Origin of the sequence: Vibrio sp. LB10LO1, assembly GCF_010092875.1 — a bacterium.
Classification (GTDB): domain Bacteria; phylum Pseudomonadota; class Gammaproteobacteria; order Enterobacterales; family Vibrionaceae; genus Vibrio; species Vibrio campbellii.
In genome coordinates this window covers 1-108,530 of record NZ_JAADJW010000017.1, presented here as the reverse complement: position 1 = coordinate 108,530, position 108,530 = coordinate 1, and the positions used below count along the sequence as shown (strand labels likewise).

The following is a 108,530-nucleotide window of genomic DNA, read 5'->3' as shown; positions in this document are numbered from 1 at the left end:
TTATGGTGGAGACTTTACCACCTAACTTGGTGTCCGGGATCATTAAACCACTACAGCATACCCTGTAGCGATATAGTAGGAATAAGAGGGGATAAGGACTTACCATTTAGCGCCATCTTTAGTGTAAAGATAGCGAAATGATATTGATTGGGTTGGTCACTGATAGCTAGATTGAATCTGTGATGAGTGGGTTATAGATACAAAAAAACCACCACTAAACAGTGATGGCTTTGTAGTATTTTGGTGTTACTAGTATTTCACAAACAACATTTTTCTTAGGCTGTTGCAACGAGATTTATCCAACGGGTCACCTAGGTAATCTCCGTCTTCTGCAGCTTTCTTCATTACCAGCGCTCTTGCGCGGTCACCACTATCCAGATCTTGATACTCTTCCAAGGTTTTCAGCTTGAGCAAGCGATATTTTGATTTGTCTTTGCTAGATGCAATGTGATCGTAACAGTAACTCATTGCACCTGCGTTCGCACCAATCTTGCTAGCGTCTGTAATCGCGTATGCGTTAAAGCCAATCGTGCTCGTCAATAAAATTAAAAGGGCATTGCGTGCTTTCATTTCTCTTTCCTAATTCAAACAAGTTGATAAGTAAGATAAAGGGGAATGACTTTCAAAAATTGCCATTAAACGACATTGGCTCAGACAAATTACAATCCTAGTTTTGTCAGAGCGGTGTCAGTCTTGAGCCCATGGCGCGAATTGGTAAATCTCAACTGTTTGAATTTATTAACCTTAGCGTGATTCGATGATCTGGAGTGCTTGAATGAACGCCAAAAAATTTAGTAATGACACCAAGCGAAAGCTAATTTCCCTTATCTATTTGGCGATCATGGTTGCATGGGGTATCTACACCTTAACTCACGATTACAATTGGCAAGCGTTGTTATTGTTCTTAATGGGACTGTTATTGGTAATGCGAAATTACCATTTAGAAAACAAGCACCTAGATTCAAAAATTGCAGGAATTGCCGCACACTCCGTCACCGGAATCGTTATTCTTAACAAGAACTTATGCATCGACTTTTCGAATAGAAACTTTTCTAAGTTAATCGGATATACGAGTGAGCAGTTAAAAGCTCAGTCCATAGAGCGTTATGACCTGAAAGGTTTTAAAGAAGCACTCTTGGCTTTGGAAACACAGGAATACTGGAAGGGTGAGATTAAAGTAACAAACCGCTTTGGTGATCACCTCACTCTGGATACTCAAATTACGCACTATCAGTTAGGGCTTGCCCTAGCGGACCGCTATGTCATCAGTTTCCGTGACATAAGCCATCGCGTGCGCTTGGAGCGTGAGTTAAAACAACTTGCAGAAAAAGACCCACTCACTAGTTGTTGGAACCGTCGTCGTTTTGATACGGAACTTAAACGGTTTGCAAATATCGCGGATCGTTACGGTGTATCCAATGCAACACTTGCGATTATCGATATCGATCATTTCAAACAAATCAATGATAGACATGGTCACGATGTTGGTGATGAAGTCCTTAAAGACCTCGGTGAGTTAATGAAATCAGAAAGCCGTGAAACCGATATAGTCGCCCGAGTTGGTGGGGAAGAGTTTGCCATCATCATGCCCGAAACCAATATTCAAAATGCGTTTGAAGCAATCCATCGACTGAGAGAAATCATTCAAGAGCGAAGTGCTCATAGCATTACGGTCAGTACCGGGCTTGCTACGATCAGTCGTTCAGTGGAGCAAAGCTACAGATTTGCAGATAGAGCACTATATCGAGCTAAAGATCAGGGACGAAACTGCGTTTGCTGCTTAGAAGATCTTGAGGAGCAAAAGGTGATGACTTGTCATTGTGAATAACAACGCTTCCATTTTATTGAGTCGATTTGAGAGTTGCGAGCCTTAAACGAACAACCAACTTGGTGTTAGAGCCACATTCATTACTCAATTGACAACTCTAAAAATAAAACGTACTAAAATTATTTGAGTTCATTGTATTTGTCTTTATTTGTACTTTTGATGCGCACGAATTGTTCATGAGTTGGTATCTCTATAATTTACATTAAAAGCTGTTTAATTAATGATTTTAAAGACTTTTGTTTTTATTTTTTTACTTGTTAAATCTTCATAAACTCTACCTTTTCTCAAGTTTTAGTAATGATTGTTGTCGAAATGATTCGGCTGTTTCTGTCATTTTTTGTAGATAATTAGTTTGAGTTCGAACTAAATTTAAGGCATTTTATATTTAACTAACCGTTCAATTAAAAATAACAAGGATGCAAAATGCCCAAGGTTGGGATGCCTGAAATCAGAAAACCGCAGCTGGTCAAAGCGACGATGTCGGTTATCGACAGAGTTGGTTTACACGCCGCGAGTATCTCGTTGATCAGCAAAGAAGCAGGAGTGTCAACGGGGATCATTAATCACTATTTCGGTGGTAAGCACGGTCTGTTAGAAGAGACCATGCGTGAAATCCTGCGCCAGCTCTCTGCCACCATCAAAGAGAACCTAAGCCAGCTGCCAGCTGATGCGCATCATCAACGTATTAATGCCATCATCGACGGCAACTTTGTGGGTTTCCAAGCCGAGAACCAAGTGGCAAAAACTTGGTTGGCATTCTGGTCTTACTCTATGCATGACGCGCAGCTCAAACGTCTGCAACGAGTGAATGAACGACGTCTACTTTCTCACCTAAAAAAAGAATTAAAAGCTTTGCTGGATAACGACCAAGCAGAGCTAGTCGCGCATGGTATTGCGTCACTGATTGATGGCATTTGGCTGCGCGGAACGCTCAACCCGCAAGGCATCGATGCCGAGAAAGCACGCGTCATCATCAACGACTATCTCGATAAACAGCTCACGTTCTACTCAAAACTAAAATAAAGAGTCAAACCTTCAAATGGATATGAAAGCACACTACATCGATGGTGCGATGCACCTAGGATGCTCAGAAGAGTACTTCACTACATACAATCCCGCCAATGGTGAACCGCTCGCGAATGTGAAGCAGGCTAACCAGCAAGATATGGAAGCGGCAATTGAATCTGCCAAACGCGGCTTTGCGATTTGGTCTGCTATGACGGCGATAGAACGAAGCCGTATTTTGCTTAAAGCGGTGGCGCTGCTTCGTGAAAGAAATGACGAATTGGCAGCACTAGAAGTCGCGGATACGGGCAAACCAATCCAAGAAGCGAATTGCGTAGACATTGCAACGGGTGCGGATGTGATCGAGTACTACGCAGGTCTTGCGCCTAGCATGCATGGTGAACAGCAACCGCTGAATGAATCGCAGTTTTTTTACACTCGCCGCGAACCTCTGGGTATTTGTGCAGGCATTGGTGCGTGGAACTACCCAATTCAAATCGCGATGTGGAAATCTGCCCCTGCGCTTGCTGCGGGTAATGCGATGATCTTTAAACCATCAGAAGAAACTCCGTTAACTGCACTCAAACTAGCAGAAATCTACAGCGAAGCGGGGTTGCCAGATGGCGTGTTCAACGTTATTCAAGGTGATTACCGAGTAGGGCAAATGCTCACCGCACATCCAGACATCGCTAAAGTCTCTTTCACGGGTGAATCCGGTACGGGCAAAGTCGTGATGGGTGACAGCGCCAATACGCTGAAGCAAGTCACTATGGAGCTTGGTGGTAAGTCTCCAATGATCATTTTTGATGATGCCAAGCTAGACGACGCGGTTTCTGCTGCAATGGTTGCAAACTTCTACACCCAAGGTGAGGTTTGTACGCACGGTACTCGCGTGTTCGTTCATGAAGGTATTTATGATGAGTTTGTCGCTCAACTTAAGAAACGTACCGAACTGCTGGTGGTTGGCGATCCGCTTGATGATCAAACCCAAATTGGCGCGCTAATTTCCAAAGAGCACGAATCAAAAGTTCTTTCCGCAATTGAACAAGCGAAAGCAAGCAACGCAACGCTACTGACCGGTGGCTACAAAGTCACAGAAAACGGTTTGGCGAGCGGCAATTTTGTTGTGCCAACGGTTTTCATTGATTGCGAAGACGACATGCCCCACGTGCAACAAGAGATCTTTGGTCCCGTAATGTCAGTGCTTAAGTTCAGTGACGAAGATGAAGTGATTGCACGTGCTAACAACACCGATTACGGACTGGCAGCTGGCGTGTTCACGCAAAACCTCTCTCGTGCACACCGCGTCATTCATCAAATCCAAGCAGGAATCTGTTGGATTAACACCTGGGGTGACTCCCCAGCTGAAATGCCAGTTGGCGGTTACAAACTGTCTGGCATTGGACGTGAAAACGGCGTTGAGACCCTTAAGCATTACACCCAAACCAAGAGCGTGTTAGTGCATTTGGGTGATTTCGACAGCCCTTACGCGTAATCAGACTGGAGGATTTGTAATGCAACATCACTACGATTACATCATCGTCGGTGCTGGCTCGGCAGGCTGTGTTTTGGCGGATCGCCTGAGTGAAAGCGGTCTACACCAAGTCTTACTGTTGGAAGCGGGTGGCTCAGACAAGAGCATCTTCATCCAAATGCCAACGGCGCTGTCTTACCCAATGAACACTGAAAAGTACGCTTGGCAGTTCGAAACTGTTGCGGAAGAGGGCTTAGACGGACGCCAACTGCATTGTCCACGCGGCAAAGTTCTGGGTGGAAGCTCTTCGATCAACGGCATGGTTTATGTTCGTGGTCATGCTTGTGACTTTGACGAATGGGAAGCAGAAGGTGCAAAAGGCTGGAACTACCAAGCGTGTCTTCCGTACTTCCGTAAAGCGGAAACATGGACAGGCGGCGCAGACGCATACCGTGGCGACAGTGGTCCGGTAGGTACGTGCAACGGCAACGACATGAAGCTGAACCCACTTTACCAAGCGTTTATTGAAGCAGGTAAAGATGCTGGCTATCCAGAAACACAAGATTACAACGGCTATCAGCAAGAGGGCTTCAGTCCAATGCATATGACGGTAGACAAAGGCGTGCGCGCTTCTACCTCTAATGCTTACTTAAGCCGTGCAAAAAAGCGCAGCAACTTCACCTTGATGAAAGGCGTGACCGCTCATCGCATTTTGCTTGAAGGTAAAAAAGCAGTCGGCATTGAGTTTGAACAATCCGGCAAAATCAAACAGTGCTTTGCTAACAAAGAAGTGGTGTCGAGCGCAGGCTCTATCGGCTCGGTACAACTGCTGCAACTTTCGGGTATTGGTCCTAAGACTGTGCTTGAAAAAGCAGGCATTGAAGTGAAACACGCTCTCGAAGGTGTGGGGAAGAACTTGCAAGATCACCTCGAAGTGTACTTCCAGTATCACTGCAAACAGCCGATCACGCTTAACAGCAAGTTAGGTTTGATCAGCAAAGGTTTGATTGGTACGGAATGGATTCTGACGCGCAAAGGTCTGGGCGCAACCAACCACTTTGAATCGTGTGCGTTCATCCGTTCTCGTGAAGGCTTGAAATCGCCAAACATTCAATATCACTTCCTACCAGCAGCAATGCGTTATGACGGACGCGCGGCATTTGATGGTCACGGCTTCCAAGTGCATGTTGGTCCAAACAAGCCAGAGAGTCGCGGCAGTGTCGAAGTGGTTTCTGCCAACCCAAATGACAAGCCAAAAATCGAGTTCAACTACATCTCGACGGAACAAGACAAGCAGGATTGGCGAGACTGTATTCGTCTAACGCGTGAAATCCTCAATCAACCTGCAATGGATGCGTTCCGCGGTGAAGAGATTCAACCGGGTCTGAACATCACCAGCGATGAGGCGATTGATGAATGGGTGAAGCAAAATGTGGAGAGTGCTTACCACCCATCGTGTAGCTGCAAAATGGGCGCAAACAATGACCCAATGGCAGTTCTGAATGAAGCCTGTCAAGTGCGCGGCATTGAAGGCTTGCGCGTGGTGGATTCATCCATCTTCCCAACCATTCCGAATGGCAACTTAAACGCACCAACCATTATGGTCGCAGAGCGTGCAGCGGACATGATCTTGGGGAACGTACTCGAAGAATCGAATAACACACCGGTTTGGATTGCTCCGAACTGGCAAGAGACGCAAAGAATGCGTCCGCCGAAAAGAGACTTAAGCTCAATCTCATAAAGTCAGTAATCATTACAAGGAATTTAAACATGTCTACGATGACAAAAATCTTTTCATCTATCGCGCTGAGTGCAATGGCGACAGGTGCTTACGCTAACCAATGTGAAACCGTTCGATTTGCCGATGTAGGCTGGACGGACATTACCGCAACCACAGCTGTTACCTCTGAACTGCTAAAAGGCTTGGGCTACAAAACCAAGACCGATCTTCTGTCTGTACCTGTAACGTACTCTTCAATGGCAAACGGCGACATTGACGTATTCCTAGGTAACTGGATGCCAACCATGGAAGGCGATATCGCCAAATACCGTGAAGCAGGCACAGTAGAAACCGTTCGTGCAAACTTAGAAGGCGCGAAATACACACTAGCCGTGCCAAAGTATGTGTACGACGCAGGCGTGAAAAGCTTTGCTGATTTGGCAAAACATGCCGACAAATTTAAAGACCGCATCTACGGCATTGAACCGGGTAACGATGGCAACCGCCTTATCCAAGATATGATCGACAGCGATGCATTTGGCTTGAAAGACTTCAGCCTAGTGGAATCAAGCGAAGCGGGCATGGTGTCTCAAGTGTCTCGTGCAGTGCGTCGTAACCAATGGATAGTTTACCTAGGTTGGGCACCACACCCAATGAACAGCAATGTTGAGATGGAATACCTATCTGGCGGTGACGACTTCTTTGGTCCTAACTACGGCGGTGCAAATGTTTACACCAATGTGCGACAAGATTACCTATCTGAGTGTCAAAACGTGGGTCAACTGCTTAAGAATCTAGAGTTCAGTCTAGAGATGGAAAACCAGTTGATGGAAGCGATTCTAAACCAAAAACAAAAGCCAGCGAAAGCGGCACAAGAATGGTTGAATGCCAACCCACAACAATTTGAAGCGTGGCTAGAAGGCGTGAAGACGTTAGACGGCAAAGACGCAAAACAAGCGATTACTTCTTACCTAAAAACAAACGCTTAATCATTCCTCTCTTTAGGAAAAGGTGGGTAGAGATGCCCGCCTTTTAACACAAAGGTTTTATTGTGAATTTTATTACGGACAACAAACTTCCGTTGGGCGAATGGATGGAAACAGGCGTAGATTGGTTAACCATGAACGCGTCGGGTTTCTTTGATGCTATCTCTATTTTTCTCGAAACCATCATTCTATTCGTGGTGGATATTTTCAAATGGATGCCACCGGCAGCACCAATCATCATGACCGCAGCGATTGCGTGGTTCCTACACCGCAGCATTCCTTTAGTTGTGTTTATCGTGCTGGCGCTACTGACTATTCTTAACCTCGGCTACTGGCAAGAAATGCTGGAAACCTTTGTTCTCGTCTTCGCTGCGACAACGATTTCCGTATTAATTGGCGTGCCGCTTGGCATCATGGCGGCGCATCGCCCGTGGTTGTATACCTTGTTGCGCCCGATACTCGATTTAATGCAGACCGTACCAACGTTTGTGTATCTGATCCCAACATTGGTTCTGTTTGGTTTGGGCATCGTTCCGGGTCTGATTTCCACCATTATCTTTGCCATCGCCGCGCCGATTCGTCTGACTTACCTTGGTATCACCAAAGTGCCAGAAGAGCTGATTGAAGCGGGTAAAGCCTTTGGTGCTAGCCGCATGAAATTGCTATTCAAAGTCGAACTCCCAGCCGCATTGCCAAGCATTATGGCGGGTGTGACCCAATGCATCATGTTGTCACTTTCTATGGTGGTGATAGCCGCACTAGTAGGTGCCGATGGTCTGGGTAAGCCAGTCGTACGAGCACTGAACACCGTGAATATTTCTCAAGGCTTTGAAGCCGGTTTAGCGATAGTTTTGGTCGCGATTATTCTCGACCGCTTGTGTAAAGCACCAAACCAAAAGGAGGCATAACATGGATGCAATTACGATTGAAAACCTCGACGTTGTGTTTGGTCAGCAGCAAGAGCAAGCATTGGCGCTTTTAGACCAAGGTAAGTCTCGCCAAGAGATCATTGATGAAACCGGACAAGTGGTTGGTGTTGATAAGGTCTCAATGAGCGTCAAACAAGGTGAGATCTGTGTATTGATGGGGCTTTCTGGTTCGGGTAAATCCAGTTTGCTTCGTGCCGTTAATGGTTTGAATGAGATCTCTCGTGGCTCACTCAAAATCAAAGATGGCGACGACATGGTACAGCTTGCTAACTGTGACGAGCAGACTCTGCGTAACTTGCGTACTCATCGCGTGTCGATGGTGTTCCAAAAGTTTGCGCTTATGCCGTGGTTAACTGTATTGGATAACGTAGCATTTGGTCTTGAGATGCAGGGCATTGGCAAAGCGGAACGACGTAAAAAAGCACGCGAACAACTTGAAATGGTTGGGCTGAGCGAGTGGGAGAGTAAGTTCCCGCATGAGCTCTCTGGTGGTATGCAGCAGCGCGTTGGTTTAGCTCGCGCCTTTGCTATGGATACCGACATCCTACTAATGGATGAACCCTTCTCCGCGCTCGATCCTCTGATTCGTGCTCAGCTTCAAGATGAATTGATTCAACTGCAAGAGAAGCTCAACAAGACGATTTTGTTTGTGAGCCACGACCTAGACGAAGCACTGAAAATCGGCAACAACATCGCCATTATGGAATCGGGCAAACTGATTCAACACGGTAAGCCTGAACAAATCATCCTTGCGCCAGAAAACGAGTATGTGGCGGACTTTGTGGCTCACACTAATCCGCTTAACGTATTGAAAGGTCGTTCACTGATGCAAGCCAGCACCGAGCTTAAGCATAAGAATGAGCGCGTGTTGGTGTGTGCAGATAAGCAGATTTGGGTCGAGCAAGAGCCGAAAGGCTTAACGTTAGTGGATTCCGATAAGTCGTTGGTGAATTGGGAAAGCGATTCAACCACGCTTGACGACATCGGCGAAAGCACGGTCGTTCAAGCTAACCCAGATATCAGCATGCGTGAAGCGATTGAGCTGAAGCAACGCAGCAATCAACCTATCTTGCTGGTGGAAGAGAACAAGTTAGTGGGCGTACTGAGTGACAACGAGTTGTACGATGCACTGCTTGGCAACTTTAAGTCCAAGCAAGTGGCGTAGCTGTCTCTTATCTCAAAACTTTTGTTGAGTCCCCCTCTGCAAAATAAAAAAGAGCCGTACCCTTAGACTAGAAGTACGGCTCTTTGAATTTGAACAATGATTTAGATAGCTAGGCTCTAGGCTAGGAACCATGGAGCTAGGAGACGATACTCATTAAAGAGTAGTAATCACGTCATCCATGTGTAGACGCGCTTTAGGTAGACCGTGGTTGTAATCTTCGCCGTCTTTGTGATAGCCGATTGCTAGTGCAACTTCACATACGTGACCATCTAGTTCTACTTTGAACTCTTCGCCGATCAGTGTTGGGTCTACACCTTCCATTGGAGTCGAGTCGATACCTAGACGCGCTAGTGTGTGCATTAGGTTACCAAGAGCGATGTAAACTTGCGCTTTCGTCCAGCCACCGTTGTAGCCGTTCTCATCTGTGTTTGCCTCAGCAAATGCGTAAGCACCCATGAAAGAGTCGTACATCTCGGCTGGTAGGTGGCCAGAAGTTACTTCAGCATCAACACGCTTCGCAAATTTCTCTTTAGTGAATTTTGGATCGTACGCTAGCAGAATAGTGTGAGACGCTGCTTTAGCGTGCGGTTGGTTGAACTGGTGCATGTTAGCAAACGTGTCGTGGAAACGCTGTTTCGCTTCGTCGCTCTCAATTACGATGAATTTCCAAGGCTGAGAGTTGATAGAAGACGCAGATAGGCGGATTGCTTCTTTGATGATTGCCATATCTTCTTGAGAGATGCGTTTCTCTTCGTCGTATTTTTTCGCTGTGTAACGGTTGTTTAGGTCTGTAATGATTTGATGAGACACGTTTATATCCTCTTAATATTATTAGACAAATGAGGATGCGCTTAGCATCGGTAACCATGCGTACCTCGAAAGTGAGTCCATCATATCGACTTTTCTCGAAATGATAATACGCGTTTCATTTAAATCACTTTCTATTTTTTATTGAAAATCAAAAGGGGCCTCGAGCGAAGTTAAAAAGAAAGGGAGCCATTTTGCTCCCTTTCATTTTGTCGCTCACGTTTACTCTTTTCCTTCCTCTTTTTCTCCTTGATTGTTCTTCACCGCCTTGGCGATATCGGAAACCGCTTCGACAAGATTGATTGGCATCGGGAAGATGATGGTTGATGTCTTGTCTGTGGTGATTTCAGTGAGCGTTTGCATGTATCGAAGCTGCAACGCATTGGGGGCTTCGTTAAGCATTTCTGCCGCTTCTTTTAGCTTGTTGGAAGCTTCCAACTCACCGGTTGCGTGGATGATCTTCGCACGGCGGTTACGTTCTGCTTCGGCTTGGCGGGCGAGGGCGCGCACCATGCTGTCGTTAAGATCGACATGCTTCACTTCAACCGTTGCTATCTTGATACCCCAATCGTCAGTTTGTTGGTCGAGGATGGATTGCAGATCTTTGTTAAGGCGTTCACGTTCAGAAAGCAACTCATCCAGTTCATGCTGACCAAGCACCGAACGCAGTGTTGTTTGTGCTAGCTGGCTAGTGGCGTCGCTATAGCTTTCAATATTGTTGATTGCCATTTGTGGGTCGACCACTCGGAAGTAAACCACGGCGTTGACTCTGACCGATACGTTGTCACGGGTGATTAAATCTTGAGTTGGAACATCCAAAACAATGGTACGTAAGTCGACGCGAACCATTTGTTGAATGAAGGGGATCAAGATGATCAAACCCGGTCCTTTCACTTCTTGGAAGCGACCGAGAAAGAACACCACGCCGCGCTCGTACTCACGCAGCACCTTGAACATTTGCGTTGCCAGTGCAAACAATAAAACGATGATAACGGCAACAGTGTAAAGCATCATAAGCGCCTCCTATTCCTTAGGGCGGTCACTGGGTTTAACGGTTAGGGTCAACCCTTTAATTTTCACCACAGTCACGTGGTCACCTTGTTTCAATTTTTGTTCTGCTTTGGCTTGCCATAGCGCCCCGTCTAATTGCACTCGACCAGTACCATCAACAAAATCATCGCTCACAACGGCGAGTTTACCCGGGAAGTTTTCGAGCCCTGTAGTGGCTTTTTTACTGCGAATTTTAATAAGCAAGCCAACCGTAATGACGATGAGCCCCACAGAGAAAATAGCGATACCGAAAATCAGTGGTAGGGCAATTTGGAAGCCGGGTATATCGCTGTCCATTAGGAAGATTGAGCCAAGCACAAATGCAACGACGCCGCCTAAACCGAGTATGCCAAAGCTCGGGTTAAAGGCTTCAGCAATCATCAGAGCAATACCAAGCAGCAGTAGTCCCAAACCAACGTAATTCACAGGCATCATTTGCAGCGCGTACATGGCTAGCAATAGGCAAATCCCGCCGAGCACGCCGGGTAAGCCGATACCTGGGTTGTAGAACTCCAGAAGCAAGCCATAAATACCAATTAGCATTAGAATGTAAGCTACGTTGGGATTGGTAATTACCGCCAACATTTCTGCACGCCAGTCTGGAACGCGCTCCACCCAAGTTGGGTTATCTAACGCCAGCTTAAACGGGTTGCCGTTGAGTTTGACTTCGATGCCATTAATCGTTGAAACCAAATCTTCCGGTGAGTTGGCTATGTAGTCGATGACGTTGAGCTCTAACGCTTCGGTTGCATCTAAACTGGCCGCCATACTGACTGCTTTTTCTGCCCATTCGGCGTTTCTATCATGTAGTCGCGCTAAGCCTTTGATGTAGGCTCTGGCATCATTAATGACCTTCTTTTCCATTGCGGTTTTGGCAGGCACTTCGTCCGAGGCTTTTTCTGTGGATTCCGGTTGTGAATCTGTTGAGTCTTTACCTTCGTCTGAAGACGGCTGTTGTGGTGCTCCACCCAAGGCAACGGGAGTTGCGGCGCCCAAGTTAGTGGCTTCTGCCATCGCAGCGACGTGGCTGGCGAGCAGAATGTACGTACCTGCGCTGGCCGCCCGAGAGCCTGATGGACCGACCCAAGTCGCGATAGGGACAGTGGATGTGGTGATAGCGTGTATGATATCCCTCATTGAGCTATCAAGCCCGCCGGGGGTATCCATTTTTAAAATGACAAGGTCAACGCCGTTTTGTTGAGCTTCTTCAATCTCTCGTGACAGATAATCACTCAGAGCGGGCCCAATTGCCCCTTTGACAGGCAATACCCAAACCGTGCTTGCTAGCGCTTGGCTTGCAAACAAGAGTAGGGGAAGAAGCCACAATCGTATCTGTTTCATACAGCCCTCCTTGTGTAACCACTGGGACTTATTGAAAACACTATTTAAAGTATAGATACGAGTAGACAAGAGAATGGTTTTATCCGTCGCCTCCGAATGTATAAATAAATTTACAAAAGTGAGGCTTAGCAGTGGTACACACTTTCTCACGTAATCTGGGGTTTCATGCGTTGTGGTTCGTAAGAAAACCAGTAAACTGCGAGGAATCAACGACACTCAGACAAGAAGGTAAGTGGGAAGTTATGATGTTAATTGCGATTCGATTGGTGAAGCTTGCCGTTATCTGTGCGGTGTTCTTTACCATCTACGATTTGATTGCATTCGGTGAGGTGACTTGGATTAACCGTTTCTTCAACCTGTAATCCGAAATGAAAGGGGCATCGTGCCCCTTTTTGCCTGTCTAGTTTGCCAGTTCTGGTTCTGGAAGGTGGCTGTTTACCACTGACATGTGTTGACAGCGATCTTGAGCGAGGAAGAGGAACTTGTCATAACCACTTTGCTCTAGTTCCTCACGAGAAACCAATTGTTTAACGATGTTATCGCATCGTTTGATCAACACTTCGACTTCCAACGATGACTTGTTGCTTGGAAAGGCTCGCGTCAGCACTTTAATGATGTTGATGCACACCGTGCGTAGTAATGGACAACGGGCCTGTAGCTCAATCAAAGCATCAATCAAGGCTTGATAGTCCTGTTCTGCCGCTCGGATTTTTCTGTATTGCTCTTGCATCCAAGTTTGGCGTTCTGCATTGTCCGTTTCTAGGGCGCGACCAAGGGTAATCTTACTCGAAAGAATCGTGTCGCTTGAGTCGGTTTGTAGATTCTCAAAACACCAAGTAATGGCGTTGGAAAACTCCGATTCAAAGTTCATCTCATGCAGCAACCACGCTAGGTGAAATTGCGCATAAAAGTGAGCGAAGGGCTTACGTCGATACAAATCACTGAGCACTTTAAACGCTGCAACGTACTGGTTTTCTTCAATGGCAATGTGCGCAGCGATCAAGTCGAGCTCGTCTTGAATTGCCTTGTTTTCTGGTCCGCTCGTGATCGACTTAAATAAGTTTTTGGCTTGAACAAGAAGATCCTCTCTACCTTCAAGTTTACGCACACAATAGAGCAAGATTCGAATCATGTTGAGCTTGGCAAAGGTATTGTTGCGGTAAGTGTCTTTGTTGATCTCCATGTATGCATGGTAGTGCTTTAACGCAGAATGATAGTCATGTTCCGCCAAGCATAAATTGACGATCACCAATTCACGCTCCGAATTGCCTTCAACCAAGCTGTTTGCCAACTCCAAATGCCTAATTGCACTTGGTACTTCTCGGTTAAGCATGCTGAAGTTAGCCGCGCACTCGCGTATATCTACGTTGTTTGGTGACTCTTCTAACAAGGCACGTACTAGGCGTTGTGCTTCGTCGTGTTCACCCAGTGTGACTAGCGTGTTTGCTAAGCCGATTTTTGCCCAGTTAACGTCTTTACGTTCAATGACTTGCTCGTAAACGACTTTGGCTTCTTGATGCAGTTTCAAACGCGTTAAGAAGTCGGCCCGAAACTTTTCGATAATGAAAAAATACTCAGAATGAAATGGTGTCAGCTCATCACATGCTTCTAATCCTGCGTGCGCATCGTTGCTGAGCTCTGCTTGATAGATGGTCTGTAAGAGGCTCTTACGCTTCACTGCGGCTGAGATACGTTCTCGCAACGTGATGGAGTTGAAAGGTTTGAGCAGGTACTCGTCCGGCTTCAGCTCAATGATGGCACGTACGATGGTCGCAGAGTTCTCACCCGTTACAAGAATAAATACGGTGTCATGGTTGAGTAATTTGAGGTGCTTAAGCTCTTCAAACAGCTGTTTGCCGTTCATGCCTCGACCGAAGTTGTAGTCACAAATGATCAGGTCAATGCGCTCTTGCTGAGCAATAGAAACTGCCCCCTTTGCTAAGCGAGCTGTGAATATGCGTTTATCAGAAAAGCCAAGCTTGGTCAGCATGTTACGCAGTGTCAGCACCACGATAGGCGCATCATCGACAATTAACACATTGTACTGTGAGAAAGATTTGGTGTTCATTTAAAAAGGACTCAGAAAATGAGCGTTGCGGCTGATAGCAAACAGCCGCAACGTTCGAATTAGATCAACGTTTCCAATTGTTCAAAGGGGATAGGGCGGCAGCGAACAAATCCTTGGTAAAGTTCCACGCCAAGTTCGCGCAAATACGCCAATGTTTCATCATCTTCTACACCTTCTGCCACCGATTTAAGTCCTAATGACTTTGCTAGGTGTAGGCTCGAAATAGTGAGCTGTTGGCTCTTGAAGTTGGTTAATGCATCTTTGATAAATTGGCGGTCAATCTTTAATTCTGTATAAGGCAGCGTTGCTAACTGGCTCAGGGACGAGTAGCCGGTTCCAAAGTCGTCAATGGCTAAGCCAACGCCTCTTAAACGTAAGTTGGCGAGGTTGGCTAGCGACGTGACGCTGCAGTCGTACACTTCGTCTTCGGTCAGTTCAAGCGTGATGCGTTCAGGTGCTATTTGGTATTGTTCGCACAACGCAAATAGTCGCTCACTCATAGGTTGCTTGAGCGTCTTTTGGTTCATGTTGACTGATAAGTTGATGGTTACTTTCAGTGTGGACATGTCTTGAAGCGCGTTCTCTAGCACAATCCAGAACAGTTTATCCAACTCATTACGAACCTGAATCTCAGTAATAAACTGCGCAGGTGCAATAATGCCGTGCTTGGGGTGACGGCAACGTACTAATGCTTCGACTCCAATCAGTTGGTTATCCGACGTTGAGTATTGTGGTTGGTAGTAATTGATAAACCTGCCCTCATTGAAGGCAGTGTCAATTTCGTCGTCATTCATTAACACAGGCAAGCTCACGAATTGTTCTTGCGATAAGTATTGTTTGAACTCGCCGAAGATCTGAGTGAGTTGCTGATTAGAAATGGGTTTAGTTAATGCGCGAACAAACCCGTAGCCCGCAGATAAGCACATGTTGTAGGTAATTTCGAGCACGTCTTGGGTCATCGCACTCAAAATCACCACGCCTTTTGGACGTGAGCTTTCTGCAAGGGTGGAAAGTAGGTTCACCCCATTGATATCTGGTAAGTCAATATCGCAGAACATCACATCGATTGGTTGGGCCTCGCAAACGGTCGCGACTTCTGAGCCTCGATGGACGACGGTAATCGTGCCTTCAAATAGACGATTGAGCAAAATCTTAAGATTGGTTGCTTGTAATCGATCATCTTCTACAATCAAAACGTTCATTTAATTGCTCTCATTCATATTCAGCCACTGCTGTGTCGTGCTGACGATGGTTTCTAATTCGCTGATAAGTGCCGTGCGAGCCTGAACTTCTTGTTCGCTACCTACCAAATATTCACATTGCATTGCCGCATACCCAAGTTGGGTTAAGTTGAGGGCGGCCGCTGATCCTTTAATTCGGTGTGCCACTGACTTAAGGCTTTCCTCTCCAGAGTGAATCAGTGCGATGTCATTGTTTAGTGCTTCACATATCACTTGTGCCATCTCGAGTCTTTCTTCATAGCTATAGGCTTCAAGCCAATCCTCTTGGGACTCTGCGTTAATGACTCTTGATAAGTATTGCTCACACAAGGCTTGTAGTTCGCTCAGGGTGTATGGCTTAAACAACACGGTTTCAATGCCGCTTTGTTCTGCTTTTTCAATCACGTTTCGTGAATTCTCTGCCGTACAAGTCACGACAGGAATGGACGCGAGAACCTTATTTGCCTTGAGAGCTTGAGTCAGTTGGTAACCGTCCATATCCGGCATGTGACAGTCGGTAATCACCAAATTAAAGGGTGCCAGTTCGTTGTCGCTTTGTGCTTGTTCTAGCGCTTCAATCGCTTCTAAGCCACTTGCAGCAAGCTGGCAATTGACCCCCAGCTTTTCAAATTGACGCTTGAACAATAGTCGGTTGATCGCATCATCATCGACGACTAACACGCGTCCGTCCCACTGGTATTCTGCTGTCTGTGCTGAGTGGGTTTGCGTTATCACTTCACCGTTTAGCTTCTGCAAAATTAAATCGGGATATACGTTGGAGTAATGTGGTTCCAGCTCGATCACGTGATGCTTGCTTTCAAACTCATCCAGAGTGACTTGCCATGTGTTTAACCACCGCTGAACTTGTTTGTCTTCGGTATAGACCGGAATTAGCGCCGTCATATCGAGTGGTTGACTGATCATTGGCAAGCGTACTGTGATGGTTGTGCCTTGTTCTGTTTGGCTGTCAACCTCAATGGTGCCTTCCATTATGTCGACCAAGCTTTTGACGATAGACATGCCAAGGCCTGTGCCTCCGAAACGGCGACTGGTGCTTTTGTCCCCCTGAACAAAAGGCTGGAACAGGGTGGCTAACTGGGCATTGTTCATCCCGCATCCCGTGTCTTGTACTTTGAATTCAAGTTGGCTTGGGCTGACATGCACACTCACGATAACCTTACCTTCCTCTGTGAACTTCACCGCATTACTCAATAGGTTGTTGATGATTTGGTTGACGCGCAACCAATCCAAAGCCACTAAAGCATGAGGTGTCGGAGTCCAGTTCAACTCAAACGCCAATGACTTCCGTTCGATGATTTTTTCAAAGCTTCTTAGTGTTGCCCCAAGCTCTTGATAAACATTGCCTTTGTGAACATCTAACTGAAGTTGGTTTGCATCAATTTTTGAGAAATCCAAAATGTCATTAACTTGCAACTGTAATCGCTCTGCTGATTGCATTGCGCTCTTCAACAACTCTTTGCTCTCTTTACGTTCTAAATCTTGCTCTAATAACTCCATTAATCCCATCATTGCTGCGATTGGGGTACGGAGCTCGTGGCTGACGACCGCAAGAAAGTGTTCGCGAGCCTCGATCGCTTGCATGGCTTTCAAGTTTGATGCTTTCAACGCCGTCTCTTTCTGTTTTAGTTCACTGATGTCATCAAACACCGTCATCCGGTATTGAGTCCCTTCCTCTGGATGGAGTAGGGTCTGCTGACGCACACGGTAGTGCTTGTCGCCCAAAGAGCATAAAGATGTTTCCGTACTTTCTGAATCTGAGCTCACACACTCTCTCGTAAGATCAAGCACTTGCTCTCGTTCTTGGTCTGTAATGCCTTTATCTACATTGCAGCGCGAAAGCATGTTGATGAACGGTTTATTGGCCAGAATCTGCTTATTATTTTCATCAGATATCAAGATCTTATTAGGCAGCTGATCCAGTACAGACGATAGCCACTTGTTCTGCTTTTGGCGAATCTGAGTTTCGTATTCTTTGCGTTTAATGGTACGAGTCAGGTGGCCAGTTCTAACGATGTAAATCAGCACCGCAATTAACAAAATACAGACGCCAGCCAATGCTGAAATGACGACGATCTCTTTCTCAATACCGTAATTAACCGTTACTTTTTCATGTCGTTCTTTGAGCTGTTGAAGTTCTTCTTTGGTGGTGACTTGAAGTACGGTATCCAACACTCTGTGTAGAAACTCAGAGTCCTTCCTTAACTCCATACCCAATGCCACCCCCAATTCCATATCGTCCGGTGGTGCCACTGCTTTAAACTGCGTCCCTTGCCCTTTATAAAAATGGTGATCAATCAAATTTTGATTGACGAAGGCATGGGAGATTTTCCCATCTTCTAATGCCTTACTAAGGCTTTTAAAATCACGGTAAACAGGAGAAGAGGCATACGCAGGGTTACCTAAAAAGTGCGGATAGAAATTTCCCGCACGGTCTAAAATACCGACGCTTTTTTGTGCTTGTTTGTTCAGTGATTCGATATACCCATACTGAAGAACTCCGAACGAACGTGTCGCAATAAAACGTTTTTTGTCAGTAATTGCGATGTTTCGTGTCGGGAGCACATCAACAATATGCTCCTGAAGCATTAAATCCACATCTCTGCCGTTAGGATGAATGTACTCAAATTTGAGCATGCTCTTTTGTTCGAGCAGCTTCATCAAATCGTGCACATAACCTTTCACCTCTTTGGTTTTTGGGTCAGTGTAAGACAGTGGGTATACATTGTCTTTAATGGTGTAGCGAACGGTTTGTCGGCCATTTTGTTGCTCCAAAATCTCCAGCATTAACTCGTTGTGCAACACGTTGATGTTCGCTTCAATATGCATACGGCTGTGTTTGGAATCTTTAGAGTGTTTGATGTATTTGTTGATAATGCCCATCAATTGTTGAGATTCTTTCCCCGTGAAGATAGTGACAGCGCCAGGCGTGAGGGCTTTGTCATAGACCACTTTACCTGTGAGTTCGCCATGAGGGTTTTTAAAACCATAAGAGCTAAGCGTAGACAGGCCTACAACTGCTGCATCAGCTGCCCCGGTATTTAACGACGTTGTCATCATGACGCTGTTGCGCACGGTATGAACATGCTCAAAGCCGAGAGTTTCAATCTGGTCACAGGCACTTGAGTCCTTGACGCAAACCCACTTGAGTTCGCTGAGCGGAGTATTTTCCAAAGCAACGTCACGCAACCAAACTAAGCGTAAAGTCTGAAAAATCGGCTCAGAGAACAGAAAGCGCTCCGCTCTTTTTTGGGTTGCAACAAAGCCAACGGTGAGATCAATCTCGCCGTTTTCTAAGCCATTAAAAAGGGTATCGAGGCTAAAGTAGGGAACATACTCGGCGTCAATGTGCAGATCGTGCAACATGCTTTCTGCATACTCGATGTTGATGCCTTCTTTCGATTCTAAGTTTCCCCAATAAGGGAGCCAATCACCTGCAAGAACGCCAACCTTCACGCTCTTTTGGTTGTCGAGAAACAATCGGTCATTCTTGCTTAGGAAATCTTCCGCTAAAGCACTGAAAGAGAAAGTGATAAGCAATGCTGCGATTGAGGCAAACAGTTTCAAGGTTTTATTTTTCCAAGTAGGGCGCGAGTCAAAAAAGGGGGCGGAATCGTATAGCTTTTCACCGTTATTCGCCAATCAAGGATGTTTGTCTTGTCGACAAGTGACGTTTGATATTCAAGTGAGTGAATTAAACGAGTTCGAGACCATAGTAATCAATGACTTATGAGAGGGGATTCAATATCTAAATAGGAGGTAATGGAAAAAAGCCAGAAAGCAACTAAGTTCATATTAAGAGGTCGGGTAAGGAAACCCCAGCTATGAAGATAAAGCTTACTACTAAAGTGCTATGTGGATGTTTGTTAATGAGTTTTAGCGCTTCAACTTTAGCAGGAGTACAAAATACAAAAATCAATATTAACTTAGTTCCTCCTCTCGAAGGCAATCCCAAGGTTGACTTTCAACTGGCCCGTGTTGGCTGGCATTTATTCAGGGACCCAAAACTGTCATCTAATGGCAAGATCAGTTGTGAAACCTGCCATAACCTATCCACTAATGGTGCAGAACAGACGCAAGTTTCTACTGGAGTACATGGCGTTGGCACTTGTAATTCAATCTCCGTTTTTAACGCGGCTTTAAATTATCGGTTCCTGTGGGATGGCACAGCAAATTCGTTGATGGCTCAAATCGACGGACCTGTCCAAAACCCTTTAGAAATGGATTCTAATTGGGAAGAGATAGAAAAGTATGTTCAAGCTAATTCGGTATATAAATCTCTATTTGGGCAAGCGGGTAAACGCATTAATGTGACCAACATTAAGCTTGCAATTGTGGAGTTTGTTAAAGGGCTCCAGACGCCAAGCTCTCCATTTGATGTGTATTTACGTGGTGATACGGACGCTATGAATGAACAGTCAATAAGAGGGTGGGAGGCCTTTCAGCAAGTGGGCTGTGTTCAGTGCCACCAGGGGCGGAATATTGGCGGGTCCATGATTCAGCAGTTTAGTTATTTTCAAACGCGAGAAAAAAATCTTGATACGGGGCGACATTTAAGAACCTCTGATGGAGAGGATAAATTCTATTTTCGTGTGGCAAGCTTGCGAAATGTGGGGCAAACCGGGCCTTATTTTCACAATGGGCAAGTTGATAAACTATCGGATGCTATTCAAATTATGTCGCAGGTCCAGTTGGGGGTAACGATGAGCGACGACAAAGTGGCAGATATCGAAGCCTTCCTCATGACGTTAAGCACCCCAAGGCCTGCAATTTTGGAGGTGTTTGAAAATGAATAAATTTCGCTTAGCTAACGCCGCCTTGTTCGTCATTATTACCGTGATGGTGGTTCTGGCGTGCATGACTCATGTTAATTCAAGAAATACTCAAGCGGTACACACATCGCTTTCTGAGATTGGTCACCATTTGATAGAGGCTCGGGATAGCGTGGTTAATCCCTACTCGATCCGAGAGCGGAGGAATTATGAAATCACGCATAGTTTAGTTGAGCTAGAGCTTGCTTCTGAACAATTGATTTCTGATTTCAAACAGTCGATTTGGTTTGATATCACTTCCACTAGGTTACGTGCGCAAAGTATCGTTGTTCAATTTGATGGCAAAGTTAGAGATGCGACTCAATCGTTAGACATGCTAATTGGTGTCCAGGTTGCCAATCAATACGAATTACTCACACTACATAACATTTACAAAGACCAATTTAGCGCCCAAACCGATGATATATGGTTGGAAGAGCATTATTTTGATTTTTTAACCAATGCAGCGTTACAAGGCGATAACCCCCAGAGCCAGAGTATCTCATTATTTTTGAATAGACTGCGCCAAAGCGAGCGCAAGATAGAGTTGCTTACCAACAGGATTCTAGAAGGCCATTACTTTGAGTTTGTTGAGTATTCTGAGCATCAGTTACTTGAAATCGCGCAACGTGAATCCAGGCTGACGTGGCTGTTTGTTCTCCTGTCCATTATCTTATTAGTGACGGCGTTTGTGCTGCAAACTCAACATCGTGTGAATAAGCTCAAACATCTCAATGACGAGTTAATAGAAGCGACAGAGAAAGCGGAGCGCGCAGCCAAAGCGAAGTCACAATTCTTAGCGACCATGAGCCATGAGTTAAGAACACCAATGAATGGGGTATTGGGGATTTCACAAATCATTGCCAATGAAACTCAAGAAAAAACAACCAAAGAACATGTGAAAATAATCTTGGACTCCGGCCAGCACCTGATGACGATTCTCAATGACATATTGGATTATTCTAAAGTGGAAGAGAATAGACTGGATTTAGAAGCGGCACCTTTTAATTTGTTGCAAGTGTTAACTCCCGTTTGTAGCGCGATTCAGCCACTTGTTGAAGAGAAAAATATCCAGCTTTATGTCGAAAATGAAGTGCCTGACACTATCGAGTTTAAGGGGGATTGTGCCCGTGTCCGCCAGATCTTGTTTAATCTCGCAGGCAATGCGGTGAAGTTTACTGGCGATGGGCACGTATTGATTCGGACTGAGCTTGATGAGCAAAAGCGATGTCTTCTTATCTCAGTCAATGATACTGGTATCGGTATTCCGGGAGATAAGCAAGGTTGTATTTTTAACTCGTTTGAACAGGCTGATACTTCTACCACGCGTAAGTTTGGCGGAACCGGGCTTGGTCTTGCGATTGTCAAAAAGCTCACGGAATTGATGAGTGGAGAGATTAAACTCAAAAGTGTTGAGAGCATTGGGACTCAGTTTGTAGTGGAGCTTCCTATTCCTTGGATAGAGAAAGAAATGCCAACAACACAAAACACCCCAGTTAAACAACAACGGGAGAGTAAACGTAATCTTCACATTCTCCTTGCGGAAGACAATCGAGTGAACGCGATTGTGGCGAAAGGCTTTTGTGAGAAGTTAGGACACACGGTTGAGATTGCTGAGAATGGTTTGATTGCGATTAAGAAAGCACAAGAACACCAATATGACCTGATATTGATGGACAATCATATGCCAGAGATGAGCGGGGTTGAGGCGACGCGCTTTATTCGTGAAAGGCTTGGTATCAACACCGTATTGTTTGCCTATACTGCCGATGTATTTAGAGAAGCGCACGACAACTTTATTGAAGCGGGCGCAGACCATGTCCTGACTAAGCCGCTGCAGCGTGAGAGTTTTTCTGATGCGCTCAAGCAGTTCTCTTCACGTTTACCTGTCCAGAATTATGAAGCATTAGAGCAGACTGAAAACGTGATTGAGTTGCACCGTGAACCGATTGAGAAGCTGAGGCTCACGGAAGAGGAGTTAACTCAATCAGAGATGTTAGAAGTGCTGAAAGAAGATCCTGATGCACGTTTGGATTTGCTTGAAACCATTGTGAACGATTTCGAAAAGTCGGTTGATGAGTTGATTGAGTATTTCATGGCTGAAGACTTAGCGCCACTTTATAGCACCTTGCACACCACGAAAGGGATGGCGTTGAACCTTGGATTAGATACGCTAGCGAATCAGGCTCTAGAAATCGAAACTCAAGTGAAGAACAAACAGATACCTGATATTGAGCAACTGCAGAAACTGATTAACCGATTGCAAGTTAACGTACACCAAGGGCAACGCTTGATTGACCGATGTCGGACGCGTCAAGCGGATTCAAATCAAGTGATTTAGTCGTGTGAGAGCTGTATTTTCTGCCTTGTGGGTGGGCGTAAGCGACGGACTGTGGTTTACTTAGTTCTCTTTTGGCATCTTCTCCTTTTAGGGACGCGACGACAGGGCAGGGAAGTTCAATGAGTCAACACTCCGCAGTGATTAAGTGGCAGCGTCAAACCGACGAAATCTTCAGTGATAATCAATACAGCCGAGCGCACGTTTGGCAGTTAGACGGCGGGCTTTGCGTTCCTGCTTCACCATCTCCTCATGTTGTCCCGCTGCCTTTATCAGTAGCAGAGAATGTGGACCCAGAAGAAGCGTTTGTTGCGGCGCTTTCAAGCTGTCATATGCTGGTCTTTCTCTCTATTGCTGCTAAGCGTCGTTATGTGATTGATTCCTACGTTGATGAAGCGGTGGGCGAGCTGACTGTAGGAGAAAATGGCAAAGAGTGGGTTTCAAAAGTAACGCTTAGGCCAAACATTGTCTTTTTTGGAGACAAACAACCGACGCGTGACCAGTTAGAAAAAATGCATCATATGGCGCATGAAAACTGCTTTATTGCCAACTCTGTGAAGACTGACGTCGTGACAGAGTTATTGGATTAGAAGAGTGATTCATTAAAAGTGTTACGAAGGTAGGCACTTTTGCCTGCTATTAAACCCAAGTTAAAGCTCTAATTAACCGTTTGATAGATTGAATATGGGTGACTGGTCTCACGTTTCCTTTTATTTAACGCCGATATGTGGGCCAATCTTGTGCAGTGGCGCAAGCTGTACGCTGTTAAATTAATGTTAATATCGAATGGTGTATCATTGATTAATAGCGAGCATGGATGTGCAAACGCCTTTGAATCCCTTTATTCAAGCGAATGGATTACCTCAATTTGGTCATTTAGCATCGATTCCTGAATCGCTTCAGCTGGATGCGTTTCAGTATCTTAATGAGATGGACCTGCCTGCATCGAGTTGGCGTAAGCGATTCGACTACAAGCAGTTCCAGTTCGTCTCGATCGTGACAGATAAATACATCATTGGCGTCGCGATTGCCGATATTCGCTATTTGGCGTCTGGCTTTTGCTATGTGTTCGATACGGAAACCCATGAACTTGTTGAGCAGCAGTGGCTAAAGCCGCTTAACATGGGCTATCAAACACAACCTTCTAGTTGGAGCAGTCAAGCCTATCTCGCTAATGATGCCATTCAATTTAAGATTGAACATGGACTCTGGCACATACAGCTTTCAACAGACCTTATTCAAGCTGACTTGAGGTTAAAACCTGAGTCAGAAAGCTTGCCTTTGATGCTCTGCACGCCAACAGCATATTCGGGCTGGACTTATACCCAAAAACACAACGCACTCACTATACATGGTCAAATGAGTGTGAAAGGGCAGCCACAAGATCTAAGCAACGCAGTCGCTGGGTATGATTTCTCTGCTGGTTACATGCGCAGAGAGACCAGTTGGCGGTGGGCGAGCATCAATCATCGCAGTGAGGACAAAAGCATAGGGCTGAACCTTGCGGCTGGTGTGAATGAAACTGGGAATTGTGAAAACGTCATTTGGATTGATGGAGAACGCCACTTGATGCCGCCCGTACATTTCGAATTTTCTCGCATGCATCAAGAAGCGTCATGGCGAATTACCTCACAAGACAAGCGCATCGACTTGATCTTCAAGCCTAAAAATCAACGATCAGAGAAAAAGAACTTTTGGTTTTTGAAGAGTAACTTTCGTCAGTTTGTCGGCTACTTTTCTGGCTATTTGATTGATGAAAATGGCATTAAACACGAACTCGATGAGGTGATGGGACTCACCGAAGATCATTACGCGAAATGGTAGGAACGGACTATGGAATGGTCACAGATTACAGAGCATCCTGATTTATTGTTGATGTTGCTTGCGCCAATATTCTTTCTTTGTATTGCGGCAGAATATTGGTTTGGGCAACGTGGTGGTCGATTACCTGAGAGTGCGCGATATTACTTGCCAGAAGTCGTGTGTAACTTTGTGTTGGCTGGGCTTCATCAAGCGACAGATATCTTAACAGGGCTGCTGATCGCTAAACTGTATTTGTGGTGGTTTGGTTGGCGCTTGTTTGATATCGAGATGACGGTTTCTACTTTCCTCTTACTCATGGTATTGCAAGATTTCTTCTATTACTGGTTCCATCGAGCAAGCCATCGTATCCGTTGGATGTGGGCAGCGCACGTGGTGCACCACAGTTCAGAGCGTATGAACTTCAGTACCGCATTTCGTCAAAGCCTAATGTACCCATTAGCGGGTATGTGGTTATTCTGGCTACCACTGGTTATTATTGGTTTTGATCCTAAGTGGGTGGTGTTTGTTGTGCTGCTCAACCTTGGTCTGCAATTCTTTGTTCATACTCAGTCAATTCGTTCCCTTGGACCTTTGGAGTGGGTCTTCAATACACCATCCCACCACCGCGTGCATCATGGAGTGAATCGTCAATACATTGATAAAAATTACGCTGGCGTGCTGATCATCTGGGATCGCATGTTTGGAACATTCGAGCCAGAAGTAGAAACCGTCCGTTATGGCATCTCAAAGCCCGTTAACAGCTTTAACCCTATCACCGTGACGTTCGCGGAATGGAAAGACATGTTCAAAGAGGTGACCCGTCCCAATTTGTCTTGGCGCCAGCGTTGGCGGTGCTTGTTTGCTCCACCGTCCGATACAATTGAGTAACGGTTCTGAATGATTAACTAAACGCCGTACCATTAATGCTTGACAGAGTTCGGTGATGTTGTTTTAATTCGTATGGTGTTTTGTAAGTTTCAAGGAACGGACGATGACATTTAATCGAGTTTTCTCAATCATAACGATGACCGCCGCTATGCTCAGCTCTGGGTACGCAAACGCAACGCCTGCTTTTAATGCAGAGCAGTTGTGTAAAGCAGGGCTCGCACTGGCGATAGATAAGCAGCCTCGCGGGATTAAATCCGCGGGAACATCGGGTCAACGTATTTTGCTGGCTTTGAAAAATGGCAAAAACGATTGGGATTACCGCTGCACGGTGAATCGTCAGAATCGTACGTTAAAGATTGATGCTAGAGACTTGAAGCGAAATGACAAATACTTCGCTCAAGCAATACGTTATCGCGTCAATGAAGGGAAGCGATCGGTTGAGGTCACCATGAAGAAACGCGCTGGTGGCGGGCTGAAAAACGACACGTTCACGACACTTCAGTTGGATTAACCCCAAAGATATGGGGAACATAATAACGAAGACGTGCCCCTGCACTCTGCAGGGGCTTTTTTATGCCTGCGGTTAGAGGTAGCAAATACAGAGATCGATTACAGCCACAGCATGATAGCAATGAAGTACGAATTTAAAGGATATTTTAGGGGACTGATAAAGAAGTTAGCTTAAGGAGAAAGCTTGGAGCGGGCAGCGGGAATCGAACCCGCATCATCAGCTTGGAAGGCTGAGGTAATAGCCATTATACGATGCCCGCGCATCGATAGGACTCATTCAATATGCCAGATTGAGTGCAAAAGAAAAGTCTTTTTTGCTCAATAAGTTGCTTAGTGAGTAAATAAATACCGATTCGTTCAAAAAGCGCACAGCGCTGTTGGCGATATGTCGCTCTGAATACGATTTCACTTTGTTTCTCAATCAGTGTTTTACTCTGTTCTTACTCTCTATTACGTCTTGAATTTGAACACTTGGCATTCATGGTCAAGACTAAATGTTGAAATGATTCAATATTTTCTCAGGTTCGTAAGATTAAATACCACAACTTGCCGAGAGAGACCGGCGTGATAGAGAGGAGAAAGAGTATGTGGAAAGGTTTATTGGCAACGCTGTTTGCTATCTCGCTGGTCGCTTGTACCACGGTAACGACCGATGTCGACAAGCAAGCGGATTTCTCATCCTATAAAACGTTTGATTTCGGTGAACAATCAGACACCCCAACCAGTTTGGATGCTCGTCGCATTGAGCAAGGGTTGGCGGCTCAACTGGAATCCAAAGGATTGTCGCGCGTGAAAAGCGAGGGGGATCTGTACGTGCACCACGACATCATCAAGGAGTCGGAGATCGTATCTTCTGGTTCAAGCTTTAGTGTAGGTTACGGTTGGAACAGCTTTGGTGTGGTGACGTCCAGCCCAGAGCGTTATAAGGAGAAAAAGTACGGCAAATTGGTCGTTGAGCTTGTCGATACTAAAGCCAATCAAGTGGTGTGGAAGGGGGTTTCTAGTCGTAAACTCACCGAGTCTATGAGTACTGAAAAACGCGAAGAGTTGATTTCGGAAGAAGTCACGAAAATGTTTGAAAACTACCCTTACGGCAAAGAGTAAATTCAAGGTTAGATTATCGTCTAATTGCGCCAATAATCATTTGCAAAACGCTCTTTTTATTATCGATTAAGAATTTGAATTGCAAATTTGCACGCACGGAGTTACAACAGCGTATCGTTGTGGTTTAGGTGAATTCTGTGCGTGCTTACTTAGTCTGTGTATTAGCACTCTTTGTTGCGCTGATGGCTTTTGGGTTGAGTCAGGCTTCATCGTCACCAAAAATCTCCTACGCCGTCAGTTACACCTCTTCATTGATCGATGGAGAGGCACATCTAGAGAAAGCACCGTTTTCTCCTTCACGTAAAGTCGCTGCGAGTTTATTCAGCCGCAACGCACTCCGCGTTAACCATTCCAATACATCGCCAGAATCGGACTATTTCGATGTGCTGCCTGCACTTTGGTTAAATGACGTGCAGGATTTCAACAAACGCGAGTTTACTGACGTAGCGTTGCCTGTTATTCAAATTTTTTATTCGCACTCCAAATATCGGCTGGGGACAGGGCAAGAATCCAACCTGATCTATCGCTTTATTCATGCGCGGTAATTCCTATTCATTAATTTTCGAAATTTGATTGTGATGTTTAGGAGTTTGTTATGTTTGATTCAATTACGCAGGTGCTGTTTGCTTTGTGGCACCAAGACTTTACTGCACTGATGGCACCAGGTAGTGCAGGGCTTATCTACTTTGTAGTGGGTGCGCTTATTTTTCTCGAGAGTGGTTTTATTCCCGCGGCACCTTTCCCTTGTGACAGTGTTGTTGTGCTTTCTGGCACTTTAGCAGCGGTGGGCGTACTAGACCCAGTGATGATCATGTTGGTGATCGTGGTGAGTGCGGCAATGGGCAGCTGGGCTGCTTACCTACAAGGTAAATGGTTAAACCGCTTACCAAAGGTGCAGGGGTGGGTAAATGCAGTGCCAGCAAAACGCTTGGAGCAAGTTGACATGTTACTTGGTAAGCATGGTTTGATTGCATTGTTCTGCGCGCGTTTTATTCCTGTTGTTCGCTCTTTGCTGCCTTTAATGATGGGCTTGCGCGTTAATCGCGTGAGTAAGTTCCATTACTTCGCATGGTTGAGTGCAATTCTATGGACGCTGCTGCTGTGTGGTTTAGGCTTATTATTGCCTCTACTGCCAGAGAAGCTTAACAAGATTGTGACCATGGGATTGATGGCTGCACCGGTGATTACCCTAACTATTGCCATTATGAGCTTTGTATTGGTGAAGGTGCGTAAGGCTTGGGGTAAATCGAAAACTACGCCGCAATTGCCATAGTCGTATAAACCTGAAGCTTGAAAAGCAAAAAAGGCGCGATGATCGCGCCTTTTTCGTTCTCTACGTAAGTTGAAATGAGCGTGAATCAGTAGCCATTCTTGTAAAGGTATTCGCCTACTTCCTTACACTCAGCTTTGTAGAACTGTTCCATCTTGGTCTCATCCATGCCTTTTGCTTTGAATTCGGTCTCTGCCGAAGATAGCTGGCTGAATGTGTAACCACGTTCTGCCATCAAGTAATGACGAAACATTGCGCGGTGCTCAGGAACCGCAGTTCGGGTGTTAGATGCATTGGCACACTCCATCAGAGCGCTGTTGCTCATTTCTTCTGGTTTTGCTGCTTGCACTGTTGTTGTGAATAAAGTGATAAGCGCCAAAGTGGCAATAGTCGCGATTTTTTTCATAATCAGGATCTCGAGTTAATTCAGTCTTCAGATGAGATCATCCATGGCTGGTACTGACGGTTTCCATATTGTGTCAGTACAGTCAATGTGCGAACTAAGTGTCGCGACTGTGTGTAAACACGTACAGTAAATTAGCTTGCTTCCATCCTGCGAGATGGTACGAGCGAGTCTGTGTGAGTACATAGGCAGTATCGGGTAAAGGCGTCGCTTTGAGCGCAATATCCAATAATGATGGAGATAAGAACGCGACCAATAGGTGATAGTCGGGCGTAATATTTAGGGGTAACTCACCATCGTTAGCGGATGTGCGGCGACAAGGGAGTAAACCAAGTAAATCACGTTTTAGATGTCGAAAGTAGCCGTCTGGACTCCAAGAGTCGCGACCATTCCAAGCACGATAAGGCGCTTTTATTGCGTGATAATCGTATTGGGTTAGCTTATGGAGCTTTTCTGAATATGAGTAATGGGCTACTGAGAATTGCTGATTTTGCGTTGCAAGTATTTGCCCTGAAAACAGGGAGAGTGATAACAAAAGCAAAAGGCGAAATACGTGAACCAAAACTAACCCTAACACACTATGGAATCGATATTCGTTTGCTGCCTGAAGGTGGCGCTTGCGTATACTAACGACTTGCTGAAAGGATGAACAGTTTTTTGTCGCATTAAAAAAGGGAGCGTGTCAGCTCCCTTTTCAACATTAGGTCAAGAAACCTTAAGCGCTAGCGTAGATAACACTGCCACCTTTAATGGTGTCGATGATTTCTCGTGATAGCTTCTGTGGCAGAGCGGGGCAACCCCAACTGCGACCAAGATAACCATTCTTCTTAATAAAAGAAGGGTTCGCGTAGTCCGCACCATGAACCACGATGTAACGTTCTCGTGCTTTATCGTTCACCCCTGATGTCAGTCCATCCAAGCGAAGTGAATAACCGTTAGAACCATAGTATGTGGTATCGGTTAAAAATGTTCCCAGGGAAGTCTTACGAGAGTTCACAACATTAGAGAACTTCGTTGCGGTCTTCTTGCCGCTGTTTACGCCGTGAGAGACATATGTGTTAAAAATGAGCTTCTTCTTGTCCAAATCGACCACATAAAAGCGTTTTTCAGTAGATGGTTTACTGTAATCGATGATGGTCAAAAGTGGCTTTTTGCGATCTGAGGTTTTCTTATAAGCTAAGAACGCATCATTGAATAAACTGAAGTCAATGACGCCTTCCAACTTGGCTTCTTTATATGTCTTTTCAACAAGTTGTTTAGTGGCTTTCGTTTCCGTCGCTTTACCTGAATGATGAGCAAAGGCAAAAGGAGAAACTGCCAACGATGTCCATATCAATAATAATAATAGCTTTTTCATTTGTACTAAATAAAACTCTTGGTGCAACAAATTTAGTGATTGCTTCGTGCAGTCGCTAATACAGCATGTACATCAATTTAATTCTATTCTCAATGTTGCCTATTATGCGTAGTGACACCTATTACTCAAATACACTTTGTATTTAGTAAAGATAATCCAACTAACTGGCTGAATTTAATCAACATTGAGAGGTTAATCGATGACTTTAAAAATCTTCAGAACAAATACTAGCCGATTTGGCTAATTAATAAAACTGCGTTTACCAACATTTACTGATCAGGATATTTAATAAAACATCGTTTAATTATAGTTTGAATAAAAATGTTGTTTTAATTCAATGGACTTATTTCTAACTGGGCATTCGACAAAAATTTTTTAGACTGTGATCCTAGTCGTAACAAATCATGACTGAATAAAGGTTAATGTATTGATAGCGACTATGGATTGCTGAGCATATTCAACCAAACGGCCAGCTAGATTGTTGTATATCGTCAAGTTATTCGTGTTCACCATTCACATCATCCAAACTTTTTGTGTTAGCGTGCTATAAAACCGTTAGCAGAAGGCATTGAAGATGGAAGTTCATGAGTGTGTATCATTTATCCTAGTTAAGGGCGATGAAGTGTTATTAGAAACACGATCGAAGGATAAGGACTCTGACCCAGGTATGATTGCAATACCTGGTGGGCATATGGAGAAAGGTGAAAGCCAACCAATGACATTGCTTAGAGAGCTAGACGAGGAGCTAAATATCAAACCGCAAAGGTGCGGGTATTTATGTTCTCTATATCACCCAACCAAAGAACTTCAATTGCTTCATTATTATGTAGTTACAGATTGGGTGGGCGATATTCAGAGCTTAGAAGCAGAGTCTGTCAATTGGTATCCAATAATAAATGCGCCTGTTGCTACGGAAGTGGATCGCATCGCCTTAAGTGAATATCAAAGATTACAGAGTGTATTAAAAACGGTATTTAATAATGGGTGCTCAATAAATAAAATTTGTGGATAGTTATAATATTTTTAATTAAAAAATAAAACGGAAATCATATTAGAAATGAAACATTGCTGAAGAAGAAATTAAGTAAATTATGAAATGTTGACCAGAATAAACTTTTCTTTCAGTAAGTTATGTCAACCGGTAGCGAAAAATAGCGTGTCGCTTCTTCGATGAAAACCAAAAATGGCTAAGTCTTTCTCATTAATTGAGAATTTCTTAGCCAATCAGTACGACCTAGTTAATGCAAACGATTGCTCGATTTGGAATGTGTTGTATAATCTGCGTCGCGTCACACTTTGGTGACACGTATTACATTTCAGGATTCCCATGTTGAAGAAATCTCTTGCTCTAATGCTTGCTGCGTACTCACTGCCTTCCGTTGCAGGTTCGACCATCGGTATTGTCGGTGCGATGGATGTCGAAGTTGAAGCGCTATTGCCAAAAATCCAAAACCAACAAGTAAAAAAAATTGGTAGCCATCGCTTTTACACGGGTGAGTTAGAGGGTAAAACCGTTGTCGTGACAAAATCTGGCGTAGGTAAAGTCAATGCAGCGATGACGACAACCCTTCTGATTGAATCTTTCGGTGTGGACCAACTGATTTTCACGGGCATTGCTGGTGCAAGTGACCCGAAATTGGATCCGCTAGACGTGGTCGTTTCTACGCGTTTGGTGCAACACGATGTGGACCTGACAGCATTTAACATGCCGAAAGGCTTGCTGCCTGATTATGAAGAGCGCTACTTCTACGCTGATAAAACACTGCAAAAGTATGCGTTCGATGCCGCGGTTGACACACTTGGGAAAGAAAGTGTTTATCGAGGCATAATCGCATCAGGTGACCAGTTCATCGCGAGCAAAGTGAAGGTAACCGGCATTTACCAAGAATACAACGCGATGGCGGTAGAAATGGAAGGCGCAGCACTAGGCCAAGTCGCAGACGCTTTCAATGTACCTTACGTGGTGATTCGCACTATCTCTGATAAAGCGGATGGCTCAGCAGATGTTGTGTACTCAGATCTGAAGAAAGCCACCGCAGATAACTCTGCAAACATTACACTGAATATGCTGAAACGCATGTAATTGAAAATAGGTCAGGTAAGCTTTTACTAGCCGCAATAAGTCGAAAAGCAGCACTTAGCGTGCTGCTTTTCGTGTGCGGTATGTTTTACCTACTAAGCGATATGTGTGCTTTTAAATGGCTGATCATTAGCGGACTTCCACCAATGGCCGAGCTGTTCTTTGTTCATCGGCTTACCAAATAAATAACCCTGCATAAAGTCACAGCGGTAAGATGAAAGCCATTCGTGCATGACGTTATGCTCAATGCCTTCTGCTGTCACTTTCTTATTCTGTGCGTGGCACAGCTCTATAATTGGTTTAATGACATGACCATTATCGGTGTTCATTAAGGTCAACAAGAACTCTCGGTCAAATTTGATTTTCTGTACTGGGTACTGCACTAGTTGTGTCAAAGAAGTATAACCAGAGCCAAAGTCGTCTATTGCCAGTTTGTAACCCAGCTTCGATAACTCATCGAGTAGGGCAGTACCTTGCTTGTCAGACGCGAAAGTTTCGGTAATTTCTAGCTCAATACAGCGCGTAGGCACACCATTCTGTGTGGCTTTTTCATGGATGAATTCTGCCATCGACAGCGAGTTCAGTTCCGCAGACGATAGGTTGATAGACAAAATTATGTCTTTCCCAAAGATGCTTTTCAGCTGATGGTATTCTGCCATAGCATTTGCGAATACCCAGCGGTCAATCTTTTCGAACAAACCAGTTTGTTCAGCAATAGGGATGAACTCGTTTGGTGGTACTGAGCCGATCCCTTCTGCTTCCCAACGTAATAGGACTTCCAAGCCTTCTATCTCGTTGGCATTACTGTTCATGTATGGTTGGAAAACAAGATGAAACTCTTCTTCAACGTTGGCCTTGCGCAATGCGCGTTCAATTTGGCTGCGACGTTGAGCCTCGATATTGAGCGCTGCAGAGTAGTAAGCGTATTGGTTTTTACCCGCGCGCTTAGCTTGGTACATTGCCGCGTCTGCACTAGACAAGAGCTTAGCGATATCACCACCATCTCTTGGATATTGAGCGATACCCACGCTGGCTGTCACCGGAAACGAGTTTTTCGCTGACTGAGTTAAGTTATTAATTGGCTTGAGCAAATCCGCGGCAAACAGATCGGGTAACTCGCTGTTTTCTTGATTTGAGCTGAGTAGGATTGCAAATTCATCACCTGATAAACGTGCCCCGAAACATGGGCTATTGTACTGCTGAGTGAACTTCTGGCATGTATTTCTGATGTGTTTGGAGAAGACCTGCAACAACTTGTCACCCAGTTCGTGACCGTATTTGTCGTTGACGTATTTAAAGTTATCTAGGTCGATATAAATCACCCAAAGCTGCTCTGAGGGTTCTGCCAGCTCTTTGTTTGCAAGCTCATGGAAGCGGTGGCGATTAGCCAGTTGAGTTAAGTGATCAGTTTCCGCTAAACGCTTAGTTTTGTGGTAGACGTTGTTCAGCTCTTCGTACATATCAAAGAAGCGGGAAGAAAGGCGCCCAATCTCATCATCAGTATCGAGCTTTTCAATATTAGTGCGTTTGTTGGCTTCAATTTCTCTCAGTTGTTTGTCTAGCCTAGAGACTGGACTCAGAACATAGCGGTACAGGACTAAGACAATTAAAGTAATGGTACAAAAAGATGCGATACCAAAAGACAATGCTAGCTCTAACCAGACCTTATCGACCTTATTCCACATCAGATATTCTGCTGGCGATAAAATGGCATAGAAGTGAGGCAGAAACTGGATGGTTTGAGCAAGGGGAATATCTAAGATAATCGGCTTATCTGAAAACGTAATCACGCTGTGCGTATCAAACTCAATCTCATGCTTGATGTCATTAAACGCTTCGAGTGAGACAGACACGATAACAAAGAAAACATTTTGTGGGTCGAAGCTTAAAGGGGGCTCTCCGGTACGTTTATCAAACAGCTCGTATTGCAATAGAATGCTCTGTCCGCTGCTGTTGTAAATAAAACCGGTATGGCTTACGTCTCCATTGGTTTTAAAGCTTTTGTCGACATACTCAAGGATCTTGGGGTCGACTCGACCGTTTGATTCGTAATATTGATTTTCGGTGTAGTAGAGGAGGTCTTGCCTACCGTCGAGGATCGCCATATTTGCATCCCCTCGATACCCGTGACTGAGTACCTCGATGGTTTCATCTAAACGTTTGAACAGTTGCCTCTCACGATAGCGGTTATCATGATTCACAAAATAATCTTGCAGCACCTCGCTTTTACTCAAGGTGTAGGCATAGCTGTTAAGAAAAATATTGGCTTGGCGAAACTGACCAGCGAGCTTTTCCATTTGTAGCTGGATATAGCTGTCTTCCCTTTTGATTAGCGTGACTTTTTGAATGCTATAGATGATGTAACTCGACACCAGCGCGCTAATTAGAATGACAGGGGCGACAAGCAAAACGACTCTGTTGCTTAATTTCATGTATTTCTTACTTTCCGTTTGTGTCCTTACAAACGCTTCTAACCTAATGGTTTTTACCAGTTGGTTCTCACCTAAGGTATCGAACGGATGATGATACTTTCCTTGTATTCGAGGAAATTGTAAGGGTGTGTTTTTCGAAAGTCAGTGAGGTTTCCGATATTTGTGATGTCGTGTGAGGTTTTTTCATGTTCATAGGTACCACCGTCTCATAATTTGAACAGATTATTCTGTTCCAAAACACGCTTACTCATTTGTTCGGTTTATGAATTCAGATTGATAACGAACGGAAAGATAATTTTTCCTCGTGTAAAAATGCCATCGAAACGTTTCGATGGCGAAGTGTGACCTCAATATCTTTTTCTTAATCAGTTAGCACTCAATTACGGATCATTCTCACACCTTATCGATCTGTGACTGGTCAATTCTTTTTGGCGTTCTATTATTGCATCGAAACGTTTCGATGAGTGTTTTGTCAATATAGAAATCAATCCAAAAGACACACTCACTGTTGTATGAACGTGTAACCGAAAGGTCGATGAGATGAAAAAAAGTACCCTAATTAACTCAGAAATTTCTTACTTGGTGGCGACGTTGGGTCATACCGATGAAATCACCATTTGTGACGCGGGCTTGCCAATCCCTGACCATGTTCAACGCATTGATTTAGCGTTGACTCATGGCGTTCCTGGTTTCCTTGATACCGTTCGCGTGATTCTGTCTGAGTCCCAAATTGAAGGGGTCATCATTGCTGAAGAATTCGCAAAAGTTAGCCCTGTTCACCATGATGCGCTGATCACTGAGCTAGCAAAAGAAAGCGAGCTAACGGGTAAGCAAATCGCGATTAACTATGTATCGCATGAAGATTTTAAAGCTCGCACAGAACAAAGCCGCGCTGTCGTTAGAACAGGCGAGTGCACACCGTATGCGAACGTAATTTTCCAAGCTGGCGTGGTGTTTTAAGCCACAACTAATTGAGGACAAATTATGACTCAAGCCATTCTACAACTCAGCGACATCGAGAAAGCTTTCCCGGGTGTTAAGGCGTTGGATAAAGCCAGCCTTAATGTTTACTCAGGTCGCGTGATGGCGTTGATGGGCGAGAACGGGGCCGGTAAGTCGACCTTGATGAAAGTGCTTACGGGCATCTACCACATGGATGCAGGAAGCATTAAATATCAAGGTCAGCCAGCCGCGTTTAAAGGTCCGCGTGACTCTCAAGAAGCAGGCATCAGTATTATTCACCAAGAATTGAACTTGATCCCGGAGCTGACGATTGCTGAAAACATCTATTTAGGTCGTGAATTTACTGGCACGATGGGGCGTATTCAGTGGAGCAAGATGTACGAAGAAGCAGACAAGTTGCTTCAACGCCTTAACGTAAAGCACTCATCGAAAACATTGCTTGGTGATTTGAGCCTTGGTGAACAGCAAATGGTGGAGATTGCCAAAGCGCTGTCTTTCGAATCCAAAGTCATCATCATGGATGAGCCAACCGATGCACTAACCGACAAAGAGACGGAATCGCTGTTTAAAGTGATCAACGAGCTTCGCGACCAAGGTTGCGGCATCGTCTATATCTCACACCGCCTGAAAGAAATCTTCGAAATCTGTGATGACATTACTGTGCTACGTGATGGTAAGTTCATCGGCGAGTGCGAGGTTAAAGACACCAACGAAGACGGACTTATCGAGATGATGGTAGGTCGCAAGTTGGAAGAGCAATACCCGCGTATCGATGTGAAGCACGGCGATGTTTGCCTCGAAGTGATTGGCTTGACTGGTTCTGGTGTTCACGAAATCAACTTCACCCTTCAACGCGGAGAAATCCTTGGCGTATCAGGTTTGATGGGCGCAGGTCGTACAGAGTTGATGAAGGTGATTTACGGCGCGCTACCAAGTGAGCGTGGCGTCATCAACTTAGACAACAAGACCATTAACCCGGTTAGCCCACAAGATGGCTTGGCGAATGGCATTGCTTACATATCTGAAGACCGTAAAGGCGATGGCTTGGTGCTTGGCTTATCTGTGAAGGAGAACATGTCTCTGTGTGCATTGGATAAACTTACCAAAGGCTTCCAAATCCAACATGGCGAAGAAGTCGTGGCGGTTGAAGACTTTATCAAACTGTTCAACATCAAAACGCCAACCCGAGACCAAATCATTGGCAACCTTTCTGGTGGTAACCAGCAGAAAGTGGCCATCGCAAAAGGGTTGATGACCAAACCTAAAGTTCTGATTCTGGATGAGCCAACTCGCGGCGTTGACGTAGGTGCGAAGAAAGAAATCTATCAGCTAATCAATAAATTTAAAGCCGACGGCATGAGCATCATCTTGGTTTCATCTGAGATGCCAGAAGTGCTAGGCATGAGTGACCGCATCATGGTAATGCATGAGGGTCGAATTACTGGCGAATTTGATGCGAAAGACGCCGACCAAGAAACACTACTCGCTTGTGCCGTAGGCAAGAAGATCAATGAGGAAGCAGCATGAGTACTAATACCATGAGCAAACCAAACGAAACGGGCAGCAAGAAGCTGTTCACCAAAGAATGGCTGATTGAGCAAAAGTCACTGATCGCATTGATTTTCTTGATTGTTGTTGTGTCATTCTTGAACCCAAACTTTTTTACGGTAGACAACATTCTTAATATTCTTCGTCAAACCTCAGTTAACGCCATCATCGCGGTAGGTATGACGTTGGTTATTTTGACTGCTGGCATCGACCTAAGCGTAGGTTCTGTACTCGCACTATGTGGTGCGTTTGCCGCGAGTATGATTGCATTAGAAGTGCCTGTGCTTATCGCAGTTCCGACTGCACTGTTTGCTGGTGCGGCACTGGGTGCGATCAGCGGTATCATCATTGCCAAGGGTAAGGTTCAAGCCTTTATCGCAACACTGGTTACTATGACGTTACTACGTGGTGTAACCATGGTTTACACAGATGGCCGTCCTATCTCTACGGGCTTTACTGATACCGCAGACGCATTTGCATGGTTCGGTACAGGTTACGCTCTTGGTATCCCGGTTCCAGTTTGGTTGATGGTGATTGTCTTTGCGGCAGCTTGGTACCTACTGAACCACACTCGCTTTGGTCGCTACGTGTACGCACTTGGTGGCAACGAATCAGCAACGCGACTTTCTGGTATCAATGTTGACCGTGTGAAAATTGGTGTATACGCCATTTGCGGTATGTTGGCAGCGCTTGCAGGCATTATCGTGACGTCTCGTCTGTCTTCAGCACAGCCAACTGCGGGTATGGGCTACGAGCTAGACGCTATCGCAGCGGTTGTTCTTGGCGGTACTAGCTTGATGGGCGGTAAAGGTCGCATCATGGGTACCTTGATTGGTGCTCTAATCATCGGCTTCTTGAACAACGCGCTGAACCTACTCGATGTTTCTTCTTACTACCAAATGATTGCGAAAGCAGTGGTTATCTTGCTAGCGGTACTGGTAGACAACAAAAACAAGTAATCCATAACAACTAATACATTAAAGCTAAATCCTGAATACAAACCGAGCCAGAGGACGTGTGCTGGCTCACCCTACACAAAGGACTAGAACGATGAAAAAACTCGCAACTCTTATCTCTGCTGCACTTCTTTCTTCAACCGTATCGGTAGCGGCGCAAGCTCAAGATACAATGGCGATTGTAGTTTCTACGCTGAATAACCCGTTCTTCGTAACGATGAAAGACGGCGCAGAAGCGAAAGCGAAAGAACTGGGATACGACTTGATTGTACTGGACTCGCAAAATGACCCGAGTAAAGAACTGTCAAACATCGAAGACCTAACGATTCGTGGCGTAAAAGCGATTCTGATTAACCCAACAGATTCAGACGCTGTGTCAAACGCGATTCGTATGGCGAACCGTTCTAAGATCCCTGTGTTGACGTTAGACCGTGGTGCAAGCCGGGGTGACGTAGTGAGCCACATCGCTTCTGACAATGTAGTTGGTGGTGAAATGGCGGGTCACTACATCATGGAAAAAGTAGGTGAGAAAGCGAAAGTTATCCAACTAGAAGGTATTGCAGGTACGTCTGCAGCGCGTGAGCGTGGTGAAGGCTTCATGACAGCAGTGAAGGGCAGCAACATGGAGCTACTAGCAAGCCAACCTGCTGATTTTGACCGTACTAAAGGTCTGAACGTAATGGAAAACTTGCTTGCAGCGAACCCAGATGTTCAAGCGGTATTTGCTCAGAACGATGAGATGGCACTGGGTGCGCTTCGCGCAGTCCAGGCATCAGGTAAAGACGTACTTATCGTTGGCTTTGACGGTACTGATGATGGCATTGCAGCAGTTAACCGTGGCAAGCTCGCAGCGACTATCGCACAGCAACCAGATCTTATTGGTGCGTTGGGTGTAGAAACTGCAGCGAAAGTATTGAAAGGCGAGAAGGTTGAGGAGTACATTCCTGTTCCGCTTAAAGTCGTGACTAAGTAAGTTTAGCGCCCGACTCAGTGATTCTTCTCTGTTGAAGATAACGGAATGGCCCAATGAATGTGTTGGGTCATTCCAAACAACGAAAGCGGTACGTTAGAAAATTAAAACTGACTGAATCATAATACGCTTACGTTTTTTCAAAGAGCGTAAACCTATTACTCCTGTTCAAATATAAAGGGTTCAATCAGAACCGAGGATAACCGTATGAATAAGTTAGTGGTGTTAGGTAGTGTAAACGCTGACCATGTTCTTCAAGTGCCTTCTTTCCCTCGCCCTGGCGAGACGCTGCATGGTCGCAACTATCAAGTTATCCCAGGTGGCAAAGGTGCCAACCAAGCTGTGGCGGCAGCTCGATTAAACGCAGACATCGGTTTTATTGCGTGTGTGGGTGATGATTCGTTCGGCATCAACATTCGTGAGAACTTCAAAATGGATGGCATCGACATCACTGGTGTGAAGATGCAGCCAAACTGCCCAACAGGCATTGCCATGATTCAGGTGGCGGACAGTGGTGAGAACAGTATTTGTATCTCCGCAGAAGCGAACGCAAAACTTACCGCAGAAGCGATTGAGCCCGACCTAGAGCGCATTCGTCAGGCAGATTACTTATTGATGCAACTAGAAACGCCAATGTGCGGTATCGAGAAAGCAGCGCGAATCGCGAAAGATGCCAAAACCAACGTGATTCTTAACCCTGCACCAGCTCGCGAGCTGTCAGATGAATTGCTGTCTTGCATCGATGTGATTACACCAAACGAAACAGAAGCGGAAGTACTCACAGGCGTGACGGTAACAGACGATGATAGCGCACAAGAAGTGGCAAACATCCTGCATTCGAAAGGCATTGAAATCGTCATGATCACGCTCGGTGCGAAAGGGGTGTGGTTGAGTCAAAATGGTCGGGGTGAAATCATTCCTAGCTTCCGCGTAGAAGCAACAGATACCACTGCGGCAGGCGATACGTTTAATGGGGCATTAGTCACTGGTTTATTGGAAGACTTACCTTTAGAATCAGCGATTAAGTTTGCCCACGCAGCAGCTGCGATCTCAGTAACTCGCTTTGGTGCGCAAACCTCCATTCCAACCCGTAAAGAGGTTGAGGAGTTCCTTGAACAACAATAATCAAAAGGAGAGATAGCATGGCAACGATGAAAGACATCGCAAAACTGGCAGGGGTTTCCACCTCAACTGTGAGCCATGTTATTAACAAAACTCGCTTTGTCAGTGAAGAGATCTCGGAACGAGTCAACAACGCTGCCAAAGAGCTCAATTACTACGCGCCGTCTGCTTTGGCGCGTAGCCTCAAAGTAAATCGCACCAAAACCATTGGTATGCTGGTGACTACCTCAACCAACCCATTCTTTGGTGAAGTCGTAAAAGGTGTTGAGCGCAGTTGCTACCACAAAGGATACAGCCTGATCCTTTGTAATACCGAAGGCGATAACGAGCGAATGCGTGAATCTATCAATACGTTGTTGCAAAAGCGCGTTGATGGTCTGATTTTGATGTGTTCATCGTTAGAAGGGGAGCGTATTGATGTCTTCGAACGTTACCCTGATATTCCGGTTGTAGTGATGGACTGGGGTCCTATGTTGTTCACCAGCGATAAGATTCAAGACAACTCACTTCGTGGTGGTTATCTGGCAGCGAAATACCTTATCGACTGCGGCCACAAAGAGGTAGGCTGTATCACCGGCCCATTAATTAAGCACCAAGCGCAGATGCGTTATGAAGGCTACAAACGCGCGATGCTCGAAGCAGAACTTGAGTTCAATGCAAACTGGATTGTTGAATCTGATTTCGAATGTGAGGGTGGTTATCAAGCCTTCAAGAAAATGGTGGAACGTGGCCCGCTACCTAGCTCGATCTTTGTCTCAAATGACATGATGGCGATGGGCGTTATCAATGCAGCTAATGAACTCGGTATTCAAATTCCAGAACAGCTTTCTATCATAGGTTACGATGATATTCATATTGCGAAGTTTATGTCGCCTTCGCTTACCACGATTCATCAGCCCAAATACCGCCTTGGACAAGCCGCAGTAGAGACACTGTTACGCAAATTGGACGAGAAGTCTGATGAAGCTCAGGTTGTGCAATTAGAGCCGACATTGGTGGAGAGAAACAGCGTAAGGCTTTTAATTTAGTCAATAGACTACAGTTGCACATGTGATGTTTTGCTAGAAATTAGTAATCAATGATTTCTCTTTACCCATTAACACCTTAGTATTAACATTCATTATAAATACAAATGTTAATTATTTGATCGGTGGATTAGCAATATGTTGTCAAAGGGATACGCGAAGTTCTCGGTGAAGCACCCATGGTTTCATCGAATGAACGTCACTGTGGTTGCGTTTATTTTCTTGTTAAGTTGCTACCAGCTATTAGTGAATGAAGCTTTTGAATTCTCGATAGGTTTTGTTGTAACGCTACTCGCAACATTATTATTTGCTTCAGCATCTGCGTTCAAGAAACGTTACTCGGGGTTTGAGTCTTAAACCGCTAAAGCGTGGCGAATAAAACTGGGCACTTTAAAGCAAGTATTGATCTGATTTATGATCGGGTACATCGAAGGGAGGACAAATGTCCTCCTTTTTGTTTGCTGCGACACCATAAGATGAGCGCACCCCAAGCACAATAATAAAGGACATCTTCATGGACCTATTTGCCCTGTTAGACATCAACAATACCCTCGTAAACATTCCTATTGGTGATGGCTACGCAATGAGTTGGATCGAAGCCTTTGGTACGGTTTTCGGTCTGCTTTGTATTTGGTTTGCGAGCCAAGAAAAAACCATTAACTATTTGTTTGGTTTGCTGAATGTAACACTTTTTGCCGTTATCTTTTTCCAGATTCAGCTTTACGGATTGCTTCTGCTTCAATTGTTCTTCTTCTGCGCCAATATTTATGGTTGGTATGCTTGGACAAGACCAAATGCACAAGGTGAGACATTAGAGGTGCGCTGGTTAAGCAAACAGAAGCTGATCGCGACAGGTTCAGTAAGCATTGTTGCGATTGCCCTATTAACCATCTATATCGATCCATTCTTTTTTGCGTTGGCTAACATTGCCGTTGATACGTTAAATGTATTCGGTGCAGGTTTGTCTGAACCTGTGTTGGAGCCAGATGCTTTCCCATTCTGGGATGCAACCATGACAGTTCTGTCTATCGTGGCGCAAATCTTGATGACACGTAAGTACGTTGAGAACTGGATTCTTTGGGTCGTAATCAACATCATCAGCGTTGGTATTTACGCAACACAAGGCGTGTACGCAATGTCGGTTCAATACGCGATTCTCATGTTCATCGCAGCAAATGGCACTAGAGAGTGGGCACGTAGTGCGAAGCGCAATGGTGACAAGACTCTAACTCAAGCGACAGCGCAAGGTTAAGCCAATGATGAAACAACCTCATATTGGCGTAGACAACACCCAAATAGCGCCTCGAGTGATCGTCTGTGGAGAACCAGATCGAGCAAACCGTATTGCCGCATTGTTTGATAATGCAGAATTGGTCTCTGAGAACCGTGAATATAGAGTGTTCACTGGCACATACCAAGGTCAGCAAATCTCAGTATGCAGTACAGGTATAGGCGCTCCTTCGATGATCATTGCGGTGGAAGAGCTAAAACAGTGTGGTGTGACAGACGCGATTCGTGTGGGATCGGCTGGTGCGATGCAAAAAGGCATTCAACTCGGTGAGTTGATAGTGGCTGAAGGCGCCGTCAGAGACGAAGGTGGCTCGAAAGCATACGTTCGCTCTTCGTATCCGGCTTACGCAAGCTTTTCGTTACTGAAAGCGCTGGACAGCTATTTAGCCGAAAAAGAAGCGCGCTATCATTTAGGTGTGGTTCGCTCCCATGACAGCTTCTATACCGACGACGAAGAAGCGATTTGCGAATACTGGAACAAGAAAGGCATCCTAGGCGCGGATATGGAAACCTCGGCGCTTTTTACCGTCGGTCGCCTGCGTGGTCTAAACGTTGCTTCTGTCTTGAACAATGTCGTCCTGTATCAACAAGATGTTAAGGAAGGCGTAGGGCAGTACGTAGATGAAGCGCAAGTGATGATGGAAGGGGAGCGTTTAGCGTCTTACGCTGCTCTTGAAGCCTTAATTGCGCAGAGTTAACTGGATCACAGCTTAGTTAATTTTTGAAGCGGCACTTTGGTGTCGCTTTTTTATTGGCTGTCACCAAACGATTCTAGCGAGTACAATCTGTTTGAGATTGTTGTCATTAAAGAGAAACTCACGTGAAAATCAGCCCTTACCCAACCGGACGTTTCAAAAGCTTTTTAGAACAGAAAAGTGCTGAGTTTCGCGACTTAATCTATCAATGCCAAATCGGCAGTCGATACTTCGCCTCTGGTGAAGAGATCCTTCGCCAAGGTGAGCAGCTTCAATATCTGTATGTGGTGCCAGTAAGGCGAGTTTCGATGAGTATCATTGCAGCCAACGGTCGCCGGTTCCAGTTAGGTGAAGCCAATTGCGACTATCATATCTATGGTGAAATGGAGTACTTCACGCAAACGCCTTGCCAATGGAACGTGGTCGCAGATGAACATATGCAAGTGGATATTATCTGTATCCAAAAACTGACTGAGGCACTGCACCAGCAACCTGACATGATGTTTTTCTTTGCTTCTGCTTTGGCGGAGGATTATCAAGATTCAATGGATATCTATACCAATCGCTTGTTACACCCAATTACTTACAACATTGCTTATGACTTGCTCGTACAAAAGCAGACCAACACCTTGCTGGGTGGGTTTGACAAGGTAAACCAAGAAGCGGAAAGATTTGGCACGTCAGGACGCGTTTATCGTCGAGCGGTAAAAGATCTGATGGACAAAGGTTTGATCAGAAAAGGCGAGCAGGGGCTTGAGATTGTTGATGAAACGGCACTAAAAACATTTCTTGATGCCTACGAATAACCCACAACGTTTGAATTCCGAAATACAATGTTGTGGGTCATCATGAGCATTTTTTGCTAAGAGCGATAAGCGCTTACTTCTGAATTAGAAAACGCAGTGCTTAGCAAAGTCAGACGCTTCGTTTGCTGTCCATTCGCCTTTTGGCTTTTCTTTCATGTCGTTACACCATGCTTCACTACCAACTTCAGTACAAGCCATCAATTGTGCAGCAACAAATAAAACCAATGCTAACTTCTTCATTATCTAGTCCTTTCTAGTGAGTCATTTAAATCTAGTATAAACATTCACTGAGTTGATAAATATCAAAATGACAACTTTGCGCTTACCGTCTCAAATTCGATATCTGTATGGTGTAATTTGTTGATTTAATAAGCCTATTTAGAAGTGTAACGAATGTAAAGTTATCGAATAATTGGTTGAATGCCTGTTTGAGTAAGGATATATTGCGAATGCGCATGATAACGGATCTCATTAAGGCTTAAAAATGGAAAAACTCGTCAGTGCGGCAATTCTTTCGCTGCTTATAATTTCACCTTCTTTTGCTGCAACCGTCAAAATTGACCATTACATGGGAACGACAGAAGTTGAACAATCCCCCAAACGAGTGGTTGTGATTGGCTTTGGCCCACTCGATATGCTGGATAGTTTTGGCATCGATCCAGTAGCGGTATCGAACGCCTCCCATCTTCCAAAGTACTTATCTAAATACAGCAAGACTCATTACACATCGGCAGGTAGTCTTTTCGAACCAGACTTTGAAACCATCTACATGCAAAAGCCGGACTTGATTTTGGTTGGTCCTCGCGGTTCGTCAAAATACGATGAGTTAAGTGAAATAGCACCAACAGTTGTGCTCGCATCAGGTGAAAACGAAGGCTACTGGCATGGCACAAAAGCGCAATGGCGCAACGTTGGCAAGATCTTCAATATGGAAGAAAAGGTTGAACAAAAAATTGAAAACCTGGATGCACAGTTCAAGGCGATTCGTGATTACAACCAAACCAACAATAATGATGCACTCACAATTCTAAGCATTGGTGACAACATCAGTGCATTTGGTGCGAAATCTCGTTTTGGCGCGATTTACTCAGATTTTGGCTTTTCAGAGACTGTGGAGAATCTCAAAACGGGCACACATGGTGACGTCATTTCTTATGAGTTTATTCGCGAAGCCAACCCGAAAAACATCCTCGTTATTGATAGAAACGCACTTCACGCAAAGTCTGACAATGACCTTGCTAAATCGCTTGATAACGATTTGGTTAAAGCGACTTCTGCATACAAGAACAAGAAAATTACCTTCCTAGATGTTGATGCTTGGTACTTAGCTATGTCGGGTGTGACTGCAACGGAAAAGATGGTGAGTGAAATTAAACACACTATCGAACTTTAAGCCAAGCTAGCAGAGGTTAACTTTGAAAAAGTTATTGCTTGTTCTTGTTGCTCTAAGCGTCGCGTCGTTGTTTGTTGGGGTGGGAAATATGACACCCCAACAGTTGTTTTCGGGTGATGCAAAAGCACTAGAACTCTTCTTCACTAGCCGGATTCCGCGCCTATTTGCGATTCTGCTTGTTGGGGCCGGGCTAAGTATCGCTGGATTAGTGATGCAGCAAATTAGCCAAAACCGATTCGCTGCGCCTTCAACAACAGGCACGATTGAGTGTGCCATGCTTGGTTACGTAATGAGTGTGGTGTTTTTTGGTAGTGGCGAACAGCTTTGGCTTGTCTTTGGTGTCTCTATTCTTGGCACTTTAATGTTCGTTCAGTTCATTCAGCGTATCCAATTTAAAAGCGTCGTATTTGTGCCGCTCGTGGGCATCATCTTTGGTAACGTTGTTGACGCTGTTACTACTTTCATTGCCTACAAATACGATGCACTACAAAGTCTGTCTGCGTGGAGCGTGGCAAACTTTGCCAACATTTTGCGTGGTGATTTTGAGCTGCTTTATATTGCTGTTCCCGTCGCCCTTTTAAGTTACCTATTTGCGGCACGCATTTCTGCGGTTGGTATTGGGAAAGACTTCGCAGTAAACCTTGGTCTTAACTACCAACAAGTGGTGACATTAGGTGTGCTTTTGGTGTCGGTAATGTCAGCCAGTGTGGTGATGATCGTTGGTCAACTGCCGTTTCTTGGACTTATCGTGCCAAACTTAGTCAGTTACTTCTACGGTGATAACCTCAAACGCAATATCCCGCTTACTGCCATGTATGGAGCGTTCCTTGTTTTAGCGTGTGACCTGGTTAGCCGAGTGATCATTTTCCCTCATGAAATGCCTATTTCAATTGTGATCAGCATCTTGGGTGGTGTGGTGTTTATCGCGATGTTATTGCGAGGTAAACAAAGTGCGTGATTCCAAAAAACTGTTTCTATTGGCAGCCATTGCGCTGCTTTTTGCATTTTTGTTTATTGGTATTGGCTTAACGGCAGATAACTACCAGTACTTTTTGTCACGACGTGTGCCTAAAGTGTTAGCCATGGTATTGGCAGGTATTGCGATTGCTCAATCTTCATTGGTGTTCCAAACCATTACCCATAACCGGATCCTTACCCCTAGCATCATGGGATTTGATGCGTTGTATGTGTTGACGCAAGTGCTGATTGTTTTGTTGTTTGGTGGTTTAAGCGCTCTCATTCTGAATGTCTACATCAACTTCTCGATTGCGGTATTGGTGATGGTGGGTTTTTCGTTATTACTGTTTGGATATTATTTTTCAAAAGGCGGGCGTAATCTCATCACTTTGCTTTTGGTTGGGCTGATCTTTGGGCAGTTGTTTAGCAATATTGCGGTGTTCTTCTCTCTTCTGATGGACCCAAATACCTTTGCGTTTGTGCAATCTAAACTGTATGCCAGTTTCAACAATGTGAAGGTGAACTTGGTGTATATAAGCTCGCCAATATTGTTCATCGCTTGTTGGTTGTTGTATCGCATGCATCACACCTTAGATGTGTTTTGGCTCGACCAGGACAATGCTAAGAGTCTAGGGGTTGATGTCCCTAAAGTGACGCGCAATGTCTTCATTCTCTCCGCGCTTCTCATTGCCATCTCGACCGCGCTTGTCGGCCCTATCATGTTTTTTGGATTGTTGGTGACAAACTTAAGTCGTGAGATGTTCCGCTCTTACCAGCATCGTACCCTGTTAATAGGCTGCTCATTGATGGCAATTTGTGCCTTATTGTCGGGGCAATGGATTATAGAAAACGTCTTTTCATTTGAAACGACGTTGAGCGTAGTGATTAACTTTATTGGCGGTATCTACTTCTTGTATCTATTGCTGAAAAACAAAGTCGTATAAATATGATTATTATAGATAAACTAACGAAAGCATTTGGCCCCAACAAAGTGGTTGATGAGGCCGATACTCAATTTGAAAAAGGGAAAGTAACGTCAATTATTGGCCCTAACGGAGCAGGGAAGAGTACGTTACTATCAATGGCGTCGCGATTGACTGAGCGTGATGGTGGGAGCGTTATGATCGACTGTAAAGAGATTGCTGAATGGGACACCAAAGAGCTTGCAAAAAAGCTGGCGGTACTGCGCCAAGCAAACACAATTACGATGCGTTTTACCGTAAAAGAGTTGGTCTCATTTGGACGATTCCCTTATTCGAAAGGTAACCTAACCAAAGATGACCATGCGTTAATCGACCAAGCTATCGACTACTTAGATCTGAAAGAAATTCAAGATAAATTCTTAGATGAATTGAGTGGTGGTCAACGACAGCTGGCCTTTATTGCAATGGTAATTGCCCAAGATACGGATTACGTTTTTCTCGATGAACCATTGAATAACCTTGATATCAAGCACTCACTACAGATCATGAAAGTCGTTCAACGTCTTGCGCACGATATGAACAAAGCCATGGTGGTGGTGATTCATGATATTAACTTTGCTGCGTGTTATTCCGACGAGATCCTTGCCCTCAAGAAAGGGAAAGTAGTGGCCAGTGGTAAAGTCGAAGAGGTGATTCAGTCTTCAACGCTAGAGGATATCTACGAGACTCCGTTCAATATCATTGAGCTTAATGGCAAGCGTATGTGCACTTACCATTAAAGTTATGTTCTATCGACCAAAATTCCGTTAAAGCAGAGCTCATCAAAACAATAGCCCAGCAAGGTAAAGTAGAAACAGTGACGGGTTTACTTGGTGAGCTCGTCCATGATCGGACAGCGGCTCTTTGCATCCCCAGGACATGAAGAAACCCAGCCCTCCAACTGCTTTTTAATCTCCACTAAGTGGGCAATTTTTTGCTCCACTTCATGAAGTTTGTCCATGGTTCGTGCTTTTACTTCGCTACTTTTGCGGTTTGGGTTGTGTGCCAATTGCACGAACTCTTTGCATTCTTGTAATGAGAAACCGGCGTTTTTTGCTCTGGAAACAAGGTTTAGCTCTTGGATGTGTTTTTCAGAATATTCGCGATAGCCGGAGTCGCTGCGAGCTGGTGACGAAATGATGCCTTTGTCTTCGTACATACGAATCGATTTAGAAGACAATCCTGTGAGTTTTGCAACTGCACCAATATTCATGATGACCTCTGTGTTTCAGATAACCTTTCTCGCGAGTATAACGCTAAGTGTTGGTGTTCAAAAACGACTTTAATGCTGTTTTTCGTCTGTCGATTCGGTGGGTTAAAAATTTGGCAAACAAAAAAGCCCGTAAGCATAACACTTACGGGCTTTCTAAAATCGTTTTAACTAGGCTTCTTCAGGCGCTAGGCTTTTTTTTTCCTGCTGCATTTTTGCAAGGAAGTACACGTTAACACATGCAATAAAGCCGTTTGTTAGTACTACTGGCCATGAATCAATCATCAAACCGTACGCTGTGAAAAGTGCACAGCCGATAAAGTTAAGGATACGAAGCTTAACGATATCTTTCATAGTTAGTGAGATAGCAACCATGATAGAAGCCGCGTAGCCTAGAATCTCAACCATATTCATTTCCATTATTTGACCCTCTTAAATCTGCCGAATTTTGTAGGTACCACTTCTTCTCATCTTGAGATTAACGAGGAAGCTCCATGCCTCGAATGGTCTTTTTCGTTTTGATGGGTGCACTATAGCAATGGAAAAACCGTGATGAAAGCCTCAAATAAAGGTTAAGAGAAGGTTAGCGATTACGCAAACGTTTAGGAGAGAAATTATTGATAATTTTACTTATTGTGTTGATTGATATTAGTGATGGCAACAATAGATAAAACAAAGTTGAAGGAAGGTAAACAATAACATAATATTGAAAATGAGAATTATTATTAATTAAGTTGATTTATGCCAATTGCTATTAGTCTTATTTTTTCGTTTGCTCTTATCATGCGGACAAAACCGAATTCACTGGGAATTGGGGTTCATATCCTAACTCACATTCTACTGTTGATTTTTATCCCTTCTTCCTATGTTATTCAGTATCTTATCGTGATGTTCTTTACTTCTCCTTTGCTTATTAGGTTGGCAAAGCGTTCGTCTACATACGATGTTTTGTTTGCCTTTCTACCCTTACTCATTGGCACTGGTGGCTTGATTCTCACTTCTTAGGTTGTTCAACTTTTCTTCTCACTGGATTGAAACTAATCTTTGTCTAATAAGCCTTTTATTTCATAAAATTAATGGATAGTTTACATTTGAATGTGTCGCATACTTGTGACTTGGTGAGGTTTTCATTTCATGTGGTTAACGAAAGAACAAAATTTGATTGTTTATTGACTCAATAGTTAGTTAAATCAGTCTGGTGAGACAATGTGAATCACATTTCTATAAACTAAAATAATTTATAAAGGTCTAACGAAGTGCGTTAGCCATTAGCGGGGGTCAGATGAGTACACAAGCTGTGCCGCAAGAAGTTGTAGTAGATGCTGTCAAAGGGGATGTTTACGCGCTAAGCCTTGAGGGGAAGGTGAGGGCGATAAACGTTGGGGATGTATTAGTTCCGGGTGATGTCATCATCACTGAAAACGGCGCTTCCATTGAAGTGATCGCGGAAGGCTCACTCTATCTCGTGGATGAGAATTGTGTAGCCTGCATACCAGCACCATCTTTAGAGCAACAGACGACAGACGCGGTTGTTCAAGCGCCTGTTGATGGCCAAATCAATGTCGATCCAACCGCGGCGGCTGACGCCGAATTTGGGGCTGAGGATGTGGCTGCAATCCAGCAAGCCATTTTAGAAGGCGCTGACCCTACGGCTATCCTTGAAGCCACGGCCGCGGGTCCGGCTGGTGGCGGCGGTGGTTCTGGGTCTGCAAACGCAGGCTTTGTTACTGTTGAATACAATAACCCTGAAGTATTGGCCTCAACGTTTTTTGAAACCTCAGCTCCGACAAGTAACACGGATACTGAAGATGATCCTGACGGCTTAAATGTCACTGTTTTTGCCGATGGTGGCCAGTCTCTCTCTTCTCAAGTAACAGAAGGCTCAATTTCCCTATCAAGCTACCCGCAAACCATTTCGTCTAGTGTGCTGGTTGAAGCAGGGGATCTCGCACTTGATACTACTTCATTTGTACCTGAAACGTCTTCTTTAGAGTCTTTGTTAAGTGAGCTTAACAGTGATATTACCTCTGGTGGTCAGCCAGTGGCGTTCGTTTATGACGAAGCGCAAAATGCCATTGTCGGTACTCAAGAAGGTAACGAAGTGCTTCGTATCGAGATCGAAGCGACATCTTTAGGCCGTGATTTAGAGTTAGAGGTCGTTACCACGATTAGCCAGGGTATTGACCATGTCGCGTCTGTTGCTGGTGGCCAAGTATCGATCTCCGGTGATCAAATCAATATCGCTTTTGATATTACTGGCGCAGATATTGGTGGCAACAGCATTCAAGCGCCTATCGATTTTACGACAAGCGTTATTGATGGCGATGATCCTTCGCCGCAAAACGTTACTTTTGAAAACGTTGAATCTTCTTCTACACCAATTACTGGCACTTTTGTTGATATTGGTAGTGATCAATTGGCAACGGTCACGTTTAATCAAGAAGGGCTTAGTCAATTCGATGGCCTACTGAGTGATAATCAGGCGACAGAAGCGGTACTCTCTGAAGACGGTAGTACTATCACCTTGTCCATTGCGGGCTCTAATGAAACCGTCTTAACCATCAGTCTGAATACTGATGGTACCTACCAATTTGAGCAATTTAAGCCGTTGGAACAAACAAACGGTGAAGATACGATTGAGCTCTCTTTACCAACCACAATCGTCGACTTTGACCAAGATACGGCAAGCAACACCTTTACGATGACCATCCTTGATGGCGATAATCCGGTGATTGAAAACGTGACGGGATTGTCTTTAGACGAGGCGGGTGTTGACCAAGGTTCACAGGAAGGCACGGTAGTAACAAGTGGCTCTGGGTCGATCACGACAGCGGTCGGTAGTGACATCATTGATCACTATGAGTTGGAACCTACAGAGTTTAACGTTGGTGGGGAACTCCAATCTCAAGGGCAAGTTGTTCAACTGGAACTTGCGTCCGAGAGTAACGGCGTGCGCACTTACGAAGGTTTCATCGAGCTGGATGGCGTGCGTATCACCGTATTTGATGTGGCGATTGATGCTCCTGCATTGGGCGAATACCAATTCAACTTGTATGAACAACTTGACCATACGGGTGCTAACGATGACTCGCTTACTTTCTCACTGCCAGTTTACGCGGTAGATGCGGATGGCGACCGCTCCTCGATTACTGAAGGTTCGAACACACCAGAAGCAGCGCAAATTGTCATTCAAGTTCAAGATGACGTTTCTACGATTGATGGCGTTGAGGCGCTAGCCGTCGATGAAGACGATTTATCAAGCATCGGCTCCGATCAAAGTGATTCTGTGCTCGCGCAAGGCAGTTTCACGACGACTCAGGGCTCAGACCGTGTCGTAAGCTATCAATTAGAGAGCGGCACTGATCCACTTAATGGATTGGAATCACAGGGTCGATCTATCTCTCTGACAGAAACTGTCAACTCAGATGGCGGCTTTACCTATTCTGCAACGGCAGAAGGGGACGCTATCTTCACCTTACAAGTGAACCCTGACGGTTCTTATTCATTTACCCTTGAAGGTCCAATCGATCATGCTGTGGGTAGCGATAGCTTAACTCTAGACTTCACTATTGTCGCAACGGACTTTGACGGTGACACCAGTTCACTTGTTCTACCGGTAACCATTACTGATGATGTGCCAACCATTAACGACGTTGTTACTCTTACCGTCGATGAAGATGACTTAAGTTCGGTAGGCTCTGACCAATCACAGCCAACACTGGTTGAAGGTCAGTTCACGACGACTGAGGGCTCTGATGGCGTCGTACAGTATCAGTTGGATGTAAATGCTGATCCTTTAAGTGGCCTGCAATCTCAAGGTCAAACCGTCTCCATTGCCGAAACGCAAAATGCAGACGGCAGTTACACCTACAGCGCAACGGCAAGTGGCAGCGCAGTCTTCACATTAATTTTGAATACCGACGGCTCGTACAGTTTTGAGCTGCAAGGTCCAATCGACCATGCGGCAAATAGCGACAGCTTAACCCTCGATTTTAATGTTATTGCTACCGATTTCGATGGTGACACAAGCCAAATCGTACTGCCTGTCACCATCGTGGATGATAAGCCGACCATTACTGATGTCGATGCGATTACCGTTGATGAAGATGACTTAAGCACGATTGGTTCAGATCAGACTGACCCGATTTCAATCGATGGCAACTTCACCACCACACAAGGCTCGGACCGAGTGGTGAGTTATCAGCTTGATGCTTCTTCAACACCAGTTGATGGCCTTACATCACAAGGCGTGGCCGTCACACTTACGGAAACTGCAAATGGTGATGGCAGCTTTACCTACCAAGCAACAGCAGGCACTGAGTCGGTCTTTACACTGACAGTGAACACTGATGGCTCTTACAACTTCACGCTAGAAGGGCCAATTGATCATGCTGTTGATAGCGACGAGTTAACGCTCAACTTCCCAATCATCGCGACCGACTTTGATGGTGACACCACTAACGCCACTATCCCAGTGACGATCGTGGACGATAAGCCAGTTATTACTAACGTAGATGCCATTACCGTTGATGAAGATGACTTAGCTGCGATTGGCTCAGACCAAAGCAATCCTATTTCTATTGATGGCAACTTCACCACGACACAAGGTTCAGACCGAGTGGTGAGCTACCAGTTAGATGCTTCTTCAACACCAGTTGACGGTTTAACGTCGCAGGGTGTAGCGGTAACGCTAACAGAAACCGCAAATGGTGATGGTAGCTTCACTTATGAAGCGACTGCGGGTGGCAACCCAGTATTTACTCTGACAGTAGATACTGATGGCACTTATAACTTCACGCTAGAAGGGCCAATTGATCACGCTGTTGATAGTGATGAGCTGACACTGAATTTCCCAATTATTGCAACCGACTTTGATGGCGACACTGTCACTGAAACTATTCCAGTCACGATTGTTGATGATGTGCCTACCATCACAGCGGTGGATGCGTTGAGTGTCGACGAAGATGACCTTAGCGGCGTGGGTTCAGACCCAGGCGGCGATCTGTTCGTTGAAGGTGCGTTTACCACTACTCAAGGCTCTGACCGAGTGGTGAGCTATCAACTGGATTCAACCGCTGATCCTGTTGCGGGGCTAACGTCTCAAGGTGAGGCGATTACCTTGGTGGAAACCGCCAATGGTGACGGCAGCTTTACCTATGTGGCGACCGCAGATGGCAATCCTGTTTTCACGCTGAATGTAGCAACAGATGGCACTTACGACTTTACGCTGCAAGGCCCGATTGACCATGCCGCCAACAGCGATAGCCTGACGATTGATTTCCCAATTATTGCCACCGATTTTGATGGTGATACAACTTCGGCAACTATTCCAGTCACGATCACGGATGATGCGCCAATCATCGATAATGTTGTGCCTCTGGCTGTAGACGAAGATGATTTATCAGGTATTGCCTCAGACCAAACTGACGCTGTTTATGTTGAAGGCGCGTTCACGACCACTCAAGGTTCAGACCGTGTGGTGAGCTACCAACTTGATTCAACTTCTGATCCTGTCGCAGGTTTAACTTCTCAAGGTGAGCCTGTTACTTTGGTAGAGACTGCGAATGCCGATGGCAGCTTCACTTACGTGGCTACCGCGGATGGCAATCCTGTCTTCACCATGAATGTGAATGCTGACGGTACATACAACTTCCGTCTAGAAGGCCCAGTTGATCACGCGTTAAACAGCGATGAGCTAGTACTGAACTTCCCAATCATTGCTACAGATTTTGATGGCGATACGACAACCGCGACCATTCCTGTCACGATTACTGATGACGTTCCAACCATTGACAACGTTGTTCCACTGACTGTAGACGAAGATGATCTTGCCTCAATTGGCTCAGACCAAAACGATGATGCGTTTATGTCGGGTTCTTTCACCACAACGGAAGGCTCGGACAGCGTTGTTAAATACCAGCTTGATGCAACAGCAGATCCAGTTGCAGGGTTGACCTCTCATGGTGAGCCCGTCGTACTTGCTGAGACAACAAATGGTGATGGCAGCTTTACTTACACTGCCACAGCAGATGGCAATGCCGTATTTGAATTGGTTGTGAAACCAGATGGCAGCTACACCTTTACTCTGCAAGGTCCACTAGACCATGCGGTAAATAGTGACAGTCTACAAATTGATTTCCCGATTATCGCGACAGACTTTGATGGTGATACGTCGACAGAAACATTGCCTGTCACCATTGTTGACGATCAACCAAGCATCACTGACGTAGACGCGATCCGCTTGGATGAAGATGACTTAGCGACGATTGGCTCTGACGGCTCAGATCCAATTTCAATCGATGGCAACTTCACTACAACGCAAGGCTCTGACGGGGTAGTGAGCTATCAATTGGATGCTGCTGCAACGCCAGTTGATGGCCTAACATCGCAAGGTGTAGCTGTGACCTTGACGGAAACAGCAAACAGTGATGGCAGCTTTACCTATGAAGCAACAGCGGGAACTGATGCTGTGTTTACGTTGACAGTAAACACGGATGGCTCTTACAACTTCACGCTTCAAGGTCCAATCGATCATGCGGTAGGCAGTGATGAACTGACGCTGAACTTCCCAATCATCGCGACGGATTTTGATGGTGATACCACCACAGAAACGATCCCAGTCACCATCGTGGATGATAAACCGACCATTACCGATGTCGATGCGATTACCGTTGATGAAGATGACTTAGGCACGATTGGCTCAGACCAAACTGACCCGATTTCAATCGATGGCAACTTCACTACCACACAAGGCTCTGACCGAGTGGTGAGCTATCAGCTTGATGCTTCTGCAACACCAGTTGACGGCCTTACATCACAAGGCGTGGCCGTCACACTTACGGAAACTGCAAATGGTGATGGCAGCTTTACTTACGAGGCAACAGCGGGTACTGAAGCAGTCTTTACGCTAACAGTGAACACTGATGGCTCTTATAACTTCACGCTTGAAGGGCCAATCGACCACGCAGTGGATAGCGACGAGCTGACACTGAACTTCCCAATCATCGCGACCGACTTTGATGGCGACACCACTAACGCCGCTATCCCAGTAACGATCGTCGACGATAAGCCAGTTATTAATGACGTAGATGCCATTACGGTTGATGAAGATGATCTCGCATCAATCGGCTCAGACCAAAGCAATCCTATTTCTATTGATGGCAACTTCACCACCACACAAGGCTCAGACCGAGTGGTGAGCTACCAGTTAGATGCTTCTGCAACACCAGTTGACGGTTTAACCTCGCAAGGTGTAGCGGTAACGCTAACAGAAACCGCAAATGGTGATGGTAGCTTTACCTACGAAGCAACAGCGGGCTCTGAAGCGGTCTTTACGCTGACAGTGAATACTGATGGCTCATACAACTTCACACTTGAAGGGCCAATTGATCACGCGGTGGATAGTGACGAGCTGATACTGAACTTCCCAATTATCGTAACCGACTTTGATGGCGACACCGTCACAGAAACCATTCCAGTCACCATTGTTGATGATGTACCGACCATCACAGCGGTGGATGCATTGAGTGTCGATGAAGATGACCTTAGCGGTGTGGGTTCAGACCCAGGCGGCGATCTGTTCGTTGAAGGGGCGTTTACTACCACTCAAGGCTCTGACCGAGTGGTGAGCTATCAACTGGATTCAACCTCTGATCCTGTTGCGGGGCTTACATCTCAAGGTGAGGCGATTACCTTGGTGGAAACCGCGAATGGTGACGGCAGCTTTACCTATGTTGCGACCGCAGACGGCAATCCTGTCTTCACGTTAAACGTAGCAACAGATGGTACGTACGACTTTACGTTGCAAGGCCCGATTGACCATGCAGCTAATAGCGACAGCCTAACGATTGATTTCCCAATTGTTGCCACCGATTTTGATGGTGATACGACCACGGCAACCATTCCAGTCACGATCACGGATGATGCACCAATCATCGATAACGTTGTGCCTCTGGCTGTGGATGAAGACGACCTCGCGTCTATCGGCTCAGACCAAACTGACGCTGTGTTTGTTGAAGGCGCGTTTACGACGACTCAAGGTTCAGACCGTGTGGTGAGCTACCAACTTGATTCAGCTTTTGATCCTGTCGCAGGTTTAACTTCTCAAGGTGAGCCTGTTACTTTGGTTGAGACTGCGAATGCCGATGGTAGCTTCACTTACGTGGCTACCGCGGATGGCAATCCTGTCTTCACCATGAATGTGAATGCTGACGGTACATACAACTTCCGTCTGGAAGGTCCGGTGGATCACGCGTTAAACAGCGATGAGTTAGTACTGAACTTCCCAATCATTGCTACAGACTTTGATGGCGATACGACGACCGCGACCATTCCAGTCACGATTACTGATGACGTTCCAACCATCGACAACGTTGTTCCACTGACAGTAGACGAAGATGATCTCGCCTCAATTGGCTCAGATCAAAACGACGATGCGTTTATGTCGGGCTCTTTCACCACAACGGAAGGCTCGGACAGCGTTGTTAAATACCAGCTTGATGCAACAGCAGATCCAGTATCAGGGTTAACCTCTCATGGTGATCCTGTCGTGCTTGCTGAGACGGCAAATGGTGATGGTAGCTTTACTTACACTGCTACAGCAGATGGCAATGCCGTATTTGAATTGGTTGTGAAGCCAGACGGTAGTTACACCTTTACTCTGCAAGGTCCATTAGACCATGCGGTGAACAGCGACAGTCTACAAATCGACTTCTCGATTATCGCAACAGACTTTGATGGCGATACGTCGAAGGAAACACTACCAGTCACCATCGTTGATGATAAGCCAACCATCACTGACGTAGATGCCATCACGGTTGATGAAGATGACTTAGCGACGATTGGCTCTGACGGCTCAGATCCAATTTCCATTGATGGCAACTTCACTACAACGCAAGGCTCTGATGGGGTAGTGAGTTACCAATTGGATGCTTCTGCAACGCCAGTTGATGGTCTAACATCACAAGGTGTGGCAGTGACGTTGACGGAAACCGCAAACGGCGACGGTAGCTACACCTATGAAGCCACTGCGGGAACCGATGCTGTCTTTACGCTAACAGTAAACACGGATGGCTCATACAACTTCACCCTTCAAGGTCCACTAGACCATGCGGTAGGCAGTGATGAGCTGACGCTGAACTTCCCAATCATCGCGACGGATTTTGATGGTGATACCACCACAGAAACGATCCCAGTCACCATCGTGGATGATAAGCCGACCATTACCGATGTCGATGCGATTACCGTTGATGAAGATGACCTAGGCACGATTGGCTCAGATCAGACTGACCCGATTTCAATCGATGGCAACTTCAATACCACACAAGGCTCTGACCGAGTGGTGAGCTATCAGCTTGACGCGTCTGCAACACCAGTGGCTGGCCTTACATCACAAGGCGTGGCAGTCACACTGACGGAAACTGCAAATGGTGATGGAAGCTTTACTTACGAGGCGACAGCGGGGACTGAAGCGGTCTTTACGCTGACAGTGAATACCGATGGCTCTTATAACTTCACGCTAGAAGGTCCAATCGACCACGCGGTAGATAGTGACGAGCTGACACTGAACTTCCCAATCATCGCAACCGACTTTGATGGCGACACGTCTGCTGAGACAATTCCTGTCAAGATCGTTGATGACAAACCGACACTTGGTGGCATCGAAGCAACAAGTGTGCAAACGGTTGACGAGGACGATATCCCAACAGTTGGATCTGATGGTACGCAGTCGAACAGCATTGCAGGTAACTTCATCGCGACTGATGGCTCTGATGGCATTGTGGAGTACAGCGTTTCTGACCTGACGACGCCAGTACAAGGCCTGACCTCTGGCGGTCAATCTCTGGTTATGGTTGAAGTATCAAACGCAGGTGGCGTTTCAGTTTACGAAGCTCGTATTGATGGCACGACGACACCAGTATTCCGTGTGACTCTCGATGCTTCTGATGACAGCTACACGTTCGATTTGCTTGCTCCTCTCGATCATCCAAATGCTGATGGCCAAAATGAACTGGTCATCAATTTACCGATAAACGCGACTGACTTTGATGGAGACGTGTCGAACAACATCACCTTACCAATTACGGTTGTGGATGATGTTCCAACCATTGATGGTTTACTAGCAGGCAGCGAACAAACCGTTGATGAAGATGACCTACCAGCAGGTACGGATGCTGCAAGTGCAGAAGATACTGTTATTTCAGGTACTTTTGATATCACCGAAGGTGCTGACCAAGTTGCTTCTATTCAGCTGAGTGACCTGACCACGCCTGTTGCCTCTCTGACTTCAGATGGTGATGCTATCACCTTAGTTCTGTCTTCTAGCGCAAATGGCGTGAACGTATACCAAGGTGTCGCTGGCAATCCTGCTGAAGTGGTGTTCGAACTGACGTTAGACGCAACGAACAACACCTACGAGTTCGATTTACAGAAGCCGCTTGATCATCCAGATGGTAATCAACAAAACGAAATTGTTATTAACCTTCCTGTGACGGCGACAGATAATGATGGCGATACTTCACCAGCCTTCACATTGCCAATTACCGTTGTGGACGATGTTCCAGTTGTTACCAATATTGAAAGTCTACGTGTCGACGAAGATGACTTACCTCTTGGTTCTGATGGCACGAAAGAGCCGTTAACGGTATCAGGTGAATTCGAAGTCACTAGCGCAGATGGTATTGATGCTTTCGAATTGGATCTGAGCTCAAATCCTATCCCGAATCTGAAATCGGGTGGAGAAGAGGTAACACTTTCTCAAGACCTAAGTGCTTCAACTGCTGACGCGCTTGTTTACGTGGGACAAACTCCGGGCGGAGCGACAGTCTTCACGTTGACACTACATCAAGATGGTAAATACGACTTTGAGTTATCTGGTCAGTTAGATCACGCGGTTAACTCTGATGAGATTTTGTTGAATCTACCTGTGAAGATTACAGATGGCGACAACGATACCATCACTGCGACCTTGCCAGTGACCATCGTAGATGACAAGCCAACTATTGATGCTATTAGCTCTGGTAGTACCTTGTCTGTGGATGAGGATGATATTCCAAGCCAAGGTTCGGACGACACGCCAGAATCCAATATCATTGGTGGCAACTTTGACGTTACTGATGGTGCCGATTCTATCGTTAGCTTCCAGTTGGATAGCTTGACGTCACCTGTATCTGGACTTACCTCAGGTGGTCAACCGCTTGAGTTGGTTGAGTTTTCAAATTCAAACGGTGTGATTGAGTACCGAGCTTATGTACAAGGTACGACGGATACCGTCTTTAAACTGACGCTAAATGGTTCAGCAGACAGCTATGAATTTGAACTGTTGGGCGCACTTGATCATCCTGCGGGTAACGATGAAAACTCGTTAGTCATCAACTTCCCAGTCAATGCGACCGATTTTGATGGCGATGTGTCAAATAACATCACCTTGCCGATCACCGTGGTGGACGATGTTCCAGCGATTGTGAAAGTGACAGACTCTAGCCAACAAACCGTTGATGAAGATGACCTTGCTGGTGGCTCTGACACGACGAGTGGCGATTCAACGGTATTAACTGGTGGATTTGAAGTCGTTGATGGGGCGGATGAGATTGCCAGCTACCAAGTTTCTGACCTTAATTCTGTTGTGTCAGGGTTAACTTCCAACGGTCAAAACATTGAGCTTAACTTGGTGAGTACTGTTGGTGGCGTAACCAGTTACGAAGCCGTGATTACGGGCACCTCAACCAAGATCTTCACGCTGTCTCTCGATGCGAATAACGACAGTTACCAATTTGAACTGTTGGGACCAATCGACCATGACGCCGTTCAAGGTGAAAACAACCTTGTCATTGATATCCCAATTACAGTTACAGATTTTGATGGTGATACGTCATCATCATTGAACCTTCCAATCACCATTGTTGATGACATTCCTGAAATCACATCAGCCGACGCGCTTTCATTGGACGAGGATGACTTAGTTAACGGCTCGCAGCTGATCAATAAAGACAGCCTAGAAGCAACGGGTAATTTCGATACGGTGGAAGGGGCAGATACCGTTGTCTCTTACCAACTGGATCTGACTTCAAACCCTATTCCAGGAGTCACTTCAGGTGGTCTAGCGGTGACGTTAGTTCAAACTGCAGTAAGCAACAACAACTACACCTACCAAGGGCAGACTCCGGATGGAAACTCAGTATTCACCTTAGAACTGAATGCTGATGGCTCTTACAAATTTACCTTGGAAGGGATATTAGATCATTCTGTACAAGGTGAGGATGAGCTAACCCTCACCCTTCCTGTATTTGCTACAGATGTTGATGGTGACACGGCTGGAATCACCCTGCCAGTTTCTATTACTGATGACGTTCCAACCATTTATGATGCATCAATCTCGCGCGTAGAAGGCCAGGGTGGTCGAACAGTACAACTGTTTACAGATCCGGTTGAAGGGGACCTAAATTACGGTGCTGATGGTGCAGAGATTACCTCATTTACCGCAGATAACTCAGGAATTTACTTCAAGCAAAACGGCGTAGACTCCGACACCATAGACCTAAATGGCAGTGATCAAACCGTCTTTGTCCATAAAGTCCTTGATGGCGTCGATACAGAAATTGGTCGCTTAGTCGTGCGTACGGATGGACGAGTGACTTTCCGTCCGAATGACGATCTTGATCATACAGAAACAGACTCCATTGATTTCACTATTAACGTTGTCGCGACCGATGGCGACGGCGATACCAGCGACGCGGATGTCGATATTTCGGTCACGGACCGAAATGCTCAGATCGATACGTCTACGGTTCTCGCTTTTGAAGACCAAGGGCGAGGTGGTGTGGTTGCAGGTATTGATTCTGCAAACACTCAAGACAATTTATCAGCGTTGGATATCACCCCAGCGAAAGTCGACTTAGTTATTAATCTGCATGATATCGATCGAACAGAAAGTCTGGGTGATATTACGATCCGAGACGCAAGCACTCATAACGGTACTTTCTACTACAAAGACGGCAGCGGTAACTATATTGAATTAACGCCTGTGGGTAACACCGTCGTTCTTGATGCATCAAATGTAGAACAGTCCTTCAGTGGTGAGTTTGTCACTTTAGAAAACTTATACTTTGTGCCTGACCGTCATTCATCAACGGATGCTTCAGGTATCAATCCTCGTATCCGTGTTGAAATTCTTAATAATGGCACGCCAGACCACACAATCAACGGTCGCTTGGATATCGAAGTGGATGCGGTCGCTGATATCGCGACATGGAATGCAAGCAGTATCTTCGATTATACCGTTGACGAAGATGGCAACAATGTTCAATTGGATATCGAAGCGAACACGCAAGACATCAGTAACCCAGAGGCTATTGTTTATGAGCTCGTCTTTACCGAGGGCGGAGCCAACGCGACGCTTGTCTACTCTGACGGTACCCCAATTCCAGAGGTCGGCGGTAAATACCTAGTAGATGCGAGCAGAATTGATGAGGTCGAAGTGGATCCATCGGAGCACTTCTCTGGTCAGATTAAGCTTGATGTGACGGCGATTACTACTGAGAGCACAAACCCACTCACGGGCAAAGAAACGGCGCGCTCTGAGACCGAAGAAATTGTGATTGACGTCAGCCCAGTGGCTGACCAAGCCGATTTTGTGGTGAATCGCATCAACATTTTTGAGGATAATGCGCGAACTCAAGATACCGTAGACCCTGTGACAGACCATGATCCACTTCAGTTGAGCGAAGTCATTACGATGACGCCATCTGTTGATATCGATGGTTCGGAAGAGTTGTTTGTTCGTATTTCAAACTTCTCTGAAAATGGCGTGACATTGGTGTGGTTGGACAATGCTAGCCCAAGCCAGATCAACACGGTTACGGATGGCGGTGGTAACGTATTGTACTACGAAATCCCAGAAGCTAACTTGGCTGACGTGGAAGTGTTACCTCCTCTGCATAGCAATAAAGACTTTACCTTTGATGTTGAAGGGATAGTTAAAGATAACGCGTCATTGTCGTCTGGTTCTGCTCAGAACATCCTCTCGTTGGGCACACAAACCGTGAATGTCGCAGTAAAAGGTGTCGCTGATATTCCAGATGTTGTCTTGATCAATCAAAGCAACAATAGTTGGTCCATATTTGATGATGGTACGACGTCAGGCATTGAGACGACGATTCCTGAAGATGGCGCCGCATTACTGAACTTCTCTGTTGTGTCAGGTGAAGCGAAGGACAAGCCTCTGGACACATCTGAGTCCCTTACTGTCGTGCTTTCAAATATTCCAGATGGTGTTCAGCTGGTTGATTCTGACGGTGGTAGTGTTGACCTAACTTATGTTGGTACTGACATCAATGGTAACCCAATTTATGAAGCTAACATTACTGGTTTGAACTTCAATTCAGGGATCCAAATTATCCCCGAAAGTTCATCAACTGAGAACATCCACATTACTGGTAGCATCATCGTGACGGAAGATGATGGACATACTCGCATTGTCGAGCGAGAGATTCGTGTAAAAGTTGAGCCTGTAATCGATGCACAAGATAACTATGTTGTGAGCTCCGAGGGTAACGAAGATACCCGTATCAATATTGATTGGGAGCCAACGTTGACTCAAAGTCCTGATGCCGACGAGTTTTACGCGGAATTGACTATTAGTGGCTTCCCTGCGGGAAGTACTGTCTACGTGGATGGTGTTGCTCAAACGGTAACAGGCGGTAGTATCACGCTGACCCCAGCGCCTAACGAGTCAGAACAAGATTTCTCAGCGCGAGTGACTCAAGATGGCTACATCCAAGTTCAACTCGAGCAAGATTCGAGTACTGATTTTAGCTTGAGTACCCAAGTGACGGTGAAAGAAATTGACGCTGAATATGTCGATGCGAGTAATCCGGGTGAAGGCATTGCTTCAGCTGTGATTAACGGTACGGTAAATGTGACTGTTAACCCAATTGTTGAAGCAGAAGATTTAACAGGGCCGATTGCCGATCAAACTCGTCTTCTCGTTGAAGATGCCGGAGGTACAACGACCGATGTCGTGAGCTCGGATGCGCTAGGTCATATAGACTTTACTATTAATACATCCGCAGGTGGCCAAGCGGGCGCCAATATCATCAAATATCAAGAATTTGATAACTCGTCAGATGAAGTTGTAACGCAGCTAGTTGTGCAGTTCAGCAATACCGACCCTGAAATTCTTGATCAATTAATCATTGTTGGTGCCTCTAATGAAGGTGATGGCCGTTGGACGATCACCGACGAGGAAAACTTTTCTATTATCGCACCTGCGGGGTTAGACCTAACACCAAACGATGATTCTGATGATGCGGACAATGGTGGTATTTCATCGATTGGTTTGACGATTTTTGCTGAAGTCAATGACTTAGGTGAAGATGCGGTAGAGAAAGACGCGACCGTTATTCGTCAAACCGATATTACTCTAGAGTTCCCAACTGATATCGCACCACAAACGAGTGTGGCGGCTGAGATTGATTTAGACAATACCGTCCAGATTGATGCCAATGAAGACAATTTAATTGATTTTGGTTCGCAGCTTGCGTCGAAACTTACCACGATTAACAGCGATGGTGTCGAAGATGTTCTTACGGTTGTGATTGACCCTTCTGCTCCAGGGGCTCCTCCTGGCTTGGTGGTTGTGGGCACAGACGTTGACTTTGTCGATGGTAAATACGTTTTCCAAGCTGGTATTGATGCTAGTGGCAATATTACGGGCTTAGACAGCCTCACCTTACGTGTTGGTGAAGACTGGGCAGGCGACTTTGAGCTACCGGTTATCTTTGTGACTACCGATACATTGTCAGGTGATGAGAAGAGCACACTTGAATCTATCCCGGTACAAGTATTGCCGATTGCGGACGTGCCGAGTTCTTCTGGTGATCAACCGCTTGATACTGATGTGACGCCAGATATCACATTGGATATAACTGGCACGCTTGGCCTAGACGCAGATAAACAGCCGGTAAATGACCTAACTATTGATGTCCCTACCAATGATGGCGTCGGCTATGAAGATGGTCTGATTCAACTGAACTTGAATATCGACTTTGCGGACGATCGCAACGGCCTATTGGCAGGGCGAGAAACGCTTACCAATGTGAAACTGACGCTGGATGATACGACTCTAGGCGAATTTGTCGATTCGAGTGGTAACTCATTAGGCACAAGTGTTGAGTTCAGTGCTGCTGAGATTGCGGCGGGTGCTTTGGATGAAGTGTTATTCAAGCCAAAAGAGAACTACCCAGTTGGTGGTGGACAAAATACGGTTCAAATTAACATTGAAGGAGAGATCACCGATACCGCTCTTATCGATCAAACGACGCTTGCGAATCCTGGAGATAATGTGGATGTGCGTACATTTACCGATAGCGTATCGTTTGAAATTACGCCTGTTGTGGATGATATTACGATCAGCGGCGCCGATCCTACACAGCCAATTGAGATATCGGGTGATGAAGATACGCTCATATCACTCAGTCAGTCGGGCACTGGTCTCACCATTAGCCTAAATGATAATGATGGCTCTGAAGAATTTGTATCCCTGAAGCTCACGGGGCTACCAACAGATTTTCTTGTGGATTCAAACTCGTCTGATTACACGGTCAAAAATAATGGCGGAGGTGAGTGGAGTATTCAACTTGCCAACCCAGGTCAGACATCTATTGACCTAAGTGACATTGAAATTCAACCACCGAAAAACTTCAGTGGTGAGGTGGATATCGGTATCACGGTATTTACTCAAGAAGAGTTGTTGAAAGTGCCGACTGAGCATACGGGTACTTTCAAGGTCACCATCGATCCAATTGGTGATGATGTTGATGTAAACCCAGATTCCTTGGTGTCAGGTAACGAAGGCGAGGACATTGATATCAACATCAATGCGCTGGTGGTTGATAACAAAGAATCGATTGGTGATGGTGCGAACTATCAAGAAAACGATCCAGAAACGCTACGTGTCGAGATTACAAATGTGCCAGATGGTGCAAGTATTGAACTTGCAGACGGCACGGCGTTTGTTGACCAAGGCGGTGGTGTATTCGTCCTAGAGATTGACGCCCAAGATCTCGATAAAGTGGTGTTTAACTCGGGCGATCGCAACGATAACTCTTGGAATGGCACGCTAGGGTTTAAAGTTCAGGCTGTTGATACCGGTCTAGATGGAAGTCAAAGTCTAGGTACGCCAAAAGAGTTTGATGTCAATGTCGAAGTCGAAGCGGTTAATGACCGTCCAGAGTTTGTTAACACGGTGGATGTGGAAACACCAGAGGATACGCCACTACTGTTAGATGGTTTTAGTATTACCGATGTTGATGCCGTGTTGGATGATCCGAGTGCTGAGTACGTGCTCGATGTTACCGTCGACAATGGTATCTTGGCGCTAAATCCAACGCTCGTGACGAACTACAACCTAACCGTGAGTGGCGATGGTACGGACTCTGTTGAGCTTAAAGGCACTGTTGCTGATCTAAACAATGCGATTGCCAACGGGCTGATTGAGTTCAATCCAGACCTGAACTTCTTTGGTGACGTTCAAGTTGACGTGACTATCGATGACCAAGGTAATGAAGGTCTCGTAATTGGTGGCGTGGATGACACACTCAACACCAACAGCAGTAGCTTTACTATTGAAGTGACAGAAGTTAACGATACGCCAGAAACGACGCCTGTTACCCTAGCAGATATTGCTGAAGACAGTGGCGTGTTCTCTATTTCCGAAGCGGAGTTAATTGCAAACGCTACGGATATTGAAAACGACAACCTCACGGTCAGCAACGTGCAGGTAACGGATCCAAATTCTGGAAGTGTTAGCTTCAACAACGTGACGGGGGAATGGGAGTTTACGCCTGCACCTGACTATAACGGCCCTGTCGAAATCACTTACACCATTACAGATGACGGTACGACAAATGGTGCATCCGATCCTAAATCGGTTAATGGCACGGCTTCATTCAATGTAACGGAAGTGAACGATGCACCAACAACTTCTGAAGTGACACTTTCTGATGTTGCGGAAGACAGTGCGGCGGTTGAGCTTACTCAAGCTGATTTGTTGGCGAATGCCTCTGATATTGAGAACGACACATTGACTGTGAGTAACGTTCAATTGGTCGACCCAAGTAGCGGTACATTGGGTTTCAATAGCGTCTCTGGTACTTGGTCATTTACACCAGCGCCGGGTTACAACGGCACAGTCGAGCTTACGTACGACATTACCGATGACGGCACGACGAATGGCGCATCCGATCCTCAAACGACGCCGGGAACAGCAACCTTCGAAGTCACAGAGGTCAATGATTCTCCTGTCACATCAGAGGTGACGTTAACCAGTACCGAAGAGGATGGCGGGGCTGTAAGTATTACAGCAGCTGAGCTACTAAGTAACGCGAGTGACCCTGAATCAGATAACTTGACCATTAGTAATGTCGCTTTGGCGGATCCTTCGGCTGGTACGTTAACCCAAGTCAATGCGACAGAATGGACGTTTGAACCTGCTGCAGACTTCTTTGGTGACGTTAACTTCACTTACGAAATCACGGATGACGGCACCACTAACGGCGCGCCAGATCCAATCACAATTGCTGGCACAGCCGTATTGAATGTTGAAGCAACCAATGATGCTCCTGAAATTACAGCGACATCGGTGACAGATACGATCAACGAAGCAGATGGTCAGAAGATTACGGGCATTAGCGTGAGTGATATCGATTTTACTGGTGCACAAGCGAATGAGTTGATGACCGTTACCTTGAGTGTGACAGAGGGTGATGTGCGTGTTGAGCCTCCTGTAGGCAGTGGCGTTACGGTTGGAGCGGGCATGGCTGGTGAAGTTATTCTGATGGGTACCCCAGATAACATTAACGCGGTTCTTGGTGCGACTGACGCTTCAGAGGGTGTATTTGTCGATGCGGGAGATGTTGATGCCGCCTCTATCACCTTGTCGGTGAAAGTCGAAGATAATGGAGTGTACTTCGAGAACGCGGCGGGCACGGCGTTAGAAGCGAATCAAGACTTCACCATTAATGTGACGCCTGTGGCTGATGCTCCGACGCTGGGCATTGACCCGCAGTTTAACTACATTAGACAGATTGCTGCGAGCCAAACAGCAAGCGGCCAAGGTCTCGCGATCGTTGGCATCATGGCGGCCTTGACCGACATTGACGAGGTGCTTTCACTGGAACTAACGGGTGTACCTGCTAGTGCTGAGGTGACAAGCGGTGTTTCTCCATCAGGCATCAGCTTCGATGGTACCACTTGGACAGTACCAAGCGATGAAATTGATACGCTAGAAATAGTGGCGACGGACACCAACAGTGGTATTGATATAGGATCTTACGATATTTCTGTTACGGCGATATCAACAGAATCTAATGGTGATGAAGCACAGTCTGCGCCTGTCCAAATTAGCTTGGATGTCAGCGACGACAGTGACGATATTGATCAGTCAAGCGAGACCGATGACAGCTATCTTGTTGGAGGAGATACAGGCATTAACTTGACGGGCGGTGAGGGTGATGACCTTATCGTCGGTGGAGACGGTGATGATGTACTTATTGGCGGCTTAGGGTCGGACATCTTAACGGGTGGAGACGGCAGTGATATCTTTAAGTGGACAGTTGATTCAGTGGATGAAGGGGCAGTTGATACCATTACTGATTTTACTGTGAACGAAGACAGTATTGATTTGCGAGAGGTTATCTCTGATCTAAACAACTCGATGATCGATATGGATGATCTGCTTGGCCACATCACAGCCGATTATGATGCGTCGACAGAAGCTGTGTCCTTGAGCATCACCACGGACGCAAATGTAAGCCAGACGATCGTCGTCGAACATCTGGGCGACTCGATAGACTTCAATGGGCTAACGTCGAATGAAATCGTTGAATCATTGCTGAACAATAATGTTCTAAGTAATGGCTAACGAGAAGCAACAGAGTCGTTAGCTCAAAGAAGGGCAACTAACACGAAAGCAAAAGCGCGATAGCTCATGGAGTTATCGCGCTTTTTAGTATTCAGTCCTTTTACTGTGTACGCAGTCGAGCACACTCTAGTGATACGTTTGATAGCTCAGCGGTACATCTACTAGCAATGATGGTTCACAAATCAACAGAAGAGGGTAGAAAGTGGCCGAATGAAGCTAAGAAATGGATAAACTTGTACAAATGACGAGACGTGAAGAAATGACTAAACGTGGATATCGAGCAGGCTGCCAATCACTTCGTTGTTCTTATCTACAACAGAGGCGCCGATACGGTTGTAGCTTGCCGCTTGAGTTAGGCTGACGAGAGGCTCGATTGGATTGGCTGGTAATTCAGAGGCAACCTTATTAAACGCTAGCTCGTTGTCTTTGACGAGATCCACTTTATTGAAGGTCAAATCGTTTTCTTTAACAAAGTCTTGTTGGATTTCATGCGCAGCACCTTCAGCCATCTTCTGCGACAGCTGAATCATATTATATCCGGACTGAATTCCCGATACTGGCATGTTAATCCTCTCACTTGTTATGCTTTTGTTAGCATAGGAAGTGTTGTTATTTCGTGCAAGTGCTTTTACTCAATGTTTGATTAAGCAAACAGTTTTGACAGCATCTCGCGTTCTTCACTTGATAGTAAAGGGCTTTCTTTTTTATGAAGAGAATGGTTAATGTCACCTTGTAGTGATTTCAGCTGAGCAGCAGTCAACTCATTAATCTTCTTTCGTAACTCATTAAATTGTTGAGTAGTCATCTCGACCTCCTCACGTTTCTTGGGCTTCTCCTTCATTAACCCACCTCAGCGACCTTCATGGTCACAATCAAACAGTGTTCTAATATGGTTAGAATAGGTTTTGGATGGTGATTTTTTGTCCGAGAAATGTCAGGTGGTATCAAGTGACGTGTAAGAATATTCTTATGAATAAGTCCCGTAATCATAAAGGGGTAGAATCATAGTCTACCCCTTTAATATGCGAAGCCGCTTCAATAGTCTTAGTGAGACCACAGGCTGAGTTAGTTCACGCGAACGGCAAACTTAGAGGCGAGCGAATGTAACTCCGGCAGCATGCGATAAATAAGATGCAATTGCTGAAGTACCATTCGAGCTGAATGATCGTCCTCGTCGCGCCATTCATTCAAGCGCTGCTCCAAGTTCGTATCGTTAATTGAGGATAAATCGCATTCTTCACAATGTTGATGCAATTGTTGGTGAAGCACATCTAAATGTTGGTGGATACAACGGTGTGCATCAAGCACCAATTGATGAATGGCCTCATCTTCTATTCTTGTGCGGTGTGCGCCAAGAGCAGAGATGTAGCTGAGCATGGCATGGTTAAGCGTTAAGAAGCGAAAACTCTCATCCACGGCGGTTCGATACTTACCAGGTTCTGCCAGCATCGTACTGATCGCGGAAGAAAGGTTTGCATCGTTATTGTGTGCCTGTCGACGGGCGATTCGGTAACTTAAGTTATCTTTCTTGCCAATTCGGTACTGGCCAATGATTTGACCCAGATACTGTTTATTTGCATCTATCGCATCTGACATGACCTTGTGTAAGCGCTTTGATTGCCAATCGGGCAGAATGACCATGACCGCGCCAACGGCCAGCACACAGCCAATCAGTGTATCTGCAAGGCGAGGAAGTACTACCGCATAACCTTCGCCCAGTTGGTTGAACAGGAAAAGCACTAATAGAGTGATAAAACCCGTCGCATAGCCGTAGTTGTTGATTCGGAAAGCAAAGAACATCACCCCAGAAACCACAATAAACACCAGTTGGCTTTCTTGTGAAGGGAAGAAAGTAAGAAGCGGCACACCAATCAGTAAGCCCGCCAATGTGCCTATTACACGCGCTGTGAGCTTTTGTCTTGTCGCACTGTAGTTTGGTTGGCAAACAAACAACGTGGTAAGCAGAATCCAGTAGCCACGATCAATGTCGAAGGCTTGGATGATCCCGTAGCCCGCCGTTAGTGCAATCGACATACGTAATGCATGGCGAAACAGCATCGAATCTTTGTGTAAGTTCGCTGAGATACGTTGCCACATCGCTTTAAGCGTATGTGGGTTTGTATCATCTAGCACATCTTCTTCCAAGCGCTCTGCATCTGGGTTGTTAATATTACTAAGCTGTTTCTCTACGGTCGCAAGGTTATTGAACAAGTAGGTTAACTGGCTCAGAAGACGCTTCCAGTGAGCTTGTTCTTGCTCTTCCAAATAACCCAATGAGTTCTGTAATTCGGCTAACGCCAAAATCGACTGGTCAGTATGGGTGTATTCGTTCCCTAATCGAATCGCATGAGCAATATCGCGACAAGCCTGAGCTTGGGACTCAAGTAAGTTCTTAAAGCGGAATAAAACGTCTGAGCGCTCGAATTCGGTGGCCAAATCTTGATAACGATAGTGGCTTGAGCTAACTCGTTCGTGGATATCTTGTGCGATAAAGTAGATATTCAAAAATCGGTCACTTGGGCCATCAATGTGCCCACGCTTAGAGCGGCTTAATAGCGTTGCTTTACAAGCGTTGAGAGCGTTTACTGTAGCCGCATTTAACTTTGCTGCCTCGATACGCATCGGCTGAGGCGTTAAATTTGTGACTGGATGAAATAGCTTGGCCTTCGCGTCGAGATAATTGGCGATTTGGAGGAATACAGTTGCAAGACTTTGCTGAACCGGTTGCAGTGGCCAGAACATCTGCCAAATCATCGACATGAAATAGTACCAAGCCGCACCAGTGAGAAGTAGCAGCGGTTGAAACCAAATGTTGGTACTTTCATGGGCGCCTAGCATGGTGTAGATGGCGATCAGTAACGATCCAAACGCGATGCTGGCGTATTTCGGGCCGATAGCACCCAGCATGATAAAGCCAAAGGTTGAGACAAACAGCCCGACCGCAAAAGCCCATGGCGTATCAAAGAGAATCTCAATTGAGAAAGCGGCGACGGCGAAACAGATAAAGGTAAGAATCAGTGCTTTGACCCTTCCTGTGAAGCTGTCGTCACTCTCTGCCAATGCAGCCGCGATAACACCTAAGATGAGGGGCGTGATCAATGAGTTTTGTTGAAAGTACCATGCAGGAATCACGACGCCTAATAAGGTAATAAGGATCAGGATGCTGTAGTTGATGGTTTTGTTTGCCCAATAGAGGCGAAATTTTAAAGCAGCTTGCACAATGCGCCTTTCGTTGCCGGTGGAAAACGAGAGAATTTTAACAAACTCACTATAGCGCGTTTATGACCTAATTTAATAAAAATCGTCATTTGCTCAGGAAATTAACAGAATTGTCATTGACTTAACGCATCGATAGCGAGCGATAGAGATAATCGTTGTTCACAAATTCAACAGTAATGTGATTTTTAATTAAGAATACCGACAGAAGGCGATTTGTGCCTCATCCATCGCTACAATTTAACCGTCTAAAATGATATAAAACTGGAACTTCTATATCAAAAGGCGCACCTTTCATGCAGCTTACTGCCTCTAATAAAGCACAGTTTTTTATTCAAAATGAGTATTACCAAGTCGAAATAAAAGAGAACAGTGTTTTATTAAGTTCAGTGGGTAGTGAAGAACACATCCCATTTACTATTTGGAATGGCAAAGTGAGCGTTAAACGCGGTCTACTTTGGAGCTCTCTTCAGTTCTTTGCTCATGAGCAAGATGGCAAGCAACAAAGTTGGCTCGTTCAAGGTTTGCCTTGGCCACATTGTCGTAAGTTTGCGGTTGAAGCGGTACGTCAATATCAAGATTGGCACAATACCCAGTGCCGCAAACTCGTGGAATACCTTCCTAAGTGGGAAGATGAGTTGTATCAACTTAAACACCTTCCGGCTTATCTATCGCATTCAAAAGTTCAAACCTGGGTCGACCAACTCAACAGTGAATTAGTTGAAATCAAAACCAGCTTGGTAGAAGCGAAAATGCGCATGCCCAAGCGAATGGCTGAGATTGAACCGTGGCTTTCAGAGACTTCTCAAACGCTGAGCGAGCGAAATCACGAGTGGCTTGAGAATGAACGCCCGAATTGGGAAGTACTATTTAGCCGGATCGAATCTTCACCATTGAATCTCTCGCAGCAGCATGCTGTGCTTCTCAATGATGATCACAACCTTGTTTTAGCGGGGGCAGGTTCCGGTAAGACGAGTGTACTGACGGCGCGTGTGGCGTATTTACTGCAAAGTCACCAAGCACAAGCGGAAGAGCTTTTGATGCTGGCCTTTGGTCGTGACGCTGCGAAAGAGATGAAAGAGCGCTTGGTCGATAAAGTGGGCTTGGCGGCAGAAGGCGTTCGCGTGAATACTTTTCACCAACTTGGTCTGCGCATTTTAAACCAAGTGGAACCTCAGCCGGTAGAAATCAGCCCACTTGCTTTAGATGACAATCAACGCACAGCATGGTGCATCGATTGGCTCAAGAAGCACTGGATGACACCGACTAACTTTAAGCGCTGGCAAAAGCACTTAGATAAGTGGCCGATTGCGTACTTGAAAGGTGATGATGAGCTAGGTAGTCACTCCGAAAACCCGAAATTGATCGCTTGGCTAGACAATCAACTGTCACAGCTTGCTGCGGTTGGCCTGACTAAAAAGCAAGTGCAAGAAAAGCTGGTGAATCACCAAGACTATACGCGCTTGAACAGTGAGCTTGCACTGTGTTGGCCGTGCTTTAGTGCGTGGCAAAAGATGCTAAAAGAGACCAATCAGGTGGATTTCCCAACGATGATCAGTCGAGCGACGGATTACGTCAAGAAAGGGAAATACATTTCGCCTTGGCGCTTTATTATGGTGGATGAATACCAAGATATCTCTCCTGACCGTTTAGCGCTTATAGAAGCGCTATGTGAGTCAACAGAGAAGCAAGCGGGAGCAACCTTGTTTGCTGTAGGCGATGATTGGCAGGCAATTTATCAGTTTGCAGGGGCCGATGTGGATCTCACAACGGGCTTCCAAGATCGATTCACACACTCAACCGTGCATCATTTAGACACCACGTACCGCTTCAACAACCAAATCGGTGATGTAGCAAATACCTTTGTACAAGAGAACCCATCTCAGTTGCCAAAGACCCTGAACAGTCATAAGCAACGCAAGCAGAAGAGCGTGCACACTGCACCAAGCAACCAAGTTGAGAAGATCCTTGATCAGCTCAACCAACAGGCGAAGAAAACCAAATCAGTATTGCTACTGGGTCGTAACCATTACCACAAGCCTGATTTATATGATGACTGGTTGAAGCGATTCCCTAAACTTGAGATTCGCTTTATGACCTGCCACGCGAGCAAGGGCAGGGAAGCAGACTTTGTAATCATCCTATCGGTGGATGAAGGCCAGTTCCCAGCGAAGAAGAAGCAAGCGCATATCGATGGCGCGTTGAGTGAATCAAAAGACAAATATCCGTATGCCGAAGAGCGTCGTTTGTTCTATGTCGCTTTAACGCGTGCTAAAGAGAAAGTTTGGATTACCCATACCGGCGCAGGTTCTGCGTTTGTGCAAGAGTTGGTAAACGGCGATTATCCAATCGTAACTTCAAGATAAAATCTACCCTTGACTTAATTACAACAAAGGCGATACTCAGTATAGCCTTTGCTTTATTTGTGACTGACAGAGCCACTAATCGAAATTAAGTGCGTTCTGCTAGGTATGCATCGTAGTCTGGTACTTCAATATCCACTTCTTGGTCGATCAGTGGAGAATTGAACAGGAACTTAGCGGTTGCACGGTTTGTCGCTACAGGGATGTTCCAAACACTCGCAATACGGAGTAGGGCTTTCACATCTGGATCATGTGGAACGGCATTAAGTGGATCCCAGAAGAAGACCAGTACGTCGATATTGCCTTCAGAAATTAACGCGCCAAGTTGTTGGTCGCCACCCATTGGACCGCTGATCATGCTTTTGATAGCAAGGCCAGTTTCTTTGCTTAGCATATGGCCCGTAGTGCCTGTTGCGTACAAGAAGTGGCTTTGTAGCTTTTCTTTATTCTCTTTTACCCAACGAAGCAGTTCTGGTTTGCAGTTATCGTGGGCAACCAATGCCACATGCTTGTGTGCTGGCATGGTACGAGTTGTTTTTTGCATTAAGTTATTTCCATCTTTAATGATCTTAAATTCACTACCATCAAATAGAACACATTTTTTGCCAATCAATCAACAGCCTTAACGCTGAAAGTCGGCCTATATTCTGACGGAGATAACGATTCTTCAATTGTGTCGTCATGAAGCGTCTTTGGTGTCAACGGTTTGATCACTGGGGATGCGTGTTCTTCATACGGTTCATGGCGCAAATAGTGCGTTGCTTGCATCACAGAAAGGCGTCCTTGCTCAACCATTTTGTCGGTTGGAGCGAACAGTACTTTATGACGAAGTAGGCCACGATAAACACCGTGGCTGAGGTACACAGAAACCAGACCAATGTCTTTGGCCTTGCCCGCACTGCGCAGTTCACTGATGGCGGCCTCGATAGCAACGGCACTACCAACGATATAGTCGATGTCGCCCATATCAATCACGCGTTGAACTAGGTTACGCTGTAACTCCTTGTCGTTGTCGGCCCAGTAAGAGTCAACGATGTTAATGTCGCTGTCTTTGATGGCTTCATAAAACCCTGTCGTTACAGGTTTTGTACCGCCGCGAGTTCTTGGGCCAAGCAGTAGAGCAATATTGGTTTTACCTGAGCCCTTAGGGTGCTTTTCTGCTAAGTATTTGCCAGCTTCGTAGCCCATCCAGTACCAATCAACACCAACTACACCTTTCAGCAGTTTGGTTTGTTCTTCGTCGAGTTCAAGCTGGTTAACGGTGGCAAAAACTGGAGTATTGCCAACCCAGTTTTTAAGGTTGTGCTCGTAGGCTTGCGGATCGACCGTCCCGAGAATGATTGCATCGGCGCCCCATTGGGTACACAAAGCAAGCTGTTGCTCTTGACGGGTTTTGTTCGGATATCCCCCAGCTTCGAGAACGCGCAGGTCAACACCGAGTTTTTCCGCTTCGGAAACCATTCCATAGTTTACTGATAGCCAGTATGAATCCTTTAAATGAGGGTAAATGGCACAGATTTTTTCTGCAGCAAAGCTTGGCACTGAAGCGAAAAGTGACAATGCGAGTGCAGAATGTGCGAAAATTGTGCGATATGGACGCTGATTTATAACCATGAAATGAAGTTCGTTGGCATAGATTAAGTAAACACTGCAAAATATAACGTAATATGTCGCCGAACACGAATATTAAGGTCAGGAAAATATGTTGCTAGCTACCGCAAGCATCGGTCGTAAACTGTTGTTGTCCTTCATTGCTATGGCAATGTTGGTGATGTTATCAGCGTTAATCGGTGTATCAGGGTTCTCTCTGGTGGCAAAAACAGAAAGGAACGTCGTGGACTCTGCCATACCGGCAATGATAGAAGCTCGACAAGTATCAGAGCTCAGTACCCGTATTATTTCATCGGTGCAAATGTTGTCGAATGCGCAAAATGAACAAGAGCGTAAAGAGGCGGGACGCGTCCTGTTCGATCAACTTGAGTCATTGCTGACGCACATTAAAGAGTTGGGCGGCGAATCTTTTGATGCTCAGCTTCTTGAAGCGCTAGAAAATAACGTCCAGAACGTGATTAACAACCTAGCGGAGCTCGGCGTCACAGTAGAACGTAAATTGTGGCTAACCAAAGAGATCGACACTCGCGTTGAGGAAATGCGTTTGTTGAGCGAAGAGTTAGAACAGTTAACACGTACGCAAGTACAAAACACCAGTACGATTGCGGTTGCTAACGTTACCCATATTTATGACCTGTTGGAATCCAACAAGAAAGCCCAAGTGTATCAAGCACTGGATGCGTTAGTTGAAGTCGACCTAGACCTGACTGAGCGACTGCATGAACTGCATTTGTTGGCGTTCAAAATGCTCAACCAGATTGAAGAAGCCCGCACACTCACCAACGTCGATCGTATTCAACAAATCCAAACGGCGTTTGAAGATAATCTCAAGATCATGAAGCGTCGTGTGCTTGCGGTAGAAGACCCAACTCGCTCACAACAAATGAGTCAGTTGCTCACTGATCTTGGTAAACGCCAAGTCGTGTTCACCATCTTGCTTCAACAGTATGAGAACAATGAACAGTCGCAAGAGTTAATGCAAAAAACGCTTGAGCTTTTCTCTGAGTTGAATGGTACGGTGAATAAGCTGGTGGATGACTCTAACCAGACCACGCGCGTTGCTGTTGACCAACTGACCAGCACCTTGAAGTTCGCGCAGTGGTCTCTGACGGTGATTTCTATCATTGGCCTTATCATCGTCGTAATCATTCTTTGGCGCGTTGTTTATGTCTCTGTAGTGAAGCGTTTAGCAGAGTACTCATCTGCGCTACTGTCTGTTGCCCAAGGCAACCTTGCGGTTGAGCTAGAAGTAAAAGGTAAAGATGAGCTGGCACATATGGGACAAGCGATCATCACGGCACGTAACACTGCACAAGCATTAAAAGTTGTCGCTGAAGGCGAGGCGAAAGCCAAACGCGAGCTGGAAGAGCACAAGGAGCACTTGGAAGAGCTGGTTGAGCAACGAACATCCCAGTTGAAACAAGCAAACCGTCGTTTGAATGAAGAGGTGTTAAACCACGCTAAAGCGCGCAAACAAGCGGAACAAGCAAGCCGGGCGAAATCTGCTTTCCTTGCGACGATGAGCCACGAAATTCGTACGCCAATGAATGGGGTGTTGGGAACTGCCCGTCTACTGATTGACTCTGGTTTGAATCCAATGCAAAAACGCTACGCGGAAATCATCAACCGCAGTGGTAAAACCTTGTTAGCCATTTTGAATGACGTATTGGATTACTCGAAAATCGAAGCCGGACACTTGGAGATACGCAGCTTAGGTTTCGACTTGCATCAGATGGTGGAAGATACCTTCCAATTGATGAACGGAAAGGCACAAGAGAAGAAGCTATTGTTCTCTTACCATATTGAAAGTGATGTCGGGCGTTACTGGAAAGGAGACGTTACTCGAATCAACCAAGTCTTAAGCAATTTGGTTGGTAACGCGATTAAATTCACTGAAGAAGGTGAGATTGATATCTACGTTAGCCTCAACCCAGAAGACGAGTCACAAGTTCTGTTTGAAGTGTCTGACACAGGTATTGGCATTGCCAAGAAAGATCAGAAAACGCTATTTGATGCCTTTACCCAAGCGGAAGGTGGGATGAACCAAACTGGTGGCACTGGCTTAGGCCTGGCAATCAGCCGTCGCATCATTCAGGCCATGGGTGGTTGTTTGGATGTGGATTCGGAAGAAGGCCACGGTAGCCGCTTCTGGTTCTCTATTCCCCTAGAAGAAAGCGAGCCAGTAGAAACCGTAACGATTGCAAATGCCCGTTGTAAGGTTCGTGCAAAAGTCCTAGTTGTAGAAGATAACCCTGTTAACCGCGTGGTGGCGGAAGGCTTCTTAGAGAGCATGGGGCATGAAGTTATGATGGCAGAAAATGGCCTAGAAGCGGAGCAGATCATTGACAAGCATGATTTCGACATCGCTTTGGTTGATATCAACTTGCCAGATTGTAACGGTGCTGATTTAATCCACCGCCTCAAACGTATAGAGCGTAATAAGCCAGCCGACAAAGCATTGGCTCCAACGCCAATGGTCGCGGTTTCTGCTCATGTATTTGCTGAAGAAGTGGAAAGCTACTTAGCCGCAGGCTTTGATGGTTATTTACCGAAGCCAATGGAAAAAGAAGCACTTGCGGCGCTCATTCAAGACATGTTGGATGGCAAGCAGCTCTTATTACCTCAAGAGTGCGTTCTTCAAGATGAGACAACGACAACAACGAATAACAATGAAATGTTAGTCACAACAGACCCAATAGCAGAGGAACCAGCGATGGTAATCATCAACCCGAATGTGATTCAATCAGACATGAAGTTTTTGGGCAGAGAGAAGATGCTGCACATCATCGATTTGTTCCGACAAACCAGTGCTGATGTATTAAGCCAAATGGAAGCTTCAGCGGAAAATGGTGAGAGCCGAGCGGTAAAAGATCTAGCCCATAAACTGAAAGGCAGCGCAGGTAGTTTAGGTTTAACGGCTTTAATGAACACATGTCAGAGTATTGAGGTTGCAGCGGAGTCGCTGGAGGCATACACAGAGCATAACAACGCGTTAAAAACGCAAGTGAGTGAGTCAGTGATTGCTTTGGATAATTTGATGGCGCAATAAGCTCTTCACGGCCTTACTGCTTGAACCATAAACAAAAACCTCCGGTTTGCGCCGGAGGTTTTTTTCTATTCGGTCATGTCGTCTTCCCACTCAAACCGAGTATCTAGGGCATAAGGATCATCTTCAAATGGATGTTCAACTCTGCCACGCAAGTATTCGAGTTGGTGCTCTAACATGTTGACCGTGTCGTAATCCCCCTCTGAGCAAGCAACGTAGATCTGTTGCTCGAGAGCGGCAATGTTGTCTCGGATACCCATGAGAACCCCCTTAAATCATCAACGATTCTCAAAACGATTATAGTCAAGTAAACCAAATTCGATCGGTTGTTTTGTACGATACCAAGCGTGGATTCGATCGCTAAATGGCCAGAACTTTTCTGAGCTTCGGCGAATCGCAAAATTATCCAGTAACTTAACGTAATCACTCTCTGATTTTAGGGTGCTAAATTGATCGACAAATTCTTTTACTTGATCTTCTTCGATCGAGAAAAATGCCGCCGGATAGCTACCAACGACTCCTCGAACGATGGTCATATCATCGTTGGCAAAGTCACGGTTGCTCTCTTCATTAAATAGGCTCGAAATGTTGATGTGCGCATTATTGTGAAGAAGGGTAAACAGCTCATCTTTCCCAGATTCACTGCGAACCATCAGCATGGTGATTTGCGGAACGGTTTTTAATCCTTCTCCACGAACTTGGTTGATACTCGCCAATTGCTGTTCGCTTTCTACTGTCAGCGCCGTATCGATGATGTCGTAGCGTGGCAGCAGGATAGGTGAAACTTGCTTACGTAGAATATCCAATAGCTCTGACTTAGGATCGTCAGTATGGTAGACGACGCTAGTTGGCTGACTAAATGGAGCGACATTGCGTTGCAAGAAATCACTTAACTGGCGAGGTTGATCTTGATACCAACCTGAATGTTCTTGGTGACGCATATCCGCAGGAAGTAGGGCGATGAAGTTACTTTCCCCTTCCAGACGTAAGAAGTCCATGAACATGCGAGTGATCAGCTGGTGGCCAAAGTTACCGTAAACATCGAAACCAGCAACGAGCAGGTAATGAATACGCTCTAGGAGGGCATAGTCCAATACCCAAGCGGTTTTAGGTTGCTCACCAACTAAGCCTTGTACCACCGATGCGCTATCAAAGTGACGGAAGACAGTAAGCGCAGCATTGGGGTTGGTGCCGTTGCCATCCCAAATTACGTCCGTAGAAAGGTGTTCACCGTTCTTAAACCATTTGTTGATGAAGTCCGATTTCGCCTCAAGGTAACGCGCTTGTTGGCGTGAGTATTTCACCCAGTTAGTCACGGGCACCGTATTACTCTCAAGCTCTCCCGGAAGCTTCAAATTGGCCGCTTGCGAGCGGTAGAACTCGTTTACTTCAGGGATGTCGGCTTTTTCCGGATCTAGGAAGAATACCCAAAAGCGGTCATTAATTACGTTTAACGCCAGCTGCCCACGACATACCGGACCTTTGATGTAGGCCATGATGGTATTCTGAGCGTTGTCCAACATAAATTTGAAGCGAGCCTTCACAGGCAAATCAATGAAAGCCGTCATTGGGTTTGCCGCAATTTCAGGCTCATAGCTCGGCAGTTGTGCTACTTCATAATCCGCATCTATGAACCATTTTTTCCAATTCTCGATACGCTGCTCATTGAGCGCAAATGGCATGTGCGTTTTATCGACGATAGTGCCTTGCTCTGGAATGATGCGGTAGTAGACACGCTCGACCTTCGGGTCATCATATGGGCGACGAGTCGTAATACGTTTCACTGGCTGACCCGGCGGTGTAGCAGAGCGAACTAAGATAAAGAAACGCGGCTGTTCGCCATCCAACTCAGAGAAGAATAGGTGAGATAAGAAAAGGTGCTCGTAAATGTAGCGAGCAGCAAGTTGATTTTTACGAGAACTTTTGTTCAGTAATGCTTCGTACTTATCTATCTCTGTTTGTTGTTGCTCTGTCAGTGGTACATGCGCATTCATGATGGCGCCATTTTCCAACCACAGCATCAGGGTTTTATATTCTGCCGCCGTTAAGTTAGGCATACCAAAAGGCATTCCCCATGTTGGGTTATCGCGCTCGTATTGATCGTATTCTTCAATGGTTGGACACGTTTGTTCGCGATCGATGGAGAAATCAAAACCTTCTAATTGAACTTGGTCCGGTAATGGATGGCGTTCTTTTTGTTGCAGCATACGTGCAATCAAACCTGCGTCCATATTAGCCGCCATGCTCTGCTCACGCTCGTTGAGCACAGGATGAAAGCCAGCATTACGCCACTCTTGAGTGGTTTGCGCATCTTCAAATAAGCGAGTTGGAGCAGCAGCGGTCAAGCGTGTACCTTCGTAAACCAAGGCCTTGCTAGCACCACGGTCTATGCCTTCTACGGAAGAAAGTTTTAACTGACAAGGGGCGTCGTAGCAGGCATGACAGACCACACAGCGGTTATCTACGGTGGGTTTAACATCATGTTGAAAGAAATCGGCTTGCGGTGTGTCGATGGTTGCCGTTCGCTCACGTACTTGTTGTGAACCGAACAGTTGGTCGTAGTTCAGCCCTGCGTAAGTTGCACAGCCCGCGAATAAAGTGGCGATGCAGAGTATAAAAATCAAACGTAAATTCATTGAGTTATTTTGAGTAAATTGAATTTGCGTTAATTAAAGCAAAATACGCCGCTAAATACCAAAAATCGGAGCAATTCGCTCCGACTTTTGAGTTGGTATTGTTCGATAAAAAGCGGCTTTGTCGACCAATACTAGAACGCGTAAGTGACGTTAAAGCGGAAGTCTCGCCCTGGACTTGCATAACCTTGAGCGACAGGACTGCCGATGTATGCCATGTATGATGCGTGGTCAAAGTAGTATTTGTCGAATACATTCTTAACAGACAGCGTCAGAGATAACTCTTCGTCTGCAATAGGCATCCAATATGCGTAAACATCATGCACTCCATAGCCCGGCTTTTCTGGGTGAACGGTTGGATCCGCTACATCGGTTAAGCGCTCAACAAATCGAGCATTCCAGCCAAACTCCAGTGACTCCATTGGTTGGTAAATGAGGTCAAGAACCCAAGTGTCGCCGATAGATGTGCCCAGCGTTGAGTCTTCATCTGATAGTGGAGTACCGTTAAGTTCTGGACGAGATTGGTTGTAACTCAATCGGGCAGACACATTAGCAATCGCATAACCTAAGTAAGCGGTAATACCTTGGTTATCTAAATCACCCACATTGGTGTAAACCGCGCCTTGGTTTGTTACCACGTCTTTGATGGTGCTATCAAAGAAGGTGACGCCAGCGAAGAAATCATCGTATTGGTAATTTGCCCCTAGCTCTAAGTTACGTGCTTCTTCAGGCTTACGATTTGGGTCGTTTTCGCGGTAGTCGATAACAAACAGTTCTTTGATTTGATGGCCACGAAACGCTTCTGCATAACTAGCAAATAGGTTCAAACCTTCCAACGCATTGTAATTAATACCCACGTTAGGGCTAAAGCCGCTCGAATCGAAGTCTTGCTCCATGTTGTCAGTAAGCTCATACCAGTCATAACGAGCGCCAGCGGTAAGAATGATGGTTTCTGTTAGCATCCAATCATCTTGAACAAACAAGCCGTAAACGGTGCCTTTCTCCTCATCGTTCTTTTTACCATCGTAGTTGGTTTCAAACTCAGATTTGTCTTTCTTGTAATCCAAACCGTAAACCAAGGTATGGCCTGTTAATTTGCTCGTATTGAAGATCTTTATGCCGGACGTTTGAATTGAGCCATCACTGGTGCCCCAGCGAGGGTGATCTTTATGAGCTAAGCGGCTATCGGTGTAGTAGAAAGTGGTGTCGAGATTGAAAAGGTCGCTTGCGTTATATTTGTGGTTAAGCGTAAAAGTAGAACGATCGGTTTCTTGATCGAGAGGCGCATTTTTAAAGCTTGGTTGGAAGTGGGGGCGATTTAAGCGACGGCCATCGTCATTACGATAGTCGTAGCTTACCGAGAGGTAGTGTTCGTCGTTGAGTTGACCGGATAGCTTAAGGAGCGCAACTTGCTGTTCTAACGCAGTGTACGGCTGTTCCTGGCCTTTGCCGTCTTCGATGTTATCCCCGTCGACGTAACCAAATGATGCAAGTAGGCCAAGCTGATCGGCGACTTCTCCATACAAACTTGCCGAAACTTTGTAACCTTCATTATTGGTGTAGTAACCGCCTTTGAGCATAGCGCCGTAGGTTTCACCTGCAGTAAGGAGGTCATGTGCGTCTTTAGTGGTGAACTTTATAGCGCCACCCAATGCTCCGGGGCCATCTGTTGCTCGTCCTGCTCCCGCACTAACATCAACTTGCTTGAGCAGTTCAGGCTCGATAGATAATCGACCTTGGTGATGGAATAGGTTACCGGATTGTTCCGCGCCGTCGATAGACACATTCAGCATGGTATCTTCCAGACCGCGGACATAGATCTTTTGAGAAACGCCAGAAGAGCCACCAACACTAATTTCTGCATCTTTCCGGAAAATGTCATTCAGATCTTGTGCCTGCGATTTGGCGAGCTGATCGGAGTCAATCGTAATATCGATTCCTTCAGGAGTGTGGCCTAGCACCTCCATCACTTCCATGTCATCGTTGGCGTAAGTCACTTGGGAAGCGACGAAAAGGGCGATGGTAAGTGGGCTTAACTTAAATACGGTTGAAGCGGACACCGTAACCTCCATTGTTAATGAGAATTATTATCGAGTGAGATTTTGGTGATTCTTCCACTCTGAGTAAACGACTTTTACAACTGTTACAATTCTTGTAGTCAGCAGGCGTTAAACTCGCTTAGGCAAGGTAATATCCATAGTTAAACCTTGCACATGTGCGTTGTAGGCAACGATCTTGCCGCCAACCGCTTCAATGTGTCGTTTCGCCAATGCTAATCCAACACCAAAGCCTTTTCGGGATACGACTTGATTGTTGGCCTTGAAGAAAGGTTTGAATATCTGTTGGTATAAACTCGGGTCTATACCTGGGCCAGAATCAATGATGAGGATTTGATAATGTTCGAGGCAGTTTAGTATTCGAACTTCGAGTATCTCATCGGGTTGGGTGTATCGTAGGCCATTACGAATGACGTTTTCCAATGCTTGACTGAGAGCCATTTGATTGGAGTGTTGGATGGGTAATGGTTCGTCTTGATGTAGTGATATCTGTCTATCTGAGTACTCGAATCGGGCATCTTCGACGATGATTTCAACCAGTTCAGCTAAGTCAAATTCCTCTGTCCTAAGATTTGGTTGCTCGTTTTCAATCCATGCTAGTGTGAGTGTGTCTTCTGCGGTCGTGCGCATTTTGTGGGTATCGCTTTTGATTCGCTCCAACATTTGTTCACGTTCGATATTCTTATCTACACAATCAATGGCCATCTCAATTCGAGCGAGTGGAGTGCGTATCTCGTGGGACATATCGGCAATAAGGTTACGATTGTGGCGAATCACATCCGATGTTCGCTCTGCCATATAATCGAAGGTGCGTGCAACTTGGCTGATTTCATCATTGCCCAACTTCATAGTCTGACCAATTCGCGCTGAGTAATCGCCTTGACTGAAAGCTTGGCTTGCGCGGTGGAATTGCTGTAACGGGCGCATGACATAGCGGTACAAATAAACAGTCAGTGCGAGTAGAGAAAGAAAGGGAATAACGAAGCGAAACAACCAAAACGCGTGAGACATGTAGGTTCCCGGTCTCATCCGGTCAGGTAACAGAATCAAAAAGTGGTATCCGGAAGGGGACAGAGGGACTTCCATAATCGGATTGTCTGGAAAATCGAGATGGATCTTCCATTCAACGCTTCGGCCAATACCATAGCCTTGCCAAAAACGCTCGTTAAGTGGGTTTCCCCCTTTTACGTCAAGACGGGATTGCAGCACTGTCGCCCATGTGGACTCATCAATGGCGAGCTGTTCTAACCAGATGTCCAGTCCTTGCCAATCTTGTTGGTCTACATAGGTTTGTGCGGTATGTCCCCAGGCTAAAATTTGTTGGCGATGAGATTTCTTCAAATAGCTCATTTTCTCGTTGGAGAGAATGGCTGCGCTGTGAATCAAGGAGAAAAAGATAACCACGCCCAAGGATAAGACGACAAACAATCGCCAAAACAGCATCTTCTTCATTTAAAAATATATCCTTTACCATGCACGGTTTGGATTCGGTCGTTCGACATACCCTCAGCAATAAGACGCTTACGCACACGGCTTAGATGCATGTCGAGGGCGCGATCGTATTGGCTGAACTGACGTTCTAAAATCGTTTGATAGAGGAAGGGTTTACTCAAAACTTCTTCACGGTGCTCGACCAAGGTCCACAGAAGTTTGAATTGAATAGGGGTCAGCTGAATTGGGGTCATCTCAGGGCGACGATGTATATTGACCGTGTGATTTTGTTTATCGAGCAGCAGTTCTCTTTCACTCAATTGTGTGGGGGAGTTGGGCTGCTGTATAAGTTGAGTACGACGCAAAATCGCTTCAATGCGTAAACTCACTTCCGTGAAGTTACAGGGTTTAGTGATGTAATCGTCGGCACCGCATTTAAGCCCTTGAATTCGATATTCTTCTGCACCGTAAGCGGTAAGCATGACAACCGGGGTTTGTGACTGCGAGCGAATCACATTGAGTACTTCAAAGCCGTCTAGGTTGGGTAAGTTAACGTCCAGAATGACCAAGTCGAAGGCTTGTTGTTGGAATGTCTTTAGCGCAGTGTCTCCCTCAAGCATTGACACAACGTTGTAGCACAGTGCTTTAAGAAGCTCTGTCAGCTGTAGGTTCAGGTCTGGGTCATCTTCGGCCAATAAAATTGATGGAGCGGGAGAGGGTGGGCTAGAAGATCTAAATGGCTTTGTATGAATATCGCTTAGTATTGGGCTGAACATAATGAAAGATGATTAATTATTGATAATGTAAATTATTATCAATAATTCTCAGGTAACAATCAATCTGGTCAATAAGAAGGTCGCTCGTTACTTCAATCGTATCGTTAAATTGCGACATATTTGGAAGTTTTATGCTGAGGCGATGTAAAGTTGCCACAAAAAGAAAACCCACCAAGGCTGGTGGGTTTTTTCGGTAGTAGCAAAAGAAACTATTTCATTTTCTTAACTTCTTGCTGAAGTTGGTCTAGCTGCTTCATCTTGCCTTGTAGGCCTAGAGATTGGTAGCTGATAGATGCAGGGTTCATCATTTGACCTTGCTGCATTGGGTAATCTGGCAGTGTCTTGAAGAAGTCACCAAGTACGTCTTGGATTGGTACGAACAACCACATGTTGTCTGCCATCCAGCGTAGGTACATACCAGATTCGTGCGGTGCTTTCTCGAATGGGTCAGCACGCAGGTGGATGATCTTCGGCCAGTTTGGAGAGAAACGAACGGCATCGGTAATGTTACCTTCTAGGGTCGCGAAGTGCAGTTTCCAGTCGTTCCAACGAACTGCGTTTAGCTCACCATTAGCAGTGAAGTAAAGCAGTGACTCACGAGGACCTTTCTCTTCTTTACCTTGGAAGTAAGGCATGAAGTTGTAACCATCAATGTGTACGCGCCAGTCTTTACCGTTCGCTTTGTAGCCTTTCGCTAGCTTCTCTTTCACGTCAGGAACGCCGGCTGCAGCCATTAGAGTTGGTAGCCAGTCTTGGTGTGCCATCATTTCATTGATTTTAGTGCCTGGTTCAATCACGCCTGGCCAACGAACAAGCTGAGGAACACGCATACCGCCTTCCCATGTTGTACCTTTCTCACCGTGGAACGGTGTTGCACCGCCATCAGGCCAAGACACGGTTTCTGCACCGTTATCCGTTGAGTAGATTACGATGGTGTTATCAGCTACACCAAGGTCATCAAGTTTGTCTAGTAGAATACCCACTTGATCATCGTGTTCTAGCATACCGTCAGCGTAGATACTGATGCCTGATTTACCTTGGTACTTCTCTTGTAGACGTGTCCAAACGTGCATACGAGTGGTGTTGTGCCAGATGAAGAAAGGCTTGTCAGCTTTCACGGCTTTCTCCATGAACGCCAATGAGGTTTCTAGGAACTCTTCATCCGCGTGCTCCATACGCTTACGCGTCATTGGGCCTGTATCTTCAATCTTACCGTCAGCAAAAGACTTGATTACACCACGAGGACCGTAGTTTTTACGGAACTCAGGATCTTTCGGGTAGTAGTAAGTTTCTGGTTCTTCTTCAGCGTTGAGGTGATAAAGGTTACCGAAGAACTCGTCGAAACCGTGGTTAGTTGGCAAGTGTTGGTCTTGGTCACCCAAGTGGTTCTTACCAAATTGAGCCGTCATATAACCTTGCTCTTTCAGCAGGTCTGCAATAGTTGGCGCCCAATCCGGGATACCGTGCGTAGAGCCTGGCATACCGATTGTAAGCAAGCCAGTACGGAACGGTTCTTGGCCTGTGATAAATGCTGCACGGCCTGCAGTACAAGATTGCTGACCGTAGTGATCAGTAAACAGTGCACCCTCGTTTGCAATACGGTCGATATTCGGGGTTTCGTAACCCATCATACCTTGGTTGTATGCACTGATGTTCCAGTAACCAACATCATCACCAAAGATCGCTAGGATGTTTGGTTTGTCTGCCGCCACTGCTGCGCTTGAGGTTGCCAGTACGCCGAGACCGACAGCCAGCTTGCTCATTTGGTTAGCCATAAAAACTCCAAATTGGTTGTAAGTTGGAAAAGAAGCCTAGGTACCGCCCATGCTTCGTTGGCTAATAAGTTAATGATGCGATTGAAGAATGTCGCTTTATAGTGTTTATAACCATAAGTTATGCAGTGAAATAACTTGTTGTTTTATCAGTTAAATGCTTCAACCTTGAAATTTGTGTGGAAAACTGAAGCGGGACACAGGTCACGTAAACCCACTCTTTTGATGTCCTTATAAGACCTTAGTTTGAGTTGGCATCTAATTATGCTATCGGATTCGCAATAGTCTATTTTGTGAGCTATATGTTTGTGTGCAGGATGTACTTTTCTAATACGGACAGAGGTTTATATGACAGCGAATTATGGCGTTAAGCGCCGATTAGCGATTCTTGCCGCTGCTTTTATCGGCGCGACAAGTAGCAGTATCGCAGCAGAAAAACCGAATATTCTGGTCATCTGGGGTGATGATATCGGTCAATCTAATATCAGCGCTTATACATTTGGTTTGATGGGTTACAAAACTCCAAACATTGATAGGATTGCAAAAGAAGGCATGATGTTCACTGACTATTACGGTGAGCAATCTTGTACCGCAGGCCGTTCCACCTTTATTACGGGTCAAACAGTACTGCGAACGGGCTTGAGTAAGGTAGGCCTCCCAGGCGCGGATCTGGGCTTACAAGCAGAAGATGCGACGATTGCTGAAATGCTCAAACCACTCGGCTACATGACGGGGCAGTTCGGTAAAAATCACTTAGGCGATAAAGATGAACACCTTCCAACTAACCACGGCTTCGACGAATTTTTTGGCAACCTTTATCACTTGAACGCCGAGGAAGAACCAGAGAATGTGGATTATCCAAAAGATCCCGAGTTTCGTAAGAAATTTGGTCCTCGAGGTGTGATCAAGTCTTTTGCTGATGGCAAGATTGAAGATACCGGTCCGTTAACGCGCAAGCGTATGGAAACGGTAGATGAAGAAACGTTAGACGCGGCGCTTGATTTCATGGATCGCGCGGTGAAAGCAGACAAGCCGTTTTTCGTCTGGTGGAACGCAACTCGCATGCACTTCCGTACTCACGTCAAAGAAGGCAATCTAGGTAAAACGGGCATCAGCTTCTATGCCGACGGTATGGTTGAGCACGATAACCACGTGGGTCAGCTTTTGAAGAAAGTGGATGACCTAGGCATTCAAGACAACACCATCGTATTTTACTCCACCGATAACGGTCCACACATGAACTCGTGGCCAGATGCAGGTACAACCCCATTCCGTGGTGAGAAAAACACCAACTGGGAAGGGGCATTCCGTGTTCCAGCAATGGTTCGCTGGCCGGGTAAAATTGAACCGGGAAGTGTTTCTAATGAGATCATGCACCATATGGACTGGATGCCAACGTTCTTGGCAGCCGCGGGTGATGATCAAATCAAAGAGAAGCTCCTGAAAGGTTATACAGCGGGTGACAAGACATTCAAAAACCACCTTGATGGCTACAACTTCCTGCCTTACCTAACCGGTAAAGAAGAGAAAGGGCCGCGTGAAGAAATCTTCTACTTCACAGATGACGGTGATTTGAGTTCACTGCGTTTCCGTAACTGGAAGATCGTATTCCTAGAGCAGCGCGCGAAAGGTACGTTGCAAATTTGGGCTGAACCGTTTACTCCATTACGTGTGCCTAAGATCTTCAACCTACGTATGGACCCATACGAAGTGGCCGATATTACGTCGAACACTTACTACGACTGGTTGATCGACCATGCGTACATGCTTGTTCCTGCGCAGGCATACGTGGGCAAATTCTTAGAGACGTTCCAAGAATTCCCACCAAGACAGAAAGCAGCAAGCTTCTCACTTGACCAAGTGATGGAGAAACTGCAAGAAAGTCACAATAAATAGATTGATTGCAACTAAACGTGGGGCTCTTCGGAGCCTCTTTTTTTGCGCCTCGTTTCAGTTTTTCTTAAAACTCGTGTAATTGCTTGTCTAAAAAGAAAAAACACTCCTATCTTTGATCAGAGAATAAAAATAATCACACAAGGATAGCTATGACTCAGTGGGCAAGTTGGAAGCAGGCCTTAATCGGTCTTGCAGCGCTCGTCAGTTTTTCTCTGTTTGCACAGGAAACGCCGCAATCAAACCAATCTTCAACGTTAACTTACGTAGGCAGTGATGCTTGTGTAGATTGTCACCAAAAAGAAACCCAAGCGTGGCAAGGTTCTCATCACGATATGGCGATGAGACATGCTGATGCACAGTCCGTATTGGGTGACTTTAATGATCACACGTTTACATTCAGCGGGAAGCCAAATCGCTTCTATCGAAAAGGGGAAGAGTATTGGGTCAATATTCAAGGGCCTGATGATGAGTGGCATGATTACAAAATCAGCTACACCTTTGCGTGGGATCCACTTCAACAATACATGGTGGAATTCGAAGACGGACGAGTCCAGCTCATTCCTTTTGCTTGGGATTCAAGAACTAAAGAAGAGGGCGGGCAGCGCTGGTTCCATCTTTACCCAGATACCACCCCAACAGACGAGTTCTACTGGACAAACACGGGGCAAAATTGGAACTTCATGTGTGCCGATTGCCATTCTACCAATTTAGAAAAGAACTACGATGCCAAAGCCAATACGTATTCAACCACGTGGTCAGAAATCAATGTCGGTTGCGAAGCATGCCATGGCCCAGCCAGTGAACACGTAGAGCTTGCCAAACAAGCGGAAAAATCTGGGAATACCATCGCCTCAGCTAATCACTATGGTTTTGACCGAGATTTAGGTATGGCAGTAAAAGAATGGGTCTACAAAGAAGGGCACAGCACGCTCCAACCAAAAGAAATCGTTATGACCCATCAAGTTCAAACCTGTGCGCAGTGCCATAGTCGTCGTACACAGTTAAATGAAAGTGCAGACCACGTTAAAGGTTCGTTCCTAGATAAATATCGTCTTAGCTTAATCACACCAGAGCTCTATTATCACGATGGTCAGATCTATGACGAAGATTACGTCTACGGTTCATTTTTGCAGTCTGCCATGGCAGAGAAAGGGGTAACCTGTACCAACTGTCATGACCCTCATACCGCAGAGCTAAAAATCCCTGAAGAAACGGTTTGTGCTCAGTGCCATATTGCGTCTGACTACATGCCGGAAAATCACACTTTCCATGAGGCAAATACCGAGGCGTCTCAATGCACCACTTGTCACATGCCAGAAACGACCTACATGCAAGTTGACCCGCGTCGTGACCACAGCTGGCATGTGCCACGTCCGGATCTAAGCCAACACATCAATACGCCAAACGTCTGTACATCATGCCATGAAGACGAAACCAACCAGTGGGCGGATCAGAAAATAGGCGAGTGGTTCCCGAATTCGAAATACCGTAACCAACAACACTTTGCGGTGGCATTCTACGCCGATTCTATTGGTCATCGCGGCGCGCCTGATGCGTTAGCGTACTCTGCTCAAGATTCATCATTAAGTGACATCATTCGTGCCTCTGCGTTAGAGCGAATGGGCGGCAACACCGGACAAAACACCTTGGTATCGCTGGCTCGCGCGGTGAAGCATGAAAGCGACATGATTCGTCTTGGGGCTGTTGCTGGGTCGTCTGGGTATGAATTCAGCGACCGCTGGCAAATTCTTGAACCATTACTAACAGACCCAGTGTTGTCCGTTCGTGCTGAAGCAGCGAGTGTTTTGGTTCGTCATTATCCAGAAATGAATCCGCTGCAACGCGACAAGATCAAACAGCCATTGGAAGACTACATGGCAATCCAACGCTTTAATGCTGACCGAGGCTTTGGGCGAACGAACCTCGCGAATGTCTATCGAGACCTTGGTGAAATGGAAAAAGCCATTTCGTCTTATCAAAAGGCGATTGAAATAGAACCTTACTTCGAGAACAGCTATGCAAACTTAGCCGATTTGTATCGTGCACAGGGCAACGACAAAAAAGCACTAGAAACCTTGATGGCAGGGATTGAAGCTCAGCCGAAATCGAGTGCTTTGCCATACAGTGCGGGTTTGGCATGGCTTCGTGTTGGAGATGGCGCTAAGGCAAACCAATATTTGAAACGAGCGGCTGAAACGGCAGAGCATAACCCGCAGTATTGGTATGTGTATGGGTTGGCGTTAGAGAAGAGCGACATACTTGCGGCAAGCAAGGCACTGAACACAGCCTACCAAGTGGGTGGAAATCCACAGCATTTGTACGCCGAGTGTGAAGTGCTAGCACGCAACTATAAAAAAGGGGCCGTAGCTTTTGCTTTTGAGCAATGTGTTAAGCAGCTTGCTGAGGTGGCTCCGCCGAAGGTGATTGAGCAATTACGAGCTGCTATTTCAAACTAATATTGGCGATAAGCTATTGGCTATAAATGGTTACAAATTAGTTAGGTATTAAGTTTATAACCAATAGTTATAGGGCTAGTGAGTAGGATGTACACAGCAAAAACTATGCATTTTGAGGGCACACCATGAACCACGCACAACAAGCCATTAATGAATTAATCGAACAAACTGAAAAAAGCGTCATTGGACAAAGCCATGTGGTTCAGGCTTTGGTGATAGGGTTACTGACCAATGGTCACGTACTTTTAGAGGGCTTACCGGGAACGGCAAAAACCCGCTCGGTGAAGTCGCTTGCGAACCTACTTAACACCAGCTTTGGTCGTATTCAGTTTACTCCAGACTTATTACCTTCAGACGTAACAGGTACCGAAGTGTACCAAGAGTTGGATGGTAAGCCTCAGTTGCACTTCCAACCGGGACCAATCTTCAACAGCATTGTGTTGGCGGATGAGGTGAACCGTGCGCCAGCAAAAGTACAAGCTGCACTGCTAGAAGCGATGGCAGAAGGTACGATTACGGTGGGTGATAAGACGCACGTATTACCTGAGTTGTTTATGGTGCTTGCAACACAAAACCCCGTTGAACAAGAGGGTACTTACCCATTGCCAGAAGCGCAGATGGACCGCTTTATTATGAAAGTGACCGTCGACTATCCAGAAGATGAAGCTGAACGTGACATTATTCGTTTAGTGCGCAGTGAAGAGCTGGGTTCAGAAACCAGTAGTGAATTAGTGACGCCAAAACACATTGAGCCAGAGCTTGTGATTGAAGCGCGACGTCAGTTACCGAACATTACTGTTTCCGATTTGGTCGAGAATTACATTGTGGCACTTGTGATGGCGACGCGTAAACCAGAGCGCTACGCGGATTCCCAGCTACAAAAATGGATCGAAATCGGCTCAAGCCCTCGTGCCTCTATTTCTTTAGATAAATGTGCCCGTGCTTATGCGTGGCTACAAGGGCGTGACCATGTAACGCCTGATGACGTGCGTGCAATGGTGCCATCGGTGCTGGGACATCGCTTCTCACTATCTTACGATGCGCTTGCCGATGGTGTTGATCATCAACGTGTGGTGCAAGAGTTGCTTGATTGTGTAGAAATCGGATAAGCGGGAGGGACTATGGCAAAGCCAACGCTTGCTCCTCAATCCCAAGGGCTCGACCCTCGCTTGTATTGCGATTACTCACGATTGGTGCGTTTACAAGCGCAAGCCGAATCTTTCAGCTTACTGCCTCACTTAAAAGCGGGCAGTGTGCTTTCTGGTCGTCATAACTCACTATTCCGCGGACGTGGTTTGAACTTTGAAGAACTTCGTCACTACCAACTAGGGGACGACATCCGAAACCTAGATTGGAAAGTCACCATGCGCACGGGCAAGCCTCATGTGCGCAGTTACACCGAAGAAAAAGATCGTAATGTGATTGTCTGTGTAGATCAGCGCAGTGCGATGTTTTTTGCTTCTACCGAGGTCATGAAATCTGTAGTCGCTGCTGAAGTCGCGGCTATGTGTGGTTGGCGAGTATTGAAAGACGGTGACCGAGTCGGATTTGTTATCGCCTCTGACTCCGCTCTATATCACAGCAAAGCTCAGCGTTCCCAAAACGATTTGCTCGCTCAACTGAAACGACTCTCTCAAGCCAATCAGCGCTTAAATGTGGACTCGCTAGATTCAGACAAAGTGACGTTCAGTAAATGGATTGAGCTCATCAAACGGATGAAGCTAAAGCAATCCACGCTGATTTTCATCAGTGATTGGCGCGATTGCGAAGAGCACCACCTCGATCACCTTAAGCAGCTTCAACAACACAACGATGTTCTCGCGGTGATGGTAAGCGATCCTTTAGAGCAGTCGCTTCCTCAAGATTTGGCAAAAGTGAAATGGGTGATTGGTGACGGTCGTTACCAGCTCAACTTAGACAGCAAAGCCAAAGTCGACGCCGCCAGTGCCAGTTTGGTTGAGAAAGCGCAGTTAAAACGTCAATCACTGGCGCAACTAATGGCGATGAAAAAGCTGCCTCATATCGAAATCGATACATCAGGTGACCACATTACTCAATTCCAAAAACTCGTTGGAGGTCGATAAATGACAGACTTACACACGCCTCCAAGCACGTATATTCTGCGTGAGCTGCATGACGTTGCGGTGCCAGAAAGCTTAAGCTGGGTACCACAAACCATTGGTTGGAAGATCCTTGCCGTCATTGGTGCGATTGTACTTATGTATCTGGGTTACCGACTGCTGCACCATTGGTGGGATAACCGCTACCGTAAAGAAGCTATTGAAGCCATTTCTCGTTTGAATCCAGATGACGCGAGTATGCCCAAAGCCCTGTTCTCGATTTTGAAAATTGTATTGATTCATCTTGATAGCTCTCATGCTCGCTTGTTTGACACCGCGTTCCTGCGCAAGTTAGATGCGCTTAACCCTAAGCATAAAATGTTTGATGACGAAGTCTCTAAACGATGGCTACAAAGTATGGTTGACCCAAGTATTGAGCTGGAAAAAACAGAGCGTTTACAACTTCTTGAACGCGCAACTGAGTGGGTGAAAGAGCACGATGAGAACGCTCACAACATTGAAAAGCGCACGCTTGCCTACAAAGCGCGTGCATTAAAAGGAGGTCGCCATGGGTGATCTTCTTGCTTCATGGCTTGGCATGAGTAGTTTTGAATTTGAGCATCCGCTTTGGTTCATCATCTTGCCGCTGCCTTTGGTGGTGTATTTTCTCGTCCCTGCTTACCGCACCAAACAAATGGCCATCAAAGTGCCGTTCTTTAGTCAGCTTGTGGACGCCATTGGTGAAACACCATCAGAAGGTGCGAGCCAACTCACTCCGAACTGGTGGCAGCGCGCGACGCTTATCATTTCTTGGCTTTTGGTCGTGACCGCAATGGCAAAGCCGACAGTGCTTGGCGAGCCACAGGTGCGTGAAAGCTTAGGGCGCGATGTTATGGTCGTCGTCGATTTGTCAGGCTCAATGGCAGAGCAAGACTTCACATCTAAAACCGGTGAAAAGATCTCTCGTCTCGATGCAGCTAAAGAAGTATTGAGTGACTTTGCCAAAACGCGCAAAGGCGATCGTTTAGGTCTGATCTTGTTCGGTGACGCGGCATTTGTGCAAACCCCGTTCACACCAGACCAAAAAGTGTGGCTAGAGCTCCTGAACCAAACGGATGTGGCGATGGCAGGGCAGAGTACCCACTTGGGTGATGCGATTGGCTTGGCGATTAAGGTGTTTGAGCAAAGCGAACAGTCACGTACTGATGTTGAAGAGAGCAAAGAGAAAGTCGCCATTGTGCTTACGGATGGTAATGATACCGGAAGCTTCGTTGAGCCGATTGATGCGGCGAAAGTCGCGAAAGCCAAAGATGTACGTATCCACGTGATTGCCATGGGTGATCCACAAACCGTGGGTGAAACAGCGCTAGATATGAATACGATCAAACGTATTGCAAAAGAATCCGGTGGTGAGGCGTTTGAAGCGCTCAACCGTGACGAACTTGCTAAAGCCTATGATGAGATTGGTAAGTTAGAGCCACAGCTTTATGAAAGTACCACGTATCGCCCCAAGCAAAGCTTGCATCATTATTTAATGGCTTTAGTCGTTGTGATGTACTTGACCGCGTTCACGTTAGCGACATTTAAGCGTCGTCGACTATCAGTGACTAGTGGAGCTTCCACGCAAGCAGAAAACGGAAAAGGAGAGCGCCATGTTTGATTCTCCTTTCTCTAGCATGGGACTAGAACAGTTCTTCACACAGTTCCATTTCATTCGTCCAATGTGGCTATTGGCGTTCATCCCAATGTTTCTTTTGCTTTGGTTGAGGTGGCGAGAAGAAGCCAAACCTAGCTGGAAAGACATTCTTCCAGAACACTTACGTAAAGCCTTAACGATTGGTGACTATGGTTGGCGAAAGCAACTGCCGCTCAAGCTACTTATGGTGATAGTGGCGATTGCCATCGTCATCTGTGCTGGCCCTTCGTGGGAGCGCCAAGCTTCACCGTTTGGCGAGGATAAAGCCTCTATGCTGGTGGTGTTGGATAACAACGATTCGATGTTGCAAAAAGACCTTCCGCCAAGCCGTTTGGAGCGCTCTAAGCAAAAGATCCGCGACCTATTGGCAGCAAGAAAAGGAGGCAGTACTGGGCTAGTTGTGTATGCGGGGTCTGCTCATGTTGCGATGCCTGTGACGCAGGACAGTAAAGTATTCGAACCGTTTCTTGCTGCGATAACACCAGAAATCATGCCGGTTGAAGGTAAACTTGCTGAAACGGCGCTGCCTTTGATTGACCGACAATTACAAGACCAACCGGGTTCGACGGTTCTGTTGGTCACGGATGGGGTTAATCCTGCAACTATTACCGCTTACAAAAACTACTTCGCTGACAAGCCTTATCAATTGCTTATTTTGGCTGCGGGTAACTCAGACATTGTTTCTAACAACCCTGTCGATTTGGACTCGTTAAATAATCTTGCCAGCGCGACTGGTGGACGCCTTGTGGAAGTGACGGTAGACAATAGTGACATAGAGAAGCTGAATCGTTTTGTTGAGCGAAACATGCAACTCAATGGTGAATCCTCAATGCCTTGGAAAGACATGGGTTATCAACTGTTGTTCCCAATTGCGCTCATCATGATGCTTTGGTTCCGCAAAGGGTGGTTAGTGCAATGGTGTGTTGTCGCGATGGTGTCAACGTCTTTGTTTATGACGCCAAAAGTCATGGCGGAAACCGTCTCGCTCAAAGCGAATAAGCCCGAAGTGGTGCAAGAGGTTACGGTCTGGGATAAAGCGTCTCAATGGTGGTGGGATTTATGGCTCACGCCAAACCAACAAGGGCAGCGCCTGTTCAACAACAACGAATACCTTGAGGCAGCAAAGCACTTTACGGATCCGTTGCGAAAAGGGACGGCTTATTACTACGCAGGCGAATACAAACTGGCTCATACGGCTTTCTTGGAGATGCAAAACAATCCATCAGATGCGGTAAAGGACTATGGCTTGTACAACGCTGCGAGTGCGTTGGCGCGTCAACGTGAGTATTTGGCCGCGCGTAATTTGTTGCAAGCACTGGCAGACAAAGACACCTTGAGCGATCAATTGCGACCAGACGTTGAACATAACCTAAAAGTCATCGGCGGCATTGTTGAAGAGATTAACCGCACCAGTGAAAGTCAAGCAGGGACAACGGATGGACCCGAAGAGTCATTTGAACTGGGTGACAACCCGCAAACGGCAGATGGGGCAGACGAAAAAACCGCTGCTGAGTTAATGCTGAAAGAGAAACTCAATGCGAACGAAATTCTTGGCAGCCAAGAGCTGGCGGATAAGTGGTTAAAACGCGTAGAGGCTGATCCCAAGTACTTCTTGCGTGCTAAGTTCCAAATTCAACTGCGTGAGCCCGTGAAAACGGAGCCGAAGCCACGACCGCAACGACAACAAGAAGAGGAGCAAGCACAATGATGAATGTATTCAAGCTTGGCGCTGACTCTATTGTTGGGCGTCTAAGCACTATCTTGATGGTGTTTACTTTGTTTTTTACTGGTTTGGCGAACGCACAAGACATTCAAGACTTGCAGCGCAGCGATAATGTTGAATTGTTAGCATGGGTTGGTAAGCAGGGAGCAGGGACCGATAGGAAGGAAGCACCTAAGTTCAGTGTGAATGAGCAGGTGATTTTGTACATCGAAGTCGCAACGCCTCGTTGGTTCACAGGTGGTACACGCATTGGCAGCGTAGAAATCCCTAACGTGATTGCAAAGCAGCGTAACCAATTAGCAACCAACTATACCGAGCGCAAAGGGGGACAGACTTGGTCTCGTCAGCGTTGGGAAATAACTTTGTATCCGCAAGCCTCGGGTCAGTTTGTGATTCCACCTGTCGCTGTTGGTGTGCAAGTCTCTGCGCCTGATGGTTCGAAGGTCGCTAGTACGCTTTATACGCAGCCAATTAAGTTTGAAGCGTCTATGCCTTCTGGATTGCTCAGTGATGAGTCTGCATGGTTTACTGCGACTAAGGTGAGTGTGGATCAGAAATGGACAACGTCTAACGATGAGCTGAAAGTCGGCGATGCAATCACTCGCACCATTACGATCAATGCACAAGACAGCCTGTCAGTATTGCTTCCAGACTTGTTATCCAATGATTCTACTGCCAGTTATCAAGCCTATCCTCAACCAAACCGCTTAGATGATAAGCAAACGCGTGGCGATTACCAATCGAGTCGTATCGAAGAAAGCGTGTATGTGATCCAACAGGGTGGTGAGTTCACCTTGCCTGAGCATACGTTCCAATGGTGGAATAGCCAGAGTAAACAGCTGGAAACGGTGGTGATTGAGGGTAAGACCTTCAAAGCCAAGCATACATTCAAATCCTTTGTTCGAGCTTATTCTGGCTGGTTGATTGGCTGCGCAGTGACGCTATTTGTTCTCGTTATCGCCGTCTTGAGCATTCACCGTTATTATCGTTCTCGTCCTACGCCTCCTTGGTTAGTGTTCAGACGAATGGTGAAAGCAAACCGATGGGGTGATGTTCGAGCAAGCTTGTATAAGCAGTTGAGAAGCAACACAGGTGGTCTTGAAATGAGTAAAGCCAGTGACTCTGACGTTTGGCAGAAGCGTTCACAGCGCCTACAAGAGGGGCAGGAGGACGTAAGCTTGATGAATGCTCTTTGGAAAGGGATACAAGCGTTGAAGCCAAAACGCTTCAAGTGGGTGATACCTAAAGCCTTGCCACAACTCGATAAGCAGGCAAGCAATAAGAAATAAAAACGAAAAGGACGCTAGTAAAGCGTCCTTTTTTATATCCTTTAATAAACGTCATGTTGTTATTTTTGCGTGCTACAATGAGCGTGACAAAATAATATATTCTACATATATTTAATTCTTGTCACTTCGACGTTCTGCTTTTGATCTATTTTATCTTTATATTAAACAGGTTTATTAATCGGCTATATATTAAAAATAGTATATTTAAGATTATATAACCAATAAATCACTTTAATTCCTTTCGTGATGGAGTGTCACTTCCATGTGACAAGCTTTTCGTCTTAACCCTGATAAAGACGGCTTATTCAATGTATATTTCATTTTTGATTTGTTCAAATAAAATAACACTTCAAAAATGGAATGATAATTTGCAAGTTTTTCGATTTAGATTATTAAAATTATCGGTGTATATTTCTGGGGAAACGGAAATGCGGAGTGATTCCGTTTTGATTTTTAAATATGTGAATAATAATTATCAGATTAAATTTAATTCTGTGTATTAAATTTATCTTAATATAATTCGTCGTCACTAGGTAGCTTTATTTTGTGAAGTTTAATTATCAGAAGTTTTAATTCGATATTATTTTAAAGGGTGATTTATGGAAGCTAATATTCACGACGACCCAATATTGGTGGCAGGCAAGAGGATTCTGATTGCTCAAGCAGCTTTGGGTCTGGTATTCATCGCGTATGAGTACATGCGAAGCGGGACTCTAAGCGCTGAATCAGCAATCACTGGGGTACTGATTGCGATTCTTCCATCTCTGTTTGGCATGGTATTCGCGTCCATTAAATCTAGGGTGAAACCAGAAGAGAGTTTGCGTGACCTCATGCATCTGAGTCGAAATATCAAAGTCATTTACACCATAGTGATGTTTGTTTTGACGTTTCGATTTATGGCTCTTCGCAACATCGTGGTCCTGATAGGCTTTTGTGTGACGATGTTTGGTCACTTCTTAACGCCGCTGTTCAGAGACCGCTTCGAAAGGAAGGCATAAATGGAGACTGTCCAGTCCGCTCATGAATATATTGAGCACCACTTGACCTTTCTCACCGCCGGCGACGGTTGGTTTGGAATTAACCTTGATTCCATGATCATGGTCTGGTTGACGGGGCTCGTTTTCATCCTTTCATTCCGTTATGCGGTGACGAAAGGAACGAAAGGAGTACCAGGACGATTCCAGTGTTTGATCGAGATAATATTTGAGTTCGTCGATGACATTGTAAAAGAAATATTTCAAGCGAAGGACAAGTTAATTGGTCCTTTGGCACTGACAATATTTGTTTGGGTGTTATTAATGAATGCCGTGGATTTGTTACCGATTGATTTAATTCCTGCACTTACTCGTGCTGTAGGGGTTGAACACTTCCGTGACTTACCATCCGCTGACGTCAATATTACGATGTCGATGGCATTAGGCGTATTTATTTTGGTGTTAGGTTATACGTTTAAAAACAAAGGCGTGAAAGGTTTTATTAAAGAGTTAACTACTCAACCATTTTCACATCCGTTGTTATATCCAGTGAACTTAGTTCTTGAATTGGTGACGTTAATTTCTAAACCAATATCTTTAGGTCTTCGATTATTTGGCAATATGTATGCAGGTGAAATGATCTTCATTCTAATTGCATTAATGCCGTGGTGGATGCAATGGGCACTAAGTGTTCCTTGGGCACTGTTCCACATTCTTATTGTTGTTCTTCAAGCATTTATTTTTATGGTACTGACCGTGGTTTATCTCGGCATGGCTGTTGAAGAGCATTAATTTCAAAAATCTTGTTTCTTAATTAAAAAATTCAATTCTAGGAGTTGTTATGGATATCGTTAGCGCAGTTCTTTACGTGGCGGGTGCACTACTGATCGGTCTTGGTGCAGCGGGTGCCGCAGCAGGTATCGGTAACCTTGCAGGTAAATACCTTGAAGGTGTGGCTCGTCAACCTGATTTGACCCCAATGCTTCGTACTCAATTCTTCATCATGATGGGTCTTGTGGACGCGGTGCCAATGATCGGTGTTGGTATCGGCTTGTACATCATCTTCGCTGTAGCGTAATTCGAATTAATAATTTTCATAACGTTATAGAAGAGAGGGTGCTATGAACTTAAATGCCTCAATGTTTGGTCAGGCGATCTCCTTCGTGATTTTCGTTTGGCTGTGCATGAAATATGTCTGGCCACCACTTGTAAAACTGCTTGATGAGCGTCGTGCTGAAATTGCCCAAGGTCTTGAGCAAACAGAAAAAGCAGCACAAGAGTTAGAACTGGCAAAAGCGAACGGTGAAGCGCTGCTGACAGAAGCTCGCTCAAAAGCTCAAGCCATCATCAACCAAGGTAAGCAACGTCAAGAACAGATGGTTGCGGAAGCGGTTGATCTGGCAAATCAAGAGAAAGCGCGCATTGTCGCAGAAGGCAAAGCAGAAGTGGAAAGCGAACGCAGTAAAGTTCGCCAAGAGCTGAAAGATGAAATGGCGGATCTGGTGATTGAAAGTGCCAGCAAGCTGATTAATCGCAATCTGGATAGCTCGGCTAACCGCGACTTGGTGAACCGCTTCATCAACGAAATGTAGGAGGGCACATGTCCGAATTGACAGTGGTAGCTCAACCCTACGCAAAAGCGGCGTTTGATTACGCACGCGATGCAGAATGCTTGGACGATTGGCAACAAATGTTTGCGATTACCCAAGTGGTCTTGGAACAACCTAACACGCTTCTGGTCTTGAATGACCTTGATGAAGACGGTTCTGAACAACCATTGTTGGATCTGATTCTTCATGCTGGTGGTGAATGGTTGAATCAAAACTTCGAGAATTTTCTTCGCATTATGGAAGAGAACAAGCGTCTAAAAGCGCTCAGTGAAGTAAACGTTCAGTTCCAAGAGATGAAAGCGGATTACGAACGAACCATGACAGTAACAGTGCGTGTTTCAGAACCTCTGGATGAGGAACAGATGGCAAGGCTTAAACAAGCGTTAACCGAAAAGTACGGTAAAGCCATCACACTAGAAACACAACTGGATCCATCCCTTGTAGGTGGTGTGGTGATCACAGCAGGGCAGACCGTGTATGACGGCAGTGTCCTCACCAACCTAAGCCGATTGGCGACCAACCTACATGTGTAACGGGGTATAGAAATGCAATTAAATTCAAATGAAATCAGTGAATTAATCAGAGAGCGAATTGTTAACTTCAACCTCGAAAGTGAAGCGAGAAATGAAGGTACTATCGTCTCCGTTAGTGACGGCATCATCACAATTCACGGTCTTGCAGACGTTATGCAAGGCGAGATGCTAGAACTGCCAGATAACCGCTTTGCGTTGGCTCTGAACTTAGAGCGTCATTCAGTTGGTGCTGTTGTGATGGGCCCATATGCGGACTTGTCAGAAGGGATGAAAGTAAAAGGCACCGGTCGTATTCTCGAAGTGCCAGTCGGTAACGGTTTGCTAGGTCGTGTAGTGAACACGCTAGGTCAACCAATCGATGGTAAAGGCGCAGTGTCATTCGATCGTATGGACCCTGTAGAGGTCATTGCCCCTGGTGTTATCGACCGTAAATCTGTCGACCAACCAATCCAAACCGGTTACAAAGCGGTAGATTCCATGGTGCCAATTGGTCGTGGTCAACGTGAGTTGATCATCGGTGACCGTCAGACAGGTAAAACCGCGATGGCGATTGATGCCATCATCAACCAAAAAGAACTGGGCGTTAAATGTATTTACGTCGCAATTGGTCAAAAAGCATCGACGATTGCCAACGTGGTTCGCAAGCTAGAAGAACACGGTGCACTAGAAAACACTATTGTGGTGGTTGCGTCAGCATCAGAAGCGGCAGCGCTGCAATACCTAGCGCCATACGCAGGTTGTACCATGGGCGAATACTTCCGTGACCGTGGTGAAGATGCGTTGATCGTATACGATGATCTATCAAAACAAGCGGTGGCTTACCGTCAAATCTCGCTACTTCTAAAACGCCCACCAGGTCGTGAAGCCTTCCCGGGTGATGTTTTCTACCTCCACTCACGCCTTCTAGAACGTGCAGCACGTGTTAATGAAGAATACGTAGAGCGATTCACTAACGGTGAAGTGAAAGGCAAAACCGGTTCTCTAACCGCATTGCCAATCATCGAAACCCAAGCGGGTGACGTATCGGCGTTTGTACCAACCAACGTAATCTCGATTACCGATGGTCAAATCTTCCTACAAACTCAGCTATTCAACTCAGGCTTACGTCCGGCGGTTGACCCAGGTATTTCGGTATCTCGTGTAGGTGGTGCAGCGCAAACCAAAGTGATCAAGAAACTGTCGGGTGGTATTCGTACCGCGTTGGCGCAATACCGTGAATTGGCCGCATTTGCTCAGTTCTCTTCTGACCTAGATGAAGCGACTCGTCGTCAGCTTGATCACGGTGAGAAAGTAACGGAACTCATGAAGCAGAAACAGTACGCACCAATGACGGTTGCTGAGCAAGCACTGGCGATCTTTGCAGCAGAGAAGGGTTACCTCACTGATGTCGCGTTAAACCAAATCTCTCGTTTTGAAGAAGAGTTGATGGCATTTGGTCGTACAAACGCGCAGCCGCTACTGGACAAGATCAACCAATCCGGTGATTACAACGACGAGATCGAAAGTGAGCTACACAGCTTGCTGAAAGAGTTCACTGCGCTGCAATCGTAGGACCACTAACAGGAGTCCGTTATGGCAAATACCAAAGAGATTCGCACCAAAATTGCTAGCGTGAGTAGCACGCAAAAGATTACGAGTGCGATGCAAATGGTCGCCGCCAGCAAGATGCGCAAAGTGCAGGAGAACATGCAGGCGTCCCGTCCTTACGCGGAGAACATGCGTAAGGTTATCGGTCACGTTTCGTCCGGTACGCTGGAGTACAGCCATCCTTTCCTTCAAGAACGCGAAGTGAAGCGAGTGGCTTACATCATCATCTCATCCGATCGAGGTTTGTGTGGTGGCCTGAACAGTAACTTGTTCAAAAAAGTATTGGCAGAAATGCAGGACTGGCAAGAGAAGGGCGTTGAAGTAGATACGACGCTCATTGGTTCGAAAGCAATCAGCTTTTTCCAGTCCCTCGGGAAAGTAATGGCACAGACTTCTGGCCTTGGTGATGCACCAAAACTGGAAGATATGTTGGGTGCGGTTAATGCCATGATGGAGCATTACTCCGAAGGCAAAATCGACCGCTTGTTCCTTGTTTACAACCAGTTTGTAAACACCATGGTGCAAAAACCAACGGTATTGCAAATGCTGCCGTTCCCGAAAGAAGACATTTCACGTGATAAAGAGGCTCGTTGGGATTACCTCTACGAGCAGTCTCCTCAAGACATTCTCAACCACCTGATTCAACGCTATGTGGAATCACTGGTTTATCAGGGTGTGGTTGAGAGTATCGCTTGTGAACAAGCCGCGCGGATGATGGCAATGTCTGCCGCGACTGATAACGCAGCGCAACTGATTGAAGACCTACAACTGGTTTACAACAAAGCGCGTCAAGCGGCGATTACTCAAGAGTTGAGTGAAATTGTATCCGGCGCACAAGCGGTTTAGAGAGAGAATTTGAGGTTTAAATTATGAGTATTGGCAAAATCGTCAAAGTCATCGGTGCGGTGGTCGACGTCGAGTTCGAACAAGACAAAGGCCCGAAAGTTTACGATGCACTGAAAATCAACGATGGCAGCGATGGCTCACTGATGCTGGAAGTTCAGCAACAGTTGGGCGGCGGTGTGGTTCGCTGTATCGCAATGGGTTCTTCGGATGGCCTTAAACGTGGCCTAGAAGTGGAATCTACGGGCAACCCAATCACGGTACCTGTGGGTGAAGAAACCCTAGGTCGTATCATGAACGTGCTGGGTCATCCAATCGATGAATGTGGTCCAATCGGTGAGCAAGTGTCTTACGAGATCCACCGTGATGCCCCAAGCTACGAAGAGCAATCTAACAGCACTGCGCTACTAGAAACAGGCGTTAAAGTTATCGACTTGATTTGTCCGTTCGCGAAGGGCGGTAAGATCGGTCTGTTCGGTGGTGCGGGTGTAGGTAAGACGGTAAACATGATGGAGCTTATCAATAACATTGCTAAAGCTCACTCAGGTTTGTCGGTATTTACCGGTGTAGGAGAACGTACTCGTGAGGGTAACGACTTCTACTACGAAATGAAGGAAGCGGGCGTTCTCGACAAAGTAGCCATGGTTTACGGTCAGATGAACGAGCCACCGGGTAACCGTCTACGTGTTGCGCTAACAGGCTTGACCATCGCAGAACGTTTCCGTGATGAAGGTCGTGATGTACTGTTGTTCGTGGATAACATTTACCGTTACACCTTGGCAGGTACTGAGGTATCGGCATTGCTTGGTCGTATGCCATCTGCAGTAGGTTACCAACCAACACTGGCAGAAGAGATGGGTGTGCTTCAAGAGCGTATCACGTCGACTAAGAATGGTTCTATCACGTCTATCCAAGCGGTTTATGTACCAGCGGATGACTTGACCGACCCATCGCCAGCAACCACGTTTGCGCACTTGGATGCGACTGTCGTTCTGTCTCGTAACATCGCTGCTTTGGGTCTGTACCCAGCGATTGACCCATTGGATTCAACATCACGTCAGCTTGATCCTCAAGTGGTTGGTCAAGAGCACTACGATGTGGCGCGTAAAGTTCAGCAAACGCTGCAACGTTACAAAGAGCTAAAAGACATCATTGCCATCCTAGGTATGGATGAACTGTCTGAAGAAGATAAGCGCTTGGTATCTCGTGCTCGTAAAGTCGAACGTTTCCTAACTCAGCCTTACCACGTAGCAGAAGTGTTTACGGGTCAACCGGGTGTATTCGTTCCACTAAAAGACACCATTGCAGGCTTTAAAGCGCTGCTTGATGGTCAGTACGATGACATCCCAGAGCAGGCATTTATGTACTGCGGCAACATCGACGAAGTGCTTGAAAAAGCGAAAAAACTGTAAAGCGCGGGAGGCAATATGGCCATAGCGGTTTCACAAAATACGTTTCAGCTGAATGTGGTAAGTGCAGAGGGCACACTTTACTCAGGTCCAGCGCACGCTATCGCGGTAGCAGGTGCGGATGGTGAGTTAGGTATTCGTCCTGGTCACTCACCGCTGATCAGTAAAATCAAGCCGGGTGTTGCTCGTATTACCGGTGACTTGTCGAAGCCTGAAGAGATTCTGTATGTCTCTGGTGGTTTGGTCGAAGTCCAACCCGATGTGGTTACTGTGCTAGCGGATACTGCGCTACACGGCAAAGACATCGACAAAGCAAGGGCAGAAGAAGCTCGCAGAGCGGCGGAAGAAAACATTCGCGCGCATGTGGACGACATCAGCTTTGCACAGGCACACATGGAGTTGAACAAGGCATTGGCGCAACTTCGTGCAGTAGAACTAACGATGAGAATTCGTTAGTCACTTTTTCGGAATGCGGTCTGAAGAGTGGTAATCAACGGGGCAACTTCGGTTCGCCCCGTTTTATTTTTTGTGAATATCAGACAGGGATTGATTTGTTTGGAGAGGCCAAACGTAAGAGCTTTGCAAACACTTTTATATAGCGAGGAAAGCATGCTGGCGTTAGAATCCATCACCCAAATTTTGAATAACGAGTATCAGATCCAAATGAGCCAACAATTTATGCTTCGTGCGTTGGAAGTGTCACGCAACGCGCTGCCTGCTTGTCAACCAAATCCACCTGTTGGTTGCGTGCTGGTCAAAGACGGTGAAATCGTATCAGAGGGGCATACACAGGCGATTGGTGGCAATCATGCAGAAGTTGAAGCTCTCAAGGCTTACAACGGCGATTTAAGTGACGTGACCGCGTATGTAACACTAGAGCCGTGTTCGTTTGTTGGACGTACACCTGCTTGCGCAAAAACCTTAGTGACTTGCGGCATCAAAAAAGTGGTGGTTGCCATGTTAGATCCTGACCCACGTAACGCTGGTCGTGGTATCGACATCCTAAAAGAAGGCGGCGTAGAAGTAGAAATTGGTTTGTGTGGCGAAGAGGTGAGTGCCTTTTTAACCCCTTACCTAGGAAAATCCTGAGCGATTTTCAGAATATTCTTCGTCAATGCGAGGTCAAAACTCGCGAAAACATGCATAGACGCTCAAATCCGGTGTTCTGAGTCGTTAACTATCATACTGTTAGCTAAAATAAGGCCATGTCCTGTTTTATGTTTGCAAAATGAAGAGCACCGATTTAAACCTTATCCCCATTTTTGTGGCGATTTACGAAGAGCAGAACCTGTCTAAGGCCGCTGCTCGTCTTGATATCAGCCAACCTGCGGTGAGCAAAGCACTGGCTCGTCTGCGTGATATCTACGATGAACCACTTTTCCACAGAAGTACTTCTGGTGTAGAGCCAACCAGCTTTGCGATGGATATCTATCCCGCAATGGTTGCTGCGTTAAAAAACTTCACCTCTACGCTTTCCGCTTCTAGCAGTTTCGATCCTAAAGTTTCTAACCGCATTTTTTCGATCGCCTGTGTATCTGTAGCGAGCTATGAGTTGATGCCACAACTGATGCGTCAGATCCGTGAGCAAGCTCCTAATATCGGGTTAGAAGTGCATCCGCTGTTTACCGAAGATTACGAAAGCGACTTACGTTTACAAAGATACGATTTGATCATTGATTTGCCGCCGCGTGGGCGAACGGTATTAAAAATGGACCCAATTTTTTCTGAGCGTTTGATGGTGGTATGCAGCTCTGAGCACCCGCGCATTCAAGATTCCTGTTCAGTTGAGCAATTCTTGGCGGAAGAACACGTTGTTGTATCTCGTTGGCACGCTCGCAATAGTTTGTTAACGGGTGAAGACATTGAAGATTTGGCGAGTCGCAACATTGTGTATCGTGCGGCGGGTGCAATGGAAATGTTGCCAGTGATCAACGGCAGTGAATACATTGGAATGTTGCCACTGTCGACCATCGAACACTTCTCAAAAACCTATGACATCAAAGCCGTGCCGTTGCCTTTCAATGACAGTGTGCATGACCTTTGTGCGATCTGGCACTCTAGCCGCAGTAATGAAAGCGCGCATCAATGGTTAAGAGCTCAGCTAAAACAAGCGGGTAAAACGATTCGATAACGAGGAGCGAGCATGAAGACAATACGTGCCATTCTAAACGGTAAGAAAGCCGGAACCCCTGAACTTCGCAGTGAGATCATGCGAATGCGAGAGCAGGGTGTGGATCTGCAAGTTCGGGTCACTTGGGAATCTGCGGATATGGAACGCTTAGTTATAGAAGCGGTCAATGAAGGCATTAAACGTATCGTTGTCGCGGGTGGTGATGGCACCGTCAATGAAGCCGTCACAGCACTCAACCAGGTAGACTCAAGTGCTAGGCCTGAGTTGGCCATCATCCCTATGGGGACTGCGAATGATTTCGCTACTGCGACGAAAATCCCCACCACGATTCGAGAGTCCATAGAACTTGCCGTTAAAGGTGAGGCCGTTGCGGTAGATAGCGTTCAAGCCAACGATCGTTACTTTATGAACATTGCAGCGGCAGGTTTTGGCGCAGAAATTACTGCTGAGACGCCCGTAGAGCTGAAGAATTTCTTAGGTGGTGGTGCTTACACATTAACAGGACTAGTAAAAGCGCTAGGGTTTAAACCTTATGATGGCTCGTTGACGATAGAACAGGGCAGTTATCAGGGAGAAATTCTCGTTGGCGCATTTTGTAATAGTCGTTTAGCTGGTGGTGGACAAGAGCTCGCGCCAAACGCACTTATTGATGATGGTTTAATGGACATTACTTTGGTGCATCCATTCTTGCCTCGTGAGCTACCTCAGGTGATTGATGAAATTCAAAACCCAACCGAGACGGGCCAGTTTGTTAAGCATACTCAGGCGAGTTGGTTGGAGATTGATTTTCCTAAAACGCTACCATTGAACTTAGACGGTGAGCCTTACCGTTCTAATAAGATTCGATTTGATGTCAAACCACAAAGCATTCGCCTTGTGCTTCCTCCTCATTGTCCTTGCTTGAGTGTTCACTAGAAAAACAAAAAGCCACCGCTGACGGTTAACTCCTATCACTTAACGTGTTTGGAGCGAACTGGATAGCGAGTCTTACTCATA

At 45.8% G+C, this 108,530-nt stretch carries 80 protein-coding genes and 1 tRNA gene; 56 read left to right on the top strand and 25 right to left on the bottom strand.

Annotation, left to right across the window (positions count from 1 at the left end):
* Positions 1-249: 249 nt before the first annotated feature.
* Positions 250-570, bottom strand: a complete 321-nt coding sequence (locus GXP65_RS14115; protein WP_010451345.1) for a hypothetical protein — start codon at positions 568-570, stop codon at positions 250-252.
* A 205-nt stretch (positions 571-775) separates the two neighbouring features.
* Between GXP65_RS14115 and GXP65_RS14110 the strand changes: the two genes are divergently transcribed.
* The 7 genes from GXP65_RS14110 (at position 776) to choV (ending at position 9,107) form a co-directional block, all read left to right on the top strand.
* Positions 776-1,828 carry a GGDEF domain-containing protein gene (locus tag GXP65_RS14110; RefSeq protein ID WP_080731262.1) on the top strand — a complete coding sequence of 351 codons (1,053 nt, stop codon included), beginning with the start codon at positions 776-778 and terminating at the stop codon, positions 1,826-1,828.
* A gap of 423 nt (positions 1,829-2,251) precedes the next feature.
* Positions 2,252-2,851 carry a transcriptional regulator BetI gene (betI, locus tag GXP65_RS14105; protein ID WP_005530538.1) on the top strand — a complete coding sequence of 200 codons (600 nt, stop codon included), beginning with the start codon at positions 2,252-2,254 and terminating at the stop codon, positions 2,849-2,851.
* Positions 2,852-2,867: 16 nt separating this feature from the next.
* Positions 2,868-4,328 (top strand): betaine-aldehyde dehydrogenase, encoded by a 1,461-nt coding sequence (betB, locus tag GXP65_RS14100; RefSeq protein ID WP_162093108.1) that lies wholly within the window; start codon positions 2,868-2,870, stop codon positions 4,326-4,328.
* 19 nt (positions 4,329-4,347) lie between these two features.
* Positions 4,348-6,048, top strand: a complete 1,701-nt coding sequence (gene betA / locus GXP65_RS14095) for a choline dehydrogenase (RefSeq protein ID WP_162093107.1) — start codon at positions 4,348-4,350, stop codon at positions 6,046-6,048.
* A 29-nt stretch (positions 6,049-6,077) separates the two neighbouring features.
* Positions 6,078-7,016: a choline ABC transporter substrate-binding protein gene (locus tag GXP65_RS14090; RefSeq protein WP_050919256.1), complete on the top strand. Its 939-nt coding sequence runs from the start codon at positions 6,078-6,080 to the stop codon at positions 7,014-7,016.
* Between the two features lie 62 nt (positions 7,017-7,078).
* Entirely contained in the window at positions 7,079-7,921 is an 843-nt protein-coding gene (choW, locus tag GXP65_RS14085) for a choline ABC transporter permease subunit (protein ID WP_005425967.1), read from the top strand.
* 1 nt (position 7,922) lies between these two features.
* On the top strand, positions 7,923-9,107 hold the full coding sequence (gene choV / locus GXP65_RS14080) for a choline ABC transporter ATP-binding protein (RefSeq protein WP_162093106.1): 1,185 nt from the start codon (positions 7,923-7,925) through the stop codon (positions 9,105-9,107).
* Positions 9,108-9,260: 153 nt separating this feature from the next.
* On the opposite strand, the gene GXP65_RS14075 is transcribed toward choV, so the two are convergent.
* The 6 genes from GXP65_RS14075 to GXP65_RS14050 all read right to left on the bottom strand — a co-directional run bounded on the left by GXP65_RS14075 (position 9,261) and on the right by GXP65_RS14050 (position 19,178).
* Complete coding sequence (locus GXP65_RS14075; protein ID WP_162093105.1) at positions 9,261-9,917, bottom strand: NAD(P)H-dependent oxidoreductase; 657 nt, start codon at positions 9,915-9,917, stop codon at positions 9,261-9,263.
* Between the two features lie 219 nt (positions 9,918-10,136).
* Positions 10,137-10,928 carry a slipin family protein gene (locus tag GXP65_RS14070; RefSeq protein ID WP_162093104.1) on the bottom strand — a complete coding sequence of 264 codons (792 nt, stop codon included), beginning with the start codon at positions 10,926-10,928 and terminating at the stop codon, positions 10,137-10,139.
* 9 nt (positions 10,929-10,937) lie between these two features.
* Positions 10,938-12,305: a nodulation protein NfeD gene (locus tag GXP65_RS14065; protein ID WP_162093103.1), complete on the bottom strand. Its 1,368-nt coding sequence runs from the start codon at positions 12,303-12,305 to the stop codon at positions 10,938-10,940.
* Positions 12,306-12,705: 400 nt separating this feature from the next.
* Complete coding sequence (locus tag GXP65_RS14060; protein WP_162093102.1) at positions 12,706-14,373, bottom strand: response regulator; 1,668 nt, start codon at positions 14,371-14,373, stop codon at positions 12,706-12,708.
* A 59-nt stretch (positions 14,374-14,432) separates the two neighbouring features.
* Positions 14,433-15,575, bottom strand: coding sequence for an EAL domain-containing response regulator (locus GXP65_RS14055; RefSeq protein ID WP_162093101.1), 1,143 nt, complete (start codon positions 15,573-15,575; stop codon positions 14,433-14,435).
* Positions 15,576-19,178: a transporter substrate-binding domain-containing protein gene (locus GXP65_RS14050; RefSeq protein ID WP_162093100.1), complete on the bottom strand. Its 3,603-nt coding sequence runs from the start codon at positions 19,176-19,178 to the stop codon at positions 15,576-15,578. It lies immediately after the preceding gene.
* Between the two features lie 257 nt (positions 19,179-19,435).
* On the opposite strand from GXP65_RS14050, the gene GXP65_RS14045 reads away from it, so the two are divergent.
* The 6 genes from GXP65_RS14045 (at position 19,436) to GXP65_RS14020 (ending at position 25,962) form a co-directional block, all read left to right on the top strand.
* Complete coding sequence (locus GXP65_RS14045) at positions 19,436-20,407, top strand: cytochrome c peroxidase (RefSeq protein WP_162093099.1); 972 nt, start codon at positions 19,436-19,438, stop codon at positions 20,405-20,407.
* Positions 20,400-22,763: an ATP-binding protein gene (locus GXP65_RS14040; protein ID WP_162093098.1), complete on the top strand. Its 2,364-nt coding sequence runs from the start codon at positions 20,400-20,402 to the stop codon at positions 22,761-22,763. Before GXP65_RS14045 ends, GXP65_RS14040 begins: the two co-directional genes overlap by 8 nt.
* A 119-nt stretch (positions 22,764-22,882) precedes the next feature.
* A complete protein-coding gene (locus tag GXP65_RS14035) occupies positions 22,883-23,350 on the top strand; it encodes an OsmC family protein (RefSeq protein ID WP_162093097.1) in 468 nt (155 codons plus the stop codon).
* Positions 23,351-23,573: 223 nt separating this feature from the next.
* The gene (locus GXP65_RS14030; protein ID WP_162093096.1) at positions 23,574-24,584 is read left to right on the top strand and encodes a DUF2804 domain-containing protein; all 1,011 of its coding nucleotides are present in this window, start codon (positions 23,574-23,576) and stop codon (positions 24,582-24,584) included.
* 9 nt (positions 24,585-24,593) lie between these two features.
* A complete protein-coding gene (locus tag GXP65_RS14025) occupies positions 24,594-25,451 on the top strand; it encodes a sterol desaturase family protein (protein WP_005452272.1) in 858 nt (285 codons plus the stop codon).
* 103 nt (positions 25,452-25,554) lie between these two features.
* Positions 25,555-25,962 (top strand): hypothetical protein, encoded by a 408-nt coding sequence (locus GXP65_RS14020; RefSeq protein ID WP_045403205.1) that lies wholly within the window; start codon positions 25,555-25,557, stop codon positions 25,960-25,962.
* A 184-nt stretch (positions 25,963-26,146) separates the two neighbouring features.
* Here the strand turns inward: GXP65_RS14020 and GXP65_RS14015 are convergent.
* Positions 26,147-26,221, bottom strand: a tRNA-Gly gene (locus GXP65_RS14015).
* A 325-nt stretch (positions 26,222-26,546) separates the two neighbouring features.
* On the opposite strand from GXP65_RS14015, the gene GXP65_RS14010 reads away from it, so the two are divergent.
* From GXP65_RS14010 to GXP65_RS14000, 3 genes are all read left to right on the top strand, one after another.
* Positions 26,547-27,065, top strand: a complete 519-nt coding sequence (locus tag GXP65_RS14010; protein WP_162093095.1) for a DUF4136 domain-containing protein — start codon at positions 26,547-26,549, stop codon at positions 27,063-27,065.
* 137 nt (positions 27,066-27,202) lie between these two features.
* Positions 27,203-27,610 (top strand): hypothetical protein, encoded by a 408-nt coding sequence (locus GXP65_RS14005; RefSeq protein WP_162093094.1) that lies wholly within the window; start codon positions 27,203-27,205, stop codon positions 27,608-27,610.
* A gap of 50 nt (positions 27,611-27,660) precedes the next feature.
* Positions 27,661-28,338, top strand: coding sequence for a DedA family protein (locus tag GXP65_RS14000; RefSeq protein ID WP_005431873.1), 678 nt, complete (start codon positions 27,661-27,663; stop codon positions 28,336-28,338).
* An 85-nt stretch (positions 28,339-28,423) separates the two neighbouring features.
* On the opposite strand, the gene GXP65_RS13995 is transcribed toward GXP65_RS14000, so the two are convergent.
* Entirely contained in the window at positions 28,424-28,741 is a 318-nt protein-coding gene (locus GXP65_RS13995; protein ID WP_050910282.1) for a hypothetical protein, read from the bottom strand.
* Between the two features lie 411 nt (positions 28,742-29,152).
* On the opposite strand from GXP65_RS13995, the gene GXP65_RS13990 reads away from it, so the two are divergent.
* Positions 29,153-29,368, top strand: coding sequence for a hypothetical protein (locus GXP65_RS13990; RefSeq protein WP_162093062.1), 216 nt, complete (start codon positions 29,153-29,155; stop codon positions 29,366-29,368).
* Positions 29,369-29,453: 85 nt separating this feature from the next.
* Here GXP65_RS13990 and GXP65_RS13985 read toward each other — a convergent pair whose 3' ends face one another.
* Complete coding sequence (locus GXP65_RS13985) at positions 29,454-30,095, bottom strand: murein L,D-transpeptidase catalytic domain family protein (RefSeq protein ID WP_038888350.1); 642 nt, start codon at positions 30,093-30,095, stop codon at positions 29,454-29,456.
* A 574-nt stretch (positions 30,096-30,669) separates the two neighbouring features.
* Here GXP65_RS13985 and GXP65_RS13980 point away from each other — a divergent pair.
* Both GXP65_RS13980 and GXP65_RS13975 read left to right on the top strand, forming a co-directional pair.
* The gene (locus GXP65_RS13980; protein WP_162093093.1) at positions 30,670-31,107 is read left to right on the top strand and encodes an NUDIX domain-containing protein; all 438 of its coding nucleotides are present in this window, start codon (positions 30,670-30,672) and stop codon (positions 31,105-31,107) included.
* Between the two features lie 315 nt (positions 31,108-31,422).
* Positions 31,423-32,178 carry a 5'-methylthioadenosine/adenosylhomocysteine nucleosidase gene (locus GXP65_RS13975; protein ID WP_005431866.1) on the top strand — a complete coding sequence of 252 codons (756 nt, stop codon included), beginning with the start codon at positions 31,423-31,425 and terminating at the stop codon, positions 32,176-32,178.
* Positions 32,179-32,270: 92 nt separating this feature from the next.
* On the opposite strand, the gene GXP65_RS13970 is transcribed toward GXP65_RS13975, so the two are convergent.
* Positions 32,271-34,607, bottom strand: coding sequence for an EAL domain-containing protein (locus GXP65_RS13970; protein WP_162093092.1), 2,337 nt, complete (start codon positions 34,605-34,607; stop codon positions 32,271-32,273).
* A 540-nt stretch (positions 34,608-35,147) separates the two neighbouring features.
* Here GXP65_RS13970 and rbsD point away from each other — a divergent pair.
* The 10 genes from rbsD to GXP65_RS13920 all read left to right on the top strand — a co-directional run bounded on the left by rbsD (position 35,148) and on the right by GXP65_RS13920 (position 43,982).
* Positions 35,148-35,567 (top strand): D-ribose pyranase, encoded by a 420-nt coding sequence (gene rbsD, locus GXP65_RS13965; protein ID WP_038888346.1) that lies wholly within the window; start codon positions 35,148-35,150, stop codon positions 35,565-35,567.
* A 24-nt stretch (positions 35,568-35,591) separates the two neighbouring features.
* Positions 35,592-37,097 (top strand): ribose ABC transporter ATP-binding protein RbsA, encoded by a 1,506-nt coding sequence (gene rbsA / locus GXP65_RS13960; protein ID WP_162093091.1) that lies wholly within the window; start codon positions 35,592-35,594, stop codon positions 37,095-37,097.
* Positions 37,094-38,077 carry a ribose ABC transporter permease gene (rbsC, locus tag GXP65_RS13955; protein ID WP_005431792.1) on the top strand — a complete coding sequence of 328 codons (984 nt, stop codon included), beginning with the start codon at positions 37,094-37,096 and terminating at the stop codon, positions 38,075-38,077. Before rbsA ends, rbsC begins: the two co-directional genes overlap by 4 nt.
* Positions 38,078-38,168: 91 nt before the next feature.
* The gene (gene rbsB / locus GXP65_RS13950) at positions 38,169-39,047 is read left to right on the top strand and encodes a ribose ABC transporter substrate-binding protein RbsB (RefSeq protein ID WP_005431772.1); all 879 of its coding nucleotides are present in this window, start codon (positions 38,169-38,171) and stop codon (positions 39,045-39,047) included.
* Positions 39,048-39,251: 204 nt separating this feature from the next.
* Complete coding sequence (rbsK, locus tag GXP65_RS13945; RefSeq protein WP_162093090.1) at positions 39,252-40,169, top strand: ribokinase; 918 nt, start codon at positions 39,252-39,254, stop codon at positions 40,167-40,169.
* A gap of 17 nt (positions 40,170-40,186) precedes the next feature.
* Positions 40,187-41,194 (top strand): substrate-binding domain-containing protein, encoded by a 1,008-nt coding sequence (locus tag GXP65_RS13940; protein WP_050909748.1) that lies wholly within the window; start codon positions 40,187-40,189, stop codon positions 41,192-41,194.
* A 135-nt stretch (positions 41,195-41,329) separates the two neighbouring features.
* On the top strand, positions 41,330-41,548 hold the full coding sequence (locus GXP65_RS13935; protein ID WP_043883456.1) for a hypothetical protein: 219 nt from the start codon (positions 41,330-41,332) through the stop codon (positions 41,546-41,548).
* A 157-nt stretch (positions 41,549-41,705) separates the two neighbouring features.
* Positions 41,706-42,443 carry a nicotinamide riboside transporter PnuC gene (gene pnuC / locus GXP65_RS13930; RefSeq protein ID WP_010647069.1) on the top strand — a complete coding sequence of 246 codons (738 nt, stop codon included), beginning with the start codon at positions 41,706-41,708 and terminating at the stop codon, positions 42,441-42,443.
* 4 nt (positions 42,444-42,447) lie between these two features.
* Positions 42,448-43,179 (top strand): nucleoside phosphorylase, encoded by a 732-nt coding sequence (locus GXP65_RS13925; protein WP_162093089.1) that lies wholly within the window; start codon positions 42,448-42,450, stop codon positions 43,177-43,179.
* 122 nt (positions 43,180-43,301) lie between these two features.
* Positions 43,302-43,982: a Crp/Fnr family transcriptional regulator gene (locus GXP65_RS13920; protein ID WP_162093088.1), complete on the top strand. Its 681-nt coding sequence runs from the start codon at positions 43,302-43,304 to the stop codon at positions 43,980-43,982.
* An 84-nt stretch (positions 43,983-44,066) separates the two neighbouring features.
* Here GXP65_RS13920 and GXP65_RS13915 read toward each other — a convergent pair whose 3' ends face one another.
* Positions 44,067-44,222: a DUF3012 domain-containing protein gene (locus GXP65_RS13915; RefSeq protein ID WP_005431817.1), complete on the bottom strand. Its 156-nt coding sequence runs from the start codon at positions 44,220-44,222 to the stop codon at positions 44,067-44,069.
* A 244-nt stretch (positions 44,223-44,466) separates the two neighbouring features.
* Here GXP65_RS13915 and GXP65_RS13910 point away from each other — a divergent pair, with 244 nt between their 5' ends.
* The 4 genes from GXP65_RS13910 to vctC are packed head-to-tail and all read left to right on the top strand — an operon-like array spanning position 44,467 to position 48,034.
* Complete coding sequence (locus tag GXP65_RS13910) at positions 44,467-45,375, top strand: siderophore ABC transporter substrate-binding protein (RefSeq protein ID WP_162093087.1); 909 nt, start codon at positions 44,467-44,469, stop codon at positions 45,373-45,375.
* A gap of 22 nt (positions 45,376-45,397) precedes the next feature.
* The gene (gene vctD / locus GXP65_RS13905) at positions 45,398-46,333 is read left to right on the top strand and encodes an iron chelate uptake ABC transporter permease subunit VctD (RefSeq protein WP_162093086.1); all 936 of its coding nucleotides are present in this window, start codon (positions 45,398-45,400) and stop codon (positions 46,331-46,333) included.
* Positions 46,326-47,276 carry an iron chelate uptake ABC transporter permease subunit VctG gene (gene vctG, locus GXP65_RS13900; protein ID WP_162093085.1) on the top strand — a complete coding sequence of 317 codons (951 nt, stop codon included), beginning with the start codon at positions 46,326-46,328 and terminating at the stop codon, positions 47,274-47,276. The genes vctD and vctG overlap by 8 nt, the downstream gene beginning before the upstream one ends.
* 2 nt (positions 47,277-47,278) lie before the next feature.
* Complete coding sequence (gene vctC, locus GXP65_RS13895; RefSeq protein ID WP_045403161.1) at positions 47,279-48,034, top strand: iron chelate ABC transporter ATP-binding protein VctC; 756 nt, start codon at positions 47,279-47,281, stop codon at positions 48,032-48,034.
* 86 nt (positions 48,035-48,120) lie between these two features.
* Here the strand turns inward: vctC and cueR are convergent, their stop codons facing one another.
* Together cueR and GXP65_RS13885 are read right to left on the bottom strand one after the other, a co-directional pair.
* A complete protein-coding gene (gene cueR, locus GXP65_RS13890) occupies positions 48,121-48,507 on the bottom strand; it encodes a Cu(I)-responsive transcriptional regulator (protein WP_005431823.1) in 387 nt (128 codons plus the stop codon).
* 168 nt (positions 48,508-48,675) lie between these two features.
* Positions 48,676-48,924, bottom strand: a complete 249-nt coding sequence (locus GXP65_RS13885; protein WP_005431786.1) for a YgjV family protein — start codon at positions 48,922-48,924, stop codon at positions 48,676-48,678.
* An 862-nt stretch (positions 48,925-49,786) separates the two neighbouring features.
* On the opposite strand from GXP65_RS13885, the gene GXP65_RS13880 reads away from it, so the two are divergent.
* The gene (locus GXP65_RS13880) at positions 49,787-68,422 is read left to right on the top strand and encodes a retention module-containing protein (RefSeq protein ID WP_162093084.1); all 18,636 of its coding nucleotides are present in this window, start codon (positions 49,787-49,789) and stop codon (positions 68,420-68,422) included.
* Positions 68,423-68,685: 263 nt separating this feature from the next.
* Here the strand turns inward: GXP65_RS13880 and GXP65_RS13875 are convergent, their stop codons facing one another.
* The 3 genes from GXP65_RS13875 to yccS all read right to left on the bottom strand — a co-directional run bounded on the left by GXP65_RS13875 (position 68,686) and on the right by yccS (position 71,641).
* Entirely contained in the window at positions 68,686-68,952 is a 267-nt protein-coding gene (locus GXP65_RS13875; RefSeq protein ID WP_045458547.1) for a hypothetical protein, read from the bottom strand.
* A 113-nt stretch (positions 68,953-69,065) separates the two neighbouring features.
* Positions 69,066-69,227 carry a hypothetical protein gene (locus GXP65_RS25070; RefSeq protein ID WP_005431757.1) on the bottom strand — a complete coding sequence of 54 codons (162 nt, stop codon included), beginning with the start codon at positions 69,225-69,227 and terminating at the stop codon, positions 69,066-69,068.
* A 260-nt stretch (positions 69,228-69,487) separates the two neighbouring features.
* A complete protein-coding gene (yccS, locus tag GXP65_RS13870) occupies positions 69,488-71,641 on the bottom strand; it encodes a YccS family putative transporter (protein WP_162093083.1) in 2,154 nt (717 codons plus the stop codon).
* A gap of 293 nt (positions 71,642-71,934) precedes the next feature.
* Between yccS and helD the strand changes: the two genes are divergently transcribed.
* A complete protein-coding gene (helD, locus tag GXP65_RS13865; protein WP_162093082.1) occupies positions 71,935-74,004 on the top strand; it encodes a DNA helicase IV in 2,070 nt (689 codons plus the stop codon).
* An 85-nt stretch (positions 74,005-74,089) separates the two neighbouring features.
* Here the strand turns inward: helD and GXP65_RS13860 are convergent, their stop codons facing one another.
* The gene (locus tag GXP65_RS13860; RefSeq protein WP_005431754.1) at positions 74,090-74,545 is read right to left on the bottom strand and encodes a methylglyoxal synthase; all 456 of its coding nucleotides are present in this window, start codon (positions 74,543-74,545) and stop codon (positions 74,090-74,092) included.
* Between the two features lie 65 nt (positions 74,546-74,610).
* Positions 74,611-75,639, bottom strand: coding sequence for a TMAO reductase system periplasmic protein TorT (gene torT / locus GXP65_RS13855; RefSeq protein WP_265340349.1), 1,029 nt, complete (start codon positions 75,637-75,639; stop codon positions 74,611-74,613).
* Positions 75,640-75,703: 64 nt separating this feature from the next.
* Here torT and torS point away from each other — a divergent pair, with 64 nt between their 5' ends.
* Positions 75,704-78,661: a TMAO reductase system sensor histidine kinase/response regulator TorS gene (gene torS, locus GXP65_RS13850; protein WP_162093081.1), complete on the top strand. Its 2,958-nt coding sequence runs from the start codon at positions 75,704-75,706 to the stop codon at positions 78,659-78,661.
* Positions 78,662-78,726: 65 nt separating this feature from the next.
* Here the strand turns inward: torS and GXP65_RS13845 are convergent, their stop codons facing one another.
* The 6 genes from GXP65_RS13845 to GXP65_RS13820 all read right to left on the bottom strand — a co-directional run bounded on the left by GXP65_RS13845 (position 78,727) and on the right by GXP65_RS13820 (position 87,330).
* Positions 78,727-78,918: a hypothetical protein gene (locus tag GXP65_RS13845; RefSeq protein ID WP_005431753.1), complete on the bottom strand. Its 192-nt coding sequence runs from the start codon at positions 78,916-78,918 to the stop codon at positions 78,727-78,729.
* Between the two features lie 18 nt (positions 78,919-78,936).
* Positions 78,937-81,294 carry a fatty acid cis/trans isomerase gene (locus GXP65_RS13840; protein ID WP_162093080.1) on the bottom strand — a complete coding sequence of 786 codons (2,358 nt, stop codon included), beginning with the start codon at positions 81,292-81,294 and terminating at the stop codon, positions 78,937-78,939.
* Between the two features lie 131 nt (positions 81,295-81,425).
* Positions 81,426-83,351 carry a TonB-dependent receptor gene (locus tag GXP65_RS13835; protein ID WP_162093079.1) on the bottom strand — a complete coding sequence of 642 codons (1,926 nt, stop codon included), beginning with the start codon at positions 83,349-83,351 and terminating at the stop codon, positions 81,426-81,428.
* Positions 83,352-83,459: 108 nt separating this feature from the next.
* Positions 83,460-84,800, bottom strand: coding sequence for a sensor histidine kinase (locus GXP65_RS13830; protein WP_122020502.1), 1,341 nt, complete (start codon positions 84,798-84,800; stop codon positions 83,460-83,462).
* Positions 84,797-85,555, bottom strand: a complete 759-nt coding sequence (locus GXP65_RS13825; RefSeq protein ID WP_162093078.1) for a response regulator transcription factor — start codon at positions 85,553-85,555, stop codon at positions 84,797-84,799. The genes GXP65_RS13830 and GXP65_RS13825 overlap by 4 nt, the downstream gene beginning before the upstream one ends.
* A 209-nt stretch (positions 85,556-85,764) precedes the next feature.
* A complete protein-coding gene (locus GXP65_RS13820; protein WP_162093077.1) occupies positions 85,765-87,330 on the bottom strand; it encodes an arylsulfatase in 1,566 nt (521 codons plus the stop codon).
* Between the two features lie 345 nt (positions 87,331-87,675).
* Here GXP65_RS13820 and GXP65_RS13815 point away from each other — a divergent pair, with 345 nt between their 5' ends.
* The 20 genes from GXP65_RS13815 (at position 87,676) to yegS (ending at position 108,449) form a co-directional block, all read left to right on the top strand.
* Positions 87,676-89,223, top strand: coding sequence for an arylsulfatase (locus GXP65_RS13815; protein WP_005431765.1), 1,548 nt, complete (start codon positions 87,676-87,678; stop codon positions 89,221-89,223).
* Positions 89,224-89,372: 149 nt separating this feature from the next.
* A complete protein-coding gene (locus GXP65_RS13810; protein ID WP_162093075.1) occupies positions 89,373-91,679 on the top strand; it encodes a multiheme c-type cytochrome in 2,307 nt (768 codons plus the stop codon).
* Positions 91,680-91,804: 125 nt separating this feature from the next.
* A complete protein-coding gene (locus GXP65_RS13805; protein WP_045403134.1) occupies positions 91,805-92,788 on the top strand; it encodes a MoxR family ATPase in 984 nt (327 codons plus the stop codon).
* 12 nt (positions 92,789-92,800) lie between these two features.
* Positions 92,801-93,763, top strand: a complete 963-nt coding sequence (locus GXP65_RS13800; RefSeq protein WP_162093073.1) for a DUF58 domain-containing protein — start codon at positions 92,801-92,803, stop codon at positions 93,761-93,763.
* Positions 93,764-94,315, top strand: coding sequence for a DUF4381 domain-containing protein (locus GXP65_RS13795; protein ID WP_162093071.1), 552 nt, complete (start codon positions 93,764-93,766; stop codon positions 94,313-94,315). It abuts the gene before it with no gap.
* Positions 94,308-95,399 (top strand): VWA domain-containing protein, encoded by a 1,092-nt coding sequence (locus tag GXP65_RS13790; protein ID WP_162093070.1) that lies wholly within the window; start codon positions 94,308-94,310, stop codon positions 95,397-95,399. The genes GXP65_RS13795 and GXP65_RS13790 overlap by 8 nt, the downstream gene beginning before the upstream one ends.
* On the top strand, positions 95,392-97,143 hold the full coding sequence (locus GXP65_RS13785; protein WP_162093068.1) for a VWA domain-containing protein: 1,752 nt from the start codon (positions 95,392-95,394) through the stop codon (positions 97,141-97,143). The genes GXP65_RS13790 and GXP65_RS13785 overlap by 8 nt, the downstream gene beginning before the upstream one ends.
* Positions 97,140-98,447 carry a BatD family protein gene (locus GXP65_RS13780; RefSeq protein WP_162093066.1) on the top strand — a complete coding sequence of 436 codons (1,308 nt, stop codon included), beginning with the start codon at positions 97,140-97,142 and terminating at the stop codon, positions 98,445-98,447. Before GXP65_RS13785 ends, GXP65_RS13780 begins: the two co-directional genes overlap by 4 nt.
* 599 nt (positions 98,448-99,046) lie before the next feature.
* Positions 99,047-99,445: an ATP synthase subunit I gene (locus GXP65_RS13775; protein ID WP_005447171.1), complete on the top strand. Its 399-nt coding sequence runs from the start codon at positions 99,047-99,049 to the stop codon at positions 99,443-99,445.
* Positions 99,446-100,213: a F0F1 ATP synthase subunit A gene (gene atpB / locus GXP65_RS13770; protein WP_005533315.1), complete on the top strand. Its 768-nt coding sequence runs from the start codon at positions 99,446-99,448 to the stop codon at positions 100,211-100,213.
* Between the two features lie 49 nt (positions 100,214-100,262).
* Entirely contained in the window at positions 100,263-100,499 is a 237-nt protein-coding gene (gene atpE, locus GXP65_RS13765; RefSeq protein ID WP_004727739.1) for a F0F1 ATP synthase subunit C, read from the top strand.
* Between the two features lie 43 nt (positions 100,500-100,542).
* Positions 100,543-101,013, top strand: coding sequence for a F0F1 ATP synthase subunit B (locus GXP65_RS13760; protein WP_005431830.1), 471 nt, complete (start codon positions 100,543-100,545; stop codon positions 101,011-101,013).
* 8 nt (positions 101,014-101,021) lie between these two features.
* Entirely contained in the window at positions 101,022-101,564 is a 543-nt protein-coding gene (locus tag GXP65_RS13755) for a F0F1 ATP synthase subunit delta (protein WP_005431763.1), read from the top strand.
* 12 nt (positions 101,565-101,576) lie between these two features.
* Positions 101,577-103,115, top strand: a complete 1,539-nt coding sequence (atpA, locus tag GXP65_RS13750; protein WP_005437731.1) for a F0F1 ATP synthase subunit alpha — start codon at positions 101,577-101,579, stop codon at positions 103,113-103,115.
* Positions 103,116-103,136: 21 nt separating this feature from the next.
* The gene (gene atpG, locus GXP65_RS13745) at positions 103,137-103,997 is read left to right on the top strand and encodes a F0F1 ATP synthase subunit gamma (protein WP_005431811.1); all 861 of its coding nucleotides are present in this window, start codon (positions 103,137-103,139) and stop codon (positions 103,995-103,997) included.
* A gap of 23 nt (positions 103,998-104,020) precedes the next feature.
* Positions 104,021-105,406, top strand: coding sequence for a F0F1 ATP synthase subunit beta (gene atpD, locus GXP65_RS13740; RefSeq protein ID WP_162093064.1), 1,386 nt, complete (start codon positions 104,021-104,023; stop codon positions 105,404-105,406).
* A 15-nt stretch (positions 105,407-105,421) separates the two neighbouring features.
* On the top strand, positions 105,422-105,859 hold the full coding sequence (locus tag GXP65_RS13735; protein WP_005431788.1) for a F0F1 ATP synthase subunit epsilon: 438 nt from the start codon (positions 105,422-105,424) through the stop codon (positions 105,857-105,859).
* A 207-nt stretch (positions 105,860-106,066) separates the two neighbouring features.
* On the top strand, positions 106,067-106,492 hold the full coding sequence (locus tag GXP65_RS13730; RefSeq protein WP_009704172.1) for a bifunctional diaminohydroxyphosphoribosylaminopyrimidine deaminase/5-amino-6-(5-phosphoribosylamino)uracil reductase RibD: 426 nt from the start codon (positions 106,067-106,069) through the stop codon (positions 106,490-106,492).
* Between the two features lie 139 nt (positions 106,493-106,631).
* Positions 106,632-107,534 (top strand): LysR family transcriptional regulator, encoded by a 903-nt coding sequence (locus GXP65_RS13725; protein ID WP_005437729.1) that lies wholly within the window; start codon positions 106,632-106,634, stop codon positions 107,532-107,534.
* Between the two features lie 12 nt (positions 107,535-107,546).
* Positions 107,547-108,449: a lipid kinase YegS gene (gene yegS, locus GXP65_RS13720; protein WP_162093063.1), complete on the top strand. Its 903-nt coding sequence runs from the start codon at positions 107,547-107,549 to the stop codon at positions 108,447-108,449.
* Positions 108,450-108,530: the final 81 nt, after the last annotated feature.

What these genes read in the sequence shown, in the direction of transcription:
- torS (WP_162093081.1), top strand. Translation starts at nt 75,704, where the DNA reads ATGTTGCTAGCTACCGCAAGCATCGGTCGTAAACTGTTGTTGTCCTTC.
- choV (WP_162093106.1), top strand. Translation starts at nt 7,923, where the DNA reads ATGGATGCAATTACGATTGAAAACCTCGACGTTGTGTTTGGTCAGCAG.
- atpD (WP_162093064.1), top strand. Translation starts at nt 104,021, where the DNA reads ATGAGTATTGGCAAAATCGTCAAAGTCATCGGTGCGGTGGTCGACGTC.
- betA (WP_162093107.1), top strand. Translation starts at nt 4,348, where the DNA reads ATGCAACATCACTACGATTACATCATCGTCGGTGCTGGCTCGGCAGGC.
- GXP65_RS14070 (WP_162093104.1), bottom strand. Translation starts at nt 10,928, where the DNA reads ATGATGCTTTACACTGTTGCCGTTATCATCGTTTTATTGTTTGCACTG.
- GXP65_RS14110 (WP_080731262.1), top strand. Translation starts at nt 776, where the DNA reads ATGAACGCCAAAAAATTTAGTAATGACACCAAGCGAAAGCTAATTTCC.
- vctC (WP_045403161.1), top strand. Translation starts at nt 47,279, where the DNA reads ATGATTATTATAGATAAACTAACGAAAGCATTTGGCCCCAACAAAGTG.
- GXP65_RS14090 (WP_050919256.1), top strand. Translation starts at nt 6,078, where the DNA reads ATGTCTACGATGACAAAAATCTTTTCATCTATCGCGCTGAGTGCAATG.
- GXP65_RS14030 (WP_162093096.1), top strand. Translation starts at nt 23,574, where the DNA reads ATGGATGTGCAAACGCCTTTGAATCCCTTTATTCAAGCGAATGGATTA.
- betB (WP_162093108.1), top strand. Translation starts at nt 2,868, where the DNA reads ATGGATATGAAAGCACACTACATCGATGGTGCGATGCACCTAGGATGC.
- pnuC (WP_010647069.1), top strand. Translation starts at nt 41,706, where the DNA reads ATGGACCTATTTGCCCTGTTAGACATCAACAATACCCTCGTAAACATT.
- GXP65_RS13845 (WP_005431753.1), bottom strand. Translation starts at nt 78,918, where the DNA reads ATGGGTATCCGAGACAACATTGCCGCTCTCGAGCAACAGATCTACGTT.
- GXP65_RS13875 (WP_045458547.1), bottom strand. Translation starts at nt 68,952, where the DNA reads ATGATTCAGCTGTCGCAGAAGATGGCTGAAGGTGCTGCGCATGAAATC.
- atpE (WP_004727739.1), top strand. Translation starts at nt 100,263, where the DNA reads ATGGATATCGTTAGCGCAGTTCTTTACGTGGCGGGTGCACTACTGATC.
- GXP65_RS13820 (WP_162093077.1), bottom strand. Translation starts at nt 87,330, where the DNA reads ATGGCTAACCAAATGAGCAAGCTGGCTGTCGGTCTCGGCGTACTGGCA.
- GXP65_RS13925 (WP_162093089.1), top strand. Translation starts at nt 42,448, where the DNA reads ATGATGAAACAACCTCATATTGGCGTAGACAACACCCAAATAGCGCCT.
- GXP65_RS13915 (WP_005431817.1), bottom strand. Translation starts at nt 44,222, where the DNA reads ATGAAGAAGTTAGCATTGGTTTTATTTGTTGCTGCACAATTGATGGCT.
- GXP65_RS13785 (WP_162093068.1), top strand. Translation starts at nt 95,392, where the DNA reads ATGTTTGATTCTCCTTTCTCTAGCATGGGACTAGAACAGTTCTTCACA.
- GXP65_RS13815 (WP_005431765.1), top strand. Translation starts at nt 87,676, where the DNA reads ATGACAGCGAATTATGGCGTTAAGCGCCGATTAGCGATTCTTGCCGCT.
- GXP65_RS14000 (WP_005431873.1), top strand. Translation starts at nt 27,661, where the DNA reads ATGTTTGATTCAATTACGCAGGTGCTGTTTGCTTTGTGGCACCAAGAC.
- rbsB (WP_005431772.1), top strand. Translation starts at nt 38,169, where the DNA reads ATGAAAAAACTCGCAACTCTTATCTCTGCTGCACTTCTTTCTTCAACC.
- GXP65_RS14065 (WP_162093103.1), bottom strand. Translation starts at nt 12,305, where the DNA reads ATGAAACAGATACGATTGTGGCTTCTTCCCCTACTCTTGTTTGCAAGC.
- GXP65_RS25070 (WP_005431757.1), bottom strand. Translation starts at nt 69,227, where the DNA reads ATGACTACTCAACAATTTAATGAGTTACGAAAGAAGATTAATGAGTTG.
- GXP65_RS13970 (WP_162093092.1), bottom strand. Translation starts at nt 34,607, where the DNA reads ATGAAATTAAGCAACAGAGTCGTTTTGCTTGTCGCCCCTGTCATTCTA.
- GXP65_RS14010 (WP_162093095.1), top strand. Translation starts at nt 26,547, where the DNA reads ATGTGGAAAGGTTTATTGGCAACGCTGTTTGCTATCTCGCTGGTCGCT.
- GXP65_RS13795 (WP_162093071.1), top strand. Translation starts at nt 93,764, where the DNA reads ATGACAGACTTACACACGCCTCCAAGCACGTATATTCTGCGTGAGCTG.
- GXP65_RS13840 (WP_162093080.1), bottom strand. Translation starts at nt 81,294, where the DNA reads ATGAATTTACGTTTGATTTTTATACTCTGCATCGCCACTTTATTCGCG.
- rbsC (WP_005431792.1), top strand. Translation starts at nt 37,094, where the DNA reads ATGAGTACTAATACCATGAGCAAACCAAACGAAACGGGCAGCAAGAAG.
- GXP65_RS13735 (WP_005431788.1), top strand. Translation starts at nt 105,422, where the DNA reads ATGGCCATAGCGGTTTCACAAAATACGTTTCAGCTGAATGTGGTAAGT.
- GXP65_RS13755 (WP_005431763.1), top strand. Translation starts at nt 101,022, where the DNA reads ATGTCCGAATTGACAGTGGTAGCTCAACCCTACGCAAAAGCGGCGTTT.
- GXP65_RS13860 (WP_005431754.1), bottom strand. Translation starts at nt 74,545, where the DNA reads ATGCAAAAAACAACTCGTACCATGCCAGCACACAAGCATGTGGCATTG.
- rbsK (WP_162093090.1), top strand. Translation starts at nt 39,252, where the DNA reads ATGAATAAGTTAGTGGTGTTAGGTAGTGTAAACGCTGACCATGTTCTT.
- GXP65_RS13725 (WP_005437729.1), top strand. Translation starts at nt 106,632, where the DNA reads ATGAAGAGCACCGATTTAAACCTTATCCCCATTTTTGTGGCGATTTAC.
- GXP65_RS13780 (WP_162093066.1), top strand. Translation starts at nt 97,140, where the DNA reads ATGATGAATGTATTCAAGCTTGGCGCTGACTCTATTGTTGGGCGTCTA.
- GXP65_RS14040 (WP_162093098.1), top strand. Translation starts at nt 20,400, where the DNA reads ATGAATAAATTTCGCTTAGCTAACGCCGCCTTGTTCGTCATTATTACC.
- GXP65_RS13975 (WP_005431866.1), top strand. Translation starts at nt 31,423, where the DNA reads ATGTTGAAGAAATCTCTTGCTCTAATGCTTGCTGCGTACTCACTGCCT.
- GXP65_RS14115 (WP_010451345.1), bottom strand. Translation starts at nt 570, where the DNA reads ATGAAAGCACGCAATGCCCTTTTAATTTTATTGACGAGCACGATTGGC.
- GXP65_RS13760 (WP_005431830.1), top strand. Translation starts at nt 100,543, where the DNA reads ATGAACTTAAATGCCTCAATGTTTGGTCAGGCGATCTCCTTCGTGATT.
- GXP65_RS13790 (WP_162093070.1), top strand. Translation starts at nt 94,308, where the DNA reads ATGGGTGATCTTCTTGCTTCATGGCTTGGCATGAGTAGTTTTGAATTT.
- GXP65_RS13730 (WP_009704172.1), top strand. Translation starts at nt 106,067, where the DNA reads ATGAGCCAACAATTTATGCTTCGTGCGTTGGAAGTGTCACGCAACGCG.
- GXP65_RS14045 (WP_162093099.1), top strand. Translation starts at nt 19,436, where the DNA reads ATGAAGATAAAGCTTACTACTAAAGTGCTATGTGGATGTTTGTTAATG.
- GXP65_RS14035 (WP_162093097.1), top strand. Translation starts at nt 22,883, where the DNA reads ATGAGTCAACACTCCGCAGTGATTAAGTGGCAGCGTCAAACCGACGAA.
- GXP65_RS13810 (WP_162093075.1), top strand. Translation starts at nt 89,373, where the DNA reads ATGACTCAGTGGGCAAGTTGGAAGCAGGCCTTAATCGGTCTTGCAGCG.
- atpA (WP_005437731.1), top strand. Translation starts at nt 101,577, where the DNA reads ATGCAATTAAATTCAAATGAAATCAGTGAATTAATCAGAGAGCGAATT.
- GXP65_RS13800 (WP_162093073.1), top strand. Translation starts at nt 92,801, where the DNA reads ATGGCAAAGCCAACGCTTGCTCCTCAATCCCAAGGGCTCGACCCTCGC.
- GXP65_RS13825 (WP_162093078.1), bottom strand. Translation starts at nt 85,555, where the DNA reads ATGTTCAGCCCAATACTAAGCGATATTCATACAAAGCCATTTAGATCT.
- GXP65_RS13885 (WP_005431786.1), bottom strand. Translation starts at nt 48,924, where the DNA reads ATGGAAATGAATATGGTTGAGATTCTAGGCTACGCGGCTTCTATCATG.
- GXP65_RS13880 (WP_162093084.1), top strand. Translation starts at nt 49,787, where the DNA reads ATGAGTACACAAGCTGTGCCGCAAGAAGTTGTAGTAGATGCTGTCAAA.
- GXP65_RS13980 (WP_162093093.1), top strand. Translation starts at nt 30,670, where the DNA reads ATGGAAGTTCATGAGTGTGTATCATTTATCCTAGTTAAGGGCGATGAA.
- GXP65_RS14020 (WP_045403205.1), top strand. Translation starts at nt 25,555, where the DNA reads ATGACATTTAATCGAGTTTTCTCAATCATAACGATGACCGCCGCTATG.
- GXP65_RS13940 (WP_050909748.1), top strand. Translation starts at nt 40,187, where the DNA reads ATGGCAACGATGAAAGACATCGCAAAACTGGCAGGGGTTTCCACCTCA.
- atpG (WP_005431811.1), top strand. Translation starts at nt 103,137, where the DNA reads ATGGCAAATACCAAAGAGATTCGCACCAAAATTGCTAGCGTGAGTAGC.
- GXP65_RS13995 (WP_050910282.1), bottom strand. Translation starts at nt 28,741, where the DNA reads ATGAAAAAAATCGCGACTATTGCCACTTTGGCGCTTATCACTTTATTC.
- betI (WP_005530538.1), top strand. Translation starts at nt 2,252, where the DNA reads ATGCCCAAGGTTGGGATGCCTGAAATCAGAAAACCGCAGCTGGTCAAA.
- atpB (WP_005533315.1), top strand. Translation starts at nt 99,446, where the DNA reads ATGGAGACTGTCCAGTCCGCTCATGAATATATTGAGCACCACTTGACC.
- GXP65_RS13775 (WP_005447171.1), top strand. Translation starts at nt 99,047, where the DNA reads ATGGAAGCTAATATTCACGACGACCCAATATTGGTGGCAGGCAAGAGG.
- yegS (WP_162093063.1), top strand. Translation starts at nt 107,547, where the DNA reads ATGAAGACAATACGTGCCATTCTAAACGGTAAGAAAGCCGGAACCCCT.
- GXP65_RS13985 (WP_038888350.1), bottom strand. Translation starts at nt 30,095, where the DNA reads ATGAAAAAGCTATTATTATTATTGATATGGACATCGTTGGCAGTTTCT.
- GXP65_RS14060 (WP_162093102.1), bottom strand. Translation starts at nt 14,373, where the DNA reads ATGAACACCAAATCTTTCTCACAGTACAATGTGTTAATTGTCGATGAT.
- rbsD (WP_038888346.1), top strand. Translation starts at nt 35,148, where the DNA reads ATGAAAAAAAGTACCCTAATTAACTCAGAAATTTCTTACTTGGTGGCG.
- GXP65_RS14025 (WP_005452272.1), top strand. Translation starts at nt 24,594, where the DNA reads ATGGAATGGTCACAGATTACAGAGCATCCTGATTTATTGTTGATGTTG.
- GXP65_RS14055 (WP_162093101.1), bottom strand. Translation starts at nt 15,575, where the DNA reads ATGAACGTTTTGATTGTAGAAGATGATCGATTACAAGCAACCAATCTT.
- GXP65_RS13805 (WP_045403134.1), top strand. Translation starts at nt 91,805, where the DNA reads ATGAACCACGCACAACAAGCCATTAATGAATTAATCGAACAAACTGAA.
- cueR (WP_005431823.1), bottom strand. Translation starts at nt 48,507, where the DNA reads ATGAATATTGGTGCAGTTGCAAAACTCACAGGATTGTCTTCTAAATCG.
- GXP65_RS13935 (WP_043883456.1), top strand. Translation starts at nt 41,330, where the DNA reads ATGTTGTCAAAGGGATACGCGAAGTTCTCGGTGAAGCACCCATGGTTT.
- GXP65_RS13910 (WP_162093087.1), top strand. Translation starts at nt 44,467, where the DNA reads ATGGAAAAACTCGTCAGTGCGGCAATTCTTTCGCTGCTTATAATTTCA.
- GXP65_RS13830 (WP_122020502.1), bottom strand. Translation starts at nt 84,800, where the DNA reads ATGAAGAAGATGCTGTTTTGGCGATTGTTTGTCGTCTTATCCTTGGGC.
- helD (WP_162093082.1), top strand. Translation starts at nt 71,935, where the DNA reads ATGCAGCTTACTGCCTCTAATAAAGCACAGTTTTTTATTCAAAATGAG.
- rbsA (WP_162093091.1), top strand. Translation starts at nt 35,592, where the DNA reads ATGACTCAAGCCATTCTACAACTCAGCGACATCGAGAAAGCTTTCCCG.